This is a genomic window from Xanthomonas axonopodis pv. maculifoliigardeniae (genome assembly GCF_041519315.1).
Lineage (GTDB): Bacteria > Pseudomonadota > Gammaproteobacteria > Xanthomonadales > Xanthomonadaceae > Xanthomonas > Xanthomonas euvesicatoria.
Genome location: NZ_CP167998.1, coordinates 2,004,648 through 2,119,990, shown reverse-complemented (window position 1 = coordinate 2,119,990; position 115,343 = coordinate 2,004,648). Strand labels below are relative to the sequence as shown.

Below are 115,343 nucleotides of genomic sequence, written 5' to 3'. Positions count from 1 at the left end.
GCGGCAAGCTCAATGAAAGCGTCGCCATCAGCAGCAACGAATTGCGCAGCTACGCGCCGCTTGGCCAAATGCTGGGCCTGATCACCGACCTGCACGCAGCCCATGTGGATAGCGGCAGCGCCGCCAAAGACGCCGCGCAGCGCGCCGAGCGCGATCTCGCCCAGCTGCTCGCCACCACGGCCGGCATGCCCGGCTTCGAACGCAGCCAGAAGCAATTGCTGGCCTTGCAGCAGCGCCATGTTGCCGGTGCCGCCGCAGAAGGCTACGCCGCCGTGAGCGAGCAGGCCTTCGCCGCGCTCGATGCATTGCGCGACGACAGCCAGCTGGTCTACACCCCGTACATCGAGAGCTACCACCTGGTGGTGTCCACGCTGATCTACAGCCCCGAGACCACCGAATCGCTGACCCGTCTGGACGCCGCCAGCGACCCCTCGCAGGCGGGCGACAGCCGCGCCATGCTGCGCGAGCAGCTCGATCAACTTGACCGAAACCATGTGCGTTTCCGCCATGAACTGGACAAGGCGATGGGCTTGTTGGAACAGCCCGACCCTGCGCTGGCCGATGCCGCCAAGGCCGAAGCGACCCAGGCAAGCGCCGCACTGGCTGCACTGGGGTCCGCCCTGGACGGCAGCGATGCCAAGGCAGACGCACAGTGGAATGCCGCACTCGATGCGCTGGGCCAGACCATGCGGGACCTCAGCAACGTGTCCCTGCAAGCGCTGCAGCGGCAATCCGAACGTCACCTGGTCGACGCACGCAACGCGATGTGGCAAGCGATCGCCGGCCTGTCGGTGCTGGCGCTGCTGATCGCCGCGCTGTGCTGGTACACCTTGTCGCGCCTGACCCGCAATGTGCGCCGCGCCGCGACGGTGGCCGCCAATATCGCGCAGGGTCGGCTGGACGATCAGGTCAGTGCCGCCGGCCGCGACGAAACCGGTCAATTGCTCGACACCATGCGCCAGATGCAAGGGCAACTGCAGCGCGTGCTCAGCGCGCAAAGCGAAATGGCGCAGCGCCACGATGCCGGCCAGATCAGCTACCGCATGCAGGCAGACAGTTTCCCCGGTGCCTACGCCACCATGGTGCACGACACCAACGCGCTGGTGGGCTCGCACATTGCGGTCAAGATGAAGCTTGCGCAGATCATGTCGCGCTATGCCATCGGCGACCTGAGCCAGGACATGGAGCGCCTGCCTGGCGAAAAGGCCGTGCTCACCGACACCATGGATACCGTCAAGGCCAACCTGTCGGCGATGAACAGCCAGATCAAGCTGCTTGCGCAGGCCGCAGCCAATGGCGATTTCAGCGTACGCGGCGACGCACAGCGCTTCCAGTACGATTTCCGCGCGATGGTGGACAGCCTCAATCACTTGATGGCCACCGCCGATGCCAATCTGCACGCGCTCTCGACGGTGTTGCAGGCGATTGCGGCGGGCGACCTCACCGCCCGCATGCACGGCGATTTCCATGGCGTATTCGCGCGCATGCGCGATGACGCCAATACCACCGTGACCCAGCTGGCCAATATCGTCGGGCGCATCCAGCAGTCCACCAATGCCATCAACGATGCCGCCAGCGAAATTGCCACCGGCAATCAGGACCTGTCGCAGCGCACCGAACAGCAAGCGGCCAATCTGGAGGAAACCGCTGCCTCGATGGAAGAACTCACCTCCACCGTACGCAACAACGCCGAGCATGCGCGCCGCGCAAACCAGCTGGTGGTCGGTGCGGCCACGGTCGCCTCGCAAGGCGGTGCGGTGGTGGGTGAGGTGGTGGGCACCATGGCCGGCATCCAGACTGCATCCAAGAAGATCGCCGACATCATCAGCGTCATCGACGGCATCGCCTTCCAGACCAATATCCTGGCCTTGAACGCGGCGGTGGAAGCGGCACGCGCCGGCGAACAAGGCCGTGGCTTTGCCGTGGTGGCCAGTGAAGTGCGCACGCTGGCGCAACGCTCGGCCGGCGCGGCAAAAGAGATCAAGCACCTGATCGAGGACTCGGTCAGCCGCGTCGAACACGGCAGCCAGCTGGTGGGCCAGGCCGGTCGCACCATGCAGGACATCGTCGATTCGGTGCAGAACGTCACCACCATCATGCATGAGATCAGCGAGGCCTCGCAGCAGCAGTCGCAAGGCATCGAACAGGTTGGCCAGACCGTCGCGCAGATGGACCAGGCCACCCAGCAGAACGCCGCGCTGGTGGAAGAAGCCACCGCCGCCGCCCGGTCGATGGAAGAACAGGCGCAGCAATTGCGCGATGCGGTCTCGGTGTTCCAGTTGCAGGCCGGGTCTGCGCATCGCCGCCTGGGCCACGCTGCCTGAGGCAACGCCTGGCGATCGACCGGCCCCTGGGACGCTGCGCGCACGCCTGCGTCCCACCTTGGTCACTGCCCGCTGCCTGCATCGGTCAGGCACCGGCGCAACGGCCGCACATCATCAACGCGCACGCGCTTCGCCCAGTGCGATCGGCAGAGCGCTATTGCCAGCGCGCATGCGTCGAGCGGCCCTGCGCGAGCGCAGATCCAAGCCACACATGCCAAACCGCCCTGGATCCAGACGCCTGATGGGCTGTCAGGCCTGTGAGCAGGAAGTGAAGGCGCGATCTTCCAGAGCCCCAGGAATGCCCCGTTTGACAGGCATTTCCAGGCGGTTGTGCACACCAGGCTCACCTCGGTGACGCCAACCCATACGCGTCCGGGCTAGCGAGTTCAGCAGCACCGACAGGGCGCCGTTACCAACCTCAAGCACGTGTACCTGCCCTGCAATCGCTGGCGTTGCGACCTTTTGATGTCGCAACGCTCGATGGATCGGTTCGACGCATGCCCGCATCGGCGCCACCAGCGTACCCAGTACGCCTCCCCGCCCTGCGCACTGCCCCTTTCCTGCCCATCGCCCTCGAGATCCCAACATGATTGCTCTTCTTCAACGCTACAACGTCGGCAAGCGCCTGGGCTTCGCCTTCGGCACGCTGATCCTGCTGTCCTGCGCCCTGGTCGTCGCTGGCCTGTATACGCTGGCGCAGGCGCGCCAAAGCCTGGATACGCTCGCTAATCGCAACATGGTGATCGTCCAGCGGCTGCAGGAAATGAACAACGCGGTGTCGGTCATTGCCGTGCAGCTGCGCAACATCGTATTGCCGACGCCAGACGAAGAAAATCAACACTTCGTGGCGATCATCCAAGAGCAACGCCGCATCTACAAGGAAGCACACGACAAGCTCTACACCTTCTCGGCAACGCCTGTAGCTCAGGCGCTACGTGAGAGGATCGATGCCAACAACCAGGCCGCCCGCGCGCTCAACCAGCAGGTGATCGACCTGGACCTGGCCGGCAAAACCGACGAAGCGATGCCCTTGCTGTTGCAGCGTGCCGCACCGGCCACGCAGGCATGGCAGGACGCGCTGCTGGAGTATTCGGCGTTGCAGCGCCAACGTGCCCAGGAAGCCAATGCGCTGGCCACCACGGCGATGGCCCGCGGGCGAGCCATGTTGATTGGTGGCGGCCTGGCGGTGGTGCTGATCAGCGGCTTGCTGGCATGGCTGATCACCCGCAGCCTGGTGGTTCCGCTGACGCGCGCCACGCGCGCGGCCGAAGCCATTGCCCAAGGCAACCTGGACAACGACGTCAGCGCGAACTCCAACGACGAGACCGGTCGCCTGTTGCATGCCATGGACAACATGCAGGGCCAGCTGCGCAATCTGATTGCCGCACAGCTGGGCATGGCCAAGCGCCATGAAGAAGGCCAGATCAGCTTCCGCATGGATGCCGGCGCGTTCCCGGGCGATTTCGGCCGCATGGCCAATGACACCAACGAATTGGTGGCCGCGCACATCAAGGTGAAGATGCAGACCATCCATCTGATCGAGCGTTATGCCATCGGCGACCTGTCCGAAGACATGCAGCAGTTGCCCGGCGAGAAGGCGGCCATCACCGCGGCAATGAACCAGGTCAAGCACAACCTGTCGACCATGAACACCGAAATCAAGCAGCTGGCGCAGGCTGCGGCCAGTGGCGACTTCACCGCGCGTGGCAATGCCGAGCAGTTCCAGTTCGATTTCCGCATCATGGTGGAAAGCCTCAACACCTTGATGGCCACCGCCGACGGCAACCTGCAATCGCTCTCCGGCTTGTTGCAGTCGATCGCTGCCGGCGACCTCACCGCGCGCATGAGTGGCCAATACCAGGGCGTGTTCGCGCAGATGCGCGACGACGCCAATGCCACCGCCGAACAACTGGCCAGCATCGTCGGCCGCATCCAGATCGCAGCCGACGCGATCGGCCTGGCCTCGGGCGAAATCGCTTCCGGTAACCAGGATCTGTCGCAGCGTACCGAACAGCAGGCCGCCAACCTGGAAGAAACCGCCGCCTCGATGGAAGAGCTCACCTCCACCGTCAAGCAGAACGCCGAGCACGCCAGCCAGGCCAACCAGCTCGCCATCGGCGCCGCTGCGGTGGCCTCGCAAGGCGGCGATGTGGTGGCCAAGGTGGTCACCACCATGTCCGACATCCAGGGCTCGTCCAGGAAGATCGCCGAGATCATCAGCGTCATCGACGGCATCGCATTCCAGACCAATATCCTGGCCTTGAATGCGGCGGTGGAAGCGGCGCGCGCCGGCGAACAGGGTCGCGGCTTCGCCGTGGTCGCCTCCGAGGTGCGCACGCTGGCGCAGCGTTCGGCCGGTGCTGCCAAAGAGATCAAGCACCTGATCGACGACTCGGTCGAAAAGGTCACGCAAGGCGCAACCCTGGTCGATCAGGCCGGTACCACCATGGCCGAGATCGTCGCCAGCGTGCAGCGCGTCACCAACATCATGGGCGAGATCTCCTCGGCTTCGCAGGAACAGTATGCGGGTATCGAGCAGGTCAACCAGACCGTGACCAGCATGGACGAAACCACCCAGCAGAACGCCGCGCTGGTGGAAGAAGCCACCGCCGCCGCACGCGCAATGGAAGAACAAGCCCAGCAACTGACCGAAGCGGTGGCGGTCTTCAAGGTGGCTGCGCATGCACCGGTGGCACGTCGGTTGTCGGCCATTGCCAGCGCACCGGCCAATGCCCGCTTCGCGCCGCGCCCGGCAGCACGCGTCACCCCGGCGGCCGCATCGCCACGTCGCACTCCTGCGGGCAACGCCACATCGGCCGCAGAGCTGGGCGATTGGCAGGAGTTCTGATCGCAAAGGCAGCGTCACGCACGGCAGTCGGTTGCGAACGACTGCCGTGTTTATTCCTGAGAACCAGCTGTATCAAGCGTCCGAGCTCACTCAATCGATTGCAGGCAGCGCCGATAACGCTGCTTTGGCGACAAGCAACGTGAGCGCAATGCGTTTTTCCAGCCTGTCAGCGCAACCGCATTCCACCTTTTAGAGCCGAGCGATTCCATGAACTCTCTTCTGCTGCGTTTCAATGTCGGGCCGCGCCTGGCTGCCGCCTTCACCGTGCTGATCCTGCTGTCCGGGTTCATCGCCTTCATCGGCTATCGCGGGCTGACCTCTGCACGTGCGCTGGTGGATGCCCTGGTGCACCAGAACATGACCAAGATCCGCCTCTCCAACGACATGATGAATGCCAACTACGTCATCGCCGCGGAGCTACGCAATGTCGTGTTGCCGACCAGCAACGAAGACAATCTGAAATTCATCGAATCCATCAAGCAGGCGCGCGCCGACTACGCGAAGGCGCACGATGCGCTGTACGCCATCCCGTCTTCGCCGCAGGGCATCGGCATCCGTACCGAGATCGACCGCCTCGGGCAGCCGGTGCGCGACTTGAACAACCAGGTCGTCGACCTGGTGATGTCTGGCCACAGCGATCAAGCATTGCCGCTGATGCTTACCCAGGCCGCACCGGCGATGCAGAAATGGCAGGACAAGATCGGCGAGAACATCGCCCTCCAGGACAAGCTCGCCTCCGAAGCAGCCGAAGTGGCATTGCAGTCCATGGACGATTCGCGCAAGTTGCTGGTCGGCGGTTCGCTGATGGTGGTATTGCTGAGCGGCACTCTGGGCTTGCTGATCACCCGCAGCCTCACCCGGCCGCTGAGCCGCGCCACCCAGGCTGCCGAAGCGATTGCCGAGGGCAGGCTCGATAACGCCGTGCATAGCGATGCCAGCGACGAAACCGGGCGTCTGCTGCAGGCCATGGACAAGATGCAGTCGCAGGTGCGCAACCTCATTACCGCCCAGCTGGACATGGCCAAGCGCCACGATGCCGGCCAGGTGAGCTTCCGCATGGATGCCGGCGTGTTCCCCGGTGACTACGGCCGCATGGCCGGCGACACCAATGCGCTGGTCGACAGCCACATCCAGGTCACCGCGCGCCTGGCGCAGATCATGGGCCGCTATGCGATCGGCGACCTCAGCGACGACATGGACGCCCTGCCCGGCGAACAGGCCAAACTCACCGAGACCATGGCGCAGGTCAAACACAACCTGGCCGCGATGAATCGGCAGATCAAGCAGCTGGCACAGGCCGCCGCGGCCGGCGACTTCAGTGCTCGCGGCGACGCAGTGCAGTTCCAGTACGACTTCCGCATCATGGTCGAGAGCCTCAACCAGCTGATGGCCACTGCCGATGGCAGCCTGCAAGCGTTGTCGGGCATGTTGCAGGCCATTGCTGCGGGCGATCTCACTGCGCGCATGGATGGCCAATTCCAGGGTGTGTTTGCGCAGATGCGCGACGATGCCAATGCCACGGTGACGCAACTGGCCGGTATCGTCGGGCACATCCAGACCTCGGCGGTCTCGATCAATGCGGCTGCCAGCGAAATTGCCGCCGGCAACAACGACCTGTCGCAACGTACCGAACAGCAGGCCGCCAACCTGGAAGAAACCGCTGCCTCGATGGAAGAGCTCACCTCTACCGTCAAGCAGAATGCCGAGGGCGCACGCCAGGCCAATCAACTGGCGATCGGTGCGGCCAGCGTGGCGTCGCAAGGCGGCGAGGTCGTCGGCAAGGTCGTGGACACCATGGCGGGCATCCAGGCCTCGTCGAAGAAGATCGCCGACATCATCTCCGTCATCGACGGCATCGCGTTCCAGACCAATATCCTGGCCTTGAATGCGGCGGTGGAAGCGGCACGTGCCGGCGAGCAGGGCCGCGGCTTTGCCGTGGTGGCCAGTGAAGTGCGTACGCTGGCGCAGCGTTCCTCAGCCGCCGCCAAGGAGATCAAGGACCTGATCGGCGACTCGGTGCAGCGCGTCACCGACGGCTCGCAGCTGGTGGACCAGGCGGGCCGCACCATGGCCGAAATCGTCTCATCGGTGCAGCGCGTCACCGACATCATGGGCGAAATTTCCGCTGCCTCGCAGGAGCAGTCGGCCGGCATCGAACAGGTCAACCTCACCGTCACGCAGATGGATGAGGCCACCCAACAGAACGCTGCCCTGGTGGAAGAAGCCACTGCCGCCGCGCGCGCGATGGAAGAACAGGCACAGCAACTCACCGAAGCGGTGGCGGTCTTCAAGGTCGATGCGAACGCACCGGTGGCACGCAAGTTGTCAGCCATCGCCAGCGCCGTGAGCCACCAGCGGCCGACGACGCGCCCGGCTGCACGTGCCGCCGTGGTCGCGGCGACACCGCGGCGCGTGGCAGTGAATGCAACCACGTCGACCGTTGGAGATGGCAATTGGCAGGAGTTTTAAGCGACGGCGCCGGAGCCCACCGGTCGCCGGCAGTGGCGGGCGACCGGCACCGCCAGCGGGATCGTTTTTAGTCGCGGTGGTGCATTCGGCCGCCGTACTCATCGTCAACCGGTCGCAGCTGCCGATGCGCGTTTCACGCAACACCGTTGTCCAGCAACACAGACGTTTCGAGAGCCTTTGATCCGCGCTCCGCAGATCTTGTGGGCCGCTTCCCTTGCGAGGGGAAGCGGCCCTTTTTTTTGCTGCCATCCCGGAGTAAGACCGACAGACCGCACCAGCGCTCTTCAGGCGAAGCGGTGCGTAGCAACCGAGGATGTGAGCCAATTCCGGCTCCGGCCATAACCGCCTGGCGACTGCGCAACCCTCGCATTGGTTGCCCAGGATGTTGCTCGGACGGGCGGCCGCAAGGCGCCATTTCGCCCGCAGTATGCGGCCCGTCGCCTCCCTCAAGGACACTTTTGGTTTCACCCAAAATTTACAATCGTCGGTGACAAGGTGGACGATGTGAAACCGCTTTCAGCCAGCGAATGCTGAATGGAATGCCTAATTTTGTGCTGATTTCAACGGGAACAATCAATTTCGAGCATAAACGGCCGCTACCGAGCTCACGCATTCGTAACGCCCTCCCCCGGGCAAGGTCGATTCCTCATGCATTCCTTCAACCGCCTCTCGGTCGGTACGCGGCTCTCCGCACTGCTCACGCTGGTCATCGCCATTTCGCTGGGGCTGCTGGCCCTGACCATCTATCGCCAGTCCGCTGGCGATATCGAATCGCAGGTCAAGGCCGAGCTGCGCTCCAGCACCCGACTGATGCAGCAGTCGGTGGCGATGTACGACGTCACGCTCAGCGAAGGCACCCAGCGTCTGGGCAGCGTGTTCGACGACATGCTCCCCACCGGCGCGCGCGAACTCGATAGCGCCAGCACGGTCACCATCGGCGAGCAGAACACCCCCTCGCTGCGTGCCGGCAAGCAGGCATTGAATCTCAATTTCGACGCCGTGGACCGCTTTGCCAAGGCGACCGGCGGCGTTGCCACGATCTTCGCCCGTACCGGCGACGACTTCGTGCGCATCACCACCTCGCTGCGTAACAAGCAGAACGAACGCGTCATCGGCACCCTGCTCGATCGCAAGGGCAAGGCCTACGCCGCCCTGTCGCAAGGCAAGAGCTTCACCGGCCAGGCGCAGCTGTTCGGCGAGCAGTACATGACCCATTACCAGCCGCTGCGCGATGCCGCCGGCGAGGTCATTGGCGCGCTGTTCGTCGGGCGCAACTACACCCAAGGCCTGGCCGCGCTCAAGGCCCAGGTCAGCACCACCAAACTGGGCCAGGACGGCTACTTCGTCATTGCCGACATGGCGCCGGGCGATCACCAGGGCCAGATCATCGCGGCTCCGCCGGGCACCCCGGCCACATTGGCGGCACTGGTGCCGGCCGAACAACAGGCTCTGTTGCAGGCAGTGCTGGACGGCAAGCAGCCCAGCGCCAACCTGCAGCTGCGCGATGGCAAGGGCGCCAGCCAGGCCTTCGAAGTCACCGCACAGCGCTACACGCCGTGGCAGTGGGCGGTGATTGGCGCGCAGCCGCGCAGTGCCATCGACGGCCCGCTGGACGCGCTGATGGGCAGCATGCTGCTGTTCTCGCTGGTGGTGCTGGCACTGTGCATCGCGGTGGTGTTCATTGCCGCGCGCAAGATGGTCACCCGCCCGCTGCTGGCAGTGGAACGCGTGCTTGGCGACGTGGCGGCCGGCCGCCTGGACAACGCGATTGACATCGACCGGCATGACGAACTCGGTCGCCTGCTGCTCAACGCGCGCACCATGCGCGATGACCTGCGCGCGCGCCTGGAACGCGACCACCTGATCGCCAGCGAAGCACTGCGCGTACGCACCGCGTTGGACGACGTCAGCACCAATGTGATGATCGCCGACGCCGAGCGCCGCATCATTTACGTCAATCGACCGCTGCAGCGCATGCTGTCGGAGATGCAGGACGTCCTGCGGCACGATCTTCCCAACTTCGATGCCGCTGCACTGGGCAATACCCGCATCGACCAGTTCCATCGCAATCCCGAGCAGGCACGCCTGCTGGATCAACTCAAGAGTACGCACACCGCACAGGTCGAAATCGGCGGCCGCATCGTGCAGGAAGTGGTCAGCCCGGTCGTGGCTGCCACCGGCGAGCGCATGGGCTATGTGGTCGAATGGAGCGACCGTACCCAGGAAGTGCAGGTGGAACAGGAAGTCGCGCACGTGGTGGAAGCCGCCGCGGCCGGCGACCTCAGCGAGCGGATCGACGTGCGCGGCAAGCAGGGCTTCCTGTTGCTGCTGGCCCAACAGCTCAACACGCTGCTGGACAACAACGCCGACGGTCTGTCGCGCGTCTCCGCCCTGCTCTCGTCGCTGTCGCAAGGCGACCTGACCGCACGCATGGACGGCGCGCTGCAGGGCGTTTTCGCCACCATCCGCGACGACGCCAACGCCACCGCCGACCAGTTGGCCGGTATCGTGCGCCGCATCAAGGACTCGTCGCTGACGATCAATTCGGCCGCCACCGAAATCGCCACCGGCAACGGCGACCTGTCGCGTCGCACCGAACAGCAAGCGGCCGCGCTGGAAGAAACCGCAGCCTCCATGGAAGAGCTCACCGCCACCGTCAAGCAGAACGCCGACAACGCCGACCAGGCCAATCGCCTGGTGCTGGATGCTGCCGGTGTGGCGGCAAAGGGCGGCGATGTGGTGAACCGCGTGGTCACCACCATGGCCGATATCGACGCCTCGTCGAAAAAGATTGCCGAGATCATCAGCGTGATCGACGGCATCGCCTTCCAGACCAATATCCTGGCCTTGAACGCGGCGGTGGAAGCGGCGCGTGCCGGCGAGCAGGGTCGTGGCTTTGCTGTGGTGGCCTCGGAGGTCCGCACGTTGGCACAGCGCTCGGCCGGCGCAGCCAAGGAGATCAAGCACCTGATCGAAGACTCGGTCACCCGCATCGGCAACGGCGCGGCACTGGCTTCCGAAGCCGGCAGCACCATGCAGCAGGTGGTGACCTCGGTACAGCGCGTCACCGACATCATGGGCGAAATCACCAGCGCTTCGCGCGAGCAGGCCGCAGGCATCACCCAGGTCAACCAGACCGTCACCCAGATGGACGAAACCACCCAGCAGAACGCCGCGCTGGTGGAAGAAGCCACTGCCGCCGCGCGCTCGATGGAAGACCAGGCCGCACAGTTGGTGGATGCGGTGGCAGTGTTCCGCCTGGAGCCACAGGACCGCCTGAGCACCCTGCTGGCCAACGCACGCCATGCCTACAGCTGAGACGGCAACGACGATTCATTGCAGCCAGATCACAGCGTCGAGGGCGCGCTGCCCTCACCGCCCGCGGGACACGCCGTGAACCCATCCATGGCGGCTCGATGGCGGCATCCATGCCGCCAACGGTCCGGCAACCGGCAAGGACACCGCGCCAGACAGTTTTCTGCTGGCGCTGCTGAAGTGCTTAGGACACCGCTTCGCGCGGCTTGAGGTTGCTGGTTGCTGTGTTGAAACCCTGCACACCGACCAACGCGACTGGTCCTTGCCCGCCCACCGTCGTGGGACCCTTGGCGGCATGGATGCCGCCACGGCGCTTAGGGACGTACTTGCAGCGTGTCCTGCGATGGTGGGCGGGCAAGGACCCTGCAGCCAGCACAAAGACATTGAAGACGCGGAGCCTAACCCGCTAGTTCGCTGGTGGCGTATTGAAGAACGAAGACCTCGCGCCAGACGTTGACGCTTGCTTGGCTGAACGCGCTGCACACAGACCATCGCGGCTGCGCCTGGCCACCGATCGGCATAGAGTTTGGTCGGCCGCCTTAAAGATTTGGCTTTGCCGCCGATATCAAGGCGACGCCGGGACAACCCGCCAGGCGCCTTCCCGCTTCTACTGTGCTTGTGCCCATGTCCCAAGGCGATACCTCAGAGCTGGACCACGACGCCGATCACCTCGCCGAAGGTGACGAGCGCTACCTGCTGCGCAACAAGCGGCAGATCCGTGGATTGCTGCGCCAGCTGCTCGACCAACGCGCCATCGTGACCATGCATGTGGCTGGCCGCGACATGGCCGTGCCCACCGCCGTGTTGGAAGTGGACGAAGACGACGACTGCGTGATCCTGGACGGCAGCCATAACGATGCCTCCAACCGCGCCATCGAAGGCGCCAAATACCTGCTGTGCTACGCCCAACTGGAACGGGTGAACATCCGCTTCCGCCTGGAAAAGGCCGAACGGATCGAGCGCGACATCCACGTCGCCTTCCGCGTCGACCTGCCTGCCGCGATGTACCACATGCAGCGGCGCGAATCGTACCGGCTGGAAACGCCGATCACCGATTCGCCCGTCTGCACCATCCGCCAGGAAGCGGCGCAGGGAAACGAGTTCAACCTGCAGCTGCGCGTGATCGACATCAGCAGCGGCGGCCTGGCGGTGTCCCTCACCGACGGGATGCCCTTGCTCGAATTGCAACGCACCTACCGCAACTGCATCCTGCAATTGCCCGACACCGCCCCGATCACGCTGCCGCTGACCGTGTGCAGCCAGCACAAGCAGGCCCTGCCCAACGGCAGCGAAGGCTTCCGGATCGGCATGCAGTTCAGCGACCTGCCGCGCGGCGCCGACGAAACCATCCAGCGCTACATTTTCCGTGTCGACCGCCAGCGCAATGCGCGCAAGAGCGGCGTGTTCTGAACCCTCGCGTACCACGCGGGGCCGGCACCTAAAGTTGCCGCCTACCCCGCCGATGTTGCTAGGGCATCCCGCATCCGTCTCTGCTGCCGCAGTCCTGCCTCAACCCGACACTTAGCCGCAACGCCCGGAGTTTCCATGAACGATAAAAGCACTGCCACCGGCACAGGTGGTGAATTCCTCAGCTTCGCTTTGGGCGAAGAACACTACGGCGTGGATATCCTGAAGGTGCAGGAAATCCGCGGCTACGATTCGGTCACGCGTCTGCCCGACGCGCCGGACTACATCAAGGGCGTGATCAACCTGCGCGGCACCATCGTGCCGGTGATCGACCTGCGCCTGAAGCTGCGCCTGAAAGAAGCGCGCTACGACGCTTTCACCGTGATGATCGTGCTCAACGTCGAGGACCGCGTGGTCGGCATCGTCGTGGACAGCGTGTCCGACGTGATTCCGCTCAACGACGACCAGATCCGTCCTACCCCCGAATTCGGTGCGTCGGTCGACACCCGTTTCATCTCCGGTATCGGCACCCAGGACGATCGCATGTTGATCCTGCTGGATATCGAAACCCTGCTGGACAGCACCGAGCTGGGTCAGCAGCTGGTGGAAGAAGCCGCCTGATTCAAACGGCTGCGTTGCCTCGCCTGCGGTCGCCGGAGAGGTGTAGAGGAATGCAGGAGCCGCCATGTACGACAAGCGGCTACCAAACGACTGCCAGGCCGCCAGAACGCGCGTGGTCGGCGCTCCGAATCCCGATGTCGCACATGTGCACACCGGCTTCTGCGCCCCTCGCCACCGTTGGCTGATTCGCTCCGTTCGGTAGCCGCTTTTCAGCGTAAGCGGCGGCACCCTGCACCCACTGCACCGCTCCGGCGGCCGCAACGCTTTTGTGCGATCGCATCTACGACGATCGCGTGTCAGGAAGCTCCCGACACGCGACGCACCACTCGATGGAAATGAGATAAAAATCACGTTTTCCGGATTCAAGTTGAACGGCGGTTAGCCGATAGCTGAATGAAGCCCGCGTCCACACAACGGGTCACCGTTCGACTTTTGATTTCTGGAGAATCCCAATGAAGTTCCTGCTCTCGCTCCTCCCCGTCGCTGCTCTCGTGATCGTTGCTCCCACGCTGTCGGCCCAGTCGCAGGAAATGATTCCGCCGGAAATGGCGACGCGCTTCGTCGGCAAGGACGGCATGGTGTGCGGCAAGGTCGAAAAGGCCAAGTACGCGCAGAGCTCGGAAGGCGAACCCACCTTCCTGTACATGGGCGGCATGTTCCCGCGCCACACCTTCTCCGCACGCATCGACGGCGCCAACCGCGGCAAGTTCAGCTTCGCCCCCGAAACGCTCGAAGGCAAGGACGTCTGCGTCCTCGGCAAGATCCAGCGCGACAGTTCGCGCGCCGAAATCGAAGTCAGCTCCCCGGCCAGCCTGAAGCTCGCCACCATCAAGTAATCGCCTCGCACATCGCCACGCCCTCGCGCGTGGCGATGTGCTGTTGCGGCTATGCGGACTGACTTCTACGGGGAATCGTGTCAATGCAATGGATCAACAATCTGAAACTGATGCCCAAGCTGATGCTGGCGTTCGGCATCGTGCTGCTGATCATGCTCGTCCAGGGCGTCATCGCCTATTCGGGCCTGGCTTCGCTCAATAACGTCACCCGCGACCTGGCCGGCAACACCATGTCCAGCGTGCGCGAGGCGGGCGATCTGCGCGGCATGCTCGGCGAATACCGGAATGCGGCCTACCAGAACCTGGTGCGCGCCAGCGATTCGGTCAAGCAGGAAGCCAAGGTCCGCGCCAAGAAGCTCAATGGCGAGATCGAAGCCACCATCAAGGGCTACCCGCGTCTGATCGAAAGCCCGCAACAGAAGAAGCTGTTCGACGTGTTCGTGGCGGACTGGAAGAAGGCATCGGCCTCCTATGCCAGCGTCGACGAAATGATGGAGCTGAATCTGCCCGACGACGCCATCGACACCTTCGTCGGCGAGACCCGTACCCTGCACAACAAGGCCAAGGATTCGCTGGCTGCCTTGATTGCCGAAGATAACCTGCTCGCGCAGGCGGCCAAGACCAAGGCCGAAAAGGTCCACGCCACCTCCGTCACGCTGACCCTGGTGGTGCTGTTGATCGGCATCGCCGGCGGCCTGGGCCTGGCCTTCCTGTTCGCCCGTTCCATCGTCAAGAGCATGCGCGGCGCGGTCACCACGGCCACCGAAATTGCCGGCGGCAAGCTGGACGGCCAGATCAACGTACAGGGCCAGGACGAAGTGGGCGAGTTGATGCGCTCCATGCAGCGCATGCAGCGCGACCTGAAGGAACGCATTGAACGCGACCAGGAGATTGCCGACGAAAACCTGCGCATCCGCACCGCGCTGGACAAGTCCTCGACCGGCACCTTCATCACCGATCCAGAGCGCGTGATGATCTACGCCAACGACGCCTTCAAGAAGATCGTGGCGCAGTACGAAAGCAGCATCCGCCTGGCATCGCCCGAATTCGACGCAAGCAAGGTGATCGGCCAGCACATCAGCTACCTGGGTTTGTCGGATGCGACCGTGCGCAAGGCCATTGCCGCACTGGAACGCGATGGCGTCACCAGCTTCGAAGAGCGTTTCGGCGAAGTGGTGCTGGCGCAGACCGTCACCTCCATCAAGAACGAACAGGGCGAGACCAGCGGCGAAGTCTGCGAATGGCGCGACCGCACCATCGAAGTGCAGGTGGAAGAAGAAGTGGCCCGTATCGTGCGCGCTGCCGCCAGTGGCGACATGAGCGGGCGTGTGGAAACCGACGGCAAGCAGGGCTTCTTCCTGCAGCTGGCGCAGCAGCTCAACGGCTTGCTGGATGCCAATGCCGGCAGCCTGGAACAGATTTCGACCCTGCTGTCCGCGCTATCGCGTGGCGACCTGACCGTGCGCATGCATGGTGAGTTCAGCGGCGTGTTCGCGCAGATGCGTGACGATGCCAATGCCACCGCCGAGCAGCTGGCCGACATCGTCGGGCGCATCAAGATGTCGTCCACTGCGATCAATTCGGCCGCTGGCGAAATCGCTTCGGGCAACAGCGACCTGTCGCACCGTACCGAGCAGCAGGCCGCCAATCTGGAAGAAACCGCCGCCTCCATGGAGGAGCTCACCTCCACCGTCAAGCAGAACGCCGAAAGCGCCCGTCAGGCCAACCAGCTTGCCATCGGCGCCACCGGCGTGGCTTCGCAAGGCGGTGAAGTGGTGTCGCAAGTGGTCACCACCATGTCCGGCATCGAAGCCTCGTCCAAGAAGATCGCCGACATCATCAGCGTCATCGACGGCATCGCGTTCCAGACCAATATCCTGGCGTTGAATGCAGCGGTGGAAGCAGCGCGTGCCGGCGAACAGGGTCGCGGTTTTGCCGTGGTCGCCTCCGAGGTGCGCACGCTGGCACAGCGTTCGGCCAGTGCGGCCAAGGAGATCAAGGGCCTGATCGACGACTCCGTGCACAAGGTGGCCGAAGGCTCGGCACTGGTGCGCAAGGCTGGCGCCACCATGGCCGACATCGTGGCCAGCGTGCAGCGCGTGACCGACATCATGGGCGAGATCTCTGCCGCTTCGCAGGAGCAGTCGTCCGGCATCGAGCAGGTCAACCAGACCATCACCCAGATGGACGAAACCACCCAGCAAAACGCTGCGCTGGTGGAAGAAGCCACTGCCGCCGCCCGCTCGATGGAAGAGCAGGCAGGTCATCTGGCCGAAGCGGTGTCGGTGTTCAAGCTGGACGACTCGGCTACGCAGGCGCCACAAAGCACACGCGTCCGGCCGATCGCCTCGCGCCCGGTTGCAGTGAAGAGCGCCGCCAAGCCGGTGGCACGCGCAGCAGCAAGCGCGTCGCGGCCAGCCAAATCCCAGGCCGCACTGGCCGACGGTAACTGGCAAGAGTTCTGATTCACCGCTATTACCACAACGCCCCGGCACTGCCGGGGCGTTGTGCATTTGGGCCAGGCACCTGCGTTGATCCCCGCGTCCGCTGCGGCAGCACACCGATGGGGCATCTTTGCCTCTGAGCGCCCATCGCCAGCCGCCGTCCCCATCGGACGAGCTAGCGAACCCAACCGCGCCCAATCCACGCATTGGCGCTTCAGTTGCGCGGCTCCGTGGCCGATATCCAGTTATAGCTCACGACGCGTATGGATATGACGACAACGACTTCCGCTTCAGACACACGCGAATTTGATTTCGGCGACCGCGACTTCAAGCGTGTCTGCGACCTGATCTACCAGCGTGTCGGCATCGCACTGGCGCCGGCCAAGCGCGACATGGTGTATGGCCGCCTGTCGCGTCGCCTGCGCGTGCTCGGCCTGCGCTCGTTCCGCGACTACCTCGACCAGCTCGAAGCCGGCAACGATGAAGAAGAGTGGCAGGCATTCACCAATGCGCTGACCACCAACCTGACCTCGTTCTTCCGCGAGCCGCACCATTTCGACAAGCTGCGCGAAGAACTGCAAAAGCGCGCCTCGCAGGCGCCGTTGAAGATCTGGTCGTGCGCCGCCTCCACCGGCGAGGAGCCCTACTCCATCGCCATCACCTCCTGCGAAGCCTTCGGCACGCTGACCCCGCCGGTGAGCATCGTCGCCACCGACGTCGACACGCAGGTACTGGAAACCGCCTCGCGCGGTGTCTATGCCATCGACCGTGTCGCCTCGCTGGATGCAGCGATCAAGCGCAAGTACTTCCAGCGCGGCAGTGGCCCCAATGAAGGCAAATGCCGGGTCATTCCGGCGCTGCGCCAGCTCATCGAATACCGCCAGTTGAATCTGCTGGCACCGCGTTACGACGTCGGCGGTCCGTATGCGGCACTGTTCTGCCGCAACGTGATGATCTACTTCGACAAGCCCACCCAGCGCGGCATCCTGTCGCGCCTGGTCAGTCACATGGGCGAGGACGGTCTGCTCTACACCGGGCACTCGGAGAACTACCTGCACGCGGCCGATCTGATCCAGCCGTGCGGGCGCACGCTGTATCGGCGCGCACCGCGCGCAGGAGCCTGAGCATGAGTACCGCCGTGCAAGTCGACGACGTCATGCGCTACCGCGATTCGCGGTTCCAGACCATTGCCGCCAAACTGCTGCCCACCCAATACCTGGTGGTGGACGACGACACCGCGTTGACGACCACCTTGGGATCGTGCGTTGCAGCCTGCCTGCGCGACCCGGTGCTCAAGATCGGCGGCATGAACCACTTTCTGTTGCCCGAAGGCCAGGTCGGCGACGGAGCGCCCACGCGCTACGGCAGCTATGCCATGGAGTTGCTGATCAACGACATGCTCAAGCGCGGCGCGCACCGCAAACGCATCGAAGCCAAGGTCTTCGGTGGCGCCAACGTGCTGAAGGGCTTCACCAGCAACCCGGTCGGCACCCGCAACGCCGAGTTCGTGCGCCAGTACCTGCAGGCCGAACATATTCCCATCATCGCTGAAGATCTGTGTGGCATCCATCCGCGCAAGGTGTGGTTCTTCGCGACCACTGGCCGCGTCGTCGTGCAGCGCTTGCCGCACGCACACGAAGCCGAAGTCGCCGCCACCGAATCGGCCGTGCGCGCCCGTCTGTCCAAAGCACCGGTTACCGGTGGAGTGGAGTTGTTCGAATGACGCTGGAAACCCCTGTGCGTGTATTGATCGTCGACGATTCGGCGGTCGTGCGTCAGATGCTCACCGAAATTTTGTCGCGCGACGCCGGCATCGAAGTGGTCGGCTCGGCCGCCGACCCGTTGCTGGCGCGCGAAAAGATCAAGCGCCTCAATCCGGACGTCATCACGCTGGATGTGGAAATGCCGCGCATGGACGGCCTGGTATTTCTGGAAAACCTGATGCGCCTGCGCCCTACCCCGGTGGTGATGATTTCATCGCTGACCGAGCGCGGTGCCGACACCACCTTGCAGGCCCTGTCGCTGGGCGCCGTGGACTTCGTGTCCAAGCCCAAGATCGACGTCGCACGCGGGCTGGAAGGCTACGCCGAAGAAATCGTCAGCAAGGTCAAGATGGCGGCCAAAGCCAAGGTCAGCGCACTCAATCGTCCGAGCGCGCCCAAAGTCACGCTGGATATGCAATCGGCACCGGTGGCCGGCAGCGCGCTGCGCTTTCGCACGACCGACCGCTTGATCGCCATCGGCGCCTCCGCCGGTGGTACCGAAGCGCTGCGCGTGGTGCTCGAACACATGCCCGCCGATGCGCCCGCGGTGGTGATGACCCAGCATCTGCCTGCCAGCTTCAGCACCGCATTCGCCGAGCGCCTCAACCGCCATTCGGCCATGTCGGTACGCGAAGCCACCGATGGCGAGGCCATCCTGCCCGGCCATGCGTATCTGCCGCCGGGCGGCCAGCATCTGCGCATCATTCGCGACGGTGCGCGCTGGCGCTGCCGCATCGACGATGGCCCGCCGGTCAATCGCCACAAGCCGGCAGTGGACGTGCTGTTTCGTTCCGTTGCCGCCAATGCCGGCCCGAATGCGGTGGGCGCCATCCTCACCGGCATGGGCGACGACGGCGCACGCGGCCTGCTGGAAATGCTGCAGGCCGGCGCGCCGACGCTGGTGCAGGACGAAGCCAGCAGCGTGGTCTGGGGCATGCCCGGTGCCGCGTACAAACTTGGCGCCGCGCAGGAAGTGGTGCCGCTGGACCGCGTGGCCGAGCGCTTGCTCGCATTGTCGGCGCAGGCGCGCTGATCCGGCATGGCCGCGCATCCCTCGCACCCGACCAACCCAACGCTTCCTCCGGCACCGGGAAGCGTGGTGGGCGCTGGCGTGGATGCAGCGATGGACCGCACGCCGCTGATGGCTGAGCCGATCCATGCCAACGCCCCAGGCACGGGCCAGATCAGGCCCGGCCCGGTCACCGCCGGCATGGCCAAGGCCGGCGAACAGCCCGACCAACGCCGCGCGCGTCTGCTCGCCGAAGCCCTGGATGGCAGCAGCAGCGCCATTCTCATCTGCGACCTGCAATCGCGCCTGCTGTACGCCAACGACGGCTTCCAGCGCATGTTCGGCTACACCGAAGCCGAGCTGGTCGGTCTGCGTCCCTCCGATGTCCTGACCCGCGCGCAAAGCGACCAAAGCGAGGTCGCTCGCGTTCGCGATCGCGCCGATGCCTTGCAGCACACCCGTGCCGACCTGCTGGTCTATCGCAAGGACGGCACGCCGCTGTGGATCTCGCTGAACTTCAACCCGATCTACGACGCCAACCACGCTCCCTCGCATTACGTGGCGGTACTGACCGACATCACCGACACCAAGATGCACGAGGTGTTGCAGCACCGCGTGCTGGAGGCCCTGGTGCAGGAACGCCCGTTGATCGAGGTGATGACGCTGATTTGCACCGAGGTCGAACGCATCGCACCGGATGTGCTGGCCACGGTGATGAGTGCGGACAATCAAGGTCGCCTGCATTCGCTGGCTGCGCCCAGCCTGCCGCCCGAATACGCCGACGCAGTCAACGGCTTGAAGATCGGCCCGGGCACTGGCGCCTGCGGCACCGCGGCCTGGCGCGGTCGCGCCGTGATGGTGGAAGACATCGCCACCGACCCATTGTTCGAGGCATATCGCGACACGCTCTTGCCTTGGGGCCTGCGCGCCTGCTGGAGCACGCCGATCCGCTCCAACAGCGCGCGCGTGCTCGGCACCTTCGCGCTGTATTACCGCAAGCCGCAACGTGCCGATGCCTGGCATATGCGGCTCACCGATTTGTGCCAGCAGCTGTGCACATTGGCGCTGGAACGCGAGCAGATCCGCCAGCGCGTGCATCAACTGGCGTTCTACGACACGCTCACGGGCCTTCCCAACCGCATCATGTTCAGCGCGCGTGCCGAGCAGGCACTGACTCAGGCCGAATACGCCGGCGAACCGGCCGCGTTGATGTTCATCAACATCGATCGCTTCAAGCTCATCAACGATAGCCAGGGGCACGCCGCAGGCGATGGCCTGCTGCGTGATATCGCCTTGCGCGTCAACGACCAGATCACCGCCACGGCGATGCTGGCGCGGCTATCCGGCGACGAGTTCGCGCTCGCGCTGCCGCAATGCAGCGCAGAGCAGGCCAGTGCCGCCGCCGAGCGTTTGTTGGTCAGCATCGCCAGCCCGCTGCCGGTTGGCCATATGACCGTACATCCCTCGGCCAGTATCGGCGTGGCGATGTTTCCCGAGGATGGCCACGACATCAACATCCTGCTGCGCCATGCCGACTTGGCGATGAATCGCGCCAAGAAGGAAGGCGGTGGGCGCTTCCGCTTTTTCAGTTCCGACATGAACCGCATGGCGCAGGAACGCGTGGCCTTGGAGGCCGAGCTGCGCCAGGCCATTGGCCGCGATCAATTGCAGCTGCACTACCAGCCGCAGATGCACAGCGCCGCGCCGCATGCCCTGTATGGTGTGGAAGCGCTGCTGCGCTGGAATCATCCGCAACTGGGCGCGGTATCGCCGGCGCGGTTTCTGCCGGTGGCTGAAGAGCAAGGCATGATGCCGCAGCTCAACGCCTGGGTACTGCGACGTGCCTGCGAACAGGTCGCGGACTGGCGCCAGCGTGGCGTGCCGGTGGCGCGCGTGTCGGTAAATCTGTCGGCAAGCGGCTTCGAAAGCCCGCGCATGCTTCCCGACCTGCTGCAGCTGATCGCCGAACTGGGCGTGCAGCCGTCCGATCTGACCCTGGAATTGACCGAAAGCGTGATGCTGTCCGGGCAACCGGGCGTGCTGGAAAACCTGCACGCCATTCGCGAAGCCGGCATCTCGCTGTCGCTGGACGATTTCGGCACTGGCTATTCCAGCCTGAGCCACTTGCATCGCCTGCCGATCGACGAACTCAAACTGGACATGAGCTTCGTCCGCGATATCGAACACAGCGAAGACGCGCGCGCGCTCACCACCTCGGTGCTGCGCATCGGCGAGCACCTGCGCAAGCACGTGGTCGCCGAAGGTGTGGAAAACGAAGCGCAGCGCCTGTTCCTCGCCGACCTGGGTTGCGAGGTGCTTCAGGGCTATCTGTTCTCGCGGCCGCTACCGGCCCAGGCACTGGAAGCCTGGCTGGGCGCGCAACCGTCATAACGCAACCGTCGAACGATCACCGCTTCGAACTTCCTTCCAGCCAGGAAAGGCGGGCCATGGCGTGGCAAGTCATGAGGCTCCTCCTGCAGAAGAGCGGCGCTGCAAGCCCTTCCCTACGAAAGCGGGCTTTAAGCCCCTCTCCCCGCGGGAGGGGGTTGGGGTGCGGGTACGGCCAAGCACGTATCGCGCCGACGCCGTACCCGCATCCGCCCCGCGGGCACCTTCTCCTCCATAAAGGAGGAGAGTGTCCCGACCGGAAAAGGGAAACATCATCCTGACAACTGCGGCGCTTCAGCCATCTCCAACGAGAGAGAGCCTCAAGCCCGCCTCCTGTCCGTAAAAAGTGAGGCGGCGAGAAGGAACCAGTCGCCTCATCCCACGTCGGGCGAGGTCATTACCCTCATCCCACTCGCATCAGCTCCACCTCGGTCTCACCCACCGTCCGCTTCAGCCATCCCAGCAACTGCGCGTTGACGAAGGCCGGGTTTTCCAGCGAGGCGATATGGCCTGCGTCCGGGATCAGCTCGTAATCGCAACAGATTGCCTCGGCCATCATCCACACCTCTTCGGGCGGGCGCGGAATGTCCTCGGCGCCACCGAGCAGGAAGGTGTTGGCCGGTTCCAGCGCGGACAGGGCATCCAGGCGGTCGGCTCGGCCGAAGATCAGCCGGCCCAGCGGCACGATGGATGCGCGCAACTGCTCGGCCGACATCGCCGCCAGACGCTGCGCGAAGGCGGCCGGCAATGCCGAGCTCAGATCGATACCAGGGCGGAAGAAGATCGGCACGATCGCCTCGATCAGCGCAGGCGTCACCTGCCCGGCCGTCTCGATGGCATCAAGCAGGCCGAAATAGCGCGCACGCGTGGCGGCTGGCTCGGCGCCCAGGAAAGTATCCATCAACACCAGGCTGCGCACGCGCTCCGGCGCCATCAGGGCAAGCTCGGCGGCCCACATGCCGCCCACCGACAGGCCGACCACCGCGCACTGCGGCAACTTCAGTGCGTCCAGCAGGGCCAGCATGTGCCCGGCAAGATCGCCGATCTGCTGCGTGCCGTGCGGCAACGGACCTGACTGCCCGTGTCCCCATAGCTCGGGAACGATGACCTGGTAATGCTGCGACAGCGCCTGGATCTGCGGCTCCCACATCGCAGCGTCCCAGAGATAACTGTGGCCGAGCAAGACCGGGAAACCGCGGCCATGTTGCGTGTAATGCAGGGTTTGACCGGAGATTGTGCAAGTGGGCATGGGCATCAACGGGCAGTGGTAGAGCGGCGGGACTCTAGACCTGCGCACTTCAGATTTTTGTTGCAATGCCACAATCCAGTCAGCTGGTATTTGCTTTAACGCCGGGCATCGTGACGACTACACGAAACCATTGCCCGAAAAGCGAAATGCCCGGCAGTGCCGGGCATTTCGGGACAGCAAACCTGCCGGAAGAATCAGGCGGCGACGGTCTCTGCCACGTCCTGATATTCCTGGATCTGATCGAAGTTCATGTAGCGGTAGATCTGATCGCCACTGGTCTTGATCACGCCGACATCCGCCATGTACTCGTCCTTGGTCGGAATGCGGCCCAGGCGCGAGCAGATTGCCGCCAGTTCCGCCGAGCCCAGGTACACGTTGGTATTGCGGCCCAACCGGTTCGGGAAATTACGCGTGGAGGTCGAGAACACCGTGGCGCCCTCGCGTGCCTGCGCCTGGTTACCCATGCACAGCGAGCAGCCCGGCATTTCCATGCGCGCACCGGCCGCGCCGAAGGTGCCGTAATGGCCTTCCTTGGTCAGCTCGGAGGCGTCCATCTTGGTCGGCGGTGCCACCCACAGGCGGGTCGGGATGTCGCGCTTGCCTTCCAGCAGCTTGGCCGCGGCACGGAAGTGACCGATGTTGGTCATGCACGAGCCGATGAATACTTCGTCGATGGCCGCGCCGGCCACTTCCGACAGCGTCTTCACGTCGTCCGGGTCGTTCGGGCAGGCCACGATCGGCTCATGGATATCGGCCAGGTCGATCTCGATGACCGCCGCGTATTCGGCGTCGGCATCGGGCTGCAGCAGCTGCGGGTCAGCCAGCCAGTCTTCCATCTTCTTGATGCGGCGGCCCAGGGTGCGCGCATCGGCATAGCCCTCGGCAATCATCCAGCGCAGCAGGGTGATGTTGCTGGTCAGGTACTCGATGATCGGCGCCTTATCCAGGTGCACGGTGCAACCGGCCGCCGAACGCTCGGCCGAGGCGTCGGAGAGTTCGAACGCCTGCTCCACCTTCAGGTTCGGCAAGCCTTCGATTTCCAGGATGCGGCCGGAGAAGATGTTCTTCTTGCCCTGCTTGGCCACGGTCAGCAGGCCCTGCTTGATCGCGTACAGCGGGATCGCGTTGACCAGGTCACGCAAGGTCACGCCCGGCTGCATCTGCCCCTTGAAGCGCACCAGCACGCTCTCGGGCATGTCCAGCGGCATCACCCCGGTGGCGGCGGCGAAGGCCACCAGGCCGGAGCCGGCCGGGAACGAAATGCCGATCGGGAAGCGGGTGTGCGAGTCGCCGCCGGTGCCCACGGTGTCGGGCAGCAGCATGCGATTGAGCCAGCTGTGGATCACGCCGTCGCCCGGACGCAGCGAGACGCCGCCGCGGGTGGAGATGAACTCGGGCAAGGTGTGGTGGGTCTTGACGTCCACCGGCTTCGGATAGGCGGCGGTGTGGCAGAACGACTGCATCACCAGGTCGGCCGAGAAGCCCAGGCAGGCCAGGTCCTTCAGCTCGTCGCGGGTCATCGGGCCGGTGGTGTCCTGCGAACCCACCGAGGTCATCTTCGGCTCGCAATAGGTGCCCGGGCGCATGCCCTGGCCTTCCGGCAGCCCGCAGGCGCGGCCGACCATCTTCTGCGCCAGCGAGAAGCCCTTGCCGGTGTCCGGCGGGTCCATCGGCAGGCGGAACAGGTCCGACGCCGGCAGGCCCAGGAATTCGCGCGCCTTGGCGGTGAGGCCACGGCCGACGATCAGCGGAATGCGGCCGCCGGCGCGCACTTCGTCGAACAGCACCTCCGACTTCATCGCGAACTCGGCGATCACCTGTCCGTCCTTCAGCGCCTTGCCGTCGTACGGACGCAGCTCGACCACGTCGCCGTGCTCCATCTGCGAGACGTCCAGCTCGATCGGCAAGGCGCCGGCATCTTCCATGGTGTTGTAGAAGATCGGGGCGATCTTGCTGCCCAGGCACACGCCGCCGAAGCGCTTGTTGGGGATGTACGGAATGTCCTCGCCGGTCCACCACAGCACCGAGTTGGTCGCCGACTTGCGCGAGGAACCGGTACCGACCACGTCGCCCACGTAGGCCACCAGATGGCCCTTGGCCTTGAGGTCGGCAATGGCCTGGATCGGGCCGCGCTTGCCGTCTTCTTCCGGCTCGAACGCCGCGCCGTCGCGCTTGTTCTTCAACATGGCCAGCGCATGCAGCGGGATGTCCGGACGGGTGGTCGCATCCGGCGCCGGCGACAGGTCGTCGGTATTGGTTTCGCCCGGCACCTTGAACACGGTCACGGTCAGGCTCTGCGGCACTTCCGGCTTGCTGGTGAACCACTCGGCATCGGCCCAGCTCTGCAGCACGGCCTTGGCGTGCGCGTTACCGGCTTGCGCCTTTTCCTGCACGTCGTGGAACGCATCGAACACCAGCAAGGTGTGCTTGAGCGCTTCGGCGGCAGTGGCGCCCAGCTCGGCGTTGTCCAGCAGGTCGATCAGCGGCTGGATGTTGTAGCCGCCCAGCATGGTGCCGAGCAGCTCGGTGGCGCGGGTGGGGCTGATCAGCGCGGTGGTCTCGGTGCCGAAGGCAACCGCGGCCAGGTACGAGGCCTTGACCTTGGCAGCGTCGTCGACGCCGGCCGGCACGCGCTGGCTGAGCAGCTCGACCAGGAATTCTTCCTCGCCAGCCGGCGGAGCCTTCAACAGCTCGATGACCTCGGCGGTCTGCTGCGCGGTCAGCGGCAGCGGCGGGATACCGAGCGCGGCGCGCTCTGCAACGTGGTGGCGATAGGCTTCCAACATGCGGGTTCTCCAAAAAAGCAGCGGTGAAGGTGGTAAAGCGCGAACGTGGATCAGGGTGCGGGTTTGGGAACGATGATCTTCAAACCCTTGAAGTAATCGCGGAAGAAGCCCTCGTCGCGGGTGATCAACCCGTCGCACTGGAGCATGGCGTGGGCGCCGATCAGGAAGTCGGCCACCACCCGCTCACGCTTGCCGCCGCGCGCGCGAAAGCGCTTGTTCATATGGCCGGCGCGCACTGCCGCCGCTTCCTGGGTGGCCTCGTAGCGCACGCCGATCGAGGCCAGGGTTTCCATCAGGTCGACCTGGGTGTCGAGCATGGCCAGCACCTCGGCCACCACCGCGTCGCAGACCACCACTTCGTCGCGCGCCAGCGCGTCGCCGATGCAGACCTCCGACACTTCGCCATAGACCGGGTCGCCGATCAGGATGTCCAGCAGGACCGAGGAATCCAGGGCGATCATGGGTCGAACGGATCCCCGGGGGCGCGGCCACGGATCACGCGCATGGCCGCATCGGTGCTGGTCAGGCCGTCGACCAGCTTGAACTTGCCGCGCACCTTGCGCAGCGCCTCGCTGACGTCCTTGCGCAGGATGATGCGCCCGCCGTCGAGCTCGATCTTCAACGTGGTGCCCTTGGTCAGGCCCAGGGCATCGCGCACGGCCTTTGGCAGCGTGATCTGTCCGCGTTCGGCAACGGTGGCTTCCATGAGCATGCTCCAGAAAGTATGCACACATGATACGTACTTGCACCGCCCTACTCAAGTTGGCAGATCGGTCTGGACACACCGTACGTACACACTGAATCGCTCAGAATGGGCACCTACCTAAAGCCTTCGATGCCATAGGAGTGATGCATGAGCGATTCCTTTTCCACTCGCACCTCACTTGAGGTTCACGGCAAGCGCTACGCGTACTACAGCCTGCCGAAGCTGGGCGAACGCTTCGATATCGGCCACCTGCCCTATTCGATGAAGATCCTGCTGGAGAACCTGCTACGTCATGAAGACGGCGGCGTGACCGTCGGCAAGGACCACATCGAAGCGGTTGCCAAGTGGGACCCCACCGCCGAGCCCGATATCGAAATCGCCTTCATGCCGGCGCGCGTGGTACTGCAGGACTTCACCGGCGTGCCCTGCGTGGTGGACCTGGCCGCCATGCGCGATGCGGTGGTCAAGCTCGGCGGCAATGCCGACCAGATCAACCCGCAGATTCCCTCCGAACTGGTCATCGACCACTCCGTGCAGGTCGATGTATTCGGCAAGCCGGACGCGCTCGACCTCAACGGCAAGATCGAATTCCAGCGCAACCAGGAACGCTACGGCTTCCTGCGCTGGGGCCAGAAGGCGTTCGAGAACTTCAAGGTGGTGCCGCCCAACACCGGCATCGTGCACCAGGTGAACCTGGAAAACCTGGCGCGCGTGGTGATGAGCGCCGAGAAGGACGGCACGCTGGTCGCCTACCCCGACACCGTGTTCGGTACCGACAGCCACACCACCATGATCAACGGCATCGGCGTGCTGGGCTGGGGCGTGGGCGGCATCGAGGCGGAAGCGGCCATGCTGGGGCAGCCGTCGTCGATGCTGATCCCGCAGGTCGTGGGCTTCAAGCTCACCGGCAAGTTGCCCGAGGGCGCCACTGCCACCGACCTGGTGCTGACGGTCACCCAGATGCTGCGCAAGCTCGGGGTGGTGGGCAAGTTCGTCGAGTTCTATGGTGACGGCCTGCAGCACCTGCCGCTGGCCGACCGCGCCACCATCGGCAACATGGCGCCCGAATACGGCGCCACCTGCGGCATCTTCCCGGTCGATGAGGAGTCGCTGACCTACCTGCGCCTGTCCGGCCGTAGCGAGGAGCAGATTGCATTGGTCGAGGCCTATGCCAAGGCGCAGGGCCTGTGGCACGACGCCACTACCCCGCCCGCCCGATACAGCGCCACGCTGGAACTGGACATGGGCCAGGTCAAGCCGTCGCTGGCCGGCCCCAAGCGCCCGCAGGACCGCGTGCTGCTGGAAGACATGCAGTCCAACTACCGCGAAAGCCTCAAGCCGTTCGCCGATGCGCGCAGCAAGAAGCTGGCCGATCTCAAGCAGGAAGACCGCCTCAAGAACGAAGGTGGCGGCGGCACCGCCGTCGGTGCGAAGGCGTCGCAGGCAGAAAGCGCCGGCGCCAGCGGTGCGGGTTGGCAGCTGCGCGATGGCTCGGTGGTCATCGCCGCAATCACCTCCTGCACCAACACCTCCAACCCCGCGGTGATGCTGGGCGCCGGCCTGCTCGCGCGTAACGCGGCGGCCAAGGGCCTGAAGGCGCAGCCGTGGGTCAAGACCTCGCTCGGGCCAGGTTCGCGCGTGGTCACTGACTATCTTGAAAAGGCCGGCGTGCTCACCGACCTGGAAAAGCTTGGCTTCTACGTGGTGGGCTACGGCTGCACCACCTGCATCGGCAACTCCGGCCCGCTGCCGGAAGACGTGTCTGCGGCCATTGCCAAGGACGATCTGGTGGTGACCTCGGTGCTGTCGGGCAACCGCAACTTCGAAGGCCGCGTACACCCCGAGGTCAAGATGAATTATCTGGCCTCGCCGCCGCTGGTGGTGGCCTATGCCATCGCCGGCACCACCGACATCGACCTCACCACCGAGCCGCTGGGCACCGGCAGCGATGGGCAGCCGGTGTATCTGCGCGACATCTGGCCGAGCAACAAGGAAATCGGCGACACCATCGCCGCCACCGTCGGCCCGGAGATGTTCAAGCAGAACTATGCCGACGTGTTCAAGGGCGACACGCGCTGGAACACCATCGCCTCGCCCGATGGCGCGCTTTACGCGTGGGACGAAGCCTCGACCTACATCAAGAACCCACCCTACTTCGACGGCATGACCATGCAGGTGGGCAACGTGGACGACGTGCACGGCGCACGCATCATGGGCCTGTTCGGCGATTCGATCACCACCGACCACATTTCGCCGGCCGGCAACATCAAGAAGGATTCGCCGGCAGGCCGCTTCCTGCAGGAACGCGGCGTGCAGCCGGCCGACTTCAACAGCTACGGCAGCCGCCGCGGCAACGACGATGTGATGGTACGCGGCACCTTCGCCAACATCCGCATCAAGAACCTGATGTTCGGCGGCGAAGAAGGCGGCAACACGCTGTATTACCCAGCCGGTGGCGGCCAGCCGGAAAAGCTGGCCATCTACGATGCCGCAATGAAGTACAAGGCCGACGGCGTGCCGCTGGTGGTGCTGGCCGGCAAGGAATACGGCACCGGCTCCTCGCGCGACTGGGCCGCCAAGGGCACCAACCTGCTCGGAGTCAAGGCCGTGATCGCCGAAAGCTTCGAGCGTATCCACCGCTCCAATCTGGTGGGCATGGGCGTGCTGCCCTTGCAGTTCCTGGAAAACGAAAACGCACAGACGCTTGGCCTGGATGGCTCGGAAGTGCTGGACATCACCGGCCTGCAGGACGGCGCCAGCCGTCGTGCCACCGTCAATGCGAAAAAGTCCGACGGCAGCGTCAAGCAGTTCCAGGTCAAGGTGCTGCTGCTGACACCCAAGGAAGTGGAGTACTTCAAGCACGGCGGCTTGCTGCAGTATGTGCTGCGGCAACTGGCGGCACGCAAGGCAGCCTGACCACAGCGCGCATTGCGCTGCAACGATGCAACGCACTCCCGCCGCTCGGCGGGAGTGGCGTTTCCGGCCTCTCAAAAAAAACGGCGATCACGCGGCGGTGAACAAAGGACGCGTGCATCCCGACGTCGAACTGAATTCCCTCCCCCGCCGTTGGTGGTGACCGACGCCATCGCCGGCACACGGACATCGATCTCACCACCGAGATATTTGGCGCAGAAGAAGGCGGCAACAGGCTGCATTGCCCAGCCAACGGCAGCCAGCCGGAGGGCCACCTTCCACCTTGTCGCAACGCAACGGCGTCACCGGGCGATGCGCGCTTCGGCCAGATGCCTCACGCCCCCCATCCATGCCCTGGCGCCATGCGTCCGGCCGCACCAAGCGGCAGCCGCGCTCCACTGCATCTGCGCGGTCAACGCGCCGCCGGCACCCATTGCGCGTGGTACAGCTGCCAGTCGCTGCCCTGCAATCGCCAGCCGGTGGTGACCTGATAGGTCTGCGCCTGATCGGGCACCCAGCGCCCGTTGCCGCCGGTCAACAGCGCGGTGAAGCGCACCGTGGCGGTATCACCGCGCAGTGCCACATCGACCGGCCCCATGGTCACGCCGAGCTGTTGATTGCCCAGCATCTGCACTTGCATCAAGCGCCGTAACCCGGCGGCGTCCAGCCCATGTTCGCCAACAAAATCCTCGGCCACCGGCGCCATCGCATCGCCGATCTCGCGCGCCTCGATCGCCTGATGCATCTGCTCCAGCGTGGCGCGCAGACGTTGTTCCGGCGCAGCACGCGTGCACCCGAGCAAGACCAGCATGCAAAACCCCATCCACGCCAGGCGCCACGACACTTGAATGCTGCTCTGCATCACGCTTCGCCTTTTCCATCCATGACGGTATGCTGCCAGCTGTTGTAACGCCGTGGAACACACTGCGGCGCGTCGAGAACACCCTGGAGGGGGGCAGATGAATCAGGCACGTCCTTGGTTGCAAAGTTATCCGGCCGGCGTTGCCGCCGAAATCGATCTTGAGCAGTTCCGCACGGTGGCCGAGGTGTTTGCCACCTCCGTGAAACGCTTCGCCGACCGGCCTGCGTACCATAGCTTCGGCAAGACCATCACCTACCGCGAGGCGGACCAGCTGGTCGAGCAATTCGCCGCCTACCTGCTTGGCGAGCTGCAGTTGAAGAAAGGCGACCGCGTCGCCTTGATGATGCCCAACTGCCTGCAATACCCCATCGCGACCTTCGGCGTGCTGCGTGCCGGCCTGACCGTGGTCAACGTCAATCCGCTGTACACCCCGCGCGAACTCAAGCATCAGTTGATCGACTCCGGCGCCAGCGTGCTGGTGGTCATCGACAACTTCGGCACCACCGTGCAGCAGGTCATCGCCGACACGCCGGTCAGGCAAGTCATCACCACCGGCCTGGGCGACATGCTGGGCTTCCCGAAGGCGGCACTGCTCAACTTCGTGGTCAAGTACGTCAAGAAGCTGGTGCCCGATTACCGCATCAAAGGCGCGATTCGCTTCCGCGAGGCGCTGGCGCTGGGTCGCAAGCACCGCGTGCCGACGCTGCAGATCGAACCCGACGACATCGCTTTCCTGCAGTACACCGGCGGCACCACCGGCGTGGCCAAGGGCGCAATGCTGACCCACCGCAATCTGGTCGCCAACATGCAGCAGGCGCACCAGTGGCTGGCGGGTACCGGCAAGCTGGAAGAAGGCCACGAAGTGGTGATCACCGCGCTGCCGCTGTACCACATCTTCGCATTGACCGCGAACGGCCTGGTCTTCATGAAGATCGGCGGCTGCAACCACCTGATCAGCAACCCGCGCGACATGCCAGGCTTCGTCAAGGAGCTGAAAAAGACCCGCTTCACCGCGTTCACCGGCGTCAACACGCTGTTCAACGGGCTGCTCAATACGCCCGGATTCGATCAGGTGGATTTTTCCTCGCTCAAGATGACCCTTGGCGGCGGCATGGCCGTCCAGCGTTCGGTCGCCGAGCGCTGGAAGAAAGTCACCGGCCTGACCCTGGTCGAAGCCTACGGCCTGACCGAAACCTCGCCGGCCGCGTGCATCAACCCGATGGACCTGAAGGACTACAACGGTTCGATCGGCCTGCCGATTCCGTCCACCGATGCCTGCATCAAGGACGACGCCGGCGCGGAACTGCTCCTGGGCGAGATCGGCGAGCTGTGCATCAGGGGCCCGCAGGTCATGAAGGGCTACTGGAAGAAACCCGATGAAACCGCCAAGGTCATGGATGCCCAAGGCTGGCTGCATACCGGCGACATCGCGCGCATGGACGCACAGGGCTTCGTCTACATCGTCGATCGCAAGAAGGACATGATCCTGGTGTCCGGCTTCAACGTGTACCCCAACGAGATCGAGGACGTGATCGCCGAAATGCCCGGCGTGCTGGAAGTGGCCGCCGTGGGCGTGCCGGATGACAAGTCCGGCGAGATCGTCAAGGCGGTCATCGTGAAGAAGGACCCGGCCCTGACGGCCGATGATGTGAAGGCGCATTGCCGCGCTAACCTCACCGGCTACAAGCAGCCGCGGGTGATCGAATTCCGCAAGGAGTTGCCCAAGACCAACGTCGGCAAGATCCTGCGCCGCGAATTACGGGACGCGCCGAAGACGTAATACCGCTTATACCGCAGCCCGAAGGCGTTCAGCCTTCTTTGACGCCCGCATTGCCGCAAGGCCTTGCGGGCGTTCGCTTTTGCACGCATAGAATCCGATGTCGGCGCACGCTCACGCGTTCAACCTCATCTCCGTCCGAAAGGCGGCCGGCCGGACGGTCATCACGGAGAACCACCATGTCTGCAGTTCAACCCTTCATTCGCACCAACATCGGCTCGACCCTACGCATCATCGAAGAACCGCAGCGTGACGTGTACTGGATCCATATGCATGCCGACCTGGCCACAAACCCGGGGCGTGCCTGCTTTTCGACGCGCCTGGTCGACGACATTACCGGCTATCAGACCAACCTTGGTCAACGCCTGAACAACGCCGGCGTGCTGGCTCCGCACGTGGTGCTGGCATCGGACAGCGATGTGTTCAACCTGGGCGGCGATCTGGCGCTGTTCTGTCAACTCATTCGCGAAGGCGACCGTGCTCGACTGCTTAATTACGCCCAACGCTGTGTACGCGGTGTGCACGCGTTCCATGTCGGCCTGGGCGCACGCGCGCACAGCATCGCCCTGGTGCAGGGCAATGCCCTCGGCGGCGGATTCGAAGCGGCGTTGAGCTGCCACACCATCGTCGCCGAGGAAGGGGTGATGATGGGATTGCCCGAAGTGCTGTTCGACCTGTTCCCGGGGATGGGCGCCTACTCTTTCATGTGCCAGCGTGTCAGTGCGCAACTGGCGCAAAAAATCATGCTCGAAGGCAATCTGTATTCTGCCGAGGAGTTGCTCGGCATGGGCCTGGTCGATCGCGTCGTGCCGCGCGGTCAGGGCGTGGCGGCGGTCGAACAAGTGATCCGCGAAAGCAAGCGCACGCCGCATGCCTGGGCGGCAATGCAGCAAGTGCGCGAAATGACCACGGCGGTGCCGCTGCAGGAAATGATGCGCATCACCGAAATCTGGGTCGATACGGCGATGCAGTTGGGCGAAAAGTCATTGCGCACCATGGACCGTCTGGTTCGCGCGCAATCGCGCCGCTCAGGGCTTGACGCCGGCTGATGCGTCGGCGGGCTATTCACTACTCCGGGGGGAGCGCTCGTCGTCGTTGGCGCTTTGTACGCGCGCGGCGAGTGCATCCTTTCCGGTCTGCAATTGGTCGCGCAACGCCGACAGCCGCTGTCGCCATTCGGCCTGCAGCTGCCAATCGGCCATGCGCATCAGCTCACCGCCACTGCCGGCCAGTTGGGCCAGCCCCAGATTGCTGGCAACGCCGCGCAATGCGTGGGCGCTTTCGCGCAATTGCTCCCAATCCGAGCGCGTGCCATCGCGCTCGATCGCGCCCACGCAGTTGTGCGCATCATCCAGACACTGCCGGACGAACTGACGTTCGAATTCTTCGCCCATGCCCAACGCCGCCAGTTCGTCCAGCACGCTGGCATCGAGCACGCCTTCGAAACTGGTCGATGCCTGCACCACCGTCGCCGGCGTCGCCAGCGCACGGGTGCTGACGGCGAGTTCGGCCAGCGTATCGAGCAGCTTGGCAGCCACCACGGGCTTGGCCAGGAACGCGCGTGCGCCAGCTTGTTCGCAGGCGCGGATCGCTTCTGGCGTGACGTCGGCACTGAGCACCACCACCGGGGTGTAGCGCATGCCGCTGGCCTGCATCACGCGCAACTGCTTGAGCATGTCCAGGCCGCTCATGCCCGGCATATGCAGATCCACGATCACCGCATCGAAATCCTCCTCGGCCATCGCGTCCAGCACCTGCTCGGCGCCGTTGACGCACGCCACCTTATGCCCTGCCTTCTCCAGCAATCGCTGCAACACCATGCGATTGGCTTCATGGTCGTCGGCCACCAGCATGCGCATGCTGCGCACGCGCGCGCGGTGACGCAGGAACGGGTTGGAAAAGGCGATGACGTTGGAGGCTTCCAGCTCGTCGGGAGTCTCCAGCAACGCCCCGACCGGCGAGCGAGCCGGCGCCGCCGTCTCCAATACGCCGATCTCCAGCGGTAGCTCGAACCAGAACACGCTGCCGCCGGATGGATTGGGCGCAAAGCCAATCGCGCCGCCCATGGCCTCAACCAGGCCCTTGGCGATCGTGGTCCCCAGGCCGGTACCTTCATAGCGGCGCGACAAACCCACGTCCGCCTGCTCGAACGCCTCGAACAGGCGCGGACGCATGTCCATCGGCACGCCGATGCCGCTGTCTTCGACATCGAAACGCAGCCGCATCGTGTCGGCACCATTGCCAGAGACCCGCGCGACCCGCAGCAGCACATGCCCGTGCTCGGTGAACTTGACCGCATTACCCAACAGGTTGAGCAACACCTGGCGCAGATGGCCGGTGTCGCCCTTGAGCAGGTCCGGTACGTCGGTGGCCACCTCGGTAGCGTAATCCAGTCCGCGTGTCTTGGCCTGCGGCTGCAGAATCATGTTGACCGAGCCGATCATCTCGCGCAGCGAGAAATCGCGGCGATCGATGCGGATCTTGCCCGCCTCGATCGCAGAAATATCGAGCACTTCTTCCACCAGCGACAGCAGGCTGCGTGCCGAGGCCTGGATGGTATTCAGGCATTCCTTCTGCTCTGCATCCAGACGCGTGGTGGCCAGCACTTCGGTCATACCCGACAACCCATTCAACGGGGTGCGGAATTCGTGACTCATATTGGCCAGGAAACGGCTCTTGGCCTGGTTGGCATGCCGCGCCTCGCGTACCGCGCGCGTCATCGCACGCAACAACGAGTCGAAGTACAGCGGCACGGCGATCAAGCCCAGCAACAACCCCCAGCTCAGATAGGGATTGGCCTTCCAGTAAGGCGAAATCAGGATCGCGCTGAGAAAACTCAGGCTGGCCATCGCCGTGGCGGCACGCAGATAGGGACTGCCGTAGCGCAAGCCATTGCCGATGGTCACCCACATGCAGACCGCATACAGCGGCGAAGCCGGTTCGCCCTGGATTGCCATGATTGCGCCGGTGCAGGTGTAGTCGAGCACCATGCCGATCAGGCGACGCGTGTGCGACACGTGCGGCCGCAGCAGGATCGCCACCATCAGCCCCAGCGACACCACCAGCTCGCCGACCAGGATCAACCAGGTGGCCATCAGCGTATCGCCATGGGTGTGGTGGTAGCGCCACCCCAGGTAAGAAATGAACAGCGTGGTGATGATGATGCGGATCAGGTTCTGCGCGTGTTCCGAATCCGCCCGCCCCGAAAGACGCCGCTTCAACCATGGCAATGGAGACTTCATAGACGCCTCAGACCTGCGGTCGCTTCGATGGGGATGAAAGTGGGCCGCGCGGTCCTGCAGCATCGGCGCCATGGGCATACGCGGCGATACGCGCAGCGGCATCGGCACTGTCCTGCATCAGCCGCAACAACGACAGAGGAATGACCACCAGCGCCGCCAACAGGGCGATCCCGAGCTCGATCCGCTGTTGCCAATACGGGCTATTGGCAAGCGTCGCGCCAAAACTGAGCACGGCCATGGCCACCGCCGTGTGCAGTGCATGCCTGCCAAAGCGCAAGCCATTGCCGATCGTGACCCACATCACCACCACGTACAGGCAGGCCATCGGAGCGGCGAACCAGGTCATCGCCAGACTGAGCAGGCCATAGTCCGCCAGCATGCCGAGCGTCCGGCGCAGGTGCGAGGGCCGCGGCTTCGCAACGATCCACGCAAACAGCAGCAATGCCCCACCGTGCCCGATCGCGACCAGGCACAGCAATCGCTGCAGATGGCCATCGCTCAGTTGCCAATGCGGGGCGCAGATCAGCGTGTAGGCCAGGATCAGCCAGAGCATCACGATGCGCACCACCGCCTGACCGTGCTCGCTGTCGGGGCGCCGTGCGAGTCGCCGACGCAGCTGGGCAAGCGCCGCCCTCACCTCACACCCCGGGTCGCGCCGATGCGGTGGAGAACTCGCCACAGATCTGCTCCAACTGCGCGCGGCCGCGCAACAAGGCATCCACGCAGCGCGGGTCGAACAGGCGGCCACGTTGGGCATACAGATAGGCCAGCGCGGCGTCCATGGTCCAGGCCTCCTTGTACGGGCGCGGCGACAGCAAGGCGTCGAACACATCCGCCACTGCGACGATGCGCGCTTCCAGCGGAATCGCCTCACCGACCAGGCCATCCGGATAACCGGTGCCGTCATAACGTTCGTGGTGACGCAGCGCAATCAACGCGCCGACCTGGATGAAACGGTTCTGGCTGCCGCTGAGCAGCTCGTAGCCGATGCGCGGATGGCGCCGCATCACGCTCATTTCGTCATCGGTAAGCTTGCCGGGCTTGAGCAGCACCGAATCGGGAATGGCGATCTTGCCCATGTCGTGCAGCGGTGCGGCCATCTCGATGATGCGCACCTCCTCTTCCGACAGCCCCAGTTGCTCGGCGATCAGGCCGGCCACGTGCGACATGCGCTCCAGGAACGCGCTGGTGCCCGAATCGCGATACTCGATCGCGCGCGCAAGCCGCGACAGGGTTTCGCGCTCGCGCTCTTCGACCTCGTTCATGCTGGCCAGCAGGCGCTGCTCCAGCGACAACGCGCGTTGCTTGACGCTTTCGCTCTGCTGGCGCAGCTGCAGCAGGTTGGAGCAGCGCGCCCGCAACTCGCGCGGACGGATCGGCTTGACCAGGAAGTCGATCACGCCGGCTTCCAGCGCCGCCTGACGAATCGGCTCATCGCCCACGATGGTGATCAGGATGATCGGAATATCACGATGGCTGGGCAGCCGGCGCAGCCGACGCGCGAATTCCAGACCGTCCATGCCCGGCATGCGGTAGTCCAGCAGCAACAAGTCCACGCGCCCGGCTTCGCACCAGGCCAGGGCGTCGAGCGGATCGCCGAAGTCGTAGACCTTGAGCTCCGGCGCAATGTCCTCGATGACATGGCGCAGCATCGTTCGCGCGGACATCTGGTCATCGACAATGACGATGTTCAATCCCAGATCCGCCTTTTCCGCCCAGCTTCCCCATGTATCCGTCGACAATGCGCCGCCCGGACCCCCTAAAACATCCTGCATAGCCGTTGCTCCTCTATCTCGAGAACGGAAAAGCGATGACGCCGGCCCCTGTGCCGACTCCCCCGAACGATACGCTGTTCGAGGCTCCGCCCTAGCATATGCAGTATCTGTGCCGTCGGCACACCGCCGGCACAAAAAAATCAGGCTTCCGGACGCATATACGGGAACAGCAGGACATCGCGGATCGAGGTGCTGCCGGTCAGCAGCATCACCAGACGGTCGATCCCGATGCCCAGGCCGCCGGTCGGCGCCATGCCGTACTCCAACGCACGGATGTAATCGGCATCGAAATGCATCGCTTCGTCGTCGCCACCGTCCTTGGCCTGCACCTGCGCCTGGAAACGTGCGGCCTGGTCTTCGGGGTCATTGAGCTCGGAGAAGCCGTTAGCCAGCTCCTTGCCGTTGATGAACAGCTCGAAGCGGTCGGTGTACCCCGGCTCGGTGTCGCTGGAACGCGCCAGCGGCGACACTTCGACCGGGTGGTCGGTGATGAAGGTCGGCTGCACCAGGGTGTGCTCGACGGTGGCTTCGAAGATCTCCAGCAGCAGCTTGCCCCAGCCGTAGGACGGCTTGACCCGGATCTTCAGCCGCTCGCAATGGCGCAGCAGCGCCTCCCGGTCGGTGCAGTCGGCGGCGCTGATCTCCGGATTGTGGTGGCGAACGGCCTCATCCATGCGCCAGCGCCGGAAAGCCGGCGCCAGATCGATATCGGCGCCATCCCAGCTCACCTGGGTGGTCCCCAGCACCGTCTGTGCGGTGTCTCGGATCACCTGCTCGGTCAGGTCCATGATCTGGTGGTACGTGGCATAGGCCTCGTAGAGCTCGAGCATGGTGAACTCGGGGTTGTGCCGGGTCGACACGCCTTCGTTGCGGAAGTTGCGGTTGATCTCGTAGACACGCTCCAGCCCACCGACCACCAGACGCTTGAGATACAGCTCGGGGGCAACGCGCAGGTACAGATCCAGGTCCAGCGCATTGTGGTGGGTGGTGAACGGCTTGGCCGTGGCGCCGCCGGGGATGTAATGCATCATCGGCGTTTCCACTTCCAGGAAGCGGCGCGCGTCCAGCCAGGCGCGCATGGCGCGGATGATCTTGGAGCGCTTGATGAAGACCTCGCGCGCTTCGGGCGTCACGATCAGGTCGACATACCGCTGGCGGTAACGCTGCTCCACGTCCGACAGGCCATGCCACTTGTCCGGCAACGGGCGCAGCGACTTGGTCAGCAGGCGCAGCGCGCCGGCCTTGACCGACAGTTCGCCGGTCTTGGTGCGGGTGAGCCCGCCCTCCACCGCCACGATGTCGCCCACATCCCAGCCCTTGAACGCGGTATAGGCATCGCCGAGCACATTGCCCTGCAGGAACAGCTGCACGCGCCCGGATTCGTCCTGGATCTGCGCAAAGCTGGCCTTGCCCATCACCCGCTTGGCCATCAGGCGGCCGGCCATCCTGACCGTGCGCCCGCTGGCTTCCAGCGCTTCAGGGGTCCAGGTGTCGGCGTCGGCGAATTCTGCCTGCAGGTCGCCGGCAAAGTGTTCGCGCACGAAGTCGTTCGGGTAGGCGATGCCCTGCCCGCGCAACGCGCCCAGTTTCGCGCGACGCTCGGCGATGAGGCTGTTCTCGTCGGCGGGGATCTGCGGCGCGGGGGTCTGCTCGGTCATGGCGGGGATCGGTCTGCTTGGGTCGGGCGGGTGCCCGGGGGAATGAGGAACCGGCGGTGCCGGCACGCTTATTTACAACGATGACGTGACGAAGGCACGCGGTCACCGGGTTACCCGAAAGCCGCATCGCATTCGCAACGCTGCGTCACAGGCACTGCAGCGATGTGCCAGGATGCCGTCGCAACGGCGACCTGGCGCGGCGGTCAGGCGTCCAGGCGTTTGGACCCTGCTGCCAGACCGGCCTTCAGGCTGGCCTCGACGAATTCGTCCAGGTCACCGTCGAGCACCTTCTGCGTATCGCTGCGTTCGATGCCGGTGCGCAGGTCCTTGATGCGGCTCTGGTCGAGCACGTAATTGCGGATCTGGCTGCCCCAGCCGATGTCGGACTTGGTCGCTTCCAAGGCGTCCTTCTCGGCGTTGCGCTTCTGCACTTCCAGTTCGTACAACTTGGCGGCCAGCATCTTCATCGCGTTGTCGCGATTCTGGTGCTGGCTGCGACCGGTCTGGCAAGCGACCACGGTATTGGTCGGGATGTGCGTTATACGCACCGCCGATTCGGTCTTGTTGACGTGCTGACCACCGGCACCGGAGGAGCGATACACGTCGGTACGCAGGTCGGCCGGGTTGATGTCGATCTCGATGTTGTCGTCCACTTCCGGCGACACGAACACCGAGGTGAAGCTGGTGTGCCGGCGATTGTCCGAGTCGAACGGCGACTTGCGCACCAGCCGGTGCACGCCGATCTCGGTCTTCAACCAGCCGTAGGCGTATTCGCCCTCGATGCGCACGGTGGCCGACTTGATGCCCGCCACTTCGCCACCGGAGACTTCCATCAGCTCGGTTTTCCAGCCGCGCGATTCGGCCCAGCGCAGATACATGCGCAGCAGGATTTCGGCCCAGTCCTGCGCCTCGGTGCCGCCGGCGCCAGCCTGGATGTCGACGAACGCATTGGCGCTGTCCATCTGGCCGGAGAACATGCGCTGGAATTCCAGCTTTTCGACATGCGCCTGGTAGTTGTCCAGATCGGCGATCACCGCCAACGCAGTGTCTTCGTCCTGTTCGCTCTCGGCCAGCTCCAGCAGGTCGCCCGCATCGGCCAGGCCCGACAGCACATCGGCAATGCCGATCACGGTCTTTTCCAGCATCGACCGCTCGCGGCCCAGGGCCTGCGCACGTTCGGCGTCGTTCCACACATCCGGGCTTTCGAGCTCCCGGCTGACTTCCTCTAGACGCTCTTTCTTGGCGTCGTAGTCAAAGATACCCCCTGAGCGAGAGCACGCGATCGTTGAGATCGGTGATGCGCTGGCGGATCGGATTGGTTTCGATCATGACGGACTTCCGGCAAAACAAGCAGGCTAGTTTAGCAAGCGGGCGGCGACGGCGGAACGCGGTGGAACCGTGGCCGCGCGCACTGCAATACCCGCCACACCCCAGGCGCCTGGCTGCCACGCGCGAACGCAGGTTCCGTCGATGGCCACCGTCGCGCGTCGGTGTCGCAGCAGCTGCGACCTGGCGGCGCCTGGGCCAGGGACGAAGTTGGGACCAGACGCTGGTCACCCCGGGCGCGCAGCAGGGGTTAGACCACCAGTGCGTCAGGTCTCGGAGCAGCAGCGCCCTGCCCGGCATGGGTCCGCAGACCTGCCAGGTGACTGCGACTGCACGGCAGCACGCTGGCATCGCGCAGATGGACGCGCGCGTCGCCGGAATCGGACGGCTCGATCGCCTGCACCTGCCCCAGATTGACCAGATAGCTGCGGTGGATGCGCACGAACACGGCCGGGTCCAGCTTCGCCTCGATTGCCGCCATGGTGCTGCGCAACGGGTAATCGTGACCGCGCACATGCAGGTTGACGTAGTTGCCCGAGGCCTGGATCCACTCGATATCGGCGGTCGCGACCAGGAAATCGCGTCCCAGCTTGCGCACCAGAAAACGCTCCGGGCGATCCAGCGGCTCCACTGGCGGGCCTTCGTCAGGTGCGGCGAGCAGGTGCGCCTCGCCCTGACGCCGCCGTGCGTACCAGGCCAGTGTGTGCTGCACCGCCACCAGCAGCGCAAAGGTGCGCAGGTCCTTGGACAGCTCGTAGACCCACTGCAGCCAGCCGCCGAAATCGTAGTGTGCGCCGGCCAGGGCATAGACCAGCATGCGCAGCACCACCATGCCGGCGACATGCAGCAGCCACCAGCCCAATGCAGCCATCACATACGCCGGCAGGCGTCGCACCCAGACATCGGCATGCAACGGCCAGCGTGCGCAGAGCCACACCACCGCCGGCAACAGCAGCAGCGCTGCGGTGGCGCTGCTCAGCTCCCAGCTCAGCACCTGCCACACCACGATGGGCTGGCCATCGCGGCGCGCGGCAAGCCAGGCGGTCCAGACGTTGCCCAGCGCGCTCAGATAGAACACCAGCGACCAGATCACCACCGCCCAGCGTGTGGCAGCGCGGCTGGCGCTGTCGTGGAGGATTGGCGGGCGCGTCCCGGTCGATTGCATTGCACACGTCCGCTGTTGGCAGCTGCCGATCATAGAGGCCTGCGCGGCAAGGCGAAACCGCCATCCCTGCCATCCCGATTCGTCCCCGGGTGGGCACGACTGGTCACTGTGGGCCCGGCTTTCCACCCCTGACACCACTGCTGGAGCGGGGCCGCGGGCAGGATGCATCCACTTCTTCACCAGCTACCGACCATGACCGAGCGCCGCCACGATATCGACGCCTTGCGCGTTTTCGCCTTCGCCCTGCTGATCCTCTACCACGTGGGCATGGCCTATGTGTCCGACTGGGGGTTCCACCTCAAGAGCGTGCACACGGCCGAGTGGCTGCAGTGGCCGATGATCGTGCTCAACCGGTGGCGCATGCCGTTGTTGTTCATGATCTCCGGCATTGCGATCGGGTTGTCGCAGCCGCAAGCCGCGCCGTGGCGCTTCGCGTTGCGTCGTTGCGGGCGGTTGCTGCCGCCCTTGCTGTTCGGCATGTTCGTGGTGGTGGCGGTGCAGGCCTACTGCCAGGGCGTGAGCAACGGCAAGGTCGCCACCGGCTTCGGCAGCTTCCTGCTGCGCTACTGGCAGGTGCGCCCATGGCCGGCCGGCAGCTTCGATGGCTGGGAACACGGCATCACCTGGAATCACCTGTGGTACCTGGCCTACCTGCTGCCCTACACGGTGGCCATGATGGCGCTGGTGTCGCTGGCCAGGCTGGTGCGGCTGCCGGCCTTACCGCCGCTTCCCGCCGCAGTGGTGGTGCCCGCCCTGCTGGTGTTGCCGATCCTGTGGGAAGCGTTCTGCGTGATGTGGGTGATGCCGCGCCATCCGCCGACCCATGCGTTGGTGGGCGACTGGTTCGTGCATGCCGAATCGTTCCCACTGTTCCTCTTGGGCTATCTGTTGGCACGCAGCGAACGCTTCTGGCAGCTGGCCGTGCAACTGCGCTGGCTCACCCTGGTCACTGCGGTGCTGGCCATTACCACAGAGTTGGGCATTCGTTATCTGGGCATGCACGTGCAGCCCGCGCAGCTGCCGCCGGCATTGGCCGCGCTGCCATGGGAAGGCCTGGAACACGCCGCACGCGCGGCCTATACCTGGCTGGCGCTGCTGACCCTGCTGGGCTGGGCCAAGCAGCGTTTGAACCGGCCGTTCCGCTGGCTGCCTTATTGCACCGAAGCGGTGTTTCCCTGGTACATCCTGCATCAGAGCCTGATCATCGTGGCGCTGTACTGGTTGATGCCGTTGCAGTTGAACGCCTGGCTGGAACCGGCGCTGGTGATCGCCGCCACGGTGATCGGCTGTCTGGCGCTGCATGAGTACGTGATCCGGCGGGTGCGTTGGTTGCGGCCGTTGTTCGGCTTGCGTGGGCGCACGCAGGCTGCGCCGCGCCAGCTCGGTGTTACGGCAGTCGCGTCGTAACACTCTCGCCAATCGCACGTTCGAGACGACGCCAAGCGACTGTCACAAACCTGGGCGGCGATCAGATCGCAGATCAGCCAGTGACGGTCACCGGCTCGCAATGCTCCACGATCAACTGCACCGCCGTGCCGCCGCGGTAGTCGTCGGCGACCAACCGATACGCCAGCCGCACCAAGCGCGCGGGGTCGCTGCCGCGCCAGCCGTTGAAGTGGATGGCATTGAGCGGCTCGGCGCGTCCGGGGCACCGCAGGGTCAACTTGAGGTGGCGGTCCTTGAGTACGCGGTGCTGCAGCACCTCGAACTGACCATCGAACAGCGGTTCTGGAAAGCCCTGCCCCCACGGACCGGCCACGCGCAGCGCTTCGGCATGCAGGTGATCGAGTTCGTGCGCGGCCAGTTCGCCGTCGCTGTGCAATTGGGCATGCAGCAGCGAGGCATCCACCATCGCCGTCACCTGCGCCAGGAAGGCCTGCTCGAACGTGGCCAATACCGCATGGTCGATACTCAACCCGGCCGCCATCGCATGGCCACCGAACTTCTGGATCAGCCCGGGATGCCGCGCGTCCACCGCCGCCAGCACATCGCGGATATGCAGGCCGGGAATCGAACGCGCCGAGCCACGCAACTGGCTGCTGCCCGGCTCGGCCGGTGCCAGGGCGATCACCGGGCGGTGCAGGCGGTCCTTGAGTTTGGAGGCCACCAGACCGATCACGCCCGGGTGCCAGTCGGCATCGAACAGGCACGCAGCCATCGGCAATGCACCATCGCCATCCAGCACCACCTTGGTGACGGCGTGCTCGGCATCGTCGGTCATCAACTGCTGCACCGCGCGGCGCTCGGCGTTGATCTCTTCCAGCGTGCCGGCGATCTCGCGGGCCTGGCTCCAGTCTTCACTGAGCAACAGTTCGATGCCCAGCGCCATGTCCTCGAGCCGACCGGCGGCATTGAGGCGCGGCCCGAGCGCAAACCCGATATCGCTGGCGCTCAGCCGCGCCACATCGCGGCCGCTGGCATCGATCAAGGCCCGCAACCCGATGCAGCCCTTGCCCTCACGCAGGCGACGCAATCCGGCCGACACCAGCGCACGGTTATTGGTGTCCAGCGGTACCAGATCGGCAACGGTACCGACTGCGACCAGATCCAGCAGCACCGACAAATCCGGCTCGGGGCGCCCGGCGAAGGCGCCGCGTTTGCGCAACACGCTGCGCAATGCGAGCAACACATAGAAGATCACCCCGACCCCGGCCAGGGTCTTGCTGGGGAAGGTGTCTTCGGCCAGGTTCGGGTCGACGATCGCATCGGCCGGCGGCAGCATCTCGCCCGGCAGGTGGTGGTCGGTGACCAGCACCGTCCAGCCGCGCGCCTTGGCTGCGGCCACGCCGGCGTGACAGGCGATGCCGTGATCGACGGTGACCAGCACATCCGGCTGCAACGCCGCCAGTTCGTCGACCAACGCAGGCGACAGGCCATAGCCGTGCACCATGCGATTGGGCACGGCGTGGTGCACATCCAGCGCACCGAGCATGCGCAGGCCGCGCACACCGACGGCGCAGGCGGTGGCGCCATCGCAGTCGAAATCGCCCACCACCAGAATGCGCCGTTGCTGCGCGATCGCATCGGCCAGTAGCTCGGCGGCCACGCCGCTGTTGTGCAGCAATTCCGGCGACAACAACTGGCCCAGTCGCGGCTGCGCGCCTTGCGCATCGGTGACGCCACGCGCTGCATAGATGCGACGCAGCAGCGGCAACATGGTATCGGGCCAGCTGCCGGCCTGCCCGGAGGGGCGCCGGACGATCCGCGGAGGCGACGTCATTGCGCCAGCTGCACCCGCGGCTTGCGCCAGAAACGCCAGCGCTGCGCATGCGTGAGCGCTACGCTTTCGCCGTCCTGGAAGTCCAGCACCAGCCGGTCCAGTTCGCCGCGCGCCATCGCCGCCAGCAGCGGCGCCACCGCATCGTCGCTGAACTGCTGCAGCGAACGCAGATGACGCAGATCCACCAGCGCATCGACGCGTTGTTCGCCCTGCGCATCGGCACCTGCCGCCAGCGCCAGCGCGCGCAGCAGCGATTCGCGGCTGCGCACCTGGCGATGCGGCGAACTCACCGCGTGCGGCAGGACGCCGCCACCCCAGAACCACAGCGAATTGATGGCCGGCTTGCCGCTGGCGACGCGGCCTTCATTCCACGGATGTTGATGCAGCAGCACCTGCGCTTCGGTCAGCAAGGCCCGCCAGCGGCGCCCGCTGTCGCCGGCCGGCAGGTGCTCGAACAAGTCGTCGCCAATGGCGACATCGGGCGGTGCGAAGTCCGGCAATTTCGCATCCGGCGACAGGCGCAGATACCAACGCGATGGCGTAGGCGCATCCAGCAGAAAGCCAGCATCGCCGAACATCGGCTTGAGGATGGGCAAGAGCACCGCCAGATCGTCGGCGGTGGGGCCGAGCGCCTCGCCGTAGCCCATCAACCGCGCACCCTGCATGTCCGGCACCACATAGGCCGGATCCGCGCGCACCCAGGTGGCGCCGGCGGCATCGCCGGCATCCAGCTGGCGCGTCAACGCGGCCACTGGCCAGTGCGCCGGTGTCAGGCTGAAATGGCGCTGCAATTGCGCTACTTCGCCGGCATCGGCGCTGTGTCCCTCGGCGCGCGCAAGCGCACGCGCCACTGCCGTGTCGCCCAGGGTTCCGGGCAGGCGGCGTTTTTCCGGCAGCAGCAGCGTGGCGGTGGTCATCGCGCAGTGATGCCGGTCAGTCCAGGTAGGCGACGCTGACGACTTCGTACTCGCGCTGGCCGGCCGGCGCATCGATGGTCACCGAATCGCCTTCCAGCTTGCCGATCAGCGCGCGCGCCAGCGGCGAGGAGATCGCGATCAGGCCCATCTTGATGTCCGCCTCCAGATCACCAACGATCTGGTAGCGCTTCTCTTCGTCGGTTTCGGTATCGGCCAGCGTCACCGTGGCGCCGAACACGATCTTGGTGCCGGCCGACAACTTGGTGATATCGATGATTTCGGCATGCGAAAGCTCGCTTTCCAGCTGCTTGATGCGGCCTTCGATGAAGCTCTGCTGCTCGCGCGCAGCGTGGTATTCGGCATTTTCCTTCAGGTCGCCGTGCGCACGCGCTTCGGCGATCGCATTGATCACCTCCGGGCGCTTGACCGACTTCAAATGCTCCAGCTCTTCGCGCAGGCGCTGCGCGCCCTTCGATGTCATGGGTGCTCTCATGCTTCCAGCTCCTTGTGCAGTTCCTGCAGCGACCACACAGGGCCGGTGCCGCGGAATTCCAGCGATTGCACCAGCGCCTTGGCGCCGGCGACAGTGGTCGAATAGGTCACGCGATGCTGCAGCGCTTCGCGGCGGATCGAGAACGAATCCGAAATGGCAGCGCGGCCTTCGGTGGTGTTGACGATGTAGACGATCTCGCCGTTCTTGATCGAATCGACGATGTGCGGGCGGCCTTCGGCCACCTTGTTGACGATTTCGCAGCTCAGCCCGTTCTGCTGCAGCCACGCACCGGTACCGCGCGTGGCCACCAGCGTGAAGCCACGCTCCACCAGCGCCTGCGCCACCGGCAGCACGCGCTGCTTGTCCGGGTCGCGCACCGAGACGAAGGCCTTGCCGACCGGCGGCGCCTTGATGCCACCGGCTTCCTGCGCGCGTGCGAACGCGGCGCTGAAGCTGCGGCCCACGCCCATCACCTCGCCGGTGGAGCGCATCTCCGGCCCGAGAATCGGGTCCACACCCTGGAACTTGGCGAACGGGAAGATCGCTTCCTTCACCGAGTAGTAGTCCGGCACGATTTCCTTGGTGGCGCCCTGCTCGGCCAGCGTCTTGCCGGCCATGCAACGCGCGGCGATCTTGGCCAGCGGCATGCCGATCGCCTTGGACACGAACGGCACCGTGCGCGATGCGCGCGGATTGACCTCCAGCAGATACACGATGTCGTCGCCCGCTTCGTTGACCTGCACCGCGAACTGGGTGTTCATCAGGCCGACCACGTTCAAACCTTCGGCCAACATGACCACCTGGCGACGCAGCTCGGCCTGGGTCTGGGGCGAGAGCGAATACGGCGGCAGCGAGCACGACGAATCGCCCGAATGCACGCCGGCTTCTTCGATGTGTTCCATCACCCCGCCGATCAGTACGTTACCGTCCTTGTCGGCAATAATGTCCACGTCCACTTCCACCGCGTTATCGAGGAAACGGTCCAGCAGCACCGGCGAATCGTTGGAGACCTTGACCGCATCGCGCACGTAGCGCGCCAGGTCGGACTCGCCGTAGACGATTTCCATCGCACGGCCGCCCAGCACGTAGCTCGGGCGCACCACCAGCGGGTAGCCGATTTCGCGTGCCAGCACCAAGGCTTCTTCGGCATTGCGGGCGATGCGGTTCGGCGGCTGCTTCAGGCCGAGCTTGTCGACCAACTGCTGGAAACGCTCGCGGTCTTCGGCCAGGTCGATCGAGTCCGGCGAGGTGCCGATCACCGGCACGCCGTTGGCTTCCAGCGCACGCGCCAGCTTCAGCGGAGTCTGGCCGCCGTACTGCACGATCACGCCCTTGGGTTTTTCCAGCTCGACGATTTCCAGCACGTCTTCCAGCGTCAGCGGCTCGAAGTACAGGCGGTCGGAGGTGTCGTAATCGGTGGAGACGGTTTCCGGATTGCAGTTGACCATGATGGTTTCGAAACCATCATCGCGCAGCGCCAGTGCCGCGTGCACGCAGCAGTAATCGAACTCGATGCCCTGGCCGATGCGGTTGGGGCCACCGCCCAGGATCATGATCTTGTCGCGATCGGTCGGCAGCGCCTCGCATTCGTCCTCGTAGGTCGAGTACAGATAGGCCGTGCTGGTGCCGAATTCGGCAGCGCACGAATCCACGCGCTTGTAGACCGGGCGCACCTTCAGCGCGCGGCGCAACGTGCGCACCGATTCTTCGTTGCTGCCGATCAGCTGCGCCATGCGCGCATCGGAGAACCCGGCACGCTTGAGCATGCGCAGGCGCGGTGCATCCAGCGCCGCCATGCCGTCGTCGGCCAGCTGCTGTTCGTGGCTGATGATTTCTTCGATGTGGTCCAGGAACCAGGGGTCGATGAACGACAGCGCATACACATCGGCCACCGTCATGCCGGCACGGAAGGCATCGGCCACGTAGAACAAACGCTCCGGGCCCGGTGCCTTGAGCTCGCGCTTGAGCGTGGCGATGTCGTCTTCGCTGCTCAGGTCCAGGCCGGTCGGATCCAGGCCGATCTTGCCGGTTTCCAAGCCACGCAGCGCTTTCTGCAGCGATTCCTGGAAGGTGCGGCCCATCGCCATCACCTCGCCCACCGACTTCATCTGCGTGGTCAGGCGCGCATCGGCCTGCGGGAATTTTTCGAACGCAAAGCGCGGAATCTTGGTGACCACGTAGTCGATCGACGGCTCGAACGAGGCCGGGGTCAGACCACCAGTGATCTCGTTCTTCAATTCGTCCAGCGTGTAGCCCACTGCCAGCTTGGCGGCGACCTTGGCGATCGGAAAACCAGTGGCCTTGGAGGCCAGCGCCGAGGAACGCGACACACGCGGGTTCATTTCGATGACGACCACGCGGCCGGTGGTCGGGCTGATGCCGAACTGCACGTTCGAGCCGCCGGTATCCACGCCGATCTTGCGCAGCACCGCGATCGAGGCATCGCGCAGGCGCTGGTATTCCTTGTCGGTGAGCGTCTGCGCCGGCGCCACGGTGATCGAGTCGCCGGTGTGCACGCCCATCGGGTCGAGGTTTTCGATGGCGCACACGATGATGCAGTTGTCGGCGGTGTCGCGCACCACTTCCATCTCGAATTCCTTCCAACCCAGCACCGATTCTTCCACCAGCACTTCGGTGGTCGGCGACAGTTCCAGGCCGCGGCCAACGATCTCGATCAGCTCTTCGCGGTTGTAGGCGATGCCGCCACCGCTACCGCCCAGGGTGAAGCTGGGGCGGATGATGGTCGGGTAACCGACGCGGGTCTGGATCTCCAGCGCTTCTTCCAGCGTGTGGGCAACCGCCGCCGTCGGGCAATCCAGCCCGATCTCGCCCATCGCCACGCGGAACAGCTCGCGGTCTTCGGCCATGCGGATCGCTTCGCGCTTGGCACCGATCAGCTCGACGTTGTACTTCTCCAGCACACCGTGGTCGGCCAGGTCCAGCGCGCAGTTCAGCGCGGTCTGCCCGCCCATGGTCGGCAGCAGGGCATCGGGCTTTTCCTTGGCGATGATCTTTTCGACCGTCTGCCAGTTGATCGGCTCGATATACACGGCGTCTGCCATGTTCGGGTCGGTCATGATGGTGGCCGGATTGCTGTTGACCAGCACCACGCGGTAACCCTCGTCGCGCAGCGCCTTGCACGCCTGCGCGCCGGAGTAGTCGAACTCGCAGGCCTGGCCGATGACGATCGGGCCGGCGCCGATGATGAGGATGGTTTTAAGGTCGGTGCGCTTTGGCATGGGGGTCCTCAGTAAAGTCGGTCCTGCCACGCCGTAGCGGCGAGCCAGGTAATTTGGTCGGGCGATCGGGCATCGATCGCGCCATGGTCGACCGCGGCGCGAACCTCTCGCTGCATCGCGGCCCAGCTGGGAGCGGCGGCGCCGATGCGCGCGCCAATCCCGTTGTTATGCGCATCCATCGCGCGGCTCGGCGTGCCAACGCCACCGCGTTCCATCACGGCAGTCACCCAATCCACGCAACGCGGGGACAAGCTGTAGGCGACGATGGCGCTCGCAAGGCTGTGTCGGTAGGCATCGGCCGGGCCGTTGCGCCCGCCGGGGAGGCCCGAACCCAGCCACTGCGAATACACCGCAATCAACACGAAGGCCGGATACGCGGACAGCGCCAGCATCGCCAACGCAAACACCCGCCAATGGCGTGTGCGCGGCAGCGAGGCCAGCCCCGTTTTCATCAGGCGCGTGCCGCCATCAGATCCACGAACCGATCGAACAACGGCCCCACATCGCGCGGTCCCGGCGAGGCTTCCGGGTGGCCCTGGAACGAGAACGCCGGTGCGTCGGTGAGCGCGATGCCCTGGTTGGTGCCGTCGAACAACGACCGATGGGTCACCCGCACATTGGCCGGCAAGGTGCTTTCATCCACTGCAAAACCGTGGTTCTGCGAGGTGATCATCACCCGGCCGCCGTCCAGATCCTGCACCGGGTGGTTGGCGCCGTGATGGCCGGTGCTCATCTTCAGCGTCTTGGCGCCGGCGGCCAGCGCCAGCAACTGATGGCCCAGGCAGATGCCGAAGGTCGGCACCTTCTGCGCGATCAATTCCTTGATCGCATCGATCGCGTAGTCGCACGGCTCCGGGTCGCCCGGGCCATTGGACAGGAACACGCCATCGGGTTGCAGCGCCAGTACCTCAGCCACCGGCGTGCGCGCCGGCACCACCGTGACGTCGCAGCCGCGTTCGGCCAGCATGCGCAGGATGTTGAGCTTCACGCCGTAGTCGTAGGCCACGACCTCGTATTTGGCCGGCACGCTGACGAAGGCGTTGGCATCCAGATCCAGCTGGCCCTCGGTCCACAGGTAGGTCTTCTCGGTCGAGACCACCTTGGCCAGATCCATGCCTTTCAGGCCGGGGAATTTGCGCGCGGCTTCCAGTGCTTTTTCGACGTCGATCTCGCCGGCCATCAGCGCACCGTTCTGGGCGCCCTTCTGCCGCAGCAGGCGGGTGAGCTTGCGGGTGTCGATGCCGGAGATGGCGACTACACCGCGGGCCTGCAGCCATTCCGGCAAGGCCACCTGGCTGCGCCAGTTGCTGGGGCGGCGCGGCACATCGCGCACGATCAGGCCGGCCGCCCAGATCTTGCGGGCTTCGTCGTCCTGATCGGTGAAGCCCGTGTTGCCGATATGCGGATAGGTCAGCGTGACCATCTGGCGGGCGTAGGAGGGATCGGTCAGGACTTCCTGGTAGCCGGTCATGGCGGTGTTGAACACCACTTCACCGACGGAAAGCCCGTTGGCGCCTACGGATTCGCCCTCGAACACGGTGCCGTCTTCGAGGACAAGGATTGCGGGTTGGGTCACGTGGGGGTCTCGCTCTGGCTGCCTGGGACTCCGATGCGCTCCCGGCCAAATTCCGGTTGCAGCAAAGCGCGGACGCGGTGCTGGGGACCGGTCCGACGCTGGTTCGGGCAAGCGAGAATTGTAAAGGCAACTGCCCCGCCATGCCAGTCTGAAGAGCACCGGATGCAGTCGCGGCAGCAATGCCGAGGCATGAATAGGCCGCGGCGTGCGGCTACCGTTCATGCATGGCTGCAGGCGTGCTTACAGCACCAGATCGCGCACGCGGTAGCTGCCTGCCGGCTTGCCGATCAGCCGCTTGGCCGCATGCAAGGCACCGCGCGCGAAGATGTCGCGGTTGGTTGCGCGATGTACCAGCTCGACCCGCTCGCCCAGCCCGGTGAACTGCACGGTGTGTTCGCCGACGATGTCGCCGGCACGCAAGCTGACATAGCGCGGCTGCGCGCCGCTGCCGGTCGCCGCTTCGCCCAGCGTCAACGCGGTGCCGGAGGGCGCGTCCTGCTTGTGCACGTGATGCGCTTCGAGGATGTCGCAGTCCCAACCCGGCAAGGTGCCGGCCGCGCGCTCCACCAGCTCTGTCAGCACCGCAACGCCGAGACTGAAGTTAGACGCCCACACCAGCGCGATCTGCTGGGCGGCATCGCGCAAGGCCGCACGCTGCGCCTCGTCGAGCCCGGTAGTACCGGACACCAACGGCTTGCCGCGCTGTGCGCACAACGCCAGGATCGGTGCGAAGCCCTGCGGCAGACTGAAATCGATGGCCACATCGAACGCAGGCGCGCCGCCGAGTTCGCTGGCAGCGAAGAACGGCACCCCATCGACCACGCGCTGGGAGGGCGAGCGGCCCACCACGGCGCCAACCACCTGCAAGCTCTGGTCTTCGGCAGCCAATCGCAGCAACGCCTTGCCCATCCGCCCGGAGGCCCCGTGGATCAGAACTTTCACAGCAGAGGTTGTCATGGCGGCGGCTGGCTTGGCGATGTGGGTGGTACACGATAGCCGGGATTGGGGATTTGCGATTAGCGAGTCGTCACCGCGGCGCCGCATTGCGCACGATGCGGCATTGCGTGGTGAGGCGACCGGTCGCCTTCGGGGTGGGCGACGAGGCCTGGCGAACGGCTCCTGGATGGGTGCTGAGAAGTAGAGAACCGCGGGAATGCAACCGGACTTTGCCCACTCCGCACCCGGCATGCACCCAACCATGTAGGCGGTGATGTCGGCCGCTCTACGCGTGGCTATCGCAACGTAGCGCGCCATCGTCACCCAGGCCTGGAATGCGCGGCGCAAGCGCATAACGGTGCTCTACTAGCCAAGGACGCAGCGACCACATCCGCCTGGCACTGCGCAGCAGCTTTGTCAGCCGCGCTTAGAGCGTTTTATGCGCCTTACGGTGAGCGCGAAGCGTCCTGTGGCGCGTTAAGAAGGCGTGCGCCTTACCAAGGCTGGCCTCCTGGGCAAGGCGCGCAACGCGGCATCGGCGCGTCACAGGGCGCTTCCCGGAGGGTTGGCCGCCAGCGGCACGGAGCGCGCGCCGCGCGGCTTGCGTTGGCGCCAGCCAAGCCGGCGCCGCTCCGCATTTGCTCCGTGCCGCTGGCGGCCGACGCACCCCATCCCAACGTGCATAACGCGCTCTAATCGCCGACACCTTCCAGCCGCTTGCTCCAGCTTTCCACTTCGCTACGCTGCAGGCGGCGTTCGAAAAGCGTGCGCCAGGACGGCACGAGCGGCAGCTGCAATACCGCGGTGACAGCTGCAACATCGACCTGACGGGCGTACAGCACCTGCTGAAGACGCGACAGCGGCCAATCCGGATGCGGCCGCGCCTGCAGGGTCAGCAGGTCGCCGGCCGCGACGCTGCCCGGCTGCAGCACGCGGTAATACCAGCCGGTTCGGCCGGTCTCCTGTACACGGCGCGCCAGCTCGCGCACACCAAAACGGTCCGACAGCTTCCAGCACGGCTGTCGCAACTGCGACACCTCCACCACCGCCGTGCCCAAGGTGAAGCGATCGCCAAGACAGACATCGGCTTCGGTCACGCCCACACTGCTGAGGTTTTCGCCGAAGGCACCTGCCGCCTCCAGCAGCACGTGCGGACCAAGTTCGTCGCGCCAGGCGGCGTAGTGATCGCGCGGGTAATGATGGATGGCCTTGTCCGGCCCGCCATGCACGCGCCGGTCGCCCTGCTCGTCGCCCTCCAGGCCTTCGAGGCCGACCTGCACCGCTCCCTGCAGCGGACGTTTGTCGATCGCACTGCGGCTGCCAGGTCGAGTGAAGTCGCGCGCGCTGCCGATGGCGACGTGGTCGATCCTGATCGCGATCGGCGCACCCTGCTCTGCCGTCGCCATCGTCACGCACCCAGCCCTGGCAATTCGGCCAGCGCCTCGCGCAGCAACTCGCCCAGCACCTGGATGCCGGCATCGATCTTCTCGCCGGGCACGGTGACGAACGACAGACGCAGCGTATTGGTCTGCGGCAGGGTGGCGAAGAACGGCGCGCCGGGTACGAACGCGACATTGCGTGCGATGGCCCGCGCCAGCAACGCGGTCCCATCCAACCCTGGCGGCAAGGTCACCCACAAGAACATGCCGCCCTCCGGGCGATTCCACTGCACCTGCGACGGGAAGTGCCGGTCCAGCGCCTCCAGCATCAGGCTGCACTGGCGCGCGTACAGCGCACGGATCTGCGGAATATGGGTCTGGAGAAAATCGTCCTGCAGCGTCTGGTACACCACGCGCTGGGTAAACGATGGGGTATGCAGATCGGCCGCCTGCTTGGCCTGGATCAGCTTGCCCAACACCGCTTCGGGCGCCACCACGTAACCCAGTCGCAAACCCGGCGCGAGCACCTTGGAGAACGAGCCCATGTAGATGACGCCTTCGGGGTTCATCGACAACAGACTCGGCAACGGCTGCCCGCTGTAGTACAGCTCGCCGTACGGGTCGTCTTCGACAATCGGCACGCCTGTCTCGGCAGCACGCGCCACCAAGGCCTGGCGACGCGCCAGCGGCAAGCGCCGGCCGGTGGGATTCTGAAAATTCGGCAGGCAGTACAGAAAGCGCGCATCGGCCAGCAGCGCCGGATCCAGCGCATCCACCACCACACCGTCCTCGTCCGAGGGCATGCCAACGAAGGCGGGCTGGAACAACGAAAACGCCTGCAGCGCGCCCAAGTAGCTCGGCGTTTCCACCAACACCTTGCTGCCTTCGTCGATGAAGACCTTGCCGAGCAGGTCCAGGCCTTGTTGCGAGCCGGTGGTGATCAGCACCTGGCTGGGCCGGATGCTGGCGCCATCGCGACTCAGCCGCGCGGCCACCCATTCGCGCAGCGGCGCATAACCTTCGGTTGGGCCGTATTGCAAGGCCGCCTGCGGGGCGTCGCGCAGCACCTGGTCGCTGGCAGCGCGCATGCGCTCCACCGGAAAGGTGGCCGGCGACGGCAGGCCGCCAGCGAAGGAAATGACCTCCGGCCGTTCGGTCACCTTGAGGATTTCGCGAATCGCCGAACTGGTCAGCGCCTGCGCACGTCGGGAGATCTGGAAGGAAGTCGTCATGGCGCAAGCATAGCGAACGCCAGTGGTTGCGGCGCTGTGCAGTGCAGCGACGGAGCGCTGGCCGCTCGCCTGACCCGGCACGGAGCCGGGAGACCGGCAGCACGTCGCCGGCAATCGCCAGCCAACCGTGGAGCGCGCATTGCAACTGCCCTGTCTGCATCGCACAGGCCGCATCCAGCGACGACCGCGCCGCTGGGGCAAGCGCAGTCACTTGGTCAGCTGCGCTTATTGATACGCCGGGCCGACCCAGGCGGTGCCTTCGCTGTGGGCGATGAGCGTCTTCCAGCGCTTGCGGATCACCTTGTCGCGTGTGCGAAAGGTCATGCGCACGCCCGGCAGACCGAGCGTGGCACGCGTTTCGACCATCGCCGAATGTTCGTCTGCGGCGATATCGATCTTGGTGATGGACTGTTTGTAGTCGATCAGCTCTTCCGGATCGGCCACGTGGCTCATCTGCCGCAGCACCTGCGCCCATTCGCCGTTGGATTTGCAATATTTCTCGCGGTTGGCGGTCTGCCGCTGCTGATGGGAATCCATGCGGTACAGCACCACCATTTCGAATTCCGGCGCGGTCATTGCGCAGAGCGCCTCGCCGTCCTGGCTCAACATCGCCTTGTCGTGCGCGGCATAGAAATCGCGCACCTGCTTCTCGTCGAGCGCGTTGCCGCCATAGTTATAGAGACCCGCAACGGCGGCCAGCACCGCCAACAACACCAGCAAACGCATCACCGCCCCCTTGTCTGGCCGCGTCCTGCGGCCGCGCAAGTGTAGACCAGACGACGGGGGTCAATGGCTGCGGGGCGGTGTCGGGCCGCAGCTGTCGCAACCACCGCAGGCGGAGACGTTTTGGGCGGCAGGCGGTGCTACGCGACGCCCCAGTGCCTGCACCCATGCCGGCCGCCCGCTGCGCAGCAGCCCAAGCGCGAGCGCGCCACGCAGGCGACGCAGCACACCGGGAAACTGTTTCTTCATCACCACCCACAGGCTGACCAGCACTGCGATGGCGATCACCAGGTATTGCAGCGTAAGCGAAAGCGTCATCTCAGCCGGCCCCCAGCAGCACGGCCAGCTGGTAGGTCACCAGCGACGCCAGGTAGGCCAGCGCGAACAGGTACACCGCGCTGATGGTCATCTGCTTCCACGAGTTGGTTTCGCGCTTGATCGTGGCCAGCGTGGAGATGCACATCGGTGCGTAGATGTACCAGACCAGCAGCGACAACGCGGTGGCCAGCGACCACCCGTCGCTGATCAACGGCGACAACGCCTGCGCTGCCGCGTCGTCGTCGGCAGCAGACAACGCGTATACCGTGGCCAGCGAGGCCACCGCCACTTCGCGTGCGGCCAGGCCGGGAATCAACGCGATGCAGATCTGCCAGTTGAAGCCCAGCGGTGCGAAGAACACTGCCATTGCGTGGCCAATACGACCGGCGAAGCTGTAGTCGATTGCCGGCAAGGTGGCATTGGCCGGCGCCTCGGGAAACGACAGCAGGAACCACAGCAGGATGGTCAGCGCCAGGATGATGCCGCCCACGCGCTTGAGGAAGATCCAGGCGCGCTCCCACAGCCCCAGCGCCAAGTCGCGTACCTGCGGCACGCGGTAGGACGGCAGCTCCAGCATCAACGGGTGCTCGCTCTTGTCGCGCCGCCATTTCTTCATCGTCCACGAGACCAGCAGCGCACTGACGATGGCCGCAGCATACAGCCCGAACAGCACCAGTCCCTGCTGGTTGAAGATGCCCCACACGGTCTTCTGCGGAATGAAGGCGCCGATCAACAACGCATACACCGGCAACCGCGCCGAACACGTCATCAGCGGCGCGACCATGATGGTGGCGAGCCGGTCGCGCGGGTCCTGGATGCTGCGTGTGGACATGATGCCCGGCACCGCACAGGCAAAACTCGACAACAGCGGAATGAACGAGCGCCCCGACAAACCGGCCACCGACATCATGCGATCGAGCAGAAACGCCGCACGCGGCAGGTAGCCGGATTCTTCCAAGGCCAGGATGAAGGCGAACAGGATCAGGATCTGCGGCAGGAACACGATCACCCCGCCCAGCCCGGCGATGACGCCATCCTTGAGCAAGCTGTTGAGCGGACCTTCCGGCAACGTCGCGCCGACCCACTCGCCCAAGGCGGCGGTGCCGCCGTCGATCAGGTCCATGACCGGCGCAGCCCAGGCATAGACCGCCTGGAAGATCATGAACATCACCACCGCCAGCGTGACCAGGCCCCAGATCGGATGCAGCAGCCAGCGGTCCAGCGCATCGTCCACGCGCGAGGTGCGGGTGGGCATGGTCACCGCTGCGCCCAGGATCTGCCGCACCAGCGCGTGATAATTACCGTCGGCCGGCGGATTGGCGGCGGGCGCCGTCAGGCGTGCCGCCTGCGCGTCGAGCCGCTCGACCAGCACCTTGGCACCACCGCGCCGCACCGCCACCGTTTCGACCACCGGCACGCCGAGCGCCTGCTCCAGCGCCGGCAGGTCGATGACAATGCCGCGTCGCTGTGCGGCATCCATCATGTTCAGCGCCACGATCATCGGCCGGCCGAGCTCGCGCAGTTCCAACGCAAAGCGCAGATGCAGGCGCAGATTGGTCGCATCCATCACATAGACCAGCACGTCCGGCGCCGGCTCGCCCGGATAAAAGCCACGGCACAGGTCGCGGGTGATCGCCTCGTCCAGGCTCGCCGGTTGCAGGCTGTAGGCGCCGGGCAGATCCAGCACCGCAAAGTCGCGCCCGGACGGTGCGCGGAAGTGGCCTTCCTTACGCTCGACGGTGACGCCGGTGTAATTGGCCACTTTCTGCCGGCTGCCGGTCAGCTGGTTGAACAGTGCGGTCTTGCCGCTGTTGGGGTTGCCAACCAGCGCCAGACGCAGCGGAACGGTGGCCGCGCTCATGCCGATCCTCCCGCATGGCGCACCTGCACGCGCGCAGCCTCGCTGCGCCGCAGGGCAAAACGCGTATAGCCCACCTGCACCAACAACGGTTCGCGGCCGACCGGCCCGGTGGCCAGCACCGTAACTTCCTCGCCTGCGACAAACCCCAACTCCCGCAAGCGCCGGGCGATCGTGTCGTTGGGGAGACGATCCTCCACGGAGTCCACGATGGCGGCGCGATGCAAAGGCATGTCGGACAGCGTCACAAAGACGGCCTGATTGTTAGGAATGGTTCTCAATTCTAGCATCGACGCACCGCGTCATGGCTCCGGCGACCCGGCCCGCTATCATGGTTCGCATCCCATTCATGGACGTACGCAATGCAGGACACCGGCTTGATCGTCGAAGACCACGGAGCGGTCCGCACCTTGCGATTGCATCGGCCCGCAGTACATAACGCCTTCGATGCGACGCTGATCGCGGCGTTGACCGATGCATTACGCGAGGCGGGCCGGGCGTCGCAGGTCCGCGTCGTCGTGCTGACCGGTGATGGCGCGGCCTTTTCGGCCGGCGCAGACCTGAACTGGATGCGCGGCATGGTCAGCGCCAGCGAAGCCGAGAACGCCGCCGACGCACTGGCGCTGGCGCAGCTGATGCGCACCCTGGATGAACTGCCCAAGCCCACCATCGCGCGCGTCAACGGCGCTGCTTTCGGCGGCGGTGTCGGCCTGGTGGCGTGTTGCGATATCGCCATCGGTTGTACCGAGGCGCGCTTCGGCCTGACCGAAAGCAAGCTCGGCCTGCTGCCGGCGGTCATTTCGCCCTATGTGGTTGCAGCGATCGGCGCGCGCCAGGCGCGGCGCTGGTTCGCAACCGCCGAGATCTTCGATGCCGGCACCGCGCAGTTGCTGGGTCTGCTGCACCAGCTGGTGGCCGCCGACCAGCTGGATATCGCAGTGGAACGCCAGGTTCGCCTGTTGCTGGCAGCGGCGCCGCTGGCCACCAGCAGCGCCAAGGCGCTGGTGCGCTCGGTGCTGCCAACTGCCGACCGCGATGCCATCGATGCCGCCAATGCGGCCTTGATTGCCCGTCTGCGCGTGTCGCCCGAAGGCCAGGAAGGCCTGGGTGCGTTTCTGGACAAGCGCAGCGCCGCGTGGATGCCGGAGAGCATGGCGTGAGCGCGATCGACCATATCGGCCTGGCCTGCAGCGACCTGCAAACCAGCACCGCGTTCTACGGGGCCGCGCTGGCGCCCCTGGGCATCACGCTGCTGGTGGAACTGACGGCCGCGCAAACCGGCGGCCGCGCGCATGCCGGCTTCGGCACCGAGCGCCCGTTTCTCTGGCTGGGCTCCCACGCGCAGGCGCCGGGCACCACCCATGTCGCGCTGACGGCGAGCGACCGCCACAGCGTGGATGCGTTTCATCGTGCTGCGCTGGCCGCCGGTGGCCGCGATCACGGCGCGCCCGGGCTGCGCCCGCATTACCACCCACACTATTACAGCGCCTTCGTGCTCGATCCCGATGGCCACAATTGCGAAGCGGTCTGCCACCTCCCCGCATGAGTCTCTTTCCGATGTCCCTGGTTTCCTTGTCCACGCATTCGGCCGCCACCACGCACGCAGTTGCGGCGATGCCTGCACGACGTCATGCGCGCTGCGATGTGAGCGCATGAGCGACTTCGTCCGCATTGTCGAAGTTGGCCCACGCGATGGCCTGCAAAACGAAGCGCAGCCGATCGCCACTGCCGACAAGATCGCGTTGATCGATCAACTCTCGGCCACCGGGCTGCGCACGATCGAAGCGACCAGCTTCGTCAGCCCGCGCTGGGTACCGCAGCTGGCCGACGCCGCCGAGGTGTTTGCCGGCATCGCGCAGGTGCCGGGCATCGCATATCCGGTGCTGGTGCCCAACCTGCAGGGCTACGAACGCGCACGCGCGGCCGGGGCGCAGGAAGTGGCGGTCTTCACCGCGGCGTCGGAGGCGTTTAATCGCACCAATACCAACGCCGGCATCGACGAATCGATCGAACGCTTTCGGCCGATCCTGCAGCAGGCCGCGCTCGATGGTGTGCGCGTGCGCGGCTACGTCTCCACCGTGCTGGGCTGCCCGTACCAGGGCGAAGTGCCGGTGGCCGATGTGGTCGATGTGGCGCAACGTCTGCACGCACTCGGCTGCTATGAAATCTCGCTGGGCGACACCATTGGCGTAGGCACGCCGGTCAAGGCGCGTCAGATGCTGGCCGCGGTGGCGCAGGCGGTGCCGATGCAGGCATTGGCGGTGCATTTCCACGATACCTATGGGCAGGCGCTGGCCAATATCGCCGCATGCCTGGAGCAAGGCGTACGCGTGATCGATGCGGCCGTGTCCGGTGCGGGCGGCTGCCCGTATGCCAGGGGCGCCAGCGGCAACGTCGCCAGCGAAGACGTGGTGTACCTGTTGCAGGGGCTGGGCATGCCCACCGGCATCGACCTGCCTGCCCTGGCCCGCACCGGCCGCTGGCTGGCGCAGCTGCTCGGTCGCGACACCGGCAGCAAGGTCGGCAAGGCGTTGGCTGCCGCCGGCTGAGGTTTTCCTGCCCGCGCAATCGTGCATCACCGACCACCGCGATCACGCAGGGGCTTGGGCTAGAATTGCAGACCGCTCCGCCGATCGTTCGTTTGCCGCCAACACCGGCCACCAACGCTATTTTAGGGAACCACCGCATGCAGCCCTCTTCTGTTCTTGCCATCGTCACCGGCGGCGTTTCCGGCCTCGGCCTGGCGGTCGCACAGCGTCTGGTGGCCGACGGCGGCAAGGTCGCGTTGTTCGATGTCAACGCCGACAGGGCCGAGTCGGCGCTGGCGCTGCTCGGTGCCGGCAACGCGCATTACTTCGCCACCGATGTCACTGACGAAGCGCAGGTGGCCGCCAATGTGGCGCAGGCTGCACAGGCGCTGGGCGGGCTCAACCTGGTGGTGAATTGCGCCGGCATCCTGGGCGCCGGTCGCGTGCTGGGCAAGGAAGCGCCGATGCCGTTGGCCACCTTCCGAAACACCGTGCTGGTGAATCTGGTCGGCAGCTTCAATGTGGCCAAGGCCGCTGCCGATGTCATGCAACACAACACCACCGGCGATGACGGCGAGCGCGGCCTGATCGTCAATACCGCCTCGGTGGCGGCATTCGAGGGCCAGATCGGCCAGGCAGCGTATGCGGCAAGCAAAGGCGGCGTGGTCGGCATGACCTTGCCGATGGCACGCGAACTGGCGCGCTTCGGTATCCGCGTGATGACGATCGCGCCGGGCGTGTTCTGGACCCCGATGGTCGACGGCATGCCCGAGGCCGTGCAGCAATCGCTGGCCGCCTCCATCCCGTTCCCCTCGCGTCTGGGCCAGCCCGACGAGTACGCCGACACCGTCGCCTTCATCCTGCGCAACCGCTACCTCAACGGCGAAGTGATTCGCCTGGACGGCGGCGTGCGGTTGGCACCCAAGTAGCGGGGATTGGGGAATCGGGAATGGGGAATCGTAACGGCGCCCTGCTCTCAGCACCCCGGCCCCGGCTTTTTCGATTTCCCATTCCCTACTCCCGATTCCCATGAAAGCCAACGACATCAAGAAAGGCAACGTCGTCGAATACAACGGCGGCATTTACCAGATCCGCGACATCGAACGCAGCTCGCCGCAGGGCCGCGGCGGCAATGTGCGCTTTCGTTTCATCATGTACAGCGTGCCGGGCGGGGTGAAAACCGACGCCAGCTTCGATGCCGACGACAACCTGCCGGAAGTGGAGCTGCTGCGCCGGCAGTCCACGTTCTCGTACAAGGATGGCGAAGCGTTCGTGTTCATGGACGACGAAGACTTCACCCCGTACACGCTGGATGCGGACGTGATCGGCACCGACGCCGGCTACATCACCGATGGTCTGACCGGCATCTACGTGCAAGTGATCGACGACCAGCCGGTGGCCGTACAACTGCCGCAGACGGTGACGCTGGAAGTGGTGGAGACTCCGCCGGAATTGAAGGGCGGCACCGCCACCAAGCGGCCCAAGCCGGCCAAGCTCAACACCGGCATGGAAATCATGGTGCCCGAGTACATCACCAATGGCGAACGCGTGCTGGTCAACACCACCACGGGCGAATTTGCCGGTCGCGCCGACTGATGCGTCGCGTTGCTGTTGTCGTGGCCGTGGGTGTGCTGGCGGCCTGCAGCGTGCAACAAACACCGACGCAGACCGCAACGCCTGCGCCGGTGGCCTGCACCGATCCCAAGGTGGAAGACGAATGGCTGCAGCATCCGGCAGGCCTGTGCGGCATGCCGGAGGATGTGCGCAAACTGGTCGACGACTACGACACCTGCGAGCACTTCGCCGGCGAAGAGCCGTATGACGCCGACCGCCGGCACGAAATCGAAGTCGCCGTGGCACAGTTCTGCACGCCGGCACCGGAACGCCTGGCCAAGTTGATGCGGCAGTACCGCAAGGATGCGCATGTCAGCCAATGGCTGCGCCAGTATTCCAAGCAAGCGGATCTGCAACCGGCCGGCTGAGATGCATCGGCTGATCTGACAGCTGCGTGCCAGTGAGGTGGATTACTCCTGCTAGTGGCAGCGTCGCCACAACTCACGGCTGAAGACTGCAGCCGTTCCGTTCTCGCCAAGAGAAGTTGGCGCGCCGCCCGCTCTATGAGGGCGAGGCAATTCGGAGAATCCGGGCTGCCCCTGCCCTCACCCCAACCCTCTCCCAGCGGGAGAGGGGCCGGCACGCGTGCTATTGCACCTGCATAGGGATGCGCACCTCCGAGTGCGCTTTGTCGGCGGCGGCATCACCGCGCGCAAGCACGCGCAGGCGCGCGCGCAAACGCTCCACATTCGCTTCGCCCTGCTGCAGTCCATTGCGCACGTTGGCTGGCAATTGCTGGCGTCCAGCCAGCTGCAGCTGTTTCCAGCCATCGACCAACACCGCGCTTTCCTGCGCCACGCGCGCGCTCAGCTGTTGCTGCTCGTCCGCTTGTGGCAAGCCATACCCCGCGCTGCCCAACAGCACCGCCGGATGACTGAGTTGCGCCTGGCGCGCGAACAGCGCTTGCAGCTGTCCCTGCACCGCGTCGCGCGCGCCCATGCCCGGTTGCAACAGGCGCTTGAGCGCATCGCGCGCCAGCAATTCCTCTCGACGCAGGGCCGCCTGCTCCAGCAACAATGCCGCTGCAGTTTCGCGCAGACCGCCGCGATCGAACCATTGCGCCCGCACCTCGGGCGCGGCCTCCAGCCACTGCGCGACGGTTGTTTGCGGCACTGCGATGCCATGCCGAAGGACGTCGAACATGGCCTGGTAATGCGCTGCCGCCGATTCGAAGTAATAGCCCTGGCGGATGGCTTGTGCAGGGTCGTCCAGCACCTGCAGATCGGCGATGCCGGCACGCTGCAATCGTTGCCGCAGACCGCGCGGCGTGATCGAGGACAAGTTCGCTGCAGCCAGACGCGGCACCCCGTCATGCAGCAACTTGTAGGTTTCCACCGCGCAGTTGTTGCCGATGAAGTAATAGCGCCCGTCGTAACTCCAATGCACCTGCGCGGCGCGCTCGAGCAGGGCCGCGACCTCGTCGGGCGTCAGGGCCAGCGGCACCGACGACAGGGCGCGCAATTCCACCTTGGTGTATTCGTCCACGACCTGGTTCAACGGCAGCACGAACAGCCGCGACGGGTACGAACCCGTGAGCCCGCGCCAGCTGGAAATCTGCACATCGCCCACGAACGCGCGGAACGACAGCACGCGGTGGTATTGCAGATCCAACCGGCATGCGGGGCCCGGCGCACGGCCGGGTGCGCAGATCACCAGGCGCAACATGCTATGGCCCCAGCGGCTCATCGGCTGCTCGTTACCCTCGGCAAGCAGATAGTCCACCGCATACACGCGTGCCGGATCCAGCGTCAGCAACGACATCGCACCGGCGTCGTTATCGGCCTGCAGGTACGGCAGCGCGGTCTCGCAGGGCGTAACACCCTGCGGCGGACCGATGCGTTGCGCAAACCAGGCCGCCAGCGCAGGGCGCCGGCAGGTGTAGTCGGCGTCCAGCACGTAATGCTCGAAATTGACCGCAACGAACTCGGCCGGGCTGTGGCGTTCGTATTCGTCCGGGCTGCGGTCGCTGAACCGATTGTCGCTGCGCCCCACCCGCCACGGCCGCACCTGCCAGCCGGCAAGGTCGCGCAGGCGCCGATCGCGCGACCACGCGCTGCGTGCGCCGCGATCGAACACATGCGCAAGTTCGTGTATGAGCGCTGCCATCGCCGCGCGCGTGGCAGCTGCGTTTTGATCGGAACGTGCGTCGTCGGATTGCGCGCTCCACGCCTGCAGCAGCGCGCGATCGAGCAGGATGCGATTGCCGATTGCACGGCCGTGTACCTGCGCCGGCAGATCGGTGCGCCATTGCAGCTGGATCGGGGCGGTCATCCGCTGCGTCCAGCCCTGCGGCAATCGCCGTGCGACCGACTGCACCAGCGCGTTGCTTGCTTCGATCTCCGCCGCAGGCAAGTCCGAGCGAACCACCTCGACCAACAATTCGGCCTGCGCCTGCGGTGCGACCAAGGCGGCCAGCAGCAGCCAGCCGCACCGCCGGCGCAGACTCACCGGGCCAGGATGGACTGCGCCAGCTCCAGGTCGCTGGCCAGCCGCGCCGCGTCGCTACGGCTGCGCAACTGCAGCAACGCCGCTTCCAGACGCGCACCGCGGATGACGCCGTCGCTGGCAACAAAACCGGCCGCATCTTCCCGGGCGTCGGCCACCACCTTGTCGTCGCCGGAGCTGCTGCCGGACGAATTGGACGAGCCAGCCGACGAGGCACCTGCCGAAGTACCGGCCAGGCTGGATGCGAACGCTGCCAGCGGCAGCAGCGTCAAAGCGCAGAACACGAGGGAGCGCATCATGGGCTGATCGATTCCGTGTGAAGGTGCGGGAAGACTAACCGGCAGGCGTGTTGGCAGGTGCGTCATGCATCTCGAACAGCTTGCCGGGATTCAGCAAAAGATGAGGATCGAGCACATGTTTGATGCCGCGCATCAAGGCGATTTCCTCGGCAGAGCGGGTGCTCCACAGATAGGCCTTCTTGACCAGGCCGATGCCGTGTTCGGCGGAAATGCTGCCGTCGAAACGCTGCAGGGCCTGCGCCAGCAACTTGGTGACCTGATCGCAGGCCGCAACGAAATCGGCCTGGCTGGTGCCATCGGGCTTGAGCACGTTGATGTGCAGGTTGCCATCGCCGATGTGCCCGAACCACACCACATCGAAATGCGGATACGCATCGTGCAGCAACGCCTGGGTTTCGGCCAGGAACGCCGGCATCGCCGAGATGCGCACCGACACGTCGTTCTTGTACGGCGTGTAGCGCGCCAGCGCTTCGGTGATGCCCTCGCGCAGGCGCCACAGTTGCGCGGCCTGTGCATCGCTCTGGCTGATCACGCCATCGCTGACCCAGCCCTGCTCCATGCAGGTCTCGAAGGCCGCCATCGCAGCCGCCTCCTGCGCCTCATCGCCTGCGGCGAATTCGGTGACCACGTAATACGGGTGAACCTGCGCAAACGGCGCCTGCGCGCCATGCGCAAGCACATGTTCCAGCGCGCGATCGGTGAAAAATTCGAACGCCTCCAGGCGCAACTGCGCGCGAAACGCGGCAAACACCTGCATCAGCACTTCGAACGAGGGCAACGCAAGCAACATCACGTTGCTGGGCGGCGGCGGGTCAGTCAGCCGCAGCGTGGCTTCGACCACGATGCCGAGCGTGCCTTCGGAGCCGATCATCAGATGGCGGAAGTCGTAGCCGCTGGAATTTTTGACCAGCGCGTTGTTGAGTTCCAGCAACTCGCCGCCACCGGTGACCACCTTCAACCCGGCCACCCATTCGCGCGTATTGCCGTAGCGGATCACCCGGATGCCGCCGGCATTGGTGGCGATATTGCCGCCGATCGAACACGAACCGCGCGCCGCAAAATCTACGGGGTACACCAGCCCATGCTCGCGCGCGGCGTTGTGCACCGCTTCCAGCGGCATGCCGGCCTGCACGGTGAGCGTGCGATCCACTGCGTTGAAATCCAGCGGTTTGTTCAAACGCTCCAGGCTCAACACCAATTCGCCGTTGGCCGCCACTGCGCCGCCGGACAAGCCCGTGCGCCCGCCCGACGGCACCACCGCCACGCCTTGCGCATTTGCCCAACGCACGACCGCCTGCACTTCCTCCACCGAGCCCGGCAAGGCGATCGCGAGTGGGTTCGGCGTCCAGCGGCGTGTCCAGTCGCGCCCGTAATGCTCCAGGTCGGCCGGGTCGGTCTTCACACGCAACGCAGGCACGGCCTGTTGCAACGAAAGGAGGCGGGGATCGGTCATGGCACGCGGCGCTGCGGTAGGAACCGCACAGCGTGCCAGCGCCGGCCTGCCTCGTCCAGCCGGCGTACTCACGGCCGACGCAGCGTTGGATTCAGCTGAAACCGTTGCGCCGCAAGGGCTTCGCCGGTGCGAACAGCGCATCGCGGCCACCCAATCGCGCACCCCATCTGGCATAGTTGCCGGCCCGATTGCTGCATTGCGTTCCCCCATGTCGCCGAAGAAAACCTCGTTTCCCAAGCAGGACATCCGCGTGCTGTTGCTGGAAGGCATCAGCCCGACCGCCGTGGACGTGTTCCGCGCCGCCGGCTACTCGCAGATCGAACTGCACGCCAAATCGCTGCCGGAAGACGAGTTGATCGCCCGCATCGCCGACGCACACATTGTGGGCATCCGCTCACGCACCCAGCTGAGCGCCGAGGTGCTGGCGCATGCCAAGCGCCTGATCGCAGTCGGCTGCTTCTGCATCGGTACCAACCAGGTGGACCTGGACGCGGCCGAGCTGGCCGGCATCCCGGTGTTCAACGCGCCCTACTCCAATACCCGCAGCGTGGCCGAACTGGTCATCGCCGAAGCGATCCTGTTGCTGCGTGGCATTCCGCAGAAGAACGCGCAATGCCATCGCGGCGGCTGGTCCAAGTCGGCCGCCGGCAGCCACGAAACGCGCGGCAAGGTGCTGGGCATCGTCGGCTACGGGCATATCGGCACCCAGGTCGGCGTGCTGGCCGAAGCGCTGGGCATGCAGGTGATCTTCCACGATATCGAAACCAAGCTGTCGTTGGGCAACGCACGCGCGGCCATCGACCTGGACGACCTGCTGGCGCGCTCGGACGTGGTCACCTTGCACGTGCCGGAAACCCCGTCGACCAAGGACATGATCGGCGCGCCGGAAATCGCCCGCATGAAACCCGGGGCGCATCTCATCAACGCCTCGCGTGGCACCGTCATCGACATCGACGCGCTGGATGCGGCGCTCACCTCCGGCCACATCGGCGGCGCGGCGGTGGATGTCTTTCCAATCGAGCCCAAGGGCAATGGCGATGCGTTCGAATCGCCGCTCACCGCGCACGACAATGTGATCCTGACCCCGCACGTGGGCGGCAGCACGCTGGAGGCGCAGGACAACATCGGGGTCGAGGTCGCCGCCAAACTGGTGCGCTATAGCGACAATGGCAGCACCTTGTCGGCAGTGAACTTTCCGGAGGTCACCCTGCCCGAGCACGCTGAAAGCCTGCGGTTGTTGCACATCCATCGCAACGTGCCGGGCGTGCTGTCGCAGATCAACGAATTGTTCTCGCGCCATAACGTCAACATCGACGGCCAGTTCCTGCGCACCGACCCCAAGGTGGGCTATGTGGTCATCGATGTCAGCGCCAGCGAGGAGCTTGCCGGCGTGCTGAAGGACGAGCTGGGACAGATCACCGGCACCTTGCGGACGCGGGTCCTGTATTGAGCGGGATTTGGGAATCGGGATTCGGCATTGGTAACAGCGGTTCGCCGCAACCGGTGGGTTCATCGGTCCAACCACGCTGTGGGAAGCAGACATGGCCCGCTAAATGGATCGGCGCCGGCCCACCGCTTCTGCCAATCCCGAATCCCGAATCACCACTCCCGGCTCTCCAGCCACTTTTCCGCCATCCGCCGCAGCGATGGATCGAGCTCGGGCTCGGCAAGCAGCTCGGCGATCGGGCGCCAGGCCAGCGCCAGCGATTCTTCGCTGACCTTGAACGCCTCGTCCGCACCGGCCAGCACCACGTAACGCGCATCGAAGTGCCAATGCCCCGCCACATCCCCGCGCGCCGGAATCCAGTGACGGTCCAGATCGAACAACTCTCCGTCGGCCAGCCGCAAGCCGACGAGTCCGGATTCCTCCTCCGCTTCACGTAATGCCACCTGCGCCAGATCGCGGTCGCCATCGGCGTGCCCGCCCAGCTGCAGCCAACGCTGCAGCTTGCGGTGATGGGTCAGCAAGGTGCATGTGCCGTCGGCGCTGACCACCCACGCCGAGCCAGTGAAATGACCTTCGACACGCTCGCGCACGAACGGATCGGTGGCATCGTCCAGCAATTGCACGAACTGCTCGGCCAGCGCGGCCTCCTCCGGCCAACGCAGGCGGTACGCCGCCAATTGCTGCTGCAGGGTTGCATCCACCATCTGTCGTTCTCGGTCGCCCGGTGCGGGCCAGGCGGCCATTATCGCCATTCATGCTGCGTACGCGCTTGTCGTGAGCGTGTAGCTTTGGCAAGGTAGGCCGCTTGCCTGTCCCACCGGGATGCGGCGCACCAATTCGTCCGGGCGCCCGCGCCTTCAAGCTTTGCCACTTAGGGATGTACCGAATGCTGAAGTCTCTGTTGAGGGTCAAACCGATCGAGCCCGCTGGCCACGTCGATGCAGGCGAACCGGTCGAAGGCAGCCTGCAAGGCGAAGCGACGCTGCAGCGGACCCTCACAGCCAAGCACCTGATCATGCTCGGTATCGGCGCGGTGATCGGCGCCGGCATCTTCGTGCTGACCGGCCAGGCCGCGGCCAATCACGCCGGCCCGGCGGTGATGCTGTCGTTCGTGTTCGCCGGTATCGCCTGCGCCTTCGCCGGCCTGTGCTACGCCGAATTCGCCGCGATGATGCCGGTCTCCGGCAGCGCCTATTCGTATTCATACGCCACGCTCGGCGAAGGCATCGCCTGGTTCATCGGCTGGTGTCTGGTGCTGGAATACCTGTTCGCCGGGTCCAGCGTTGCCGTCGGCTGGTCTGCCTACCTGATCAGCTTCATCACCGGCACCCTGGGGGTGCCGTTCCCCGCAGAGTTGGCGGGTGCGCCGCTGGCCTGGAACGGCCACGGCTTTGTCAGCTCCGGGAATCTGGTCAACCTGCCGGCCGTGCTGATCGTCGCGGCGGTGAGCATCCTGTGCTACGTCGGCGTCACCCAGTCGGCGTTCGCCAACGCAATCGTGGTGGCGATCAAGGTCGTGGTGATCTGCCTGTTCGTGGGCTTTGGCATTTCCTATATCGACCCGGCGAACTGGCACCCCTTCATCCCGGAAAACACCGGCCCTGGCCAGTTCGGCTGGGACGGGGTGTTTCGCGCCGCGTCCATCGTGTTCTTCTCCTACATCGGCTTCGACGCGGTTTCCACCTCGGCCGGCGAAACCAAGGATCCGCAGAAGAACATGCCGATCGGCATCCTGGTGTCGTTGGCCATCTGCACCGTCATCTACATCATCGTCTGCGCGGTGCTGACCGGCCTGCTGCCCTATACCCAGCTCGGCACCGCCAAGCCGGTGGCCACCGCGCTGGAAGCCCACCCGCAACTGACCTGGCTCAAGACCGCGGTGGAAATCGGTGCCATTGCCGGCTTGTCGTCGGTGGTGCTGGTGATGCTGATGGCGCAGCCGCGCATCTTCTACACCATGGCCAAGGATGGGCTGATGCCCAAGCTGTTCGGCAAGGTGCACCCGAAATTCCGCACGCCTTACGTCGGCACGCTGTTCGTGGGCGTGGTCGCCGCGCTGCTGGCCGGGGTGATCCCGTTGAACGTGCTGGGCGAACTCGTCTCGATGGGTACCCTGCTCGCCTTCGCCACGGTCTGCGCCGGCGTGCTGGTGCTGCGCTTCACCAAGCCCGACCTGCCGCGCCCGTTCCGGGTGCCGCTGGCGATGGTGATCTGCCCCCTGGGCGCGTTGGCCTGTCTGTTCCTGTTCTTCCAGGCCTTCCAGGAACACTGGAAGGTGTTCGTGGGCTGGACCGTGATTGGCCTGGCGATCTACTTCGGCTACGGCATCCACCACAGTCGCCTCGCGAAACGGGCCTAAGTTTCTCTCAAGACCGGCGCGCGACGCCGGTCTTCTTGTTCAATGACCGCGCGTAGCGCCAAGCCGGAACCGCTTCATGTTCAAACAACTTTGGGCCACCAAACACCCGCACGCCAGCCATGAGGCGGCCGACGGGCTGGGCCTGCAACGCGCGCTTGGCCCCTGGGGGCTGACCGCCCTGGGAATCGGCGCGGTGATCGGCGGCGGCATCTTCGTCATCACCGGCCAGGCGGCGGCCGACCATGCCGGCCCGGCGATCATGCTCTCGTTCGTGCTCGCAGCGGTGTGCTGTGCGTTCTGTGCGATGGCCTACGCCGAATTCGCTGCGATGGTGCCGGTCTCCGGCAGCGCTTACACCTACACCTATGCCACCTTCGGCGAGCTGGCCGCGTGGTTCATCGGCTGGATGCTGGTGCTGGAATACGGCGTGTCCGCCTCGGCAGTGGCGGTCAGCTGGACCGGCTACTTCTTGAGTCTGCTCGAGCATTTCGACATCCACCTGCCGGCCGCATTCGTCAGCGCGCCGCTGGACGGCAAATTGCAACCCACCGGGGCGATCGCCAACCTGCCGGCGGCCGGGATCGTGCTGCTGCTGACCTGGCTGTGCTATGTCGGCATCCGCAAGTCGTCGGCAATGAACATGGCCATGGTGATCCTCAAGACCGGCCTGATCCTGCTGGTGATCGCGGTGGGCTGGAAATACGTGGACACCTCCAACTGGCACCCGTTCATCCCGGCCAACGAAGGCCCGGGCAAGTACGGCATGGAAGGCGTGCTGCGCGGCGCAGCAATGGTGTTCTTCGCCTATATCGGCTTCGAAGCGGTGTCGGTGGCGGCGCAGGAATCGCATCGCCCGCAACGCGACCTGCCGATCGGCATGATCCTGTCGCTGGTGATCTGCACCGTGCTCTACATCGCGATGGCGGCGGTCATGACCGGCTTGGTGCCGTACACCCTGCTCGGCACCGACGAGCCGGTGGTGACCGCGGTGGCGGCGCATCCGCAGCTGGCCTGGTTGCGCGTGGTCGTGGAAGTGGGCGCGTTGATCGGGCTGTCGTCGGTGGTGCTGGTGATGATCATCGGGCAGCCGCGCATCTTCATGATCATTGCGCGCGATGGCCTGCTGCCCTCGATCTTCACCCGCATCCACCCCAAGTACCGCACCCCGCATGTCAATACCGTCATCACCGGTGTCGGCATCGCACTGCTGGCAGCGGTGTTCCCGCTGGATGTGCTGGGCGAATTGACGTCGATGGGCACCCTGATCGCCTTCGCGGCGGTCTGCGCCGGCGTGCTGATCCTGCGTCGCACGCACCCGGAACTGCCGCGTCCGTTCCGCATGCCGGCTGCCTGGCTGATCTGCAGCGCCGGCGTGTTGAGCTGCCTTGCGCTGCTGTCGGCGATGACGCTGCACAACTGGATGCTGATGGGCCTGTGGACGCTGGTCGGGCTGGTGATCTACTTCGGCTATGGGTATCGCCACAGCCGTCTGCGCGACGGCCGCTGAGCCCACGCATGATCGGGCGTCTGGCGCGGCAGGACGATGCCTGCTGCGCTGCACCTGCCCATGCACCGGGGGCGCAGTAGAATAGGTCCATGAATGCGACCACTGCCCCCCTGCCCTACAGCACCACGCGTCTGCACGAGCTGGCGCACCTGCTGATCGCCAATATCCGCGAGCTGGCCCATGCCGGCTGGACGCCTGCGACCAGCAGCAATTTCTCCCACCGTCTGGACGAACAGCACGCGGCCATCACCGTCTCCGGCCGCGACAAGGGTCGCCTGGTCGAAGAAGACATCATGGTGGTGGACTTCGATGGCCTGGCCGTCGGGCGCCCGTTGCGCCCGTCTGCCGAAACCCTGCTGCACACCCAGCTGTATCGCCGGTTCCCGGAGATCGGTTGCGTGCTGCATACGCACTCGCCGGTGCAGACGATTGCCTCCCGCCTGTATGCAGGCAGCGGTGTGATTCGGCTCGAAGGCTACGAATTGCTCAAGGCCTTCGATGGCAACACCACCCACGAAACCGCAGTGGAAGTGCCGGTGTTCGCCAATACCCAGGACATGCAGGTGCTGGCCGCGCAGGTCGATGCCTTGCTGGACAAACAGAGCATGTGGGGGTATCTCATCGAAGGACACGGCCTGTATGCCTGGGGCCGCAACATGGCCGAGGCACGTCGTCACCTGGAAGCGTTCGAATTCCTGCTGCATTGCGAACTCGAACTGCTGAAACTGCGCGGCACGCGCTGAGTACTGTCCGTCCCCCATTCGTGAGCCAGACCGCCATGAGCCGACTGCGTATCTTTGCCGACACCAATCCCGCCACTCCCGAGTTCGATAGCCGCGACGGCGATGCGATCGCCGCTCAGTTGCAGAAGATTGGCGTGACCTTCGAACGCTGGCATGCCAGCGCGCCGGTCGAACCGGGCGCCACGCCCGAGCAGGTGATGGACGCCTACCGTGCCGATATCGATCGCATCAGTGCCGAGCGCGGCTTCAAGACCGTGGACGTGGTCAGCATCGCGCCGGATAACCCCAAGCGCGAAGAAATGCGCGCCAAGTTTCTGGACGAGCACTTCCACAAGGAAGACGAGGTGCGGTTCTTCGTCGCCGGCTCAGGCCTGTTTACGCTGCACGTCGATGCCAAGGTTTATGAGATCGAATGCGTCAAGGACGACCTGATTGCCGTGCCTGACGGCACCCTGCACTGGTTCGACATGGGGCCGGAACCGCACTTTGTGGCGATCCGCTTCTTCACCGAGCCGGACGGCTGGGTCGGACATTTCACCGGCACCGAAATCGCCAAACAATTCCCCCGCTACGCCCCCGAGAAACCTCACAAGGCCAGCTGACGATGACACGACCGCAAGCGATCCTCACCGATATCGAAGGTACGACCAGCAGCATTTCGTTCGTCAAGGACGTCTTGTTCCCGTATGCGCGCCGCGCCATGCCGGCCTACGTGCGCGAACACGGCAATCATCCGCAGGTGCGCCATTGGCTCAACCAGGTGGCCGATGAAATCGGCGAGGACGTGCCGGACGAGGTGCTGATCACCACGCTGCAGACCTGGATCGACGAGGACCGCAAGCACACCGCGCTCAAGGCCTTGGAGGGCCTGATTTGGGGCGACGGTTACAAGACGGCCGACTTCACTGCACATATCTACGCCGATGCGGCGATCCAGTTGAAAGCCTGGCACGCGGCGGGCATTCCGCTGTATGTGTATTCGTCCGGCTCGGTGCCGGCGCAGAAACTGTTCTTCGCGCACAGCGACGCGGGCGACCTGAGCGGACTGATCACCGACTGGTTCGACACCGAAGTCGGCCCCAAGCGCGAAAGCGCCAGCTACCGCCGCATCGCCGAGCGCATTGGCGTGCCGGGACCGGAGATCCTGTTCCTGTCGGATGTGATCGAAGAGCTCGATGCCGCCAAACGTGCCGGCATGCGCACCGCGCTTCTGGACCGCCGGGAGGACTATCCCACGCCGCGTTCGGCCGACGATGTCGGCAGTCACCAGCGCGTGGAGAGTTTTAGCCAGTTGGTGCTGTAAGCACGATCTGCAAGCCGATTGCGCTCGTTGCCGTTTGAGCGCAATCGGTGGTTGGCGCCGCGCAGGCCGCTGATATGCTCCGGCTGCGACGCGCCGCATGCAGCTATCTGACGGGATAATGGCCTGCACTGCGGGCACCGCGCTCGGCCACCCCACCCGTCTTTCCTGGACTTCTGCGCGCGCCATGTCGCTGCCTTCCCCTTTCGCACCACATGCAGTATGGCGACGACTTTCCACGCTGATCGTCGTGGTGGCGTTGATGGCCGGCTGCCATCCGGACGCTGGTGCTGCGCTGCAGGCCCAGCCTGCCGAGAGCCACGATGCAGGCGATCCGGTCGATCAGGCCGCTCTGGCGCACGCATTGAAAGCGTTGCAACCGCAGCGCCCCGGCGTCACCGATCTGTACGTAGTCGGTTTTGCCGGCGATGCCAGCGACGATGTCTTCCGCAACGAGACGCTCTACCTCAAACAGCTGTTCGAGCAACGCTTCGATGCGCGCGGGCGCGTGGTCACGCTGGTCAACAACCCGGACAATCTGGGCGAGCATCCATACGCTCCGCTGGCAACCTACGACAATCTCTACGACACGCTGGCCGCGATCGGCAAGCGCATGGATCGCAAGGAAGACGCGCTGTTGCTGTTCGTCACCACCCACGGTACCGAAGATCACAGCCTGTACGTGCAGGTCGACGACAAGGAAGAGGATTTCATCAGCCCGCAGGATCTGCGTCAGGCGCTGGACGATGCCGGCATCGACAATCGCATCATCGTGCTGTCGGCCTGCTATTCGGGAGGTTTCATTCCCGCACTGCGTTCGCCGCAAACGCTGATCCTCACCGCTGCGCGTGCCGACCGGCCCTCGTTCGGCTGCGGCAATACCTCCAACGCCACCTATTTCGGGCAGGCATGGTTGATCGATGCGATGAACCAGAGCGACGACCCGCTGGCCGCATTCGACATTGCCAAGGCCGCCATCACCGCACGCGAGAAGCAGGAAGGCGAGCTCCCCTCGTTGCCGCAGCAATCGCTGGGCAAGCGCATCGCGCCAGTGCTGGCGCGTTGGCGTGCGGGCGTGCATCTGGGGCCGGCGGTGGCGTATCCGTATCCGCCGGTGGAGATGGATGCCGCGTCGGACCAGGGCGTGGATTCAACCGACTCAGCGGACGCTGCGCCGGTGAGTGACGTGCCACGTTCGAATACCCCGGCAACCGCAAAGCCCTCAAGCACGCTCCCAGCTACACCTGCAGCATCCAATCGATAACCCAGAGCGGGTGCTGAGACTAATTCTCATTTCGTCAGCACCAACCGGGCCTCGCTACACTCGCCCGGCCAGCCAGCCACCGCCAGCCAGCACCGATCTTCGCCAGCGCGCCAACGCCTGCCAGCCCGGATCCCAAAACGCCTCCCTTGTGGAGGCGTTTGTGTTTGTGGCGATCAGGAGACTGCTGCGCAGCTGACACATGCTTGACCGTCGCGCTATCGCAGCCGCGCTTCTGTCCGTGCCGAGATCACGACGACATGGTTCCGTATCGTTGCTCAAGAGCCGCTACACAACGTCACCAGCAATCGCTTGGGGCGATCTAGATTTTCTTGGCGCCAGATACCCCAACCCCAGTATTGGGCGATGTCAGGCACTGTGTGCACCCTCATCCATCCCTGTGAGCACCTTCTCCCGGTGCGAGAAGGCCGGCGTCAGACGACCGACATCGTTAACCGCCTCAGGGCTCAGCAGTTTGCAGGCGATACACGGTGCTGGCGTTGTACTGCCCGGTGGGTAGGTTTGCGCGCACCTGGACGGTGTGTTCGCCCACCGCCAGGGTGGTCGGCAATGCACCGCGCCAGAGATGCGTGGACGGCGTGGCCTCCGGCGAGCGGTCGTAACCGCGCAACGCGTCGGCCGCATCATCACGCACATTCTCTGCCAGCACACGCGGATCGCCACGCTCTACACGCTTCATCGGCTGCCATGGGCCGTTATCGATGCGCATCTCGACGACGGTGTCGTCCTGGCCCATGAAAACATTGGCGTAGACGCCCCACGCCGCATACGCGCCCTTGCGCAGTACCTTGGGCGCGTGCAGCAGCAATTGCGCATCGTCGGCCGCGCGCGCAGCGTGATAAGCCAGCGTGTAGCTACCGCTGGGCGCAATCTGCAGCACTGCATAGCCATTGGGAGTGCCATCGCTCATCGTCGCATCGGGAATGCCTTCGGCATCCTTGGCGCCCGACCAGAATGCACCGCAGGCCGCACCCACGTTGTATTCGTGCAGCGGTCGTGCACCCTGCCAGCCCTCGTCGGCACCGTGATCCACCTGGCGCTGGGTGTGGCTATGACCACTGAGCACCAACACATGCGGAAATTCTTTCAGCAATGCGAACAGGCGGCGGCGATCGGCATGCCGAAAGGTTTCCTGCCCCGGCACTGCATCGAACAGGTGGATATGCATGCCCAGCACCAATAGCCGGTCGCGTGGTAGCTGCGCCAGGTATTTCTGCAGGAACGCGAATTGATCGTCGCGCAGGCCACCGATGTAGGCCTGCCTGCCGCCCGGCGTATAGATCACATCGTCCAGGAACACGAAGCTGGCATTGGCTTCTTCCACCGCATAGGTGTCCGGGCCGTAGACTGCGTGCCAGCTGTCGAGCGACTGCGCATCGTCGTGCGCGTCCAGGTTGAGATCGTGGTTGCCCGGCACATGGAACCACGGCACGCCCAGCTGCGTGGTGACCTTGTTCAAGGCCGGATACAAGCTCAGATCGTCGCTGACGATGTCACCCAGCGTAGTGCCCAGCCTGGCGGTGGTCTTGCCGATGATCGGTTCCACGATGTCGCGCTGGTAGTAGCCAACGTCGGCAAGGCTGGCGGTCTGGCTGTCGGCAAACACCAGCATCTGGAAGCCATCGGCCGCGGTGTCTGCGCGTGGCGTCAGCGCGAAATCCCAGTTGTGCGTGTTGCGGCCGGTCGCGGCGACACCGCCGTATTGATGCTTGGCCGAGCCACGCGGTGCGTAGTGGCGCCAGAATGCAGGCAGGCCATCGGCGGCGGGCAAAAAGCGGCGGTCGCCAGGCTTGATCACGAATACCGTCTGCCCGTCGCGTACCGGCAGGCGGTAGCGGCCCTGCGCATCGGTACGCACGATCTGCTCGCCATTGGAAACCGCCACATCGGCCACCCCCGGCTCATCGGCGCTGCGGCCGGCGCGCCCGTCGCGTTCTTCGTAGACGATGCCATCGACTGCGGTGTCGCGCGCGTATGCGCTTCCCGCGAGCAAGCCCAGTGCCAACAAAGCGAAGCGAGGTTGCATGCGTTTTCCCGCGCGAAGATCCGCGGAAATTGTACATGCCATCGCCAGGCGCACAGCGCGAGTACGCAGGTTGGAAGGCATGACCGCATATCCGTAGGAGCGCACCCGGACGCTACGGGCGTTCCCAATAACGACCGTTGCGCCCGGGCGCGTTGCTAAGCGGCTGCGTTATTGATGCCGCGATTCCAGCAACGCCACCGCATCGCCAAGGCCCAGCCCACGTGCGCGCAGCAGCACGATCAGGTGATAGAGCAGATCGGCCGATTCGCCGAGCAACGCGTCATCGTCCTGCACCACGCCGGCCAGCGCGGTTTCCACGCCCTCCTCGCCCACCTTCTGCGCGATGCGGCGGATGCCTTGTTCGAACAGTTTGGTGGTGTAGCTACCGTGCGGCCGCTCGCGCTCGCGCTCGGCCACCAAGGCATCCAGGCTACCCAGGAATTGCCCTGGCGCAGACGGGAAACAGCTGGTGCGGCCCAGGTGACAGGTCGGACCATGCGGGCGCGCCTGCACCAGCAATGTGTCAGTGTCGCAGTCGGTCTGGATCGACACCACGCGCAACACGTTTCCCGAACTCTCGCCCTTGGTCCACAAGCGCTGCTTGCTGCGGCTGAAGAACGTGACGTCACCGCGCTGCCGGGTGACGGCCAACGCTTCGGCATTCATGTAGCCCAGCATCAGCACGCGCAGGTTGTCGGCGTCCTGCACGATCACCGGCAACAGGCCATCGCCCTTGCTCCAATCCAGGGTTGCGAGCGCGTCGCCCGTCGCCACTTCGTTACTGCCCATCGCGTACCTCGATCTGTTGCGCGCGCAAGAATCGCTTGAGTTCCGGGATCGGAATCGCGCCGCTGTGAAACACGCTGGCGGCCAGTGCGCCATCCACATCGGCCTGGTCGAAGACGTCGGCAAAGTGCTGCATCTCGCCTGCACCGCCGGAAGCGATCAGAGGCACCCGGCACAACGCACGCACCTGGCGCAGTTGGGCGATATCGTACCCGCGGCGCACGCCGTCGCTATCCATGCAATTGAGCACGATCTCGCCCGCGCCGAGCCGCTGCGCTTCGGCCACCCAGTCCAGCGTACGCATCGGCAACGCCTGGGTCTTGCTCGGATCACCGGTGTAGCGGCGCACGCGCCATTGACCATCTTCCTCACGAATCGAATCGATGCCGACCACGACACATTGCACACCAAAGGCATCGGCCAGTTCAGAAATCAATTGCGGGCGCCCTAACGCGGGCGAGTTGATGGAAATCTTGTCGGCGCCGGCATGCAATACCGCTCGGGCCGTTTCCACATCGCCGATACCTCCGGCCACGCAGAACGGAATATCGATCAGCCGTGCCACCCGCTCGACCCAGGTGTAGTCGACCGAACGCCCTTCCGGGCTGGCACCGATGTCGTAGAACACCAGTTCGTCGGCGCCCTGCGCACGGTAGCGCAAGGCCAGCGCGACAATGTCGCCCATGTCGATGTGGTCGCGGAACTTGACGCCCTTGACCACGCGGCCATCGCGCACGTCCAGGCACGGAATGATGCGACGGCTCAGCATGCCAGTGCCTCTTCGAGATCCAGATGCCCTTCGAGCAGCGCCTTGCCGAGCACGATGCCGGCACAGCCTGCGGCCTTGGCCGCGGCGACATCGGCAAGATTGCGCGCGCCACCGGAGACCTGCACCTGCAACTGCGGCGTCAGCGCGCGCAGATGCGCATACAGCGCCATATTGGGGCCGGACAGCATGCCGTCGCGCGCGATGTCGGTGCACAGCAGATGCTGCAGCCCGGCCTGCGCGTAGCGCGCGGCCAATTGATCCAGCGTAGCGTCTGCAGTTTCGGTCCAGCCGTGCACCGGCAACTGCCAGATGCCATTGGCATCCTGGCGCGTATCCAGTGCAATGGTCAGGCGGTCGGCACCGAATTCCTGCAGCCAGCCAACCACCATCTCGCTATTGCGCACTGCCAACGAGCCGATCACCACGCGTGCGGCGCCGGCATCGAGGATGCGCGCCACATCCTCGCGCGAGCGCACACCGCCGCCGGTCTGCACGCGCAAGCCGGTGGCACGCGCGATCTCGCCGAGCGTGCCGGCCAAGGTGTAGCCGCCCGCCTTGGCGGCATCCAGATCGACCAGATGCATCCACTGCGCACCGGCATCGGCGAACGCCTGCGCACGCGGCAGCACGTCGTCGCCGTACTGCGTCTCGCGCGCGTAATCACCTTGCAGCAGGCGCACCACGCGGCCGTTGCGGATATCCAGCGCCGGGTAAACGGTGAAACTCATGGGAAGCTCATCTCAAGAAAATTGCGCAGGATGCGTGCACCGGTCTCGGCCGAACGCTCAGGGTGAAATTGCGCGCCACAGCGCAGCCCGTTCTGCACGACGGCGGTGAACAACCCGCCGTGATCGCAGGCGGCCACGGTGTCGGCGGTCACCGGCGCAGCGTAACCATGCACGAAATACGCACTGGCGCGCTCGGGCAGACCGGCCAGCAACGCGGATTCGCGCATCGGCACCAGCTGGTTCCAGCCCATGTGCGGCACACGGATACCGAGTGCCGGCGTCATATGCCGTACGATGCCCGGCAGCAGGCCCAGGCACTCGACATCGCCTTCTTCGGAATGTTCGAACAGCAGTTGCATCCCCAGGCAGATACCGATCAACGGCACCTGCAGCGCGCGCAACGGCTGGACCAAGCCCTGCGTGCGCAGACGCGACATCGCTTCTGGCGCAGCACCGACGCCGGGCAGGATCACGCGCTGTGCGCCGTGCAGACCTGCCGCATCGCGCACCACGCGTGCGTCCACGCCCAAGCGCTCCAATGCATAGCGTACCGAGCCCAGGTTGGCGCCACCGGCATCGATCAACGCAACATCGGTCATAGCGCACCCTTGGTGGTCGGCAACGCGGTGCCTTCGCGGCGGATTGCCTGGCGTAATGCACGCGCCAGGGCCTTGAAGCAGGCTTCCACCTTGTGGTGATCGTTCTCACCGCGTACGGTCAGATGCAGATTCAAGCCGGACGCATCGCAGATCGAGCGGAAAAAATGCGGCACCAGCTCGGTCGGCATGTCGCCGACGCGCTCGCGCTTGAACTCGCCGTCGAAAACGAAATACGGCCGGCCGCTGAAATCCAGCGCCGCGCTTGCGATGGTTTCGTCCATCGGCAACGTGAAGCCATGCTGCGCCTTGTCGCCGGCGACGCGCCAGGGGCTGCTTTCCGGATCGAAGCCATAGCGGCCGATGCCACGCTTGTCGCCCAGCGCTTCACGTAGCGCCTGACCCAGCGCAAGGCCGGTGTCTTCGATGGTGTGGTGCTCATCGATATGCAGATCGCCTTCGGCCCGGATCTCCAGCGCAAAACCGCCGTGCTTGCCGATTTGTTCCAGCATGTGGTCGAAGAACGGCAGACCGGTGGCGGTCTTCGGTTCGGCCACGCGATCCAGATCCAGTTCGACGCGAATCCTGGTTTCCTTGGTGTTGCGCTGGACCACCGCGCGACGCGGTGCGTCGGCCAGTTCATGGGCGATGCCGGGCCAGTCCCACTCGCCGCCGAACTCGTCGGTGCGCAGCTGAAACCCGCGAATGTTGAGGTTGTGCGCGAACTGGATGTCGGTGATGCGGTCGCCCACCATCGCCGAGCGCGCCCAATCGATGCTGCGGTCCTGCAGATACGGCACCATCAGGCCGATACCGGGCTTGCGCGTGGGCGCATTGTCGGCAGGCCAGCTGCAATCGATCAGCACGTCGCGGAATTCGATGCCCTGGCTGGCGAAGATCTGCAGCATCAGGTTGTTCGGGCCGTCGAAGGACGCGCGTGGGTAGCTCTCGCTGCCCAGCCCATCCTGGTTGCTGACAATGACGAACTGATAGCCGGCATCGCGCAGCTTGAGCATCGCCGGAATCACGTGATCGACAAAGCGCAGTTTCTCGTACGCGTCGATCTGGTAGTCGGCCGGCTCGGTGATCAGCGTGCCGTCGCGGTCGACAAAAAGAATCGGGGTCATGCGGCGGCCTCCTGCGTGCGTTGCAGCGCGCTCAGCACGCGTTGGTTCTGTTCGTGCGTGCCCAGCGTGATGCGCAGCGCGTCGGCCAGGCGCGGCACTGCGCGTTGATCACGCACCACCACACCGGCATCGAGCAACGCCTGGAACGCCGCCTCGGCATCATCGAAACGCACCAACAAGAAGTTGCCTTGCGAGGGATAGACCTGCCGCACACCGGCCAGCTGCGCGAGCGCCTCGTGCACGCGCTCGCGCTCACTGCGCACCTCGGCGATACGCCGGCGGGTCACCTCCAGCGCCGGCGCAGACAAGGCCTGCTCGGCCATGGCTGCACATGGTGTGGGCACCGGGTACGGCGCTTGGCAGCGGCGCAGCAGGGCAATCAACTCGGCATTGGCGATCAGTGTGCCGATACGCGCCGCCGCCAGCGCATGCGCCTTGGAAAGCGTACGCAACACCGCGAGATTGTCGTAACGCCCGAGCAGACCGACCGCCGAAGGCACATCGGAAAATTCGCCATAGGCCTCGTCCACCACCACCAGCGCCTTGCCTTGCAAGGCCTGCAGCGCTTGTTCGATCTGGTCTAGCGCAATGGCCGAACCAGCGGGATTGGATGGCGAACACAGAAACACCAGCTTGGCGTTCGAGGCCAATGCCCTCGCCACTATTGCAGGGATATCTGCATGGAAACCATCTGGCCCATCGACCAGCGGCACGTCCACCAACGGTGCGTTCTGCAACCGCGCGCACACCGCGTACATGCCGAATACCGGCGGCGTCACCAGCACTGCATCGCGCTCTGGCACGCACAGGCCGCGTACCAGCAGATCGATCGCCTCGTCGCTGCCGCGGCCGATCAACAGCTGCTCCGGCGCGCAACCGTACAGCGCCGCAAGCGCGCTGCGCAGGCCCCTGGGTTGCGGGTCGGGATAGCGCCGCGTGCTGGCGTCGGGATCGGCGGGATTCGCCCACGCGGACTCGTTGGCGTTGAGCCACACATCGCCCTGCAACGCACTGGTGCGCGCCGACGAATAGCCCGCAAATGCACGCAGATCTTCGCGTACCAGATCCAGAATCGACGACGCGCTCATGCCGCCACTCCCATGCGCAGCGCCACCGCGTTGGCATGCGCATCCAGCCCCTCAGCGCGGGCAAGGATCAATGCGCATTGACCGATGCCGTCGATGCCGGCCTTGCTGGCTGCCTGCACGCTGACCATATTCTGGAAGCTGGCCACACTCACCCCGCTGTAGGCGCGCGCCGCACCGCTGGTCGGCAGCACATGATTGGTGCCGCTGCAGTAGTCGCCAAGCGCTTCGGGCGTGTAATCGCCAAGAAACACCGAACCGGCCGCTTCGACTTGCGCCAGCCACGCGCGCGGTTCGCGCAGCGCAAGAATCAGGTGCTCCGGCGCATAGCGATTACTGATCGCAAACGCCTCATCCAGCGCCTGCACCTTGATCATCCGCGATTGCGCCAGCGCCTGGCGCGCGATGTCGGCACGCGACAGTTGCGCAAGCTGAACTTCCAGCTGTACTTGCACCGCATCGATCAACCCGTCGCTGTCGGACAGCAACAGCACCTGCGAATCGGGCCCGTGTTCGGCCTGCGACAACAGATCAGCAGCCACGAAGGCCGGCTGCGCGCCCGCATCGGCGATCACCAAGACCTCCGAGGGGCCGGCCGGCATGTCGATCGCCGCCGCTCCGGACTGGGCCACCTGCTGCTTGGCTTCGGTGACATAGCTATTGCCCGGGCCGAACAGCTTGTCGCAACTGGGTACCGACTCGGTGCCATACGCCATCGCCGCGATCGCCTGCGCGCCACCGAGCTTGAACACGCGGCGCACGCCGGTGAGTTGCGCGGCCACCAGCACCGCCGGGTCCACGCTGCCGTCCTTGCGCGGCGGCGTGCACAACACCACCTCGCGGCATCCGGCCAGACGCGCCGGCACACCCAGCATCAAGGCGGTTGATGGCAACGGCGCGCTGCCTGCCGGCACGTACAGACCCACACGTCCGATCGGCCGCACGATCTTTTCGCACACCACGCCGGGCGCGGTTTCCACCGCATAGCCCTCGCTCATGCCGGCGCGGTGGAAGGCGTCGATGCGTGCGACCGCATCTTGCATGGCCTGGCGCAGCTCCGGCGCCACGGCCGCTTCGGCGGCAGCGAAGTCGGCTTCGCTCACGGCGAAGCTCTCCAGCGATACGCCATCGAAACGCGCGGTGATCTCGCGCAAGGCGGCATCGCCGCGTGCACGCACATCGGCAATCAATGCAGCCACTGCGTCGCGCGTCTGCGTGGCCACGGTCTGTACCGGGCGAGTCAGTGCATCGGTTCGCGCGGCACCGTCGAGTTGGGACCAATCGAGAATCTTCATGCCAGCGAGCGCTCCACCGTCAACACCATCAAGCCTTGCGCACCTGCGCGTTCGAGTTCTTCCAGGCGCTGCCAGGTCACCGCGCCATGGCACATGGTCTGCAAGCGCAGCGCGCCGTTGCCATCGTCGGGCAACTGCACCAGCGGGTCGGCGTCAGGCAGCAGGCGGCGCAGCGCATCGACATTGGTCTGCTCGGCGCGGAACATCAGCAGCTTGCTGTCGCGCAATTTGAGTACGCCGTCCATGCGCCGCAGCAGCATTGCCAGCAGGCCGGCGCGCGCATCGGCCGGCTCGCGCACTGCGCCGGCCAGCACCGCTTCGCTTTCCATCACCAGCTCGACCGGCTTGAGCTGGTTGGCGGCCAGGGTGGCGCCGCTGGAGACCAGATCGCAGATCAGATCGGCAGTGCCCAGGCGCGGTGCGATTTCCACCGAACCGGACAACTCCACCACCGTCGCGTCGATGCCCTGCCGCTCCAGCCAATCGGCCAGGATCGCCGGGTAGCTGGTGGCGATACGCTTGCCCGCCAGTTGCGCCACGCCGTGCCAGTCCCATTCTTCCGGCACGGCGAGCATCAGGCGGCACTGGCCGAAGCCGACTCCACGCACGGCGTGATAGGCGGCCGGCAAGCCGTTGCGGCGACGCTCGGCGGCCTGCTCTTCCAGTTCGTTCTGGCCAACGATGCCCAGGTCGCAGACGCCATCGGCGATCAGGCCGGGGATGTCGTCGTCGCGCACCAGCAGCAGGTCCACCGGCAACGATTCGCCGTAGCAGAACAGCTTGTCGCGGCTCTGCCGCCAGCTCAGCCCGCAGGCGGCCAGCAGGCTGCGCGCCGGCTCGGCCAGGCGGCCGCTCTTCTGGATGGCGATACGCAGCCGGTCACGTGCCGGCGCTGCCGTGGAAGCACTCATCTCGTTCTCTCAGTGGGAGGCGTCAGGGCGCGAAGACTGCTCGCGCAAGGCCGCGGCATAGCCGCCGGCACCGTGGTCCAGGGTGCGCGCAACGCGCCCGATGGTGGTGACGCTGACCTGGGTCAGCTCATGGATTTCGCGATACGGCACGCCCTTGACCAGCAGCGGCACCACCCGCCAGCGGTCGGCCATGGCTTCCAGCTCGGCAGGCGTGCAGAGGTCACGCAGAAACGCTTCGACCGCCTCGGGCGCGCGCAGGCATGCCAGCGCGTCGGCCAGCATCGTCAGAGATGCCGCAATGTCGGTGTTCTCGCGGGGGGCGGGTCGTTGTTTCATTGCGTCAATGTAATAGCGTGTTAGTACATTAACGCAAACACCGGCCTCGGGACAAGTCGACCGCATCGAAGCATTCATGAAGAAACTGCTCGCCCACCTGCCTGTTACGAAAACGCCCACTGACATCTGATGTCAGTGGGCGCGTTCTGCGCTACGGCACGTGGGTCGCCGGCGAAATGGTCACCAAGCCTGTGACGTCTTCAAACTGACGATATCAGTCGCCCTGGACGCCGCCATCCACCAGCATTGCCCTGGCCTGTTCCAGTTCCACCTGCAAGGTGCTGGCCAGCTCATCGCGGGCGACGTCGAACTGCTGCTCTCGCACCAGGTCTTTCACCGCCACCTCGCCGCGTGCCAGTTCGTCGTCGCCGGCCAGCACCACGAAGCGGATGCCGGCACGAGCCGCATACTGGAACTGCTTGCCGACCTTCTTCGGCTCCATCTGCACCTCGGTGTTGATGCCACCGATGCGCAGCCGGCGCGCGATATCCAGCGCGTCGTCCAGGCGGGTCTCGTCCATCAGCGCCACCATCGCCTGCACGCTGCTTTCGGCGATGCCCTGGATCAGGCCGGCCTCGCGCAGCTGCCAGAACAGGCGGGTCAGGCCGATCGAAATGCCCACGCCCGGCAGCTTGGACTTGGTGTAGTGGCTGGCCAGGCTCTCGTAACGGCCGCCCGAACAGATTGAGCCGATCTGCGGGTGGTCGATCAGCGTGGTTTCGTAGACGGTGCCGGTGTAATAGTCCAGCCCGCGCGCGATGGAGAAATTCAGGCAGTACGCGCTCTCCGGCACGCCTAGCGCCTTGACCAGCTCCAGTACTTCGCGCAACTCGGCGATGCCCTCGCCCAGCGTCGCGCTGGCCCCGACCGAGGCTTCCAGCGCCTGCAACTGCGCCAGCGCATCGGCATGCCCGTCAGAGCGCACCGCCACGAAGGCGAGGATCTTGGCCACCTGCTCGGCGGCGATGCCGAAGCCCTCGCCCACCAGCGTGTCGCGCACGTAATCGGCGCCACGCTTGTCGATCTTGTCGACTTCGCGCAGCACGGCAAGCTGCAACTCGCCCTCAGCCACGCCCAGGCTTTCGAAGAAGCCGCGCAGCAGCTTGCGGTTATTCAACTGCACCTTGAAATCGCCGATGCCCAGCTCGGCGAACACCGCATGGATCACCGCCAGCACTTCGGCGTCGTAGCGGATGCTCAGCGCATCCTTGCCAATGACGTCGATATCGCACTGGTAGAACTCACGGAAGCGCCCGCGTTGCGCACGTTCGCCGCGATACACGCGCTGCATCTGGTAGCGCCGGAACGGGAAGCTCAGCTCGTGCTCATGCTCGGCGACGTAGCGCGCCAGCGGCACGGTCAGGTCGAAGCGCAGCGCGAGCTCGGGCAGGCCACCGTTCTCGGCGCCCGCATCGGCTGCCGCAGCAGCATTGGCCAGCGCGCCGGTGGACTGCACGAAATACACCTGGCGCTCGGTTTCGCCGCCGGATTTGGTCAGCAGCACATCCGACAGCTCGAACACCGGGGTCTCGACCGGCAGGAACCCGAACCGCTCGTAGTTGCGGCGGATGACGTCCAGCATGCGCTGGAACGCGATCTGCTCGCGCGGCAGCAATTCCATGATGCCGGGCGGCGTACGGGGCTTGATCACGAGCGAAACTCCTGCAGGACAATGTGGCGAACGCACAATTCTACCGGCTGGGCGGCCGCGCTGACCGCATGGCGTATCATTCAATGCGTCCCAGCAGTGCATGGCCCATGTACCGGCAGCTTTCCGACCCCAGCGCGACCTGCCCGGCGCCCAGCACGGCATCCGCCAGTGGCACGCCCAACTCAGATTGCGCCCTTTGCGCCGTGCGCGGCCGGGCCATTTGTGCGGCGCTGTCGGCGCAGGAGATGGACGCGCTGGACCAGGTCACCCACGCGGCGGCCTACGCGCCCGGCAGCACCCTGGTGCGTGCGGGCGAGACCCGGCACAACGTCTATACCGTGACCTCCGGTGCGTTGCGCATGGTGCGCACGCTGGCCGACGGGCGCCGCCAGATCACCGGCTTCGTGCTGCCCGGCGACTACGTCGGGCTCACCGAAACCGCGCAGCACCGCCACGATATCGAAGCCATTGTCGACAGCCGGGTGTGCCGCACGCCGATGGCGCAAATGCGCCAGCTACGCGAGCGCTACCCGCAGCTGGAACGCAAGCTGCTGCAACGTGCCAGCATGGAGCTGGCTGCAGCGCAGGACACCGGCCTGCTGCTGGCACGCCTGCAACCGAGCGAACGGCTGGCGCATTTCCTGCTGCGGCTGGCCGCTCGCTCCATCCAGCCCGGCGCCAGCGGCGACACCGTGGCGCTGCCGATGAGCCGCGGCGATATTGCCGACCATCTGGGGCTGACCGTGGAAACGGTGAGCCGTACCTTCACCAAACTGCGGCAGCAGCAGTTGATCGCGCTACCGCAACTGCAGCTGGTGCAGATCCTTGATTACGCCGCACTACGCCGCCTAGCCGGCGATACGGTGTAAGGGTTGGCGGCTGATTGATGGATTTCATTGATGCGTCGGTGCGTGCCTGTCGACGCAGTCGGCCGGGTCGGTGACGCGCGATCACTCAGCGCCCGGCCACTGCACGCGCTGCCGCACCGCCACAGCCACTACTCAGCAGCCGCGACTGGCGCAGCCAGGCCCGGTCCGGGTAGTAGGCAAACACGAACGCACCGTCGCGCAAGGTATCGATCAACTGCTTGGCCACCGCTGGCCGCACCGCCGGGCAGCCCAGGCTGCGGCCGAGCCGGCCCTGGCTGCGGATGATGGCTTCGCTGACATAGGGCGCGCCGTGGATCACGATGGCGCGATCGCGTGCGTGGTCGTTGAACCCCGGCTCCAGACCCTTGAGCCGCAACGAGTAACCGTTGTGCCCGGTGTACGACTCTTGCGCGGTGAACGCGCCCAGGCTGGACTGGAAGCTGCCATCGTCATTGGAGAACTTCGCCGCCAGGTTCTCGCCGGTATTGCGTCCGTGCGCGACCCATTCGCGAAACAACAGGCGCTGCTTGTCCAGATCGAACACCCAGAGCCGGCGCTCGGTCGAGGGGCGGCTGTAGTCGATGACGCTGAGCACCCGTTCGGCACCCACCTGCTGGCGCTGGCGGGCGCATTGCAGCGCCTCGGTGGCCAGGGCCAGCACCTGACGGTCCAGCGACGGCGCCTGGCGCGCCAGCGCCTCGACCAGACCCACACGCGGAGCGCCCAGTGGCGCGACCGGTGATCCAGCCAATGCATCGGCCGCACTGGCCGCACCAGCCGCTGCCCACCCGCACAAGAAGCCGGCAACGGCGATCATTCGATAAGACATGCAACAACCCACAGCGGACGCGGCGCCACGACGGGGCCGCACCCGGCTAGAAATAGCCGCATGCGGGCCACTTTCCAACCCCGGTGGCTGAACGCGTTGGGTCAGGCGGCATCGGCAAGCAAGCGCTGCCGAAGGGCTGCGTAGTCCGGCGCCAGTGCTTCGGCATGCGCCGGGCGCTGCAGCAGCGCGGCCAGCGCCGGCGGAACCTCCACCGCGCGGCCGATCAATGGCTCCACCACCCCCTCGAACTTGGCCGGATGCGCGGTGGCCGCTACCGCCCAGTCGCCAGTGCCGCCCTCCGCGCCTTCGGCACGCAGTTGTTCGAGCACATGCACCGCGGTGGCGGTATGCGGGCAATGCACCTCGCCGTAGCGGGCGAAGCGCTGCTGCACGGTGTTGCGAATCGCCGCATCGTCCACCGACAAGGCCCGGAATTCCTCGCGCAAGGCGGCATCGTCGCCGTTGTAGAGCCAACGCAGCCGCTCGAAATTGCTCGGCGCGCCCACGTCCATCGCATTGGCCAGCGTGGCCACGCTGGGCTGCGGTGCGTAGGCATCTCCCGCGAAATAGTCCGGCAACACGTGATTGGCGTTGGACGCCAGCGCGATGCGGCCCAATGGCACCCCGAGCGCGCGCGCGATGATCGCCGCCAGCGCGTTGCCCAGGTTACCGGTAGGCACGACCAGGTTGAGCGCGCTGCCCGAGGCTGCATGGTGTTCCAGCGCGGCATGTGCGTAGTAACTCATCTGCGGCAGCAACCGGCCCAGACTGATGCTGTTGGCCGAACTCAGCGGCACCTGCGCCTGCAATGCGGCATCGTTCAAGGCCTGCTTGACCATTGCCTGGCAGTCGTCGAACGAGCCGGCCACGCGCAGGGCCTGGATGTTGTCGCCGAAACACCCCAATTGATGCGCCTGCCGCGGCGACACGCGGCCGTCCGGATACAGCACTACCACGCGCAGGCCGGGCTGGCGATGGAACGCGGCGGCCACGGCGGCGCCAGTGTCGCCGGAGGTGGCGACCAGGATGGTGAGCGGGCGATCTTCGGCACGGCGCAGGCGGGTCAGGCAGGCGGCCAGGAAGCGCGCACCGAAATCCTTGAACGCGGCGGTGGGGCCATGAAACAGCTCCAGCGCGTAATCGCCCGGCGTACCCAGCTCAACCAGCGGTGCCGGGAAGTCGAAGGCTTCAGCGCAGATGGCGGGCAGCTCGGCGGCCAGCGCATCACCTTCGAAAAACGGCTGCAGCAGCACGGTGGCGGTGTCGGCCAGGCCGGCGCCCGCAACCAGCGTACGCGCAGGCGGCAGGGTCTGCGGCACGTAGAGGCCGCCATCGGGCGCCAGCCCGGCGGCGATGGCCTGGCTCAGGCTTGCGGCGGGGGCACCGCCACGGGTGGAGATAAACATCAGCATGACTCCAGATAAAGCGAAGGCTGGGCGGTACCCATGACAAGCGGTGCCGCGTGTGACGGAGCCGGGCGTCGGGCTGCGCCGGCATTTGGCCGAAGGGGTGCGCACGGTCGATGGCGCGGGGCTATGCTGCGCGCACCCTTCCGTGGAGTCGGCAGATGATCAAGGTCAGTGTGATGTACCCGTACCGCGAAGGCGCCCGCTTCGATCACGCCTACTACCGCGACCAGCACATGCCGCTGGTGAGCGCGCGCATGGGGCCGGCCTGTTTGAAATATACGGTGGACAAAGGCATCAGCGGCGGCGAGGCCGGCAGCCCGCCGGCGTTCATCGGGATGTGCCACATCTTTTGCGCGTCGCAGGAAGCCTTCAATGCCAGCTTCGGGCCGCATGCGGCGGAGATCCTGGGCGACATCGCCAACTACACCGACCTGACCCCGGTGATGCAGATCAGCGAAGTCATGGTTGGCTGAGCCACGCGGCGCGTGCAGTGCAACATGCCGTGCATCGCACCGCCCTGCGCCCGCACCACGTCGCAGGCGCCGTGCCGCGGCAGCGCACTGTCGAGCAACAACGCCCGACGCGCAGCGACCGGATGGCATCACGCGGGAATCGCACGCATTGCGAGGCGACCCGTACAGCCCGGATGACGCCACTGTGCTCGGTGCGTCGTCGATCCAGGACGACAATGACTCGATCCACACATCACTTGATTCTGACTCATCTTCTTCTAAGGGCTGGCACGGCTCGACTGAGCAAGCGCAGCAGCCGGTCCGGCATAGGCCGCGCGCCCAATCGACCGAGGCCCCGCCATCGGGTTCCGTCCGCCGCCACGCGCATCTTCGCAGCAGCGCCATCCGCGCGCGTTCGACCACGAACGTTACCAGATGACGAGCGCATACGCGCCGTCCTTGCGACGCATCGCTTCGCGATGAGACGCGCATCGGCATCTGGCGCCAGCGAGCGAGCAATTCGCTGCGGCCAGGCCCTTCTGAGCTTCCTGCGCGCCTGATCCGCCTGCGCAGTCACACAACCAGCGCGATCTACCGCTGCAGCAAGGCAGCTCGACGCCTGCAAGACAGCAGGAGTGTGTACGCCAGCACAGGCGCAATGCGTACCCTAACCATTGCGGATCTCCTGCCTGCACGTCTGATTGACGTGCTCGACTACACGCATGCTCGACCATGCGCGCACCCATGGAAGCGGCGAACAGATCGGTCTGCCCAGCGCGACTGTCCAGCCTCCGCACTGTCGGGATACGCGCCACGGGGACCATCGAGACAGAGGAAGTTCTGCTCCTGGTTGGAATCGCCCTGACCAGTCCACTGCGCTGCTTGCGGATAGCTGCACAGCGGACGCGTACGCAAGACGCCTTGGGTTTGGTCGTCGTTGACGTATTTGGCGGCGATGATGCGATCGGGCGCGACGCCCTGCTCGACCCAGGCCTCCATCGCCGACAACACATCGTGCTGGCGGTCGACCGCCAACCCGGGTGCGCCATACAGCGCGCCAAACGCTGTCGCGCCCGGGCCACCGGTGAAATGGCCCATCCCGGGCACCATGAACAGGCGGAAGAACTGCTGCGTCTGCTGCAATGCTTGGTCGTCGCTGATTGCAGATGCGCTGCCCGCACGCAGCTTTGCAACGACCGATTCGTAATAGGCAATCATTCCGCGCGGCGGCACCACAGGATCTTCCCAGCCGATATACAGCAGAAGCTTGCCGTTGCGCGCACGGAACCGGCTCAGATCCGGCGACGTTGCGTTGATCACGTGGGCCAGCCGCTGACCGGCGATGGAGGTACGGTTGGTGAGAGCGACATCGCTGTCGAAGTTGACCTTGGTATGGTCGAACGAGGCGCTAGCGGTGTTAAACACCATGTTGGCGAAGAACTGATTGGCCAGCAGTGCATGCCCACCGCCCGGTATGGTGGCGTTGCCGGTGACCCAGCGGTCCCAGAAGGTCGGCAGGGCGACGGCGAACGGCTCGAACCCATAGTAAATGCGCTGTCCGGTCCGCGGGTTGACCGGACCGCTCAGAATCGAGTCCAGTGCCATGATCTGGTCTGCAGTCAGGCAGCTGTCGGTTTCGGCGGCAGCGCACAGCAGCACGCTGGGATCGAAGCGGCACAGACGCGGATCGTTGACCACCCCGTCTGCGGTCAGATCCTTGGCATCGCATTGGGCAAGTGCCGCGGCCTGGATCGCCGGCAGCTTGGCCGTCGTGATGGTGGCCGCCGGATTGCCGAACTCGGCATCTTCGGACCACAGCCAGGAAAATGCGTTGTGGGTCCAGTCGGCGGACGGCGCATCGGCAATCACGCCATCGAACGCATTCGGATAGCGCTGGACGGCCATCAGCGCATCGCGGCCACCGTTGGAGGAGCCAAAAAAGTAGGAATAGCGCGGTGCGCTCTGCGTATACGCAGACACGATTTGCTTGCTGTAGACGGCCGTCTTGATCAGCGCCCGGTATCCCCAGTCGATGATTTTCTGGGGGTGGTTGAGCGCGAAACTTGCATCGCCGACCGTCGCACGATGACCACCATCGGTGGTGGCGGTGGCGTAGCCACGGCGCAAGGCGAAACCTAGCGAGTTGTACTGGATCGTGCCGGCAAACACCACCGTACCGACCTGCAGATATTTCGCGTTCCAGCCGGAAGAAGGGATCCAGACTTCGAAACCGATCTCCGAATCGCTGTTTGGCCGCGCAACGCCGACCACACGGCAGAACGCAGGCAATCCTTGGACAACGGTGCCATCGGGCGCGGTGAAATTACCTGCAGGCACATCGTCGGCCGTGCTGATCGTCGTCGACGGCACCGACAATTTCAGCAGATCCGCGCAGGAAGCAAACGCCGATGTCGCCACGAAGCACAAACCGGTTGCAACCACCACTGGGCCGAGCACGCTCGGCCAGTCCAATCGAGCCATGAAGAATTCCTCGTCAGGCAAGAAGCGGATTTACCGTCTCGACCGGGCGGTCGGGACACCGAACACTCCACATGGCATCTCACGGCGCGCACATCATGATGTCGCCCTGCGTCGGGATGTAAGCCCCTGTCCGCCGCAGGTGACACAGCTTTGCCTGCCGATCGATCGCCATGCCCATGGGCATGGACGTGGGCTTGGATGCTAGCGGCGACCGCAAAATGCCAGATGGCAGAAACGAACGCTGCTATGTGGAAACGAAGCGCGTAAATGTCTGTACGCACAGTGCAGTGGACTCGCAATTCAAAGCGATGTCCGGGTCACAGATCATCGGCATGCGCAGCTGCCGCACGCATGCATCGGCGCCAGCGCAGGGTCTGCGTGCAACGGTCAACTCAGGTCCCTTGCGTGCAGAACGCGCGCTCGATCACGTTGTAGACGGCATTGCCGGAACCACACGCCTCAACCGCGGCGCGCCCACAACTGGTCCCGTGCGTGCTACAGCAGCCTGGCGCCCGGGCAGTTCAGCGCAGACACCCAACTCTGGCTGCCGAAGCCGGCATTGGCGAATGCAGCCTGCACAGGCGCTGCGGCTGCCTCGGCTGCAGCGCGCGTGGCGAACCAGGCAAACACGCTGGGGCCAGCTCCGGAAATGCCCGCACCCATCGCACCCGCAGCCAACGCGGCGGCTTTGGCTGCGTCGAAGCCGCAGATCAACGGCGCACGCCGCGGCTCGATCAGCACATCGCGCAAGCCAGCGCGCACCAGCGATTCGTCGCCGGCGTGGCAGCCCGCCAACACCAGGGCAAGATTGGCGCTCTGCGCGACGAATTCATCGAGCCGATAGTCGCCAGCCAGAGCGGCACGCGCACGGCGCGTTTCCAGCACCGCATCCGGATGCACCACCAGGCTATGCCACGCCGAGGGTACCGGCACCGGCACCATGCGCTCCAACGTGGACAGCACCAGACCGCCCAGCAACATCGGACCAAGGTTGTCGCCATGACGGCTGCCGCTGGCCACCGCCTCGCCGTCGAGCGCATGCAGATAGAGCTGATCGCGCGACAGCGGGACATCCAACAGCGCGTTGGCCGCCACCAGCGCCGCCACGCACGATGCCGCAGACCCGCCCATGCCGGAACTGAGCGCAATCCCCTTGTCGATCTCCACCTCGAAGCCGAACGGCAACGCCAATGAGGTGCGCAGCGCAATCAATGCCGCGCCAGCGGTATTGCGTTCGGCCTCCAGCGGGAGCGCGACGGCGGTCCCACGGATCGCGGCGATGCGCACTTGCGGCGCATCGATGCGGCGCACGGCCACCGTATCGCCGATTCCTTCCAGCGCATAACCGAGCAGATCGAACCCGACCGCCACGTTGGCCACCGAGGCCGGAGCGAACGCTCGCGCCTCGCGCAGCGAGGACACGCCTGTATGGCTCATAGCCGCGCGCCCTCGCCTGCCGCCACGCGCAGCAGGTCGGCGAACACGCCTGCCGCGGTCACTTCCGGCCCCGCGCCCGGGCCTTGCACCACCAGCGGGTTCTCGCAGTAGCGACGCGTGGTGAACTGCACCACATTGTCGGTGAGGCGCAGATTGGCGAAGGCGTGATCGGCGGGCAATTCCACCAGGCCCACGCTGGGCGCGAGGTCCGGCGGCAGCTGCGCCACATAGCGCAGCACGTTGCCGCGCGCACGCGCATCGCGCAGGCGCCGCGCGAACACCGCATCCACTTCGGAGAGCCGCGCCATGAAATCGTCCACGCTGGCCTGACGCAGCCCTTCTGGCACCAGGCTTTCAACCTGCACATCTTCCAGGCTGATGGAGCGCCCTGCTTCGCGCGCCAGGATCACCAACTTGCGCGCCACGTCCACGCCGGACAGATCGTCGCGCGGATCCGGTTCGGTGTAGCCCATGCCGCGTGCCTGCGTCACCAGTTCGGCAAAAGGCACGCTGCCGTCGTATTTATTGAACAACCACGCCAACGTGCCGGAGAAGATGCCTTCGATGGAGGTGACCGCGTCACCGGTATCGACCAGGTCGCGCAGCGTGGTGATCACCGGCAACCCGGCGCCCACGGTGGCTTCATAACGGAAGCGCGCCCCACTGGCATCGGCCGCTGCGCGGATCGCCTCATAACGTGCCAGCGGGCCGGAACCGGCCTGCTTGTTCGGCGTGACCACATGGATGCCGGCGGCCAGCCAGCCCGCATAACGGTCTGCCACTTCGGCGCTGCCGCTGCAATCGATGATCACCGCATGCGGCAGATGCGCAGACAGCAGATGCGTGGTGAAGCGTTCCAGATCGGTGGGCGTGGCGGCAGATGCAAACGCATCGCGCCAGTCGCCGACCAGCCCGCGTTCGTCCAGCAGCATGCGACCGCGTGAGACCACCGCACGCAGGCGCAGATCCAGATTGGCCTTGCCCAGCAACTGTGGCTGCGCAGTGCGCAATTGATCCAACAGCGCTGCGCCCACATTGCCCGGCCCGATCACGCCCACAGAGAACGTCTGCGGCGACAACCAGAAACCTGCATGCGCCGCGCGCAAGGCCTTGGTGGCGTGCGCCGCATCGATGGCCACCGAGATGTTGCGTTCGGACGAGCCCTGCGCAATCGCCAGGATATTGACTTGCGCGCGCCCCAACGATTCGAACAGCCGTGCCGCCACACCCGGCTGGCCGGCCATACCATCGCCCACCGCTGCCAGCACGCTGATGCCGGTGGTCAGCTGCACGCGCTGCACCTGGCCGACCGTGAGTTCATGCGCGAACGCCTGCAGCAATGCGTTGCGTGCGCGTTCGGACTCGTGCTGCTTGACCACGCAGCAGATCGAATGTTCAGAGGAACCTTGCGAGATCATCACCACCGACACCTGCGCGGTGCGCAGCGCTGCAAACACGCGTTCGGCCGTGCCCGGCACCCCGATCAGACCGGTGCCTTCCAGATTCAGCACCGCCAGATCCGGGCTCAACGTCAGCCCCTTGATCGGCCCGCTCACCGCACTGCTGGCAGTGATGCGCGTGCCGGGATGCTCGGGCTGGAAGGTGTTGCGGATGATGATCGGCAGGCCGCGTTCGATCGCCGGCGACATCGTTTGCGGATGCACTACCTTCGCGCCGAAGTACGCCAGCTCGCAGGCCTCGTCGTAGCTCAGCGTTTCCAGTTGCACCGCTTCAGGCACCACGCGCGGGTCGGCCGACAGCACGCCGTCCACGTCGGTCCAGATATGCAGTTCGTCGGCATCGAACAACGCGGCAAAGATGGCACCCGAATAATCGCTGCCGTTGCGGCCCAGCGTGGTGATGCGATCGGCGCGGTCGCGCGCCACGAATCCGGTGACCACCACGCGCGTTTGCGGATGCGCCTGCCGCCAGGTTGCCAGACGTTGCGCACTCGCCTCCCAGTCCACATCCACACCCAGTTCGCCGCGATTGACCACCAGCACGTCGCGCGCGTCCAGCACCGCACAGTCCTCGCCGATCGCGCGGAAGTGATCGCCCAGCAGCTGCGCCGAATACACCTCGCCCAGGCCCTGCACGCGGTCGAGCACTTCGCGCGGCAGTTCGCCGATGACCGCTAGCGCCCCGAGGATCTGCGACAGATGTTCGAAGCGCTCGTCCAGCCACTCCACCGTTGGCCCGGAATGCTCGCCGAGCAACGCCACTGCCGCACCGCGATGGCGTGCGCGTGTTTCGTGCCACCGCTCGCGCCATTCGGGGCGATTTTTCGCCGCCAGTTCGGCCAGTTCGATCAAGGCATCGGTGACGCCCTTCATTGCCGAGACCACGGTGACCTGCACCGTCTCGTCGCGTGCAAGCAGCAGCTGCGCCACATGCCGATAGCGCTCGGCATCGGCCACCGAGGTGCCGCCGAATTTGTGCACGACAGTGCGCGCAGAGGACGCAAGAACAGCAGCGGGTTCGAACGAAACAGCGGGCGATGACATCGACAGACCTCGTTGGGGGAGGCCCCGTCCGCATCGGATGAGAGAGGGAAGCCCCCGCATCCTGATCCGGGTGCGGGGCCGTTGTTTTCGGAAGTTACGCGAAGACGACGGACCGCACCGGGCGAATGGTGGCGGTAGTAATGATGGTGGTAATGCCGGCCACGCCCGCACCTGCCCGCAGTAGCGGCTGGCAGAGAAGCGAAGCGGTGGCGGAGGCGTTACCCATGTATGCAAAAGACATCACCGGGCCGAGGCCTGTCAAGCATTGCGTGAATGGGCAGGCGCATGCGTTGGGCGCACGGAACAGAAATCCTTTTTGCTCAGGGATTTAAGCACTGTGCGTGCAAGCAATTGATTGCTATGGAAACTTTTGGATCGGCCTTGCAGAGCCATGCTGCGCAGCTTTCTAACCTTCATTGAACGAGTCGTGTGCTCGGCCGACGCGATAGGCTGACTGGATCGCCAGCACTCGATGCACCACATCGCTGCAGGCAGCAGGTCGCTTCAAGCAATAGACAACTTCGCATCAAGCAACAGATCGTCGCTATCGCGACCCCGAATCGGTGCAGGCCAAGGTCAGCAGCGCAGATCAGCCAAGCACATGAGGGTTGAGTTGCCAGACCGAAAAATTGAGCGCCGCCGCAAAGCTCACCCACGCCAGATACGGCACCAACAACCACCCCGCCAAAGCGTGCCTCTTCGCAAACGCCCCAATGGTGCCCACCAGCACGAGCCACAGCGCCACGATGTCCGCGAATGCCCACGCCCCCAGATGCCACGCAAAGAACAACCAACTCCAAAGCCCGTTGAGCGCCAGCTGCACGACGAACAGTGTCAGCGCCATGCGCGCACCAGCCCATCTCCCACGGCGCCACACCAACCACACCGACACCGCCATCATTCCGTACAGCACCATCCACACCGGCCCGAACAGCCAGCCCGGCGGTGCCCACGCCGGCCGCTGCAGCTGCGCATAAAAGCTGGCGGCCTGGATCGATGCAGTTGCGCCCAGCGCGGCTGCGGCATAGCAAAGCACCAACCAGCCGAGAAGGCCGAACCATTGCGATTTTTTTGCCGTCAATAATGTCATGGCGATCCAAGGAAGTGTCATACCAGATGCAGCAGGCTCGCATAAGCCCAATGCAGACCGTGAGTACAACGCTCACGGAGTCAGCCATCATTGGCGCCAGTCCAGGCGAAGCAATTGGCTTAATCAAGAAATCCCGGGCGTTCATCCACCAGACGCTCGGACGCCATCCGCAACAGGAATTGCTCAATCGTGGTAGGCCCGAAGCACGCTTCGGACAAGATGACTTACGGCATGCCAGGAGGCAAAGATAATAAAGCCACGACGGTATTGCCGGCTTTAACGCCGATCCATTGCGCGCTACGCGTGCGCAACGACGCTGCACAAACACATTAATCCGCCGTTCCTGGATCGGTCAGGCTTGCCATCTGACGATTAATTAGTCCGTTGTCGTTGATCCCATCCGCCCGGCGCAGTTGGGACACGGATGGGAATTTGACATGCCAATTCGAAATGCTCGGCACCGTGCGCGTAAGGAAGACCCAACCATGCCTCGAACGCTGGCAGGTCTTTCGGCAGATATCCGCTGGCAGGCAGCCATGTATCGCGTAACCAACCAAACGCGCGCATTTCCAGCGCCAGTCCTCCCCGTATCACGACCTCGGCCACCTTCATGGGTGGAAATCGGAAAACGCCGATCTCACCGCAATGACGCCCATGCGTGACCTCCACCGCGACGTCGTACCGGCAATCCCCTGCAGATGCCAGACGAGGTTGATCCCAGAGGTAGCCCAACCACTGATGATGCTCGACGCCGGCGTCTTGTGCCCATGCCACCAAGCGCATGGCTGCTGCTTGGACGGAGCCTTCCTCAAAGGGGCGGTGCACGCGAAGGTACTGGACCGTGCGCTCCGGGAGATCGCGCAGCGTGACCGAAAATTCCTGTGCATCGTCTGCAGCACTACCACCGAGGCCCGATACACCTGCCAAGGTGTCGTCCAGCGCACGCCGACGGCCGGCCAGGCACGTCTCCAGATCCAGTTTTCTTGGAGAGCATCCAAAGTGTCTTCGGAAGTTCCTGGAAAAATCCGATAACGACGAAAATCCCCGACCCAACGCGATGTCTGTCAAAGGTTGACGATTGCCTTGGGAAATATCGCCCAGCGCATTTTCCAGCCGTCGGCGCAGCACGAATGCATGCGGGGTTTCGCCCATCACGGCGCGAAACATGCGCTGAAAATGGAACGGCGAAACACAAGCCGCACCTGCGATCAGAGACAGCGACAGCTGCCCGGCAAGGTTGACCTCGATGTAGTCCAGCGCACGGTTCACGCTCTGGACCACGGTAAGGGGCACCGTTTCGCTGATCGGCATGTGCGCAAGATCCGACAAGTGGCGGCAGTGACGATGCTATATCTTGATCCCGTGGGCAATGCATTTTCCATCAGGGTTGGCAGCGTTGCCTGCCATTCAATCCACTGACGAAGGCTGGCAAGGGATCAGACATGCACGGAGTGACAGGGATCGGCGGAATCATCATCAAATCCAAGGACGCGCCTGGATTGCAACGGTGGTACGCGGCGCAGCTGGGGATCGAGGTGCAAACGTGGGGAGGCACAGTGTTCGACACCAGCGCGGGTGTGGAAGGCGCTGAAAACGCATTGGCCTGGGCTGTTCAGGACGAAACAAGCGCCCAATTCGAGAACACCACCGCCCCGTTCATCGTGAATTACCGGGTCGACGACCTGGAGTCGCTGATTGCCAAGCTCAAAGCTGCGGGCTGCCGCGTGTCAGAGAAGATTGTGAAGTCCGAATTCGGCCTGTTTGCCTGGGTCATCGACCCGGACGGCAATAAAGCGGAATTGTGGCAAGCGATTTGAGAGCTGGCGAGATCACTGAAAAAAAAAGATCGGAGTGCGCATCGATCTTGCATATACCAAGTCCGCGCTGAGACAAGTGCTGAAAAGTCATCGTGTCGTTTGGCACGGTCTTGCCGACCGACAGCTCGCTACTATCGGATGCCCGTGACGTATCTGGTCGACATGTCTCAATCAAAGTGGTCTGCTCTTGCTAATCGCAATGCCCCGTCCGTTCTAAGCCATCCACTCGCTAGGCTGGCGATGATCTTCGTGGTGATGGCGCTCGCCTACTTCCCTTGGCTGCCCTTTCCTTGGCGCATGCCAGCAGTTGGCCTGATGGGGGCCGCACTTGTTTGGCAAGAGACCCGCAGCCGTTGGGCCTGCGGCCTGAGCTGGCAACGGTTTGGTCCAACAATTGGGTGGACAGCTATCCTGGTGCTGCTGGTCACCGCTCTCATCACGCCAATCTTTCAGCCGCTCATCGACTACCTGACAGGCACGAAGACCGACTACAGCGCCTATGGCGCGCTTCGTCATAACGCACCGGCTGCACTGAAGCTAATCGGCTCTGCATGGATCAGCGCAGCCATCGGTGAGGAGTTGGTGTTTCGGGCATTTTTGATGCATCAACTGGAAGCCTTGTTCAAGCGCAGCAGTCTAGGTCGCCTCACCGCAGCCATTGTCGGAGGTGTCGTGTTTGGCGCCATGCATGCGAGCCAAGGCATCTCGGGAATCGCGCTGACGGGTATCGTCGGCGCAGCATTCGGCTATGCGTATCTGCGCTCAAACCGCAATCTGTTGGCGCTCATCCTGGCGCACGGACTCGTCGATACCTGGGGCGTGACGACGCTCTATCTTGGGTGGTATTGACTGCCCCATGCGTTAATGCCCGCGCGGTAAATCAGGCTGCGGCACTGGACCGTTCGATCATGTCCAACGGCTGCGACGTCGGGCTCGGTATTGCCATTCGTGCATGGCGGCATGGCCTTATCAACTTCGAGCGAGCAAGCGCGGCAGCGGCGCGCCCTCGACCAGAGCAGCACCTTGCCGGATACCGTGGCCCACCTGGGCGAGGCGAGAGTTGACTTGCTCGATGCCAGCCGACCGCTCCTACGAATGTGCTGCCATCTTGCGCATCAGCCATCGATTGCTGGTGACCCCGGCCCGATTCGAACGGGCGACCTTCCCCTTAGGAGGGGGACGCTCTATCCAGCTGAGCTACGGGGCCAAGGGCGGCATTGTCGCACGATCGTTGCGATTGCCAAGCCGGTAGGTGGCCGGCGGAGCCTGCTAAAATCGCCGGCTACCGTGTTGCGGATGGCTCGGCCACCGTGACCGCCACTGTTTCCAGGAGATCCCATGTCCGCTGACCTGCTCAAGACGCTCGACCTCGCTGCGTCCAATTCCGGCACCTATCTTGGCGAGGCGACCTGGTCGCAGGCCACCGGCGCCGGGGTGCTGCAGCCGCTCAATCCGACCACCAATGCGGTGATCGCCGAGGTGCAGGCCACCACGCCGGAAGATTACGAGTTGATCGTCCGGCGCGCCCAGGCAGCCTTCAAGGTGTGGCGTACCACGCCGGCGCCGCGTCGCGGTGAGGCCGTGCGCCTGTGCGGCGAGGCGCTGCGTGCGCACAAGGATGCGCTCGGTTCGCTGGTGGCGCTGGAAATGGGCAAGAGCAAGCCAGAAGGCGACGGCGAAGTGCAGGAGATGATCGACATCGCCGACTTTGCCGTGGGCCAAAGCCGCATGCTCTACGGCTACACCATGCATTCGGAGCGCCCCGGCCACCGCATGTACGAGCAGTACCAGCCGCTGGGGCTGGTGGGCATCATCAGCGCGTTCAACTTCCCGGTGGCGGTGTGGGCCTGGAATGCGTTTCTGGCGGCGATTTGCGGCGATATCTGCATCTGGAAGCCGTCCAACAAGACGCCGCTGACCGCGATCGCGACGATGAAGATCTGCAACGCGGCACTGAAGGACGCCGGCTTCCCGGACATCTTCTTCCTGATCAACGATGCCGGCACGGCGCTGTCGGAAAAGCTGGTCGAAGACACCCGCGTGCCGCTGATCAGCTTCACCGGTTCGACCCAGATTGGCCGCGTGGTGGCAGAGAAAGTCGCCCGTCGCCTGGGCCGCTGCCTGCTGGAATTGGGCGGCAACAACGCCATCATCCTGGACGAAACCGCCGATCTGAAGCTGGCCATCCCGGGCATCGTGTTCGGTGCCGTCGGCACTGCCGGGCAGCGCTGCACCACCACGCGCCGCCTGATCGTGCACGCCTCCATCTATGACACCGTGCTGGCGACGCTGGTCAAGGCGTACAAGCAGCTCGACAGCAAGATCGGCGACCCCACCGACCCGGCAAACCTGATGGGCCCGCTCAACAGCCAGGGCGCCGTTGCGCAGTTCCTGGACTCGATCGCCAAGGCCAAGGCGGCCGGCGGCACCGTCGAAGTGGGCGGCACGGCGATCGATCGCCCGGGCAACTTCGTGCTGCCGGCCATTGTCACGGGGCTGCAGAACAGCGACGCAGTGGTGCAGCACGAGACCTTCGCGCCGATCCTGTACGTGATGAAGTACAGCACGCTGGATGAGGCGATCGAGCTGCAGAACGGCGTGCCGCAGGGCCTGTCGTCGTCGATCTTCACCCAGAACCTCAAGGCCGCCGAGAAGTTCCTGTCGGCGGCAGGCAGCGACTGCGGTATCGCCAACGTCAACATCGGCACCTCGGGTGCGGAGATCGGTGGCGCGTTCGGCGGCGAGAAGGAAACCGGCGGCGGGCGCGAGTCTGGCTCGGACGCGTGGAAGGTGTATATGCGTCGTCAGACCAACACCATCAACTACTCCGATTCGCTGCCCCTGGCGCAGGGCATCAAGTTCGATCTTTGATCGAGACTGCATGGCGCGCCGGGCACATGCTCGGCGCGCCGCATGGTCGCAACGAGCCTGTTGCAACGGCCCGCGCGGCGTAGCCGACGCACACAACCCGGTGGTTCTCGCTATCGCAGTGGCAGTGGCAGCCAGGAAGCGCCGGCGGCTGCAGGCGACGTTCGCCGATCCGGCTCTGTGCAACGTACGCCACCTCTGCACGGGGCGCAGCGTCCGCCGGCGATACAACGCAGGCGCCCGATGGCACCGGCCCGGCTTGAACCCGCCGGGCCGCATGGCGCCCGTTCGGCACCACCGACAGCCAGCGTCCGGCAGGACGCGTCTCGACGGGCATGACCACGCCCTACCCGCACGAGCAGCCATTTCAGCCGCTCCCGTCCGCAAAACCAGCCCCGCAACGACGTTTGGCCGCAAACGGCACGCCTTTTGCCCGGCGGCTCTGGGATAATCATGCGACGCCAGCCTTCGGCTGCCGCCTTTCAAGGAGTTCATGATGAACGTTGTCGTTCGACAGACCAGCGCCATGGCGATCGTCAGCCTGGTTGCGGGCATTCTCGGCTGGACGCTGATCCCGTTCCTGGGCAGCATCTGCGCCATCATTACCGGGCATCTGGCCCGCGCGGAAATCCGCCGCAATCCCCAGGGCCTGGACGGCGACGGCCTGGCCATCGGCGGCCTCATCATGGGCTGGCTGGCGGTGGCGCTGTGGGTGGTGGGAATCGCGTTTTTCCTGCTGTTCTTCGGCGGCATGGCCTGGCTTGCGGCCGCCAACAGTTGAGCATGGCCACGCCCTCCTCCGCCCAGCGCTTCAACGACCGCGTGGCCGCCTATGTGCGCTACCGGCCCAGTTACCCGCCGCAGCTGCTGCGTTGGCTGCATGACGAACTGGGCGTGACGCCCGCAACGGCAGTGGCCGACATCGGCGCCGGCACCGGCATTTCCAGCCGCCTGTTTCTGGAAGCCGGGCATGCGGTGACGGCGGTGGAGCCCAACCAGGCCATGCGTGACGCGGCGCTGCAGTGGTTGGCGGAATTTCCCAAGTTTCAGGCGATCGACGGCACCGCCGAAGCCACCGGGCTGGCCGATGCCAGCGTGGGCCTGGTGTCTGCGGCGCAGGCCTTCCACTGGTTCGACATGCAGGCCGTGCACGCCGAATGGGCGCGCATCCTGCAGCCCGGCGGGCTGGCGGTGGTGTACTGGAATTCGCGCGAACTGGACAGCACCGCGTTCCTGCGCGGCTACGAGCAGTTGCTGCTGGATTACGGCACCGACTATTCCGCAGTGGCCGAGCGGTATCAGGACGATGCCACCATGCAAGCGTGGTTCGGCGATGGCTTCTGCGCGATGGCGCGCTTTCCGAATGTGCAGCGGCTGGACTTCGAGAGCTTGCGCGGCCGCCTGCTGTCGTCCTCGTACGCCCCGCTTGCGCACGACCCACGGCATGCCCCGATGCTCGCCGCACTCCGCACGTTGTTCGATGCGTATGCCCACGATGGGCTGATCGACTTCCAATACCAAACCCGCGTGTTCGCCGGGAGATTGAACTGACCCGCATGTATTCGCTTGCCCGCCCCTTCCTGTTTTCCCTGGATGCCGAGCGCGCCCACGCGCTGGCGTTGCGCTCCATCGACACCGCCTACCGCACCGGCACCACGGCATTGCTGGCCAGGCGCCCGGTGCCGCTGCCCACTCCGGCCTTCGGCCTGATGTTCCCCAACCCGGTCGGGCTGGGTGCCGGGCTGGACAAGAACGGCGAGCACATCGATGCGTTGTTTGCGCTGGGCTTCGGCTTTGTCGAGATCGGCACGGTGACGCCGCGCGCGCAGGAGGGCAACCCGAAGCCACGCATGTTCCGATTGCCGGAATACCAGGCGGTGATCAACCGCATGGGCTTCAACAATCTGGGCGTGGATGCGCTGGTGGCCAACGTGCAGCGCGCACGCCGCACGGGAGGCCTGCTCGGCATCAACGTCGGCAAGAACAAGGACACGCCCAACGAGGAGGCCACCAGTGACTACCGTTACTGCATGGAGCGCGTGTATCCGCTGGCCGACTACATCACGGTCAACATCTCCTCGCCCAATACTGCAGGCTTGCGCGAGTTGCAGGAAGAACAATCGCTGCGCCGCCTGATTTCCGACTTGCGCGAAACCCAGGAAGCGCTAAGCGCGCAACACGGCAAACGGGTGCCGATGCTGGTCAAGGTGGCGCCGGACCTCAACGACCGCGACATCGATGCCGCCGCACGCGTGCTGGCCGACCTGGCAGTGGATGGCGTGATCGCCACCAACACCACGGTGACGCGCACGCTGGTGGCCAATCACCCGCTGGCTGCCGAAGCCGGCGGTCTGTCCGGCGCGCCGCTGCTGGGGCAATCCACGTTGGTGCTGCGGCGCCTGCGCGCGCGCCTGCCCGAATCGATTCCGTTGATTGGCGTGGGCGGCATCAACTCCGGCGCCGATGCGGTGGCCAAGATGGCAGCCGGTGCGAGCCTGGTGCAGTGCTACAGCGGGTTGGTGTATCGCGGCCCGCAGCTCATCGGCGAATGCGTCAACGCCATCCGACGCCGTCGCGAAGCACCCAGCGGCGGTGCGGTGTCGCCGTTATGAGCGATGCAGTGCACACAGGCTGGCAGCTGAGCGAACAGGCGCCGCTGCGCGCGCTCAACACCTTCCATGTGGAGGCCACCGCGCGCTGGTTGCTCAACGTCCACGCCCCCGAGGAATTGCCGCAGGCATTGGCCGCGCCCGAGATCGCCGGACAACCGTTGCTGGTGCTGGGCAGCGGCAGCAATGTCTTGCTGGCCGGCGATCCGCCCGGCTGCGTGCTGTGTTTCGACAACCGCCAGACGTCCATCATCGCGCACCGTGCCGACCACGCCATCGTGCGGGCCGGCGCCGGCGTGAACTGGCATGCGCTGGTGCTGTACTCGCTGCAGCAGGGCTTGTCGGGGCTGGAAAACCTGGCACTGATTCCGGGCACCGTGGGCGCCTGCCCGATCCAGAACATCGGCGCGTACGGCGCGCAGGTGGGCGACTTCATCCACGTGGTGGAAGCCTTCGATCGGCATAGCCAGCAGTTCGTGCGGCTGGATGCGGCCGATTGCGCGTTCGGCTACCGCGACAGCGTGTTCAAGCAGCAGCCCGAGCGTTATCTGATCGTGGCGGTGGAATTCAATCTACCGCTGCTACACGAACTGCGACTGGACTACGCCGGCATTCGCGAGGAACTGGCGCGCATGGGCGCCGAACTGGCGGGCGCGGCCGATGTGGCGCAGGCGGTGATCAACATCCGGCGCCGCAAGTTGCCGGACCCGGATGTGCTGGGCAATGCGGGCAGCTTCTTCAAGAACCCATTGCTGCCGAGCGAACAGATTGCCGCCTTGCAGGCCAACTTTGCCGACATGCCGGTGTATCCGGGCGAGCAGGCCGGCCAGGGCAAATTGTCGGCCGCCTGGCTGATCGAGCAATGCGGCTGGAAAGGCAGGCGCGAGGGCGATGCCGGCGTGTCGCCCGAGCATGCGCTGGTGCTGGTCAATTACGGCACCGCCACGGGCGCGCAGTTGCTGGATTTCGCGCGGCGCATTGCCGAGTCGGTGCGCGAGCGCTATTCGGTGATCCTGGAACCGGAACCGCGCATCATCGGGGCGCATTGGTGACCCCAGCACAGGTATCGCGGCGAGCCGCGCTGTGGATGCTCACCAGTACCTTCGCCTTCGGGTTGATGGCAATCACCATCCGCCTGGCCTCAAGCACGATTGCGACGACCGAGATCGCATTTTTTCGCAATGCGTTCGGGTTGCTGGCGTTGTTGCCGTTGATCGTGCGGCCGGGCAAGCCGCTGCCGCGCACGCGACAATTGCCGCAGTATTTCGCCCGCACCTTGATCGGCCTGGCCTCGATGCTGTGCGGGTTTTGGGCGATCGGCCATCTGCCCCTGTCGCAGGCCATCTCGCTCTCCTACTCCACGCCCTTATTCGTCACCGTGCTGGCCGTGGTGTGGCTGCATGAGCAGGTCCGGCTGCGGCGCTGGCTGGCGGTGGCGGCGGGTTTTATCGGCGTCCTGGTGATCCTGCGACCCGGCTCGTCCACGTTCACGCCCGGCTTGCTGATTGCGCTGTTGGCTGCGGTCATCAGCGCCATCGTCGCGATCCAGATCAAACAGCTCTCGCGCAGCGACGACTCCGACACGGTGGTCTTCTACACCTACGTGTTCTGGGTGCCGATGTCGCTGATTCCGGCGCTGTTCCAATGGAACTGGCCGCAGGGCATCGGCTGGGTATGGCTGGTGGCCACCGGCATCTTCGGCACCGCCGGGCAGTTGTTCTGGACGCGCGCACTCAAGCTGGGCGAAGTCTCTGCGTTGCAGCCGATCAGTTTCATGCAGCTGCCGTTGGTGGCGTTGCTGGGTTGGTGGCTGTTCGGCGAGGCGATCGAACGCCACACCGTGATCGGTGCGGCCATCATCATCGGCGCCAATGTCTATATCGCCCATCGCGAAACGGTGCTGGCGCGTCGCGCCGCTACGCATGCACCAGTGGAAGGCGCCAAGCCGGGCGAGTGAACCCGGCATCCCGACCTGCCTGGGCATGATCGCGAATACATCTGGTCCGGACGCCGACATACACTCCAGTCCCAAGCGCAGCGCACGCTGCGTGGCGTAGCTCTGGCAACCTCATCCGCTGTCGTATCATGGAGTTCGCATGCCGGTTCCAAGCAAGACAATCGGTTTGATCGGTGGAATGAGCTGGGAATCCACGCTGCCCTACTACCGCATCATCAATCAGCGCGTCCGCCATGCATGCGGCGGCCTGCATTCGGCGAAGCTGCTGCTGTATAGCGTCAATTTCCACGAGATCGAGCGGCTGCAGCACACCGGCGATTGGGATGGCGCTGGCCAGGCGATGGCAGCAGCCGCGCGTGCGTTGCAGGCAGCAGGCGCCGACTTCATCGTGCTGTGCACCAACACCATGCACTGCGTTGCCGACGCGATTACCGCCGCGACGCCACTGCCGCTGCTGCATATCGCCGATGCCACCGCCGACGCGCTGGTCGCAGCGGGCATCCGCCGGGTCGGATTGCTGGGCACGCGCTTCACCATGGAGCAACCGTTCTATCGCCAGCGCCTGCAGGCACGCGGCCTGGACGTGCTGGTGCCGCCGGCAGAGGCACGCGCACAACTGCATCGCGTGATCTACGACGAACTCTGCCAGGGTGTGATCAAGCCCGAATCGCGCGAATACTTCTGCAAGGTCATGGGGGAGCTCGGCCAGCACGGTGCGCAAGCGATCATCCTGGGCTGCACCGAGATTTCGCTGCTGGTGGACAGCACCGATGCGCAGTTGCCGTTGTTCGACACCACCGCACTGCACGCTGAGGCAGCGGCGCTGGCGAGCGTATCCGGCTGATGCGCAGCGAACGCCCGAACGCGCGCGGTAGCCGAAGCCTGCAGGCGTGTTTGCGCCAGGCCTGATGGGTGCCATCGGCAATTGATTGGCGAAACGGCGTAGCGACGGCCCCGCCCGGCAGCTAGCATTGCCTGCTCGGCGCATCAGCAGGCTTCAATGGCAATGCGCGCCACCCGCGACAGGATGCGACTGCATGACCACCCATGCCCCACCGACGCAGCTCACCCGCAGCGATTACAAAACCCTGGGTTTGTCCGCGCTGGGCGGCGCGCTGGAGTTCTACGACTTCATCATCTTCATTTTTTTCGCGAAGGTGCTGGGCGAGCTGTTCTTTCCGCCCGGCATTCCGGAGTGGACGCGGCAACTGCAGACATTCGGCATCTTTGCGGCCGGCTACCTGATCCGGCCGTTGGGCGGCATCGTGATGGCGCATTTTGGCGATCTGCTTGGTCGCAAGCGCATGTTCGCGCTGAGCATCGGATTGATGGCGCTGCCCACACTGGCCATCGGCGTGCTGCCGACCTACGCGCAGATCGGCCTGGCCGCGCCGCTGCTGCTGTTGACGATGCGCCTGCTGCAGGGCGCAGCCATCGGTGGCGAAGTGCCCAGTGCGTGGGTGTTCGTGGCAGAGCACGTCCCCGCGCGGCGCACAGGGCTGGCCTGCGGCACCTTGACCGCTGGCCTGGCTGCCGGCGTGCTGCTTGGTTCGCTGAGTGCCGGCGCACTGAATCGTGCGTTTTCTCCGGAGGAAATCGCCGAGTACGCCTGGCGCCTGCCGTTTTTGGCCGGCGGCATCTTCGGCCTGCTGTCGGTGTACCTGCGGCGCTGGCTGCATGAAACGCCGGTGTTCGCCGAACTGGTCGCCATGCGCGCGTTGGCGCGCGAGACGCCACTGAAGGTGGTGCTGCGCGATCACCCGCGCAGTCTGGCAATGTCGCTCTGGCTGACCTGGGTGATCGCCGCCGCAGTGCTGGTGGTGTCGCTGATGACGCCCACGCTGCTGCAGAGTGCGTACGGCTATCCGGCACCGGTGGCATTGCAGGCCAATCTTCTGGCAGTGCTGCTGCAGGCGATCGGCTCGGTGGTGGCCGGGGCACTCTCGGACCGTTGGGGCAACGGGCGTGTGCTGCTGGCCGGCAGCGTGCTTCTGGGTATCAGCGCATGGCTGTTCTACCGCTTTGCGGGCGACCCGCGCCTGCTGTTTCCGCTCTATGCCCTGCTCGGCGCTGCGCTGGGCGTGCTGGGTGCAATTCCGCGCGTGATGGTCGAGGCGTTTCCACCGGTGGTTCGGCTGTCCGGCGTGTCGTTCGCCTACAACCTGGGCTATGCCGTATTCGGCGGCCTGACTCCGCTGCTGGTGGTGATGCTGCTCAAGCAGCACCCGATGGGGCCGGCGTACTACGTCATCTTGCTGGCTTCCATCGGCGCCATGGTTGGCGCCCGGTTATCGCAACGGGAGCGGATCGGCCGCGGTTAATCGGCAAACGGCACGCGCCCGGGCTGCTCCGCCACCGCTCCAGCCGGCGTGCGCCAATGCGGCCGCCGCGCGCCGCGGAACATCACCAGATACAGCCCGACCACCCATACCAGCGCGGCCGACCAGCCGCCCAGGATGTCGGACGGGTAATGCACGCCCAGGTAGATGCGCGAGATGCCCACCAGCAGCGCGAACACGCTGGCGACAATGGTCACCGGCCAGCGCCAGCGCGTGTTCCAGGCCAGCGCGATGACCACCGCTGCCAATGTCATCGAGCCCATCGCGTGGCCGCTGGGAAAACTGAACGTGCTCTCCGGCGCGATCGATTCCCACAAGCTGGGGCGGTCGCGCTGGAAAAACTGCTTGGCGCCCATGTTCAACAGCGCCGAGCCGCCGAATCCCAGCGCGGCAAACGTGCCCTCGCGCCAGCGCTGCAAGACCAGCAACACCAGCACGATGGCGATATCGGCCGGAATCACGCCGTACTGGTAGCCCGCCTTGGAGATCGCACCAAAGAACGCATCCAGGCCGGGCGTGGCGATGCTGCGCATGCTCCACAGCAGCGGCTCGTCGAAGTAGACATTTTCCAGCGCGTGGACCTCATCGGCCAGGTCCACGAACAGCCCGAGCGGCAGCAGCACCCCGGCAAACAGCAACGCCATGCGCCACGCATTGCTACGCAACCATCCCTTGAACCCGGCCGGCGATTCAGCCGGCGCGGCGGACATAGGTACGTTCGACGTATTGATCGATCAATTCGATGAATTCGTAGGCGATGTTTTCGCCGCGCAAGGTGACGCTCTTTTCGCCATCGATGAACACCGGTGCCGACGGTGCCTCGCCCGTGCCCGGCAGCGAAATCCCGATATTGGCGTGGCGCGATTCGCCCGGCCCGTTGACCACGCAGCCCATCACCGCCAGGGTCATGTTTTCGGCGCCGGGGTTGGTGATCTTCCATTCCGGCATCTTGGCGCGCACATGGTTCTGCACCACGCCGGCCAGCTCCTGGAAGAACTCGGAGGTGGTGCGGCCGCACCCCGGGCAGGCGGTAACCATCGGGGTAAACGCACGCTGGCCGGTGGTCTGCAGCAGTTCCTGCGCGACGATCACTTCCTGCGTGCGCGACTGGCCCGGTTCCGGCGTCAGCGAGATGCGGATGGTGTCCCCGATGCCTTCCTGCAGCAGCACGCTCAGTGCCGCCGCCGAGGCCACGATGCCCTTGCTGCCGATACCGGCCTCGGTCAGGCCAAGATGCAGCGCGAAATCGCAGCGGCTGGCCATGTCGCGGTACACCGCGATCAGCTCCTGCACGCCGGACACCTTGGCCGACAGGATGATGCGCTCGCGCGGCAGGCCCAGCTCCACCGCACGCTCGGCCGAATCCACCGCCGAGCGGATCAGCGCCTCGCGCAGCACCCGGCCGGCGTCCCACGGGGTGTCGCGTTGCGAATTTTCGTCCATCAGCTGCGCTGCCAGCGACTGGTCCAGCGAGCCCCAGTTGGCACCAATGCGCACCGGCTTGCCGTACTTGATGGCGAACTCGATCAATTGACCGAACTGCAGATCCTTCTTCTTGCCGAACCCGACATTGCCCGGATTGATGCGGTACTTGGCCAGCGCCTCGGCACAGGCCGGCTCGGCAGCGAGCAGTTGATGGCCGTTGTAATGGAAGTCGCCGATCAAGGGCACTTCGATGCCCATCATGCGCAGCTTGTCGACGATGCGCGGAATGGCGGCAGCGGACTCGGCATTGTTGACGGTCAGGCGCACCATTTCCGAGCCGGCGCGCCACAGATCGGCGACCTGCTTGACGCTGCCGGCGATGTCGGCGGTGTCGGTGTTGGTCATCGACTGGACGACGACCGGATGGCCCCCGCCCACGGTCACGCTGCCGATCTTGACGGCCTGGGTGATGCGACGCGGCCAGGCGGTGGCGTCGGCGGGAGGGGTTGGGCGGGTCACGGCGTCATGCATCGCGCTATTTTAGCCTGTCCGCCGTGCGCTCACAGCTGAAGCGAGAGGCGCACCGATCTCTAGAGCGTGTGATGTACGTTGAGGTGAGTGCGAAGCGTCCGGTGGCGCGTCGAGACAGGGCGTGCGCTGCGGCCCAGGATGGCCGCCTGGGCAAGGCGCGCAACGCGGTATCGGCGCGCCACAGGACGCTTCCCGGAGGCTTGGCCGCCAGCGGCACGCAGCGGGCGGCCAACGCATCTCATCTCAACGTGCATCACACGCTCCAGGCCGATGCGACGGTTTGTCGCAGGCCACCATCTTCCCAAGCGCATAGCATTGCCGTGATGAACAGCTCCGACGCTTCCTTCCTGCGGACCCTCTGCAGCCTGCGCTGGCTGGCCACCGCCGGCCAGGCCGCCACCATTCTGGTCGCAACCGGGCTGATGGGCCTGAACCTGCCGCAGCAACCCCTGTGGGCCGGCGTAGCCGCGTTGGCGGTCTTCAACCTGTATGCGCAGCTGCGGGTGGCGCACCGCGGCGCGGTGAGCCCGGCCACCGAGTTCGGCCACATCCTGGTCGACGTGACGGTCCTGACCTGGATGGTGGGCTGGAGCGGCGGCATCGCCAACCCGTTCGGTTCGTTGTTCCTGGTGCTGATTGCGCTGGCCGCGTTGGCGCTGCCGCTGAGCTGGGCGATGGCGGTGGCGGCATCGTGCGTGGCCGGCTATGTGATCAGCGCAGCGTTCGGGCTGCCGCTGCCCTACGGTGGCTTCGACCCGCTCAGCCTGCACATGTGGGGCATGGCGGCCAACTTCCTGCTGTCCACCGTGGTGGTGCTGGCGTTCGCGACACGGCTGGCTTTTTCGATGCGCGAGCGCGAGCGCGAGATCTCCACTTTGCGTGAGCGCTTTGCGCGCAACGAAGGCATCGTGGCGCTGGCCACGCACGCGGCGTCGGTGGCGCACGAATTGAACACGCCGCTGGCCACCATGACCCTGCTGGTGGACGACATCGCCGACCAGTGCGAGCAAGGCGAATTGCGCGAAGACCTGGACACCTTGCGCGAGCTGCTGGTGCAGTGCCACGAACGCGTCCTGGCCTTGGCGGCACCTGCCGACAACGGCCATCTGAGCCGCGAGGTGGCCGTGAAAGAAGTGCTGGAACAATGGCGCCTGGTGCGCCCCACCATCGAACTGCGCCGCAACGAGGACGCGCCCATGCGCCTGATGCTGCAGCCCGGCGTCAGCCACCTGCTGATGGTGTTGCTCAACAACGCCGCCGATGCCGGCGAACGTGTCGGGCGCCCGCAGATCGATCTGACGCTGCGGGTGGAACACGACCATCTCAGCGGCGAAGTACGCGACTACGGACCCGGCTTCGACACCGCGCAAGCGATGCTGCCTGGGACGCTGTTCAATAGCGGCAAGCACGACGGCATGGGCGTGGGACTGGCGCTCTCGCATGCCACTGTCGAACGCCTGCAGGGCGAGTTGTGGATGCTGCCCGCCGAAGGCAGCGGCGCGCGCGTCGGTTTCCGTCTGCCCCTCTCCGACCACGAGGCACTCGCATGACAAGTCCCCCGATCCGTACCGGTCTGCTGGTCGACGACGACACCTTGTACCTGCGCACGCTGCAACGCAGCCTTGCACGCCGCGGCGTAGAAACGCTTACCGCCACCGATGCGGCCAGTGCGTTGTCCACGGCACGCAGCGCAATGCCGGATTTTGCATTGATCGATCTCAAGCTCGGCCACGATTCCGGCTTGAGCCTGATCCAGCCGCTGCGCGAGATCCGCACCGACATGCGCATCCTGCTGGTCACAGGGTACGCCAGCATCGCCACGGCGGTGGAGGCGATCAAACTCGGCGCCGATGACTACCTGCCCAAGCCGGCCAATATTCCCACCATCATGCGCGCGCTGGGCGAAGAGGATGACGAGTTGCCAGAGCCGGACGAAGAAGAAAGCGCGCAGGAAATGATGACGCCGCTCAGCCGCTTGCAGTGGGAGCACATCCAGCAGGCGCTGCACGAAACCGGCGGCAACGTGTCGGCGGCCGCGCGCCTGCTCGGCATGCATCGCCGATCGCTGCAGCGCAAGCTGACCAAGCGCCCGAGCCCCGGGCCGTTACGATAGCCGTCCCGCCCTGTCGCCGAACCCCACGCGGCATGGACGCTGGGTGGGGGGCTGACAAGGACGCACCTGCAAGCGCGTTCCGCGCCCGTGCGCCGGCCCTGTAGCGGCGCGCAGATCGACCGCGTTGCAGTGCCCTTGTGCGTGCCGAAAAACTACCGCGGCCGACTGCAGGACTTCATCTCACAACGGGCCGAACACGCTTGCCCGACGCGAGGTTGCTGTGATGCCGTCGGCGCCCAGGATCAAGTTGCGCCCCCAGGTGCTCAGTTGTGCCGCATTCCAGCCGATTGCGATATCCAGCGACTTCGTGCTGCTGTCGTTGCCCGACCATGACCAGCCCATGTAGCCAACGTTGTAGTCGCGCGCGCGGCGCATGATCGCCGCTTCGTCCACATGTGCACCGCGATGGTCGCCACCGAATTCGCCGATCACCAGCGCCAGCTTTTTATCGTTGAAGGCACGCAAGTAATTGTTGATCGTGGCATCGCTGCCGAACACTTCGTACATGTGCACGCTGAACATCAGGTTGCGGCGGCTGTCGCGGGCCAGCAGCACAGCGGCGTTGTCGCGCATGTAGAACTGCCAGTCCTGTCCCCAGTTGGGCGCATCCACCATCAAGGCGTGGGTCAATCCATTCTTGCGCAAGGTGGCGATGGCGGTGGCATGGCCGTTGACCCATTCGCTGGCAGTCAGGCTGTTGCCGAACGGTTCGTTGGCGATATTGATGACCACATGGTCTTCGTTGCCGATCAGCGCCTTGCGGATGCCGACCCAGTAATTGGTCGCATTGACCAGATTCGCAGCGGCGGTGTCTTCGCCGTAGCCGGTGGTGTCGTGGACCTCCAGCACGGCGATCAAGCCCAGGCTTTTGCAGCGCGCGATGATGCGGACCACATCGGCCTCCGGTGTGCGCGTCCAGCGGTAGCCGGAACTGAGCACGACGCGCACGCTGTTGGCGCCGGTGGCCGCGATGGCTGCCAAAGCCGCATCGGTGCGGCCCGCATACCAGGCATGCGGAAGGTTGACGCCGCGCAGCACCAATGCGTTGCCATTGGACTCGCGCAACTGCGTCCCGGACACCGTGAGTCCTGCATGGGCGGCAGACGACAGCGCCAGACCGGCGACGACGAGGAGCGTGCGTCGTGCAAAAGACAGCAATGAATTCACGATGATTCCAAAATAGAAATGACAAGAGCCGCGATGGCGAAACTCACAGCGCGAGTGAAGACTGTGTCAATTCGTGACACCCATAAGGCGAATGCGCATCACAAAAGCAAACATCGGCGAAAGAGCATTGGTCGCAGGCGCGATGCAGGTGGTTGCGTGGCGTCGGCACCGCTGCGGTCAAAAGGTGATCGGCAGCGCGCACGGGATATTTAGGCGCTGCCACCGGACGACACCTGCGCCTTGCGCGTGGGTGTTAGGCGCGCATTCCAGCCCCGGCAGACGGCGCACGGCCTGCGACAGCGCCGCGCAGCTGGCCTTGGAATCGCGTGCGACGCGCGTCTGGCGCGGACACGGCACTGTTCAAGCGTCCCAACGCGGCCTGGGCCGCGTGCTGCAACTGAACGGCGCCAATCAACGCCAATCAAGGGATCACGCTTCAGGCCGATACGAGCGCATGCCTTCCCTGCCCGCCTCTGTCGCGTCTCTTCTTCCGCCCACGCTCGACGAGTCCACCCGGCTCGAGGTGCTGCGCGGCCTGTGCCTGCTGGATTCGCCGCCAGACCCGGTGTTCGACACCGTGGCCGCCATGGCCGCGCGCAGCCTGGACGCGGAAATTGCGTTGGTATCGCTGGTGGACGAGCACCGCCAGTGGTTCAAGGCACGCATTGGCCTGGAAGCGCGCGAAACGCCGCGGAGTCAGGCGTTCTGCGCGCATGCGATCCGCTCGGACGAAGTGATGGTGGTGCCGGATGCGCGGCTGGATCCGCGCTTTTGCGACAACCCGCTGGTGATGGGGCCGCCGTTCATTCGCTTCTATGCCGGCGCACCGCTGAAGCTGCGCGATGGGCATAGCATCGGCACCTTGTGCGTGATCGGCACCAGCCCGCGCGAGGAACTAGATGCAGCGGCAATCACGCAACTGGAAGGCCTGCGCGACCTGGCCGTGCTGCGCGTGGAAAACCTGCGCAGTACCACCTACCGCGATGGTCCGACCGGGCTGCCCAACCGCGCGCGCTTTAGCGAAGACCTGGATACCTGGCTGTCGCAACGCGACACTGCACCGGCCACCACGGCGGTGGCCATCGATGTCTGCGGCAGCGATTATTTCCGCGATATGGTCAAGGCGCTGGGCTGGGAATACGCAGACGGCTACGTCGCCCTGGCACAGCGTCGCCTTGCCGCCTATCTGCCCGGCGGCACCCTGTTGTATCGGTTGGACCCGACGACCTTCGGCTTCCTGGCGCAGGCGGAAGGCCAGCGTCTGGCCACGCTATGCACCAAGGTCTCCAAGGCGTTCACCGAGCCCTTGGAACATCAGGGCATCCCGCACACCGCGGTGGCTTCGATCGGCGCGGTCTCGCTGCAGTCCAGCTACGGCGCCGCCGATACCATCCGCTCGCTGACCACCTCGGTGGATATTGCGCGCGAGCGCTGCCTGCCGTGGAGCCTGTACGAGCGCAAGCACGATGTTGCCCAGCGCAATACCTTCCGCCTGCTCGCCGCCCTGCCCGCGGCCCTGGACAGCGCCAGCCAGCTGCGCCTGCACTTTCAACCGCGCGTGGATCTGCACGACCACCGCTGCGTCGGCGTGGAAGCCTTGCTGCGCTGGCAGCACCCGATGATCGGCCCGGTGGTGCCGTCGGATTTCATTCCGATGGCCGAGAAAACCGCGCTGATCAACCGCATCACCGCCTGGGTCATCGACAACGGCATCGCGCAGGCAGCGCGCTGGCAGCAGCAAGGCCTGGACTTCAACCTGGCCTTGAACGTGTCGGCCGCCGATCTGGATCGCCCCGGCTTTGCCGGCCTGCTGCGGCGCGGCCTGGATCGTCACAAGCTGGACCCGCGCCGGCTGGAAATCGAATTCACCGAAAGCGCGATGATTCGCCACCCCGACCACCTGGCCGAACAACTGGCCACCATTGCAGCGCTGGGCGTGCATATCGCCATCGACGACTTCGGCACCGGCTACAGTAATTTCAGCTATCTCAAGCAGCTGCCGGCCAGCTCGTTGAAGATCGATCAATCCTTCATCCGTTCGCTGCCGGACAGCCGCACCGACCGCACCCTGGTGCCGGCGATGATCCAGCTTGGCCACAGTCTGGGCCAGCGCGTGGTGGCCGAAGGCATCGAATCGGCGGAAGCGTACGCGCAATTGCGCGCCTGGGGCTGCGACGAAGGCCAGGGCTACTGGATCGCCAAACCGATGCCGGCCGCCGCGCTGGAAACCTGGCTGGAAACGCCGTGGCACGAGCAACATGCCGCGCCGGTCAACCTGCTTGCCGCCAGCTTGGCCGCGGCACGCGTCTAAGCGCAGCCGGCACACCAACCGCGTCCACCACTCGGCGGCGCAGGCGGTACTTGAGTGGCATCTGCCACGCGGGC

92 protein-coding genes, 1 tRNA gene and 3 pseudogenes (1 of these 96 only partly in view) are annotated in these 115,343 nt (G+C 65.2%); 46 read left to right on the top strand and 50 right to left on the bottom strand.

Going from position 1 to position 115,343, the window contains the following annotated elements:
- The 12 genes from ACDH77_RS09320 to ACDH77_RS09265 all read left to right on the top strand — a co-directional run.
- A protein-coding gene (locus ACDH77_RS09320; RefSeq protein WP_011347231.1) for a methyl-accepting chemotaxis protein crosses the window boundary here: on the top strand, nucleotides 1-2,324 show its 3' portion. Its footprint begins 151 nt before the window's first position; the window shows 2,324 of its 2,475 coding nt (coding positions 152-2,475); the start codon falls outside the window, past its left edge; its stop codon occupies nucleotides 2,322-2,324.
- A gap of 586 nt (nucleotides 2,325-2,910) precedes the next feature.
- Nucleotides 2,911-5,172, top strand: a complete 2,262-nt coding sequence (locus ACDH77_RS09315; RefSeq protein WP_372353841.1) for a methyl-accepting chemotaxis protein — start codon at nucleotides 2,911-2,913, stop codon at nucleotides 5,170-5,172.
- A gap of 207 nt (nucleotides 5,173-5,379) precedes the next feature.
- Entirely contained in the window at nucleotides 5,380-7,641 is a 2,262-nt protein-coding gene (locus ACDH77_RS09310; RefSeq protein WP_372353840.1) for a methyl-accepting chemotaxis protein, read from the top strand.
- Nucleotides 7,642-8,289: 648 nt separating this feature from the next.
- A complete protein-coding gene (locus ACDH77_RS09305) occupies nucleotides 8,290-10,959 on the top strand; it encodes a Cache 3/Cache 2 fusion domain-containing protein (RefSeq protein ID WP_372353839.1) in 2,670 nt (889 codons plus the stop codon).
- A gap of 621 nt (nucleotides 10,960-11,580) precedes the next feature.
- Nucleotides 11,581-12,366 carry a flagellar brake protein gene (locus ACDH77_RS09300; protein WP_011347226.1) on the top strand — a complete coding sequence of 262 codons (786 nt, stop codon included), beginning with the start codon at nucleotides 11,581-11,583 and terminating at the stop codon, nucleotides 12,364-12,366.
- A gap of 135 nt (nucleotides 12,367-12,501) precedes the next feature.
- The gene (locus ACDH77_RS09295) at nucleotides 12,502-12,984 is read left to right on the top strand and encodes a chemotaxis protein CheW (RefSeq protein WP_003486339.1); all 483 of its coding nucleotides are present in this window, start codon (nucleotides 12,502-12,504) and stop codon (nucleotides 12,982-12,984) included.
- 452 nt (nucleotides 12,985-13,436) lie between these two features.
- Nucleotides 13,437-13,820 carry a hypothetical protein gene (locus ACDH77_RS09290; RefSeq protein WP_003486337.1) on the top strand — a complete coding sequence of 128 codons (384 nt, stop codon included), beginning with the start codon at nucleotides 13,437-13,439 and terminating at the stop codon, nucleotides 13,818-13,820.
- Nucleotides 13,821-13,903: 83 nt separating this feature from the next.
- The gene (locus ACDH77_RS09285; protein ID WP_008571500.1) at nucleotides 13,904-16,285 is read left to right on the top strand and encodes a methyl-accepting chemotaxis protein; all 2,382 of its coding nucleotides are present in this window, start codon (nucleotides 13,904-13,906) and stop codon (nucleotides 16,283-16,285) included.
- 242 nt (nucleotides 16,286-16,527) lie between these two features.
- Entirely contained in the window at nucleotides 16,528-17,388 is an 861-nt protein-coding gene (locus ACDH77_RS09280; protein WP_372353838.1) for a CheR family methyltransferase, read from the top strand.
- A gap of 2 nt (nucleotides 17,389-17,390) precedes the next feature.
- A complete protein-coding gene (gene cheD, locus ACDH77_RS09275) occupies nucleotides 17,391-17,987 on the top strand; it encodes a chemoreceptor glutamine deamidase CheD (protein ID WP_003486330.1) in 597 nt (198 codons plus the stop codon).
- Nucleotides 17,984-19,060, top strand: coding sequence for a chemotaxis response regulator protein-glutamate methylesterase (locus ACDH77_RS09270; protein WP_003486327.1), 1,077 nt, complete (start codon nucleotides 17,984-17,986; stop codon nucleotides 19,058-19,060). The genes cheD and ACDH77_RS09270 overlap by 4 nt, the downstream gene beginning before the upstream one ends.
- 78 nt (nucleotides 19,061-19,138) lie before the next feature.
- Nucleotides 19,139-21,427 (top strand): EAL domain-containing protein, encoded by a 2,289-nt coding sequence (locus ACDH77_RS09265; protein ID WP_372353897.1) that lies wholly within the window; start codon nucleotides 19,139-19,141, stop codon nucleotides 21,425-21,427.
- Nucleotides 21,428-21,827: 400 nt separating this feature from the next.
- On the opposite strand, the gene ACDH77_RS09260 is transcribed toward ACDH77_RS09265, so the two are convergent.
- From ACDH77_RS09260 to ACDH77_RS09245, 4 genes are all read right to left on the bottom strand, one after another.
- Entirely contained in the window at nucleotides 21,828-22,673 is an 846-nt protein-coding gene (locus ACDH77_RS09260) for an alpha/beta fold hydrolase (protein WP_039417609.1), read from the bottom strand.
- Nucleotides 22,674-22,867: 194 nt separating this feature from the next.
- Entirely contained in the window at nucleotides 22,868-25,459 is a 2,592-nt protein-coding gene (gene acnB / locus ACDH77_RS09255; RefSeq protein WP_014090071.1) for a bifunctional aconitate hydratase 2/2-methylisocitrate dehydratase, read from the bottom strand.
- A 50-nt stretch (nucleotides 25,460-25,509) separates the two neighbouring features.
- On the bottom strand, nucleotides 25,510-25,920 hold the full coding sequence (locus ACDH77_RS09250) for a type II toxin-antitoxin system VapC family toxin (protein WP_008571495.1): 411 nt from the start codon (nucleotides 25,918-25,920) through the stop codon (nucleotides 25,510-25,512).
- Nucleotides 25,917-26,165 (bottom strand): AbrB/MazE/SpoVT family DNA-binding domain-containing protein, encoded by a 249-nt coding sequence (locus ACDH77_RS09245; RefSeq protein ID WP_003486316.1) that lies wholly within the window; start codon nucleotides 26,163-26,165, stop codon nucleotides 25,917-25,919. The genes ACDH77_RS09250 and ACDH77_RS09245 overlap by 4 nt, the downstream gene beginning before the upstream one ends.
- 147 nt (nucleotides 26,166-26,312) lie before the next feature.
- On the opposite strand from ACDH77_RS09245, the gene acnA reads away from it, so the two are divergent.
- On the top strand, nucleotides 26,313-29,081 hold the full coding sequence (gene acnA / locus ACDH77_RS09240; protein ID WP_008571493.1) for an aconitate hydratase AcnA: 2,769 nt from the start codon (nucleotides 26,313-26,315) through the stop codon (nucleotides 29,079-29,081).
- Nucleotides 29,082-29,215: 134 nt separating this feature from the next.
- Nucleotides 29,216-29,453: pseudogene (locus tag ACDH77_RS09235) on the top strand (hypothetical protein); the annotation flags it as partial.
- Nucleotides 29,454-29,490: 37 nt separating this feature from the next.
- On the opposite strand, the gene ACDH77_RS09230 reads toward ACDH77_RS09235, so the two are convergent.
- Entirely contained in the window at nucleotides 29,491-29,940 is a 450-nt protein-coding gene (locus ACDH77_RS09230; RefSeq protein WP_031422452.1) for a hypothetical protein, read from the bottom strand.
- A 97-nt stretch (nucleotides 29,941-30,037) separates the two neighbouring features.
- Here ACDH77_RS09230 and ACDH77_RS09225 point away from each other — a divergent pair, with 97 nt between their 5' ends.
- Together ACDH77_RS09225 and ACDH77_RS09220 are read left to right on the top strand one after the other, a co-directional pair.
- Nucleotides 30,038-31,720, top strand: coding sequence for a long-chain fatty acid--CoA ligase (locus ACDH77_RS09225; protein WP_071118597.1), 1,683 nt, complete (start codon nucleotides 30,038-30,040; stop codon nucleotides 31,718-31,720).
- A 176-nt stretch (nucleotides 31,721-31,896) separates the two neighbouring features.
- Nucleotides 31,897-32,766 carry a crotonase/enoyl-CoA hydratase family protein gene (locus tag ACDH77_RS09220; RefSeq protein WP_011347215.1) on the top strand — a complete coding sequence of 290 codons (870 nt, stop codon included), beginning with the start codon at nucleotides 31,897-31,899 and terminating at the stop codon, nucleotides 32,764-32,766.
- Nucleotides 32,767-32,778: 12 nt separating this feature from the next.
- Here the strand turns inward: ACDH77_RS09220 and ACDH77_RS09215 are convergent, their stop codons facing one another.
- From ACDH77_RS09215 to ACDH77_RS09190, 6 genes are all read right to left on the bottom strand, one after another.
- Complete coding sequence (locus ACDH77_RS09215; protein ID WP_011347214.1) at nucleotides 32,779-34,959, bottom strand: ATP-binding protein; 2,181 nt, start codon at nucleotides 34,957-34,959, stop codon at nucleotides 32,779-32,781.
- 7 nt (nucleotides 34,960-34,966) lie between these two features.
- Nucleotides 34,967-35,596 (bottom strand): hypothetical protein, encoded by a 630-nt coding sequence (locus tag ACDH77_RS09210; protein WP_014090068.1) that lies wholly within the window; start codon nucleotides 35,594-35,596, stop codon nucleotides 34,967-34,969.
- Between the two features lies 1 nt (nucleotide 35,597).
- The gene (locus ACDH77_RS09205; RefSeq protein WP_007963604.1) at nucleotides 35,598-36,734 is read right to left on the bottom strand and encodes an HD-GYP domain-containing protein; all 1,137 of its coding nucleotides are present in this window, start codon (nucleotides 36,732-36,734) and stop codon (nucleotides 35,598-35,600) included.
- A 140-nt stretch (nucleotides 36,735-36,874) separates the two neighbouring features.
- Complete coding sequence (gene lysS, locus ACDH77_RS09200) at nucleotides 36,875-38,392, bottom strand: lysine--tRNA ligase (protein ID WP_008571485.1); 1,518 nt, start codon at nucleotides 38,390-38,392, stop codon at nucleotides 36,875-36,877.
- A 203-nt stretch (nucleotides 38,393-38,595) separates the two neighbouring features.
- Nucleotides 38,596-39,721, bottom strand: a protein-coding gene (prfB, locus tag ACDH77_RS09195; RefSeq protein ID WP_104613799.1) for a peptide chain release factor 2 whose coding sequence is annotated in 2 segments (ribosomal slippage) — nucleotides 38,596-39,645 and nucleotides 39,647-39,721 — 1,125 coding nt in all. Because the reading frame shifts where the segments join, the coding sequence is not laid out codon by codon here.
- A gap of 247 nt (nucleotides 39,722-39,968) precedes the next feature.
- On the bottom strand, nucleotides 39,969-40,916 hold the full coding sequence (locus ACDH77_RS09190; protein ID WP_033478479.1) for a LytTR family DNA-binding domain-containing protein: 948 nt from the start codon (nucleotides 40,914-40,916) through the stop codon (nucleotides 39,969-39,971).
- A gap of 159 nt (nucleotides 40,917-41,075) precedes the next feature.
- On the opposite strand from ACDH77_RS09190, the gene ACDH77_RS09185 reads away from it, so the two are divergent.
- Nucleotides 41,076-42,290, top strand: coding sequence for an acyltransferase family protein (locus ACDH77_RS09185; RefSeq protein WP_218488549.1), 1,215 nt, complete (start codon nucleotides 41,076-41,078; stop codon nucleotides 42,288-42,290).
- A 73-nt stretch (nucleotides 42,291-42,363) separates the two neighbouring features.
- Here the strand turns inward: ACDH77_RS09185 and recJ are convergent, their stop codons facing one another.
- From recJ to ACDH77_RS09120, 13 genes are all read right to left on the bottom strand, one after another.
- Nucleotides 42,364-44,103 carry a single-stranded-DNA-specific exonuclease RecJ gene (gene recJ / locus ACDH77_RS09180; RefSeq protein WP_122272733.1) on the bottom strand — a complete coding sequence of 580 codons (1,740 nt, stop codon included), beginning with the start codon at nucleotides 44,101-44,103 and terminating at the stop codon, nucleotides 42,364-42,366.
- A complete protein-coding gene (locus ACDH77_RS09175) occupies nucleotides 44,100-45,020 on the bottom strand; it encodes a phosphoglycerate mutase (RefSeq protein ID WP_031422442.1) in 921 nt (306 codons plus the stop codon). Before ACDH77_RS09175 ends, recJ begins: the two co-directional genes overlap by 4 nt.
- A gap of 16 nt (nucleotides 45,021-45,036) precedes the next feature.
- Nucleotides 45,037-45,501 carry a transcription elongation factor GreA gene (gene greA / locus ACDH77_RS09170; RefSeq protein WP_003486289.1) on the bottom strand — a complete coding sequence of 155 codons (465 nt, stop codon included), beginning with the start codon at nucleotides 45,499-45,501 and terminating at the stop codon, nucleotides 45,037-45,039.
- 8 nt (nucleotides 45,502-45,509) lie between these two features.
- Nucleotides 45,510-48,752 (bottom strand): carbamoyl-phosphate synthase large subunit, encoded by a 3,243-nt coding sequence (carB, locus tag ACDH77_RS09165; protein ID WP_372353837.1) that lies wholly within the window; start codon nucleotides 48,750-48,752, stop codon nucleotides 45,510-45,512.
- Nucleotides 48,753-48,760: 8 nt separating this feature from the next.
- On the bottom strand, nucleotides 48,761-49,204 hold the full coding sequence (locus tag ACDH77_RS09160; protein ID WP_008571477.1) for a hypothetical protein: 444 nt from the start codon (nucleotides 49,202-49,204) through the stop codon (nucleotides 48,761-48,763).
- Nucleotides 49,204-50,328 carry a glutamine-hydrolyzing carbamoyl-phosphate synthase small subunit gene (carA, locus tag ACDH77_RS09155; protein ID WP_014090063.1) on the bottom strand — a complete coding sequence of 375 codons (1,125 nt, stop codon included), beginning with the start codon at nucleotides 50,326-50,328 and terminating at the stop codon, nucleotides 49,204-49,206. Before carA ends, ACDH77_RS09160 begins: the two co-directional genes overlap by 1 nt.
- A gap of 240 nt (nucleotides 50,329-50,568) precedes the next feature.
- A complete protein-coding gene (gene dapB / locus ACDH77_RS09150) occupies nucleotides 50,569-51,285 on the bottom strand; it encodes a 4-hydroxy-tetrahydrodipicolinate reductase (protein WP_014090062.1) in 717 nt (238 codons plus the stop codon).
- Between the two features lie 671 nt (nucleotides 51,286-51,956).
- Nucleotides 51,957-52,676 carry an MOSC domain-containing protein gene (locus ACDH77_RS09145; protein WP_033478477.1) on the bottom strand — a complete coding sequence of 240 codons (720 nt, stop codon included), beginning with the start codon at nucleotides 52,674-52,676 and terminating at the stop codon, nucleotides 51,957-51,959.
- On the bottom strand, nucleotides 52,673-53,875 hold the full coding sequence (locus tag ACDH77_RS09140; RefSeq protein ID WP_029819289.1) for a PLP-dependent aminotransferase family protein: 1,203 nt from the start codon (nucleotides 53,873-53,875) through the stop codon (nucleotides 52,673-52,675). The genes ACDH77_RS09145 and ACDH77_RS09140 overlap by 4 nt, the downstream gene beginning before the upstream one ends.
- A gap of 225 nt (nucleotides 53,876-54,100) precedes the next feature.
- Nucleotides 54,101-54,601 carry a hypothetical protein gene (locus ACDH77_RS09135; RefSeq protein WP_008571472.1) on the bottom strand — a complete coding sequence of 167 codons (501 nt, stop codon included), beginning with the start codon at nucleotides 54,599-54,601 and terminating at the stop codon, nucleotides 54,101-54,103.
- 60 nt (nucleotides 54,602-54,661) lie between these two features.
- On the bottom strand, nucleotides 54,662-54,916 hold the full coding sequence (locus ACDH77_RS09130) for a DUF6587 family protein (RefSeq protein WP_008571471.1): 255 nt from the start codon (nucleotides 54,914-54,916) through the stop codon (nucleotides 54,662-54,664).
- 1 nt (nucleotide 54,917) lies between these two features.
- A complete protein-coding gene (locus tag ACDH77_RS09125) occupies nucleotides 54,918-56,777 on the bottom strand; it encodes a ferrous iron transporter B (RefSeq protein WP_031422431.1) in 1,860 nt (619 codons plus the stop codon).
- Nucleotides 56,774-57,022: a ferrous iron transport protein A gene (locus ACDH77_RS09120; protein WP_003486267.1), complete on the bottom strand. Its 249-nt coding sequence runs from the start codon at nucleotides 57,020-57,022 to the stop codon at nucleotides 56,774-56,776. The genes ACDH77_RS09125 and ACDH77_RS09120 overlap by 4 nt, the downstream gene beginning before the upstream one ends.
- A 114-nt stretch (nucleotides 57,023-57,136) precedes the next feature.
- On the opposite strand from ACDH77_RS09120, the gene ACDH77_RS09115 reads away from it, so the two are divergent.
- The 6 genes from ACDH77_RS09115 (at nucleotide 57,137) to ACDH77_RS09090 (ending at nucleotide 61,284) form a co-directional block, all read left to right on the top strand.
- Nucleotides 57,137-57,934 carry an enoyl-CoA hydratase-related protein gene (locus tag ACDH77_RS09115; RefSeq protein WP_014090058.1) on the top strand — a complete coding sequence of 266 codons (798 nt, stop codon included), beginning with the start codon at nucleotides 57,137-57,139 and terminating at the stop codon, nucleotides 57,932-57,934.
- The gene (locus ACDH77_RS09110) at nucleotides 57,931-58,320 is read left to right on the top strand and encodes a VOC family protein (RefSeq protein ID WP_372353836.1); all 390 of its coding nucleotides are present in this window, start codon (nucleotides 57,931-57,933) and stop codon (nucleotides 58,318-58,320) included. Before ACDH77_RS09115 ends, ACDH77_RS09110 begins: the two co-directional genes overlap by 4 nt.
- A 106-nt stretch (nucleotides 58,321-58,426) precedes the next feature.
- Nucleotides 58,427-59,323 carry a hydroxymethylglutaryl-CoA lyase gene (locus ACDH77_RS09105; RefSeq protein ID WP_008571466.1) on the top strand — a complete coding sequence of 299 codons (897 nt, stop codon included), beginning with the start codon at nucleotides 58,427-58,429 and terminating at the stop codon, nucleotides 59,321-59,323.
- 137 nt (nucleotides 59,324-59,460) lie between these two features.
- Complete coding sequence (locus ACDH77_RS09100; protein ID WP_031422426.1) at nucleotides 59,461-60,231, top strand: SDR family NAD(P)-dependent oxidoreductase; 771 nt, start codon at nucleotides 59,461-59,463, stop codon at nucleotides 60,229-60,231.
- A gap of 100 nt (nucleotides 60,232-60,331) precedes the next feature.
- Nucleotides 60,332-60,898, top strand: a complete 567-nt coding sequence (yeiP, locus tag ACDH77_RS09095; RefSeq protein WP_008571463.1) for an elongation factor P-like protein YeiP — start codon at nucleotides 60,332-60,334, stop codon at nucleotides 60,896-60,898.
- Complete coding sequence (locus ACDH77_RS09090) at nucleotides 60,898-61,284, top strand: hypothetical protein (RefSeq protein ID WP_014090056.1); 387 nt, start codon at nucleotides 60,898-60,900, stop codon at nucleotides 61,282-61,284. Before yeiP ends, ACDH77_RS09090 begins: the two co-directional genes overlap by 1 nt.
- 220 nt (nucleotides 61,285-61,504) lie before the next feature.
- On the opposite strand, the gene ACDH77_RS09085 is transcribed toward ACDH77_RS09090, so the two are convergent.
- Genes ACDH77_RS09085 through ACDH77_RS09075 form a run of 3 tightly spaced genes read right to left on the bottom strand, consistent with a single transcriptional unit; the run spans nucleotide 61,505 to nucleotide 65,113 of the window.
- Nucleotides 61,505-63,364, bottom strand: coding sequence for a DUF4105 domain-containing protein (locus ACDH77_RS09085; RefSeq protein ID WP_031422423.1), 1,860 nt, complete (start codon nucleotides 63,362-63,364; stop codon nucleotides 61,505-61,507).
- Nucleotides 63,361-63,660: a DUF2388 domain-containing protein gene (locus ACDH77_RS09080; RefSeq protein WP_008571460.1), complete on the bottom strand. Its 300-nt coding sequence runs from the start codon at nucleotides 63,658-63,660 to the stop codon at nucleotides 63,361-63,363. The genes ACDH77_RS09085 and ACDH77_RS09080 overlap by 4 nt, the downstream gene beginning before the upstream one ends.
- 34 nt (nucleotides 63,661-63,694) lie before the next feature.
- Complete coding sequence (locus ACDH77_RS09075; protein ID WP_031422421.1) at nucleotides 63,695-65,113, bottom strand: FAD-binding oxidoreductase; 1,419 nt, start codon at nucleotides 65,111-65,113, stop codon at nucleotides 63,695-63,697.
- 208 nt (nucleotides 65,114-65,321) lie between these two features.
- Here ACDH77_RS09075 and serA point away from each other — a divergent pair, with 208 nt between their 5' ends.
- Nucleotides 65,322-66,563, top strand: coding sequence for a phosphoglycerate dehydrogenase (serA, locus tag ACDH77_RS09070; RefSeq protein ID WP_031422420.1), 1,242 nt, complete (start codon nucleotides 65,322-65,324; stop codon nucleotides 66,561-66,563).
- 149 nt (nucleotides 66,564-66,712) lie between these two features.
- Here the strand turns inward: serA and ACDH77_RS09065 are convergent, their stop codons facing one another.
- Nucleotides 66,713-67,303, bottom strand: a complete 591-nt coding sequence (locus ACDH77_RS09065; protein ID WP_031422418.1) for an NUDIX hydrolase — start codon at nucleotides 67,301-67,303, stop codon at nucleotides 66,713-66,715.
- A 143-nt stretch (nucleotides 67,304-67,446) separates the two neighbouring features.
- Between ACDH77_RS09065 and ACDH77_RS09060 the strand changes: the two genes are divergently transcribed.
- The 6 genes from ACDH77_RS09060 to ACDH77_RS09035 all read left to right on the top strand — a co-directional run bounded on the left by ACDH77_RS09060 (nucleotide 67,447) and on the right by ACDH77_RS09035 (nucleotide 73,733).
- Nucleotides 67,447-68,919: an amino acid permease gene (locus ACDH77_RS09060; RefSeq protein ID WP_008571456.1), complete on the top strand. Its 1,473-nt coding sequence runs from the start codon at nucleotides 67,447-67,449 to the stop codon at nucleotides 68,917-68,919.
- A gap of 76 nt (nucleotides 68,920-68,995) precedes the next feature.
- Complete coding sequence (locus ACDH77_RS09055; RefSeq protein ID WP_029819275.1) at nucleotides 68,996-70,426, top strand: amino acid permease; 1,431 nt, start codon at nucleotides 68,996-68,998, stop codon at nucleotides 70,424-70,426.
- Between the two features lie 89 nt (nucleotides 70,427-70,515).
- On the top strand, nucleotides 70,516-71,169 hold the full coding sequence (locus ACDH77_RS09050; RefSeq protein WP_029819274.1) for a methylthioribulose 1-phosphate dehydratase: 654 nt from the start codon (nucleotides 70,516-70,518) through the stop codon (nucleotides 71,167-71,169).
- A gap of 35 nt (nucleotides 71,170-71,204) precedes the next feature.
- Nucleotides 71,205-71,771, top strand: coding sequence for a 1,2-dihydroxy-3-keto-5-methylthiopentene dioxygenase (locus ACDH77_RS09045; protein WP_008571451.1), 567 nt, complete (start codon nucleotides 71,205-71,207; stop codon nucleotides 71,769-71,771).
- Between the two features lie 2 nt (nucleotides 71,772-71,773).
- The gene (gene mtnC / locus ACDH77_RS09040; RefSeq protein WP_031422414.1) at nucleotides 71,774-72,472 is read left to right on the top strand and encodes an acireductone synthase; all 699 of its coding nucleotides are present in this window, start codon (nucleotides 71,774-71,776) and stop codon (nucleotides 72,470-72,472) included.
- Nucleotides 72,473-72,656: 184 nt separating this feature from the next.
- The gene (locus tag ACDH77_RS09035; protein ID WP_031422412.1) at nucleotides 72,657-73,733 is read left to right on the top strand and encodes a C13 family peptidase; all 1,077 of its coding nucleotides are present in this window, start codon (nucleotides 72,657-72,659) and stop codon (nucleotides 73,731-73,733) included.
- A gap of 457 nt (nucleotides 73,734-74,190) precedes the next feature.
- Here ACDH77_RS09035 and ACDH77_RS09030 read toward each other — a convergent pair whose 3' ends face one another.
- The 11 genes from ACDH77_RS09030 to hisS all read right to left on the bottom strand — a co-directional run bounded on the left by ACDH77_RS09030 (nucleotide 74,191) and on the right by hisS (nucleotide 85,061).
- A complete protein-coding gene (locus ACDH77_RS09030; protein ID WP_031422410.1) occupies nucleotides 74,191-75,777 on the bottom strand; it encodes a calcineurin-like phosphoesterase family protein in 1,587 nt (528 codons plus the stop codon).
- Nucleotides 75,778-75,945: 168 nt separating this feature from the next.
- Nucleotides 75,946-76,566 (bottom strand): bifunctional phosphoribosyl-AMP cyclohydrolase/phosphoribosyl-ATP diphosphatase HisIE, encoded by a 621-nt coding sequence (gene hisIE, locus ACDH77_RS09025; RefSeq protein ID WP_031422408.1) that lies wholly within the window; start codon nucleotides 76,564-76,566, stop codon nucleotides 75,946-75,948.
- Nucleotides 76,556-77,332: an imidazole glycerol phosphate synthase subunit HisF gene (gene hisF, locus ACDH77_RS09020; RefSeq protein ID WP_031422406.1), complete on the bottom strand. Its 777-nt coding sequence runs from the start codon at nucleotides 77,330-77,332 to the stop codon at nucleotides 76,556-76,558. Before hisF ends, hisIE begins: the two co-directional genes overlap by 11 nt.
- Entirely contained in the window at nucleotides 77,326-78,060 is a 735-nt protein-coding gene (gene hisA, locus ACDH77_RS09015) for a 1-(5-phosphoribosyl)-5-[(5-phosphoribosylamino)methylideneamino]imidazole-4-carboxamide isomerase (protein ID WP_031422404.1), read from the bottom strand. Before hisA ends, hisF begins: the two co-directional genes overlap by 7 nt.
- Complete coding sequence (gene hisH, locus ACDH77_RS09010; RefSeq protein WP_031422402.1) at nucleotides 78,057-78,659, bottom strand: imidazole glycerol phosphate synthase subunit HisH; 603 nt, start codon at nucleotides 78,657-78,659, stop codon at nucleotides 78,057-78,059. The genes hisA and hisH overlap by 4 nt, the downstream gene beginning before the upstream one ends.
- The gene (hisB, locus tag ACDH77_RS09005) at nucleotides 78,656-79,783 is read right to left on the bottom strand and encodes a bifunctional histidinol-phosphatase/imidazoleglycerol-phosphate dehydratase HisB (RefSeq protein WP_031422401.1); all 1,128 of its coding nucleotides are present in this window, start codon (nucleotides 79,781-79,783) and stop codon (nucleotides 78,656-78,658) included. The genes hisH and hisB overlap by 4 nt, the downstream gene beginning before the upstream one ends.
- Nucleotides 79,780-80,871 (bottom strand): histidinol-phosphate transaminase, encoded by a 1,092-nt coding sequence (gene hisC, locus ACDH77_RS09000; protein ID WP_031422399.1) that lies wholly within the window; start codon nucleotides 80,869-80,871, stop codon nucleotides 79,780-79,782. Before hisC ends, hisB begins: the two co-directional genes overlap by 4 nt.
- A complete protein-coding gene (gene hisD / locus ACDH77_RS08995) occupies nucleotides 80,868-82,163 on the bottom strand; it encodes a histidinol dehydrogenase (RefSeq protein WP_011347185.1) in 1,296 nt (431 codons plus the stop codon). Before hisD ends, hisC begins: the two co-directional genes overlap by 4 nt.
- A complete protein-coding gene (hisG, locus tag ACDH77_RS08990) occupies nucleotides 82,160-83,074 on the bottom strand; it encodes an ATP phosphoribosyltransferase (protein ID WP_014090044.1) in 915 nt (304 codons plus the stop codon). The genes hisD and hisG overlap by 4 nt, the downstream gene beginning before the upstream one ends.
- 9 nt (nucleotides 83,075-83,083) lie before the next feature.
- Entirely contained in the window at nucleotides 83,084-83,410 is a 327-nt protein-coding gene (locus tag ACDH77_RS08985) for a YerC/YecD family TrpR-related protein (RefSeq protein ID WP_014090043.1), read from the bottom strand.
- A gap of 214 nt (nucleotides 83,411-83,624) precedes the next feature.
- Nucleotides 83,625-85,061 (bottom strand): histidine--tRNA ligase, encoded by a 1,437-nt coding sequence (gene hisS / locus ACDH77_RS08980; RefSeq protein WP_372353835.1) that lies wholly within the window; start codon nucleotides 85,059-85,061, stop codon nucleotides 83,625-83,627.
- Between the two features lie 203 nt (nucleotides 85,062-85,264).
- Here hisS and ACDH77_RS08975 point away from each other — a divergent pair, with 203 nt between their 5' ends.
- A complete protein-coding gene (locus ACDH77_RS08975; RefSeq protein ID WP_031422392.1) occupies nucleotides 85,265-85,930 on the top strand; it encodes a Crp/Fnr family transcriptional regulator in 666 nt (221 codons plus the stop codon).
- Between the two features lie 85 nt (nucleotides 85,931-86,015).
- On the opposite strand, the gene ACDH77_RS08970 is transcribed toward ACDH77_RS08975, so the two are convergent.
- Both ACDH77_RS08970 and thrC read right to left on the bottom strand, forming a co-directional pair.
- Nucleotides 86,016-86,759 carry a murein L,D-transpeptidase catalytic domain family protein gene (locus ACDH77_RS08970; protein ID WP_014090040.1) on the bottom strand — a complete coding sequence of 248 codons (744 nt, stop codon included), beginning with the start codon at nucleotides 86,757-86,759 and terminating at the stop codon, nucleotides 86,016-86,018.
- A gap of 101 nt (nucleotides 86,760-86,860) precedes the next feature.
- Nucleotides 86,861-88,171 carry a threonine synthase gene (gene thrC, locus ACDH77_RS08965; protein ID WP_031422390.1) on the bottom strand — a complete coding sequence of 437 codons (1,311 nt, stop codon included), beginning with the start codon at nucleotides 88,169-88,171 and terminating at the stop codon, nucleotides 86,861-86,863.
- Between the two features lie 155 nt (nucleotides 88,172-88,326).
- Between thrC and ACDH77_RS08960 the strand changes: the two genes are divergently transcribed.
- A complete protein-coding gene (locus ACDH77_RS08960; protein WP_031422388.1) occupies nucleotides 88,327-88,641 on the top strand; it encodes an EthD family reductase in 315 nt (104 codons plus the stop codon).
- A gap of 693 nt (nucleotides 88,642-89,334) precedes the next feature.
- Here ACDH77_RS08960 and ACDH77_RS08955 read toward each other — a convergent pair.
- Nucleotides 89,335-91,047 (bottom strand): tannase/feruloyl esterase family alpha/beta hydrolase, encoded by a 1,713-nt coding sequence (locus tag ACDH77_RS08955; RefSeq protein ID WP_218488628.1) that lies wholly within the window; start codon nucleotides 91,045-91,047, stop codon nucleotides 89,335-89,337.
- Between the two features lie 230 nt (nucleotides 91,048-91,277).
- Between ACDH77_RS08955 and ACDH77_RS08950 the strand changes: the two are divergent.
- Nucleotides 91,278-91,469, top strand: a pseudogene (locus tag ACDH77_RS08950) (hypothetical protein); the annotation flags it as partial.
- 127 nt (nucleotides 91,470-91,596) lie between these two features.
- On the opposite strand, the gene ACDH77_RS08945 reads toward ACDH77_RS08950, so the two are convergent.
- The 4 genes from ACDH77_RS08945 to ACDH77_RS08930 form a co-directional block, all read right to left on the bottom strand.
- The gene (locus ACDH77_RS08945) at nucleotides 91,597-92,538 is read right to left on the bottom strand and encodes a homoserine kinase (protein WP_031422384.1); all 942 of its coding nucleotides are present in this window, start codon (nucleotides 92,536-92,538) and stop codon (nucleotides 91,597-91,599) included.
- Nucleotides 92,535-95,042 (bottom strand): bifunctional aspartate kinase/homoserine dehydrogenase I, encoded by a 2,508-nt coding sequence (gene thrA / locus ACDH77_RS08940; RefSeq protein WP_031422382.1) that lies wholly within the window; start codon nucleotides 95,040-95,042, stop codon nucleotides 92,535-92,537. Before thrA ends, ACDH77_RS08945 begins: the two co-directional genes overlap by 4 nt.
- 589 nt (nucleotides 95,043-95,631) lie before the next feature.
- A complete protein-coding gene (locus ACDH77_RS08935; protein ID WP_031422380.1) occupies nucleotides 95,632-96,132 on the bottom strand; it encodes a TspO/MBR family protein in 501 nt (166 codons plus the stop codon).
- A gap of 372 nt (nucleotides 96,133-96,504) precedes the next feature.
- Entirely contained in the window at nucleotides 96,505-97,401 is an 897-nt protein-coding gene (locus ACDH77_RS08930) for a GyrI-like domain-containing protein (RefSeq protein WP_230201297.1), read from the bottom strand.
- Between ACDH77_RS08930 and ACDH77_RS08925 the strand changes: the two are divergent.
- Nucleotides 97,309-97,949, top strand: a pseudogene (locus ACDH77_RS08925) (VOC family protein). The gene ACDH77_RS08930 and the pseudogene ACDH77_RS08925 overlap by 93 nt on opposite strands.
- Nucleotides 97,950-98,246: 297 nt before the next feature.
- Nucleotides 98,247-98,798, top strand: coding sequence for a CPBP family intramembrane glutamic endopeptidase (locus ACDH77_RS08920; protein WP_031422373.1), 552 nt, complete (start codon nucleotides 98,247-98,249; stop codon nucleotides 98,796-98,798).
- Nucleotides 98,799-99,079: 281 nt separating this feature from the next.
- On the opposite strand, the gene ACDH77_RS08915 is transcribed toward ACDH77_RS08920, so the two are convergent.
- A tRNA-Arg gene (locus tag ACDH77_RS08915) sits at nucleotides 99,080-99,156 on the bottom strand.
- Nucleotides 99,157-99,287: 131 nt separating this feature from the next.
- On the opposite strand from ACDH77_RS08915, the gene ACDH77_RS08910 reads away from it, so the two are divergent.
- From ACDH77_RS08910 to ACDH77_RS08875, 8 genes are all read left to right on the top strand, one after another.
- Nucleotides 99,288-100,820, top strand: coding sequence for an aldehyde dehydrogenase family protein (locus tag ACDH77_RS08910; RefSeq protein WP_372353834.1), 1,533 nt, complete (start codon nucleotides 99,288-99,290; stop codon nucleotides 100,818-100,820).
- Between the two features lie 493 nt (nucleotides 100,821-101,313).
- Nucleotides 101,314-101,598: a DUF4190 domain-containing protein gene (locus ACDH77_RS08905; protein ID WP_011347158.1), complete on the top strand. Its 285-nt coding sequence runs from the start codon at nucleotides 101,314-101,316 to the stop codon at nucleotides 101,596-101,598.
- A gap of 2 nt (nucleotides 101,599-101,600) precedes the next feature.
- Nucleotides 101,601-102,368: a class I SAM-dependent methyltransferase gene (locus ACDH77_RS08900; protein WP_008571242.1), complete on the top strand. Its 768-nt coding sequence runs from the start codon at nucleotides 101,601-101,603 to the stop codon at nucleotides 102,366-102,368.
- A 5-nt stretch (nucleotides 102,369-102,373) separates the two neighbouring features.
- The gene (locus tag ACDH77_RS08895) at nucleotides 102,374-103,429 is read left to right on the top strand and encodes a quinone-dependent dihydroorotate dehydrogenase (protein ID WP_218488598.1); all 1,056 of its coding nucleotides are present in this window, start codon (nucleotides 102,374-102,376) and stop codon (nucleotides 103,427-103,429) included.
- Nucleotides 103,426-104,478 (top strand): UDP-N-acetylmuramate dehydrogenase, encoded by a 1,053-nt coding sequence (gene murB / locus ACDH77_RS08890; protein ID WP_071118333.1) that lies wholly within the window; start codon nucleotides 103,426-103,428, stop codon nucleotides 104,476-104,478. Before ACDH77_RS08895 ends, murB begins: the two co-directional genes overlap by 4 nt.
- A complete protein-coding gene (locus ACDH77_RS08885) occupies nucleotides 104,472-105,383 on the top strand; it encodes a DMT family transporter (RefSeq protein ID WP_029819248.1) in 912 nt (303 codons plus the stop codon). Before murB ends, ACDH77_RS08885 begins: the two co-directional genes overlap by 7 nt.
- 139 nt (nucleotides 105,384-105,522) lie before the next feature.
- Nucleotides 105,523-106,227 carry an aspartate/glutamate racemase family protein gene (locus ACDH77_RS08880; RefSeq protein ID WP_031422364.1) on the top strand — a complete coding sequence of 235 codons (705 nt, stop codon included), beginning with the start codon at nucleotides 105,523-105,525 and terminating at the stop codon, nucleotides 106,225-106,227.
- 193 nt (nucleotides 106,228-106,420) lie between these two features.
- Nucleotides 106,421-107,704: an MFS transporter gene (locus tag ACDH77_RS08875; RefSeq protein ID WP_014090024.1), complete on the top strand. Its 1,284-nt coding sequence runs from the start codon at nucleotides 106,421-106,423 to the stop codon at nucleotides 107,702-107,704.
- On the opposite strand, the gene ACDH77_RS08870 is transcribed toward ACDH77_RS08875, so the two are convergent.
- A complete protein-coding gene (locus tag ACDH77_RS08870) occupies nucleotides 107,701-108,432 on the bottom strand; it encodes a phosphatase PAP2 family protein (RefSeq protein WP_008571247.1) in 732 nt (243 codons plus the stop codon). The genes ACDH77_RS08875 and ACDH77_RS08870 overlap by 4 nt on opposite strands.
- The gene (gene ispG, locus ACDH77_RS08865) at nucleotides 108,413-109,678 is read right to left on the bottom strand and encodes a flavodoxin-dependent (E)-4-hydroxy-3-methylbut-2-enyl-diphosphate synthase (protein ID WP_008571248.1); all 1,266 of its coding nucleotides are present in this window, start codon (nucleotides 109,676-109,678) and stop codon (nucleotides 108,413-108,415) included. Before ispG ends, ACDH77_RS08870 begins: the two co-directional genes overlap by 20 nt.
- A gap of 323 nt (nucleotides 109,679-110,001) precedes the next feature.
- On the opposite strand from ispG, the gene ACDH77_RS08860 reads away from it, so the two are divergent.
- Together ACDH77_RS08860 and ACDH77_RS08855 are read left to right on the top strand one after the other, a co-directional pair.
- Nucleotides 110,002-111,228, top strand: a complete 1,227-nt coding sequence (locus tag ACDH77_RS08860) for an ATP-binding protein (protein WP_008571249.1) — start codon at nucleotides 110,002-110,004, stop codon at nucleotides 111,226-111,228.
- A complete protein-coding gene (locus ACDH77_RS08855; RefSeq protein ID WP_011347151.1) occupies nucleotides 111,225-111,791 on the top strand; it encodes a response regulator transcription factor in 567 nt (188 codons plus the stop codon). Before ACDH77_RS08860 ends, ACDH77_RS08855 begins: the two co-directional genes overlap by 4 nt.
- Nucleotides 111,792-111,971: 180 nt before the next feature.
- Here the strand turns inward: ACDH77_RS08855 and ACDH77_RS08850 are convergent, their stop codons facing one another.
- A complete protein-coding gene (locus tag ACDH77_RS08850) occupies nucleotides 111,972-112,958 on the bottom strand; it encodes a cellulase family glycosylhydrolase (protein ID WP_031422359.1) in 987 nt (328 codons plus the stop codon).
- A gap of 454 nt (nucleotides 112,959-113,412) precedes the next feature.
- Here ACDH77_RS08850 and ACDH77_RS08845 point away from each other — a divergent pair, with 454 nt between their 5' ends.
- Nucleotides 113,413-115,269, top strand: coding sequence for a putative bifunctional diguanylate cyclase/phosphodiesterase (locus ACDH77_RS08845; RefSeq protein ID WP_372353833.1), 1,857 nt, complete (start codon nucleotides 113,413-113,415; stop codon nucleotides 115,267-115,269).
- Nucleotides 115,270-115,343 lie beyond the last annotated feature (74 nt).

Excerpts from the sequence above, each read along its gene's own strand:
- ACDH77_RS09125 (WP_031422431.1), bottom strand. The coding sequence starts at position 56,777 with ATGAGCGCGGCCACCGTTCCGCTGCGTCTGGCGCTGGTTGGCAACCCC.
- hisH (WP_031422402.1), bottom strand. The coding sequence starts at position 78,659 with ATGACCGATGTTGCGTTGATCGATGCCGGTGGCGCCAACCTGGGCTCG.
- ACDH77_RS09280 (WP_372353838.1), top strand. The coding sequence starts at position 16,528 with ATGGATATGACGACAACGACTTCCGCTTCAGACACACGCGAATTTGAT.
- ACDH77_RS09045 (WP_008571451.1), top strand. The coding sequence starts at position 71,205 with ATGAGCCGACTGCGTATCTTTGCCGACACCAATCCCGCCACTCCCGAG.
- ACDH77_RS09160 (WP_008571477.1), bottom strand. The coding sequence starts at position 49,204 with ATGAAAACGGGGCTGGCCTCGCTGCCGCGCACACGCCATTGGCGGGTG.
- ACDH77_RS09130 (WP_008571471.1), bottom strand. The coding sequence starts at position 54,916 with ATGACGCTTTCGCTTACGCTGCAATACCTGGTGATCGCCATCGCAGTG.
- ACDH77_RS09090 (WP_014090056.1), top strand. The coding sequence starts at position 60,898 with ATGCGTCGCGTTGCTGTTGTCGTGGCCGTGGGTGTGCTGGCGGCCTGC.
- thrC (WP_031422390.1), bottom strand. The coding sequence starts at position 88,171 with ATGCTGATGTTTATCTCCACCCGTGGCGGTGCCCCCGCCGCAAGCCTG.
- ACDH77_RS09260 (WP_039417609.1), bottom strand. The coding sequence starts at position 22,673 with ATGCCCACTTGCACAATCTCCGGTCAAACCCTGCATTACACGCAACAT.
- ACDH77_RS09135 (WP_008571472.1), bottom strand. The coding sequence starts at position 54,601 with ATGCGTTTGCTGGTGTTGTTGGCGGTGCTGGCCGCCGTTGCGGGTCTC.
- hisD (WP_011347185.1), bottom strand. The coding sequence starts at position 82,163 with ATGAAGATTCTCGATTGGTCCCAACTCGACGGTGCCGCGCGAACCGAT.
- ACDH77_RS09030 (WP_031422410.1), bottom strand. The coding sequence starts at position 75,777 with ATGCAACCTCGCTTCGCTTTGTTGGCACTGGGCTTGCTCGCGGGAAGC.
- ACDH77_RS08970 (WP_014090040.1), bottom strand. The coding sequence starts at position 86,759 with ATGTCTTATCGAATGATCGCCGTTGCCGGCTTCTTGTGCGGGTGGGCA.
- ACDH77_RS09300 (WP_011347226.1), top strand. The coding sequence starts at position 11,581 with ATGTCCCAAGGCGATACCTCAGAGCTGGACCACGACGCCGATCACCTC.
- ACDH77_RS09285 (WP_008571500.1), top strand. The coding sequence starts at position 13,904 with ATGCAATGGATCAACAATCTGAAACTGATGCCCAAGCTGATGCTGGCG.
- hisG (WP_014090044.1), bottom strand. The coding sequence starts at position 83,074 with ATGAGTGCTTCCACGGCAGCGCCGGCACGTGACCGGCTGCGTATCGCC.
- ACDH77_RS08905 (WP_011347158.1), top strand. The coding sequence starts at position 101,314 with ATGAACGTTGTCGTTCGACAGACCAGCGCCATGGCGATCGTCAGCCTG.
- ACDH77_RS09075 (WP_031422421.1), bottom strand. The coding sequence starts at position 65,113 with ATGACCGATCCCCGCCTCCTTTCGTTGCAACAGGCCGTGCCTGCGTTG.
- yeiP (WP_008571463.1), top strand. The coding sequence starts at position 60,332 with ATGAAAGCCAACGACATCAAGAAAGGCAACGTCGTCGAATACAACGGC.
- ACDH77_RS09310 (WP_372353840.1), top strand. The coding sequence starts at position 5,380 with ATGAACTCTCTTCTGCTGCGTTTCAATGTCGGGCCGCGCCTGGCTGCC.
- murB (WP_071118333.1), top strand. The coding sequence starts at position 103,426 with ATGAGCGATGCAGTGCACACAGGCTGGCAGCTGAGCGAACAGGCGCCG.
- recJ (WP_122272733.1), bottom strand. The coding sequence starts at position 44,103 with ATGACGTCGCCTCCGCGGATCGTCCGGCGCCCCTCCGGGCAGGCCGGC.
- ACDH77_RS09050 (WP_029819274.1), top strand. The coding sequence starts at position 70,516 with ATGAATGCGACCACTGCCCCCCTGCCCTACAGCACCACGCGTCTGCAC.
- ACDH77_RS09060 (WP_008571456.1), top strand. The coding sequence starts at position 67,447 with ATGCTGAAGTCTCTGTTGAGGGTCAAACCGATCGAGCCCGCTGGCCAC.
- ACDH77_RS09100 (WP_031422426.1), top strand. The coding sequence starts at position 59,461 with ATGCAGCCCTCTTCTGTTCTTGCCATCGTCACCGGCGGCGTTTCCGGC.
- ACDH77_RS08920 (WP_031422373.1), top strand. The coding sequence starts at position 98,247 with ATGCCAGCAGTTGGCCTGATGGGGGCCGCACTTGTTTGGCAAGAGACC.
- ACDH77_RS08945 (WP_031422384.1), bottom strand. The coding sequence starts at position 92,538 with ATGAGCCATACAGGCGTGTCCTCGCTGCGCGAGGCGCGAGCGTTCGCT.
- ACDH77_RS08860 (WP_008571249.1), top strand. The coding sequence starts at position 110,002 with ATGAACAGCTCCGACGCTTCCTTCCTGCGGACCCTCTGCAGCCTGCGC.
- hisIE (WP_031422408.1), bottom strand. The coding sequence starts at position 76,566 with ATGGGCAGTAACGAAGTGGCGACGGGCGACGCGCTCGCAACCCTGGAT.
- ACDH77_RS08985 (WP_014090043.1), bottom strand. The coding sequence starts at position 83,410 with ATGAAACAACGACCCGCCCCCCGCGAGAACACCGACATTGCGGCATCT.
- hisF (WP_031422406.1), bottom strand. The coding sequence starts at position 77,332 with ATGCTGAGCCGTCGCATCATTCCGTGCCTGGACGTGCGCGATGGCCGC.
- ACDH77_RS08880 (WP_031422364.1), top strand. The coding sequence starts at position 105,523 with ATGCCGGTTCCAAGCAAGACAATCGGTTTGATCGGTGGAATGAGCTGG.
- ACDH77_RS09220 (WP_011347215.1), top strand. The coding sequence starts at position 31,897 with ATGTCTGCAGTTCAACCCTTCATTCGCACCAACATCGGCTCGACCCTA.
- cheD (WP_003486330.1), top strand. The coding sequence starts at position 17,391 with ATGAGTACCGCCGTGCAAGTCGACGACGTCATGCGCTACCGCGATTCG.
- ACDH77_RS08855 (WP_011347151.1), top strand. The coding sequence starts at position 111,225 with ATGACAAGTCCCCCGATCCGTACCGGTCTGCTGGTCGACGACGACACC.
- ACDH77_RS09305 (WP_372353839.1), top strand. The coding sequence starts at position 8,290 with ATGCATTCCTTCAACCGCCTCTCGGTCGGTACGCGGCTCTCCGCACTG.
- serA (WP_031422420.1), top strand. The coding sequence starts at position 65,322 with ATGTCGCCGAAGAAAACCTCGTTTCCCAAGCAGGACATCCGCGTGCTG.
- ACDH77_RS09080 (WP_008571460.1), bottom strand. The coding sequence starts at position 63,660 with ATGATGCGCTCCCTCGTGTTCTGCGCTTTGACGCTGCTGCCGCTGGCA.
- acnA (WP_008571493.1), top strand. The coding sequence starts at position 26,313 with ATGAGCGATTCCTTTTCCACTCGCACCTCACTTGAGGTTCACGGCAAG.
- ACDH77_RS08895 (WP_218488598.1), top strand. The coding sequence starts at position 102,374 with ATGTATTCGCTTGCCCGCCCCTTCCTGTTTTCCCTGGATGCCGAGCGC.
- greA (WP_003486289.1), bottom strand. The coding sequence starts at position 45,501 with ATGACATCGAAGGGCGCGCAGCGCCTGCGCGAAGAGCTGGAGCATTTG.
- mtnC (WP_031422414.1), top strand. The coding sequence starts at position 71,774 with ATGACACGACCGCAAGCGATCCTCACCGATATCGAAGGTACGACCAGC.
- ACDH77_RS09205 (WP_007963604.1), bottom strand. The coding sequence starts at position 36,734 with ATGCAGGATGTTTTAGGGGGTCCGGGCGGCGCATTGTCGACGGATACA.
- ACDH77_RS09105 (WP_008571466.1), top strand. The coding sequence starts at position 58,427 with ATGAGCGACTTCGTCCGCATTGTCGAAGTTGGCCCACGCGATGGCCTG.
- ACDH77_RS08900 (WP_008571242.1), top strand. The coding sequence starts at position 101,601 with ATGGCCACGCCCTCCTCCGCCCAGCGCTTCAACGACCGCGTGGCCGCC.
- ACDH77_RS08870 (WP_008571247.1), bottom strand. The coding sequence starts at position 108,432 with ATGTCCGCCGCGCCGGCTGAATCGCCGGCCGGGTTCAAGGGATGGTTG.
- ACDH77_RS09055 (WP_029819275.1), top strand. The coding sequence starts at position 68,996 with ATGTTCAAACAACTTTGGGCCACCAAACACCCGCACGCCAGCCATGAG.
- ACDH77_RS09225 (WP_071118597.1), top strand. The coding sequence starts at position 30,038 with ATGAATCAGGCACGTCCTTGGTTGCAAAGTTATCCGGCCGGCGTTGCC.
- ACDH77_RS09215 (WP_011347214.1), bottom strand. The coding sequence starts at position 34,959 with ATGAAGTCTCCATTGCCATGGTTGAAGCGGCGTCTTTCGGGGCGGGCG.
- hisC (WP_031422399.1), bottom strand. The coding sequence starts at position 80,871 with ATGAGCGCGTCGTCGATTCTGGATCTGGTACGCGAAGATCTGCGTGCA.
- ACDH77_RS08935 (WP_031422380.1), bottom strand. The coding sequence starts at position 96,132 with ATGACATTATTGACGGCAAAAAAATCGCAATGGTTCGGCCTTCTCGGC.
- ACDH77_RS09035 (WP_031422412.1), top strand. The coding sequence starts at position 72,657 with ATGTCGCTGCCTTCCCCTTTCGCACCACATGCAGTATGGCGACGACTT.
- ACDH77_RS09230 (WP_031422452.1), bottom strand. The coding sequence starts at position 29,940 with ATGCAGAGCAGCATTCAAGTGTCGTGGCGCCTGGCGTGGATGGGGTTT.
- ACDH77_RS09140 (WP_029819289.1), bottom strand. The coding sequence starts at position 53,875 with ATGACGACTTCCTTCCAGATCTCCCGACGTGCGCAGGCGCTGACCAGT.
- ACDH77_RS09250 (WP_008571495.1), bottom strand. The coding sequence starts at position 25,920 with ATGATCGCCCTGGATTCCTCGGTCCTGCTGGACATCCTGATCGGCGAC.
- ACDH77_RS09315 (WP_372353841.1), top strand. The coding sequence starts at position 2,911 with ATGATTGCTCTTCTTCAACGCTACAACGTCGGCAAGCGCCTGGGCTTC.
- dapB (WP_014090062.1), bottom strand. The coding sequence starts at position 51,285 with ATGACAACCTCTGCTGTGAAAGTTCTGATCCACGGGGCCTCCGGGCGG.
- ACDH77_RS08960 (WP_031422388.1), top strand. The coding sequence starts at position 88,327 with ATGATCAAGGTCAGTGTGATGTACCCGTACCGCGAAGGCGCCCGCTTC.
- ACDH77_RS08875 (WP_014090024.1), top strand. The coding sequence starts at position 106,421 with ATGACCACCCATGCCCCACCGACGCAGCTCACCCGCAGCGATTACAAA.
- ACDH77_RS09190 (WP_033478479.1), bottom strand. The coding sequence starts at position 40,916 with ATGATCGGCAGCTGCCAACAGCGGACGTGTGCAATGCAATCGACCGGG.
- ACDH77_RS08910 (WP_372353834.1), top strand. The coding sequence starts at position 99,288 with ATGTCCGCTGACCTGCTCAAGACGCTCGACCTCGCTGCGTCCAATTCC.
- ACDH77_RS09065 (WP_031422418.1), bottom strand. The coding sequence starts at position 67,303 with ATGGCCGCCTGGCCCGCACCGGGCGACCGAGAACGACAGATGGTGGAT.
- thrA (WP_031422382.1), bottom strand. The coding sequence starts at position 95,042 with ATGTCATCGCCCGCTGTTTCGTTCGAACCCGCTGCTGTTCTTGCGTCC.
- carB (WP_372353837.1), bottom strand. The coding sequence starts at position 48,752 with ATGCCAAAGCGCACCGACCTTAAAACCATCCTCATCATCGGCGCCGGC.
- ACDH77_RS09245 (WP_003486316.1), bottom strand. The coding sequence starts at position 26,165 with ATGGAAGCCACCGTTGCCGAACGCGGACAGATCACGCTGCCAAAGGCC.
- ispG (WP_008571248.1), bottom strand. The coding sequence starts at position 109,678 with ATGCATGACGCCGTGACCCGCCCAACCCCTCCCGCCGACGCCACCGCC.
- ACDH77_RS09270 (WP_003486327.1), top strand. The coding sequence starts at position 17,984 with ATGACGCTGGAAACCCCTGTGCGTGTATTGATCGTCGACGATTCGGCG.
- ACDH77_RS09290 (WP_003486337.1), top strand. The coding sequence starts at position 13,437 with ATGAAGTTCCTGCTCTCGCTCCTCCCCGTCGCTGCTCTCGTGATCGTT.
- acnB (WP_014090071.1), bottom strand. The coding sequence starts at position 25,459 with ATGTTGGAAGCCTATCGCCACCACGTTGCAGAGCGCGCCGCGCTCGGT.
- ACDH77_RS09185 (WP_218488549.1), top strand. The coding sequence starts at position 41,076 with ATGACCGAGCGCCGCCACGATATCGACGCCTTGCGCGTTTTCGCCTTC.
- ACDH77_RS09295 (WP_003486339.1), top strand. The coding sequence starts at position 12,502 with ATGAACGATAAAAGCACTGCCACCGGCACAGGTGGTGAATTCCTCAGC.
- hisA (WP_031422404.1), bottom strand. The coding sequence starts at position 78,060 with ATGAGTTTCACCGTTTACCCGGCGCTGGATATCCGCAACGGCCGCGTG.
- ACDH77_RS09175 (WP_031422442.1), bottom strand. The coding sequence starts at position 45,020 with ATGACCACCGCCACGCTGCTGCTGCCGGAAAAACGCCGCCTGCCCGGA.
- ACDH77_RS08845 (WP_372353833.1), top strand. The coding sequence starts at position 113,413 with ATGCCTTCCCTGCCCGCCTCTGTCGCGTCTCTTCTTCCGCCCACGCTC.
- lysS (WP_008571485.1), bottom strand. The coding sequence starts at position 38,392 with ATGACCGAGCAGACCCCCGCGCCGCAGATCCCCGCCGACGAGAACAGC.
- ACDH77_RS09115 (WP_014090058.1), top strand. The coding sequence starts at position 57,137 with ATGCAGGACACCGGCTTGATCGTCGAAGACCACGGAGCGGTCCGCACC.
- hisB (WP_031422401.1), bottom strand. The coding sequence starts at position 79,783 with ATGACCCCGATTCTTTTTGTCGACCGCGACGGCACGCTGATCACCGAG.